This is a genomic window from Superficieibacter sp. (assembly GCF_032071645.1).
GTDB lineage: Bacteria > Pseudomonadota > Gammaproteobacteria > Enterobacterales > Enterobacteriaceae > Superficieibacter.
In genome coordinates, this window is the sequence record NZ_DAMAPU010000002.1 from 228,346 (window position 1) to 341,798 (window position 113,453).

Consider the following 113,453-nt stretch of genomic DNA (forward strand, 5'->3'; position numbering starts at 1 on the left):
GAGGCACAGCTGCGTCCCTTGTTAAACAGCTCGCCTGACCAGAAGGGGTAAGCGCCATGCGCAAGCGTGGAGGGCGTGGAAAAATAGGTGGTGCGCAGGTGTGACTGTGAGGCCATGCCCGATGCGACCTTGCGCAGCTTCTGAAAGTTGGGTATCCAGAAAATTTCGTCGACGTACAGGTCGCCGTTATGGCTCTGCGCGGTGTTTGAATTGGTGCCAAGAAAAATCAGCTCTGCGCCGTTGTTCCCGATGACAATCGGATCGCCTGACAGGTCGACATCAACCAGACGTGCAAAGGCGATGATGTATTTTCGAAAAACATACGCCTGCGTCTTACTGGCCGATAAGAATATCTGATTCTGGCCGGTCTTAAGGGCGCGCAGCAGGGCTTCACGTGCAAAGTAAAATGTTGCCCCTATCTGACGCGATTTAAGGATGTGCCTGATGCGATGCTCAAGCCCGGCCCGGTGCCAGTTGAGCTGATATTCAAACGACTGACCGAAGAAAATGTCCTCCAGTTTTTCGACCGCCTCGTCGCTGAAAAAATTACGTTTCGGCTTCCTGCGATCCCCTTTGTTGCGGCTGGCAATGTTCGGGTTCAAATCCGCCTCGTTACCGGTCTGGCCGTAGCGGTTCACGCGTGCGAGGCGCTCCATCTGCCGCGATAAAAAATCAGCGACCTTGAAGTCGTGCGCGGTCAGTTCAGGTTTTGCATAGAGCTGAATAAGCCGCGCTTCAAGCGTTGATTCCACGCGACTGAGTGGCGCGGTGTCGTCCCATTTGTCGCGCTGCTTCCAGCTCTGCACCGTCGGGCGTTTGATCTGCAACGTGTCAGCAATCTGCGGAACGGCGAACCCCTGCCAGTACAGAAGGCGGGCCTGTCGTCGCGGATCATTTAAAAGTGAAAGGTCGGTTGAAATGGTCATGTGAGCCTCGTTGTCACTGGTACGAGGCAAGGCTAAGGAAATGGACCGGCTTAATCGCTAAACGCCTGTTGTGTCAGGAATTGCACTTCCCTGACCGGTGGCTGATGAGGGGCAGAGTCGGGAAACTACACCCGACCCGAAAACCCAACATCAGGACATCTGAACAATGGCAAAGAAAGTTTCTAAATGGTTTCGCATTGGCGTTGAAGGTGACACCTGCGATGGCCGTGTCATTAGCGGTGATGACATTCAGGATATGGCGGACACGTTCGACCCGCGTGTCTACGGTTGTCGCATCAACCTTGAACATCTGCGCAGCGTTATCCCTGACAGCGTGCTCAAACGCTACGGTGATGTGACCGAAGTTAAGGCCGAAACCATCAGCGATGACTCGGCACTGAATGGCAAAAAAGCGCTTTTTGCCCGCATTGCCCCGCTTGATGAGCTGGTCAGCATGGTGCGCGCAGGTCAGAAAGTGTATACCTCGATGGAAATTCGCCCGAATTTTGCCAATACCGGCAAAAGCTATCTTGTCGGTCTGGCCGTCACTGACGACCCGGCAAGCCTCGGCACGGAATACCTTGAATTTTGCAGCCGTGCCACGCAGAACCCCCTCGCCGGTAAAAAAGAACAGCCTGACGATCTCTTTTCAGTGGCAACGCTTGCTGAACTGGAATTTGAAGACGCTCCCGACACCATGTTCACCAGTCTGACCGCCACCGTTAAGGCTATTTTCGGTCGTAAACAGGCCAGCGACGATGCGCGCTTTAACGATGTGCATGAAGCGGTCACGGCGGTTTCTGAACATGTGCAGACGAACCTCACCGCGAATGAAAAACGCCTGGGTGAAATGGAGCTGGCTTTCGCGCAGTTAAAGCAGGACGTCGCCACTACCTCGGAAGAAACCACTCAGGCATTTAACGCCCTGAAAACCTCACTCGATAACACCGAAAGCCTGAGCCAGCCGCGCCGCGAGAAGTCGAAAGGCGGTACAGGCGATGAACTGCTGACCAACTGCTGATAACACACCGGGTGTCATTGCTGCCCGGCCTGAACTTATTTTGAAATTACAGGAATAACAATGCGTAAAGATACCCGTTTTAAATTCAATGCCTACCTGAGCCGCGTTGCCGAACTGAACGGCGTCGACACCGGTGATGTGGCAAAAAAATTCAGCGTTGAGCCGTCGGTCACGCAAACCCTGATGACGACCTTACAGGCATCCTCTGAATTTCTGACGCGAGTCAACATCGTGCCAGTTGATGAGCTGAAAGGTGAAAAGGTCGGTGTGGGTGTTAACGGCACCATTGCGAGTACGGCAGATACCGCCGGGGATGATGAGCGTAAAACCGCTGACTTTACCGCGCTGGAATCCAATAAATACGAGTGCGCGCAAATCAACTTTGATTTCCATATTCGTTATAAACAACTCGATCTGTGGGCGCGTTTTCAGGACTTCCAGACGCGTATCCGCGACGCCATCATTAAACGCCAGTCGCTTGATTTCATCATGGCCGGTTTCAACGGCGTCATGCGCGCGGAAACCTCGAACCGTAAGCAAAACCCGATGCTACAGGATGTCGCGGTGGGCTGGTTGCAGAAGTACCGCAATGAAGCTCCCGCCCGCGTGATGTCCAGAATCCTTGATGAAAAGGGTGATGTCCTTTCCGCCATCATCCGCGTGGGTGAAAACGGCGATTATGAAAACCTTGATGCACTGGTTATGGATGCCACCACTAACCTGATTGACGAAATTTATCAGGACGATCCCGAGCTCGTGGTCATTACCGGTCGCAAACTGCTGGCTGATAAATACTTTCCGATCGTCAACAAAACGCAGGAAAACAGCGAATCGCTGGCCGCTGACATCATCATCAGCCAGAAGCGGATCGGCAACCTGCCAGCGGTACGGGTGCCTTATTTCCCGGCTGATGCGCTGATGGTGACGCGTCTCGACAACCTGTCGGTTTACTTCATGGATGATGCACACCGTCGCGCCATCATTGAAGAGCCGAAAAAGGACCGCATCGAAAACTACGAATCCATGAAGATTGATTATGTGGTTGAAGCGTATGCCGCCGGGTGCCTGATTGAAAATATCAAGCTGGGCAAATTCGCTGCTGCAAAGCAGACCGACGGAGAGTAAGCCATGATGAGCCCCGCAGCACGTTACATGATGCGGGTTTCGGCCTCTGAAGCTGCGCGGCGGGGTGCTGCCCCGCTGCGCAATGCAAATGCCTATGAGCAGATGCTGGTTAAGCTGGCCGCAGACCGCCGGACGCTATCAACAATCCATTCAAAAGAACGTAAGGCCGATAAAAAGCGTGAGCTCCTGCCGTTCTACGCCCCGTGGGTGAACGGGGTCATAAGCAGCGGTAAGGGCGCGCAGGACGATATCGTGATGACCGTCATGCTGTGGCGACTCGATGCGGATGATATCGCCGGTGCGCTGGAGATTGCCCGCTATGCCTTGGCGCATGGCCTGACCATGCCGACAGGTCAGCGGCACGCGGCCTATCTTCTGGCCGAAGAGGTGGCACTGTCAGCGCAGCGCCAGCGAGATTTAAAACAGCCGGTCGGGCTGGATGACCTGCTTGATACCCTCCGGCTGACTGAGCAGGCGGATATGCCGGACGTCGTGCGCGCAAAACTGCACAAAATTACCGGCTATGTGCTGCGCGATGCCGGGCGACTGAATGAGGCACTTTCGCACCTGCAACGCGCCATGCAGCTTGACCGCGCGGCGGGCGTCAAGAAGGACATCGAGCGCCTCGTCAACGCGCTTAAACCAAAGCCAGAACGCGCCACTAAACCGGTTAAACAGCGCACGCGCAAACCTGCCACTGTACCGGCGGCAAAGCGCGGACGCCCACGAAAGGCGGTCAGTACCGCCAGTTAACCAGACGCTCCCCGAGCCGGGCGGCACGCCGGTCAGTGCAGGTGTTTCACCTTAACAGTGACCGGCGTCCACCGCCCACCCATTACCGAGGCTGTCATGACGACACTTGTAATTAATAACCCGGCGCAGAAGCGCGACACGCTGGTTATTCCTCCCGCAGACGATGAGGAACTGGTCATTAAAAACACGCCGTTTTTCCCGGATATCGATCCGAAGCGCGTGCGTGAATGGATGCGGCTGGAACAGACCGTTGCCCCGGCAAGGCTGCGAAAAGCTATCAAAACGGCAATGGCTGAAACCAATGCTGAGTTACGCGACTGGCGCGAGCAGCAGGTAAGCGCCGGATTTCCCCGGCTGGAAGATGTCCCGACTGACCAGCTCGACGGCGAAAGCGTGCGTGTCTTTCACTACGTCAGCGCGGTGTGCTCGATGACCACGGCAACGCTTTATGAGGGCTATCGCGGCGCAGATGCGAGCGCCAGAGGCGATAAAAAGGCCGACAGCATCGAGAGCACTATCGATGAAATGTGGCGGGATATGCGCTGGTCTGTGGCGCGTATTCAGGACAAGGCACGCTGTATTGTGGGGCAAATCTGATGAACGTGCGGGCGCAACAGGGCGACACGCTTGATGCTGTGTGCGCCCGCTATTACGGGCGCACTGAGGGCGTATTTGAGGCCGTGCTCGCAGCAAATCCGGGACTGGCTGAACATGGCGCAGTGTTGCCGCATGGCATCGTCATTGAGCTGCCTGATGTTCAGTCATCGCCCATTACTGAAACCATCAACCTGTGGGACTGAGAAAATGACAGAAGGTGAAAAAGGCGTCCTGTCACTGTTTGTGATTGGCGTAATGATAGTGGTCGGCAAGGTGCTGGCAGGCGGGGAACCCGTCACCCCGCGTCTGTTCGTGGGGCGCATGTTGCTCGGCGGGTTTGTTTCAATGGTGGCAGGGGTGGTACTGGTGCAGTTTCCTGATATGTCCCTGCCTGCCGTGTGTGGCCTCGGCTCCATGCTCGGCATTGCCGGTTATCAGGTCGTTGAGATTGCCATTCAGCGCCGTCTGAAATCACCGAAGGAGGAACAGGATGCCGGTCATTGATACGCATCAGAACGTTGCGGCCTTTCTTGACACGCTTGCGTTTTCCGAGGGCACCGCAACGCATCCCCTGACGGTAAATCGTGGTTATGACGTGATTGTCACCGGCACTGACGGCAGGCCGGAAATTTTCACTGACTACGGCGATCACCCTTTCGCGCAGGGCAGGCCCGCCAAACCCTTTAACCGTCGCGGCGACAAGTCCACGGCATCGGGCCGCTATCAGCAGCTTTACCGTTACTGGCCGCACTACCGCGATTTGCTCGCCCTGCCTGATTTCAGTCCGCTATCTCAGGACAGGCTCGCGATACAGCTCATCCGGGAGCGCGGCGCACTGGAGGATTTACATCAGGGGCGCATTGAAAGTGCCATCAAACGATGCTGCAACATATGGGCCTCCCTGCCGGGGGCCGGGTACGGCCAGCGCGAGCACAGCCTCGATAAGCTGGTCACGGTATGGCGCAGCGCGGGTGGAGCAAGGACATGAAGACACTGATTATCCTGCTGGCACTGGCCGTGGCGGGGCTGCTGTGGATGCGGCACGAAAACAGCAGCCTGCGTGCTTCATTCGACAGGGCGAGCCGCATTGCCGGTGAGAACAGGCGCACGGCAGAGATGCTGAAAAACCAGCTCACGGTTGCCGCTGACCGGGCAGACAAAAACGAACGGGCGCAGACTGCACTGCGCGAAAAGCTGAATGCCGCCGGTGCGCGGGAGGCGCAGCGGGAAAAAGTCATCACGAGGTTACTTAATGAAAATGAAGCCTTTCGCCGCTGGTACAGCGCTGATTTGCCTGATGCTGTGCGCCGCCTGCACCGACGCGCCGCCTGCGCCTCAGCCGGTGATTGTTTACAACGGTTGCCCGACCGTCACGCTTTGCCCGATGCCGGGAAGCGACCCGGCGACTAACGGCGATTTAAGCGCTGACATCCGAAACCTTGAGCGCGCGCTGGAGAGCTGCGCGCTACAGGTGGAAACCATCCGACAATGCCAGGACGATTTATATGCTGAAACCCGACAGTCTGCGCAGCGCCCTCACTGATGCGGTGCCGGTGCTGCGCACTAACCCCGATATGCTGCGCCTGTTTGTGGATAACGGCAGAATTGCCGCCACCCTTGCCGCCTCGCTGTCATTTGAAAAGCAGTACACGCTCAATGTGGTGGTGACGGATTTCACCGGTGACTTTGACCTGCTGCTCGTGCCGGTGATGGCATGGGTGCGGGAGTATCAGCCTGACATCATGACAACGGACGTGGGACAGAAAAAAGGATTTACCTTTTATGCAGATATCAACAATGACAGCAGCTTTGATATCAGCATCAGTCTGCTACTGACCGAGCGCACGCTGGTTAAGGAGGTCGATGCAGCGCTGCACGTGCAGAATCTGCCCGAGCCACCGCCCCTGGAGCCTGTCACCCGGCCAATGGAGCTCTATATCAATGGTGAACTGGTGAGTAAGTGGAATGAGTGACCTTAAACCGTTTGAGGACAAACTGACCGGGCTGATAAACGCACTGTCACCGGCTGGCCGCCGGCGTCTGACGATTGATATTGCGAAGAAACTGCGCCAGCGTCAGCAGCAGCGCATCAAATCGCAGATTGCCCCCGATGGCACGCCGTTTACCCCGCGTAAAAGTCAGCCGGTACGGGGCAAGAAAGGCCGGGTTAAGCGTGAAATGTTTGCGAAGCTGCGCACTAATCGCTACATGAAAGCGACCGGTGACGGTAACGCGGCGGCGGTGGAGTTTACCGGCAGGGTGCAGCGCATTGCGCGGGTGCACCAGTCGGGAATGAAGGATAAACCGCAGCGCAACGGCCCCGCTGTGCAATATCCTGTTCGTGAGTTATTGGGATTTAGCCGGGATGATGAAAAAATCATTGAAGAGGAAATAATCAAGGCACTGACTCAATGACTTTTGCGGCTCCTCTTATGGTATGTTTATGCCGAGTGTCTTTAAGTTTATCAGTGAAGGAATATTGAATGTTTGAAAATTTAATTAGTATTGAATCTGTGTTGGGTCTTAGTGTTGGCGCACTATTTAGCTTCAAGATTAACAGGATTAACCTTAATCTAAGGAACAACACCAGGAACCAGAGTCCAGATATAAATGGAAATAACAATTTAGTGATTTATAATGAGATAATGGCGGGCGTTAAGAAGGAAATATCTTTTTCTGTGAAGGTTTGTGCCTTTTTGATGATGATTGTGTTTCACATGTTCCCCCTGTTTTTCCTGAAGTTATTGCTGTCTCTGTCTTTTATTCTCCCCGCATTAGCTATCTTTGGTTATTTCAATACTATAAGATTCAATGGATACAGGAGGGGGTGGGATATCTTATATCCTGTTGCATCTGTTGCTATGGGGGTCATTTTTTATTGCGCGCTAGAAAAGATGGTGCCCTACCTTTCTTTATACCCCCAATTAATCTCACTTTACGAATTTTCGGTTAATGATGGTATCAGGGATGTGTTTAGCACACCTCCGGGATGGCTGGAGATTGCATTCATCGTTCTTTCAAGTTTTGTGTGCCCGCTGCTGATACTTTCGGGCTTCTATTTGTCATATGCATATACAATTGCGAGGGACGGTAATGAAGCCTTTAGATATTCACGCAGATTATTAGCTTTTGGTTATGCGGCTTACCTTGTATTGGCTGGAGCTATTATTCAACCTGAAAAAAATAGCTTTGATGATCTTATTTCAATTCTGTTTTATCCTTTTGTAAGCCTCTATTCACTATTTTCTTTTTAGCTTGTTGTGCAGATGACTGCACATGCATCATGAATTGCCGCCGGGATCGTCCGGCGGCATCCTTCCCGGTATGAACACACTCGCAGATATTCAGGAACTCGCCCGCGCACTGCGCAACATGATACGCACCGGCGTCATTGTCGAAACTGACTCTGACACCGGGCGCTGTCGCGTGCAGACCGGCGGCATGTATACCGACTGGCTCCAGTGGCTGACGCACCGCGCCGGGCGCTCACGCACGTGGTGGGCTCCCTCGGTGGGTGAACAGGTTTTGATCCTCGCTGTCGGCGGTGAGCTTGATACGGCTTTTGTGCTGCCCGGCATTTTCTCTGACGATAACCCTGCGCCGTCGGCCTCGGCTGACGCATGTCACGTGGCTTTTCCCGACGGTGCCGTTATTGAGTATGAGCCGCAGACCAGCGCCCTGACCGTGAGCGGCATTAAAACGGCTGAAGTGACGGCATCAGAATCCATCACTGCCAGCGTGCCGGTGGTGCTGGTCAAAGCCTCAACCCGCATCACGCTTGATACGCCAGAAGTCGTCTGCACCAACAAACTCACCACCGGCACGCTTGAGGTGAAAAAAGGCGGCACGATGAAAGGCAATATTGAGCACAGCGGCGGCTCGCTTTCCTCAAACGGCAAGGTACTGCACACCCATAAACACCCCGGTGACAGCGGCGGGATAACGGGAGGCCCGCAATGACGGCCCGGTATACCGGCATGAGCCGGAGCGATGGCCGGTCTGTCAGCGATGTGCAGCACATCCGCCAGAGCCTGAGCGATATCCTGCGCACTCCTGTCGGATCGCGCGTGATGCGTCGTGAATATGGTTCCCTGCTGTCGGCCATGATTGACCAGCCGCAGACGCCAGCCCTTGAGCTGCAAATTATGGTCGCGTGTTATATGGCTGTCCTGAAATGGGAGCCGCGCATCACCCTCACATCAGTGACCACGGAACGCCGGTTTAACGGGCAGATGGTCGTTAACCTGACGGGCCAGCAGACTGACACCGACGAGAGCCTTTCTTTAACCGTTCCCGTGAGCTGAAACCATGCCGATTATCGACCTGAACCAGCTCCCCGCCCCGGATGTGGTCGAGGAGCTGGATTTTGAAATCATTCTCGCCGCGCGAAAGGCAACACTGATTTCCCTGTTTCCCGAAGACCAACAGGACGCCGTTGCCCGCACGCTGGCGCTGGAGTCTGAGCCGCTGACGAAATTCCTTGAGGAAAATGCGTATCGCGAAGTCCTGTTGCGACAGCGCGTCAACGAAGCCGCCCGCGCCAGTATGCTGGCTTACGCGCAGGGTAACGACCTTGACGTGATGGCTGCGAACAACAACACCGGGCGTCTGACCATTACCCCGGCTGACGACACGACGCTTCCCCCCACGGCGGCGGTGATGGAGTCCGATACTAATTTACGCCTGCGTGCGCAGCAGGCTTTTGAGGGGTTAAGTGTGGCGGGGCCATCCGGGGCGTATGAATATCACGGGCGCAGCGCCGACGGACGTGTCGCCGACATTTCTGTCGTCAGCCCGTCTCCGGCCTGCGTGACGATCACCGTGTTATCACGTGAAGGTAATGGCACGGCCAGCGCTGACCTGCTGGCCGTGGTGGAAAAGGCGCTGAATGCCGAAGACGTGCGCCCGGTCGGCGACCGTGTGACCGTGCAGGCCGCAGGCATTGTGAATTACCAGATTGATGCAACGCTCTATTTCTACCCCGGCCCCGAAGCGGAGCCCATCCGGCAGGCAGCAGAGAAAAAACTCTCGGCTTATATCAGCTCGCAGCACCGGCTCGGGCGCGATATCCGCCAGTCGGCTATCTATGCTGCACTTCACGTCGAGGGGGTGCAGCGTGTCGAACTGACATCCCCGGCACGCGATATTGTGCTCGACCGCCATCAGGCATCTTACTGCACCCGTTACACCATTACTGCCGGGGGTACGGATGAGTGATGACCGCCTGTTACCCGTGGGCTCTTCCCCGCTGGAAGTGGCCGCAGCAAAAGCGGCCGCTGAAATCAACCGCGTGCCGGTGCCGCTGCGCACCCTGTGGAACCCGGCAACCTGCCCGGTCAGTCTTCTGCCGTATCTGGCGTGGGCGCTGTCCGTTGACCGCTGGGATGAGCACTGGCCGGAGGCAACAAAACGCAGCGTCATCGCGTCAGCGTTCTTTGTCCATCAGCATAAAGGCACCATCAGCGCCCTGCGCCGGGTGGTGGAGCCGCTCGGCTATCTGATTCAGGTGCGTGAGTGGTGGCAGCTCAACGAGGAGCCTGGCACATTCCGCCTTGTGGTCGGCGTACTCGACAGCGGCATCACCGATGCGATGTATCAGGAGCTGGAGCGCCTGATTGACGACGCGAAACCGGCAAGCCGTCACCTGACCGGGCTTGCCATCAGCCTGAGCTCCACGGGCAGCATTTATGCCGGTGCAGGCTGCTATGATGGCGATGCGCTGACGGTTTACCCCTACATCCCCGAGACGATCATCGTCGGCGGTGATTTTTACACGGCCCCGGCCATTCATTTGATTGATAATCTGAGAGTGAACGCATGACAGCGAAATATTATGCCATTCTGACCAGTCAGGGTGCGGCACGGCTGGCGAACGCCGCCGCCCTCGGTACGAAGCTGAACCTGACGCAAATGGCCGTCGGTGATGCTAACGGCAAATTACCCACGCCCGATCCGGCGCAGACGAAGCTCATTAGCCAGAAGCGTATCGCCCCGCTGAACCTGCTGAACACCGATCCAACCAACCCCGGCCAGATTATCGCCGAGCAGGTGATCCCCGAAAACGAGGGCGGTTTCTGGATACGTGAAATCGGTCTGTTTGATGACAGCGGCGTGTTAATTGCGGTCGCCAACTGCCCCGAAACCTATAAGCCGTTATTGCAGGAGGGCAGCGGGCGCACGCAGACCATTCGTATGATCCTGATTGTATCGAGCACGACCGCCATCACCCTTAAGATTGACCCGGCTGTCGTGCTGGCAACCCGCCAGTATGTTGATGATAAAGTTATCGAGGTTAAAAGTTACGTTGATGATGCGATGAAAAAGCATCTCGACAATAAAGACCCGCACCCGCAGTACGCCCCGAAGGCCAGCCCGACCCTGACCGGTACGCCCAGAGCGCCGACGCCCGCAGCGGGAAATGACAGCACGCAGATTGCGACCACGGCATTTGTGCAGGGCGAAGCCGTCAGCGCAGTGAGCGATGCCGCGCTACCCTTTCCGGCGGTGTGGGCTCCTCTGAGCGATGATTTGCGCCTGCTGGCCGGGGTTGCGCCTTACGACACGCTGAGTATCGCGGGGCAGACGCTGGAATTACCGACCAAATCCCTGAGCTTTCAGCGCGCCAGTACGGCAACCTATATCGATAAATCCGGCAATTTACAGGTAGCGGAAATTAATGAACCGCGATTTGAAAAAGAGGGATTGTTAACGGAAGGTCAGAGCACGAATTTACTGATTAAAAGCGAACCAACCGCTTTTCCCATCCTTCAGGGTGGTCAGACTGCCTCTCAGGTTAAGCTCGACGGCGTGAATGCGGTGCGTATTACCGGGGCGAACACGTCCGCGCAGTCATGGAAACAGGCTGTGGGTATTCAGGCAACAGTAAACGCCGGTGATTACTACTGCCTGTCAATGACCATTGACCGCCCCCTGCACCCTGACGGGGAATATGCGTATTTCGCGGGCAGTAAATTCCAGCTCCAGACCCTGTGTACTTATGGCAACGGCCTTTATATCGTTTATGTAGCCGGACCCGTGACAAACACCGGCGAAGCTAACCCGCACACGTATTTCAACAGCGATGTGACCGTCACGCGTATGCAGTTTGAAGCCATGCCGATGCCGACCTCGTATATACCCACCAACGGTGCCGCCGTCACGCGCGCGCCTGACATTCTCACCCTGCCGATGGCCGGGAACATTGGCCTTTATGAATGTACTGTCGCGATGGAATATCAGATAACTGACACCCCCGGCCGGAATTTCTTGCAGCGGCTGGTTGAATATTCGCGTGATATTAACCCCCGCTGCGTTATCCAGTACACGACCAAAGGCGATATGTCGTTTCTGAATTCGGCGGCATCCTTTCAGATTGTGGATGCGCCTGCCGCCGGGGTGACAGCAATATCAGTCGGCATGGATACCCTTTCCTGTTTCACAAGGGGCAGGGAGATTGTCAGCGGTGTGCCGCAGCACCCCCGCATCATGACGGAAAAAATATGGCTGGGAGCGGGCGTTAACGGTGGCTCTCATATTTTCGGACACATCAGAAATGTACGCATGTGGAACCATGCACTGTCTGACAGGCAATTAAAGGGGATTCGCTGATGAAAGATTTATATCTGCGCTTTACTGATGCGCGCGAAATGGAACAGCAGTTATTGAAAGCCGGTTATCAGTCAGGCGAAGACGGACTTTATCATCCTGATATCTGCACCGATATTATCGGCATTATTTATATTGCGGACAACCCTGATGCAAAGGAGCCGGAATATAAACCGGTGCCGGGATGGCATGTAAACCTGCGCATCATCCGCGATGATTTCGACACCAGTTTACTGGATACCTTTTCGATTAATCCTGCCCCCCCTTACAGGGTATGGGCGTGAGAGGCTGACCATGACATTACGTAAAGACACAATTGATAAAGAGGTTTTTCTCGCCTTTCTGCTCTCCCGTCTTGCACCGGGGACGGATATTAAAAAAGACGCGAAAACCGCAGACTTTTTAACTGAAATCGGCATGGGGACAAAAGACTCGCCTGCCTTTTCCGGTATCACTGCCCCGACGATGATGTTTTACCCGAAAATGGCAGGCTGGAATGCAGCGGCGGACGGGAGCAAGGTTGCGCTCACCGTTGGCGGTACGTCAGTGCTGGAAGTGAGTAAAGATTCACTGTTTCACAGCGGTACGATAAGCGCCGGAAAAGCGCTTAAGGCCGGTCAGGCGACGATTGCGGAAGACGGCAATATCTCCGGCACGAAATGGGGCGGCTGGCTTGATGCTTTTCTGAAAGACGGCATCAGCACCGACGGTAACGGCCTGTGGTGGAATGCGGCGCTGTCCTCGCTGAAAATGCGTATTGGCGCGTGGTCCATTCCCGGCTCATCCGGTGGCGACGGGGTGAGCATCACCTTTCCGCAGGCGTTTCCGAATGCCTGCCTGATTGTTATCCCGATCCCGTCCACCGGGGGAGCCTCTGAGCAGATAGGCTGTCAGGGGTTTAATAAAACCGGAGCCGTGATTCAGAAGGGGGCCAGCGACACTAACCCCCGTAGCGGTAAATACCTCGCAATAGGATATTAACGATGAGCCAGACCTACTATTACAGCGCCGCAGTAAGAGGGTTTTACCTGCTGGAGAACAAAAGCGAATATGAGGACTCCCCGGCGGGCTGGCCTGCTGATGCCGTCGAAGTCAGCGATGCTGATTATCGCCGCCTTTTTGCCGGACAGGCAGAGGGGGAAGTTATCACGCCGGGCGATAACGGGTATCCCGTTCTTGTGCAGCCTGCGACCGACTGGCCTGCATGGGCCATCAGCGAGCGTGACCGCCGTATCGCTGAGGCGAACGCCATCACCGCTGACTGGCGCACCGAGTTACAGCTCGACACCATCAGCGACGATGACCGGCAAAGCCTCATCAACTGGATGAGCTATATCCGGGCGCTGAAAAAGGCCGACCTGTCACGTTCACCGGATATCAACTGGCCTGAAAAGCCGGAGTAAGGCAGGCGGGCTGATGCCCGCCGTTGTTCTGTTGTCCTGTTCCTCATCCAACCCTGACAAATAGCGCCCCGCCCCCGCCGACCTGACAATGTCCTCACCCCTTAACCACGGAGTTAACCGGATGAGTGACTATCATCACGGCGTGCAGGTTGTCGAAATCAACGACGGCACGCGCGTCATTTCCACTGTCTCAACCGCGATTATCGGCATGGTCTGCACAGCCAGTGATGCCGACGCGAAGACTTTTCCCCTCAACGAGCCGGTACTGATTACCAGCGTACAGAGTGCCATTGCAAAAGCCGGTAAAAAAGGCACGCTGGCCGCGTCATTACAGGCCATCGCGGACCAGTCAAAGCCTGTTATTGTTGTCGTGCGCGTGGAAGAAGGCACCGGCACCGACGCAAAAGCCGCACTGGCGCAGACGGTTTCTAATATCATCGGCACCACGGATAAAAACGGTAAATACACTGGCCTGAAAGCCTTGTTGACCGCAGAGGCCGTGACCGGCGTTAAGCCGCGCATTCTCGGCGTGCCGGGATTTGATACCCCCGAAGTCGCGGCCGCACTTGCGCCGGTCTGTCAGAAGCTGCGCGCGTTTGGCTATGTCAGCGCATGGGGCTGTAAAACCGTGTCCGAGGCCACTAAATACCGCAGCACGTTCGGTCAGCGTGAATTAATGGTTATCTGGCCGGACTTTCTCGCATGGGATACCACGGTAAACGCCACCGCGACGGCATGGGCGACCGCCCGCGCGCTGGGGCTGCGGGCCTACATTGACCAGACGGTCGGATGGCATAAAACCCTGTCCAACGTCAGCGTGAATGGCGTCACCGGTATCAACGCTTCGGTATTCTGGGATTTGCAGGAGCCCGGCACCGATGCCGACCTGCTCAACGCCGCAGGCGTCACCACGCTTATTCGAAAAGATGGCTTTCGCTTCTGGGGAAACCGCACCTGTTCAGACGATCCGCTTTTCCTGTTTGAAAACTACACCCGCACCGCGCAGGTTATCGCCGACACGATGGCCGGGGCGCACATGTGGGCGGTGGACAAGCCCATCACCGCAACGCTCATCCGCGATATCGTCGACGGCATCAACGCCAAATTCCGCGAGCTGAAAACGAGCGGCTATATCGTGGATGCGACCTGCTGGTTTGATGAAGAAGCCAATGATGCGACAACCCTCAAGGCCGGTAAGCTGTATATCGATTACGACTATACGCCGGTTCCCCCTCTCGAAAACCTGACCCTGCGCCAGCGCATCACCGATAAATATCTGGCGGATCTGGTGTCGTCGGTCAACAGCAATTAAGGAGCCAGGCTAAATGGCAATGCCGCGCAAACTCAAACACATGAACGTCTTTCTGAACGGCTACAGCTATCAGGGTGTTGCCAAGTCAGTCACGCTGCCAAAGCTGACGCGTAAGCTCGAAAACTATCGCGGGGCGGGGATGAACGGTGCAGCACCGGTTGATCTTGGCCTCGACGATGACGCCCTGTCGATGGAATGGTCACTTGGCGGTTTTCCTGATGCAGTGATATGGGAACTCTACGGTGCAACCGGCGTTGATGCTGTGCCGGTGCGCTTTGCTGGCTCCTACCAGCGCGACGATACCGGCGAAACGGTGGCGGTCGAGGTGGTCATGCGTGGCCGTCAGAAAGAAATCGACACCGGCGAGGGCAAACAGGGCGAAGACACCGAGTCGAAAATCTCTGTGGCCTGCACCTATTTTCGCCTCACGATGGACGGTAAGGAGCTGGTCGAAATCGACACTATTAACATGGTGGAGAAAGTCAACGGCACTGACCGGCTGGAGCAGCACCGGCGCAATATCGGCCTGTAATTTTAACCCGGCCAGCACGTCTGGCCGCTTATCCCTTTTTACTGAGAGAGCATTATGAGCAACGAAAATGTGATTTTCCTGGACACCCCCGTTAAACGTGGCGAGCAGACCATTGAACACATCACACTGATGAAACCCAATGCCGGGACGCTTCGCGGCGTCAGTCTGGCGGCGGTGGCAAACTCTGAGGTTGATGCGTTGATTAAGGTGCTGCCGCGCCTGACCGCACCGATGCTGACCGAGCAGGAGGTCGCCGCGCTGGAGCTGCCCGACCTTGTGACGCTCGCCGGTAAGGTGGTCGGTTTTTTGTCACCGAGTTCGGCGCAGTAGAGTTTCCGAAAAAACTGTCGGTTGATGACCTGATGGCTGACATCGCAGTGATATTTCACTGGTCGCCATCAGAGCTGTATCCCATGAGCCTGACCGAGCTCATCACATGGCGTGAAAAAGCGCTCCAGCGAAGCGGAAACACGAATGAGTGAAAACGTAAAGTTACAGGTATTACTCAGGGCTGTAGACCAGGCGTCGCGCCCTTTTAAAGCCGTGCAGAACGCCAGCCGGACGCTGGCCGGTGATATCCGGGGATCGCAGGACGAGCTCAAGGCCCTGAATGCGCAGTCGCGGCGTATCGAGGGCTTTCGCACGACCAGTGCGCAACTGGCCGTGACCGGCAAGGCGCTGAAAAATGCGAAAGCGGAAGCCGCTGCGCTGGCTATCCAGATGCACAATACGGCCAGTCCCACGGCGGCACAGGTAAAAGCCTTTGAAAATGCAAAGCGCAGTGCAGCCGCCATGCAGGCGAAATACAACAGCCTGCGCCAGTCCGTTCACCGCCAGCGTACCGAGCTGCAACAGTCCGGCATCGATACGCATAACCTGTCTGCTGCCGGGCGCACGCTTCGCGACAGTATCGAGCACACCACCGCCACTATTGAGCGTCAGCGGGCGGCGCTGATACGCGTCAGTCAGCAGCAGGAAAGGCTCAACGCGGTACGCCAGCGCTATGAGCGCGGCAAAGCGGCGGCGGCTGGCGTGCGTAATGTCAGCGCCGCTGCGCTGGGCGCGGGAACCGCCGCCCTGTATGCCGGTAGCCGGTTAATGGCCCCCGAAGTACACACGCAGCAAAGCGGCACGCTGATTGCCGCCCGTCAGGGAGAGAACGCGGCAAAAGGGGCGGAGTATGCCGGGGTCATTCAGCGCATCAATACCTCGGGGGTGAGCGAAGACCTTGAGAAAATCACTGAGGCGGTATCGGCAGTGCGCAGTACGCTCGGCACCCTCGGCAATGTGGGTGAGGCAGAGCTGTCCCGCATCACCCGCAAGGCGCTTGATATGCAGACCGCGTTCGGTCAGGAGGCAGCGGAAAGTATCCAGATTGCCGCCATCATGATGAAAAACGGTCTGGCGGGCAGCAGTGATGAGGCACTGGATTTGATTGTCGCCGGAATGCAGCGCGTATCCGCTGAAATGCGCGGTGAAATGCCCGAAATTCTGCACGAATATTCCACGCACTTTCGAAACCTCGGATTCAGCGGGCAAGAGGCAATGTCACTGCTGGTTGATATGTCGAAACAGGGCAAATTTGCGCTTGATAAAACCGGCGACGCCATCAAGGAGTTCAGTATACGCGGCTCGGATATGTCAAAGAACAGCGTCGCGGCTTATCAGCAGATTGGCCTTAATGCTGAAAAAATGTCGCGCAGTATCGCCAGCGGCGGCGCGAAAGCCCGTATGGCAATGCAGAAAACCGCGAAGGGCTTGCTGTCCATCAAAGACCCGGCGGAGCGAGCCAACGCCGCAATAGCGCTTTTCGGCACGCCGGTTGAGGATTTGTCTGTCGACCAGATCCCCGCGTTTCTCGGCGCGCTGGCTGGCGTTAAAAATCAGTTCGGGGAGGTCAGCGGCGCAGCCGACAGGATGGGCGGTACGCTGCGGGATAACCTGAGTGGTGACATTGCACGCCTGAAAGGGGCATTTGCAGGGCTGCGTTTTAATGTCTTTAACGGACTCGACAAGCACCTGCGCACGCTGACGCAAAGTGCGACACGGTGGATGGATAAGCTCGGGGCATGGGTGCGGGCAAATCCTGTGCTGACGTCAAATCTGGTCATGATGGCCGGAGCGGTTGCCGGGCTGGCGGCTGTGCTGGGCGGCGTAGGGCTGGTTATCTGGCCGGTCATGACGGGCATCAATGCGCTGATAGCCGGTGCCGGGTTGCTGAGTGCCGGTTTCAGTTTTGCCGGGGGTGCCATTGTGTCGGCCATTGGTGCAATAGCCCTGCCGGTTGTGGCGACGGTCGCCATCATTACCGCCGCCGCGCTCCTGATATACAAATACTGGGAGCCGGTCAGCGCATTTTTCAGCGGTGTGGTTGACGGTCTGCGCGCGGCGTTTGCGCCGGTCAGTGACCTGTTTGCACCCCTTAAGCCGGTGTTTGACTGGCTGGGCGAAAAATTACAGGCCGTGTGGCAGTGGTTTACTAACCTGATAGCCCCGGTTAAAGCGACGCAGGACACCCTTAACCGTTGTCGTGACACCGGCGTGATGTTTGGTCAGGCGCTGGCTGATGTGCTGATGCTCCCGCTTGCGGCATTCAACAAACTGCGCAGCGGGATAGAGTGGGTACTGGAAAAGCTCGGCGTCATCAATAAGGAGTCCGGCACACTCGACCAGACGGCCGCAAAAGCAAATGCGTCCACGCAGAGTAATGCGTCTGTCGCGGTCACTGGCGCAGCAGGAGGTTATCAGGGATACCAGCCCGTATCCGGTCCGCTGAGTGGTTATCAGTCATATCAACCCGTCACCGCCCCCGCCGGGCGGTCGTATGTTGACCAGAGTAAAAATGACTATCACATCACGCTACAGGGCGGTGCGGCACCGGGCGCGCCGGTGGAACGCCAGTTACAGGATGCGCTCGAAAGATATGAGCGTGATAAGCGCGCCCGCGCGCGCTCCAGTATGTTGCACGACTGATGAGGAAAAAATAAATGATGCTCGCACTTGGCATGTTTGTCTTTATGCGTCAGACGCTGCCCTATCAGAATATGCAGCGTGATGCAGATTATCGCTGGCCGTCAAACAGTCGCGTCGGCAGGCGTGACGCCTTTCAGTTTCTCGGCGTCGGGGAGGAAAAAATCACCCTGAGCGGTGTCCTGTATCCTGAGTTCACCGGTGGCAGGCTGACCATGACAACGGTCAGAATGATGGCCGAAGAGGGCCGCGCCTGGCCTCTCATGGACGGTAACGGCACAATTTACGGCATGTATGTCATCAACAACGTCAGCGAAACCGGGAGCCTGTTTTTTTCCGACGGGTCAGCACGCCGGATTGATTTCACCCTGACCTTAACACGCGTGGATGAGTCGCTCGCGGCGCTGTATGGCGATATCGGAAAGCAGGCTGAATCCCTTGTCGGTAAGGCATCCGGCATGGCAGGCAAAATCACAGACATTATGGGGGCCGGATAATGCTGGATGCGCTGACGAGTCTGGCAGGCGGTACTCTGACGCCTGATTTTATGCTGACGCTCAACAGCCGGGACATAACCGGCAATATCAGCCCGCGCCTGATAAACCTCACCCTGACTGACAACCGGGGATTTGAGGCTGACCAGCTCGATATTGAGCTCGACGACAGCGACGGGCTGGTCGAGCTGCCAATACGCGGGGCGGTTGTGTCGCTGTTTATTGGCTGGAAAGGGTCGGCCCTGACCGGGAAAGGCAGTTTTACCGTGGATGAGGTTGAACACCGGGGCGCACCGGATACGGTCACCATTCGCGCCCGCAGCGCGGATTTTCGCGGCTCGCTTAATTCCCGCTGTGAAGGGTCATGGCACGACACCACGCTCGGGGCCATCGTGGATGCGATTGCCAGTCGTAACAGGCTGACCGCCGCCGTCACGCCTGAGCTGGCCGGAATTAAAATCCCTCATATTGACCAGTCGCAGGAGTCCGACATTAAATTCCTGACGCGCCTTGCCGGGCGTAACGGCGCAGAGGTGTCGGTAAAAGCCGGTAAGCTGTTATTTATCCGGGCGGGCCGTGGCGTAACGGTCAGCGGAAAGCCCATTCCGCAGGTAATTATTGCGCGTGGTGATGGCGACCGGCATCAGTTTGCCATTGCTGACCGGGGCGCTTACACCGGCGTCACGGCCCGGTGGCTGCATACCAAAGATCCGAAGCCGCAAAAACAAAAGGTCAGACTCACACGTAAGCCCAAAGACCCGCACGCGACCACTCAACAGCATCCGAAAGCAAAGCCGGTCAAAAAAAAGAAAGCGAGCAAAGAGCAGGAAGCCCGTGAAGGTGAGTATATGGCCGGTGAAGCGGATAATGTCTTTGCCCTGACAACGATTTTTTCCACTAAGGATCAGGCCACGCGTGCAGCACAGGCAAAGTGGGATAAGTTGCAGCGTGGCGTGGCTGAATTTTCAGTAAGCCTTGCCACTGGCCGGGCAGATCTCTTTCCTGAAATGCCGGTACGCGTTAGGGGTTTTAAGCGGGTGATAGATGAACAGGCATGGACCATCACGAAGGTGACGCACGCGTTAAACAACAACGGCTACACAACATCGCTGGAGCTGGAGGTAAGGCTTTCCGATATCGAATACGATCTATATGAAAACATAGGGTAGGGATGTTCTCAAAAAGTGGATTTAGGAGTATTATAAATTCACATTAAGTGAATTATGAGATGCATAATGTTCCATTGCCCTAAGTGTCATTACGCGGCGCACGCTCGTACAAGCCGTTACCTGAGTGAAAATACGAAAGAACGTTATCATCAGTGCACCAACATAAATTGCAGTTGCACATTTGTAACGATGGAGTCAGTTGAACGCTATATCGTTACTCCCGGCGCTGTAATTCCAGCTCCGCCCCATCCATCCGCGAATGGACAACGGCCATTATGGCTATGATGAGAGCCCGCTTAAAGCGGGCTTTTTTACGCCTTTGATAAAGCAGTTAGAAAAAATTTACCGCCACTTTATCGCCACTCAAAATTCAGACATTAAAAAAGCCACCTTTAAAAGTGGCTTAATTTCATGATTTATATAGAAAAATTTGGTGGCCCCTGCTGGACTTGAACCAGCGACCAAGCGATTATGAGTCGCCTGCTCTAACCACTGAGCTAAGGGGCCGTGGCCGGGAATTATAAAGTAACTCGCCATGGCAATCCAGACATAAACACCTGCCTGCTGTTTTTATAAACAATGGCTTTTCAATCTCTTATACTTTGAATTCGATGTATTCAGCGGAGTAATCATGATTAGCGATATCCTGGCGCCCGGACTGCGGGTGGTGTTCTGTGGCATCAATCCAGGCAAGTCTTCCGCCCATACGGGCTTTCATTTTGCCCATCCCGGCAACCGTTTCTGGAAGGTGATTCACCAGGCCGGATTCACCGAGCGGCTGCTGAAACCGGAAGAGGAACAGCATCTGCTGGATACGCGCTGTGGGATCACCATGCTGGTGGAGCGGCCTACCGTGCAGGCCAGCGAGGTTGATCTTCACGAACTGCGCACCGGCGGGCGGGAACTGGTGAAGAAGATTGAGGACTACCAGCCAGACGCGCTGGCGGTACTGGGCAAGCAGGCGTTTGAACAGGCTTTCAGCCAGCGCGGAGTGAAGTGGGGCAAGCAGCAAATAACGATTGGTGGGACACAGGTGTGGGTGCTGCCGAATCCGAGCGGGCTAAATCGTGCATCGCTGGAAAAACTGGTGGAGGCCTATCGTGAACTGGATGAGGCGCTGGTGGTGCGGGGACTGTAGTTTTGCAGATATAAAAAAGCCCTCACGAGGAGGGCTTAAGCACGATCTGTACGATTAATCGTCGAGGAAGCTCCGCAGCACTTCAGAACGGCTCGGATGGCGCAGTTTACGCAGCGCCTTCGCTTCGATCTGACGGATACGTTCGCGGGTCACGTCGAACTGTTTACCCACTTCTTCCAGCGTGTGGTCGGTGTTCATATCGATACCGAAACGCATACGCAGGACTTTCGCTTCACGGGCGGTCAGACCCGCCAGCACGTCGTGGGTGGCGGCACGCAGGCTCTCAGTGGTGGCAGAATCCAGCGGCAGTTCGAGGGTGGTATCCTCGATGAAATCCCCCAGATGCGAATCTTCATCGTCGCCGATTGGCGTTTCCATGGAGATGGGCTCTTTGGCGATTTTCAGCACTTTGCGGATCTTGTCTTCCGGCATCAGCATACGTTCAGCCAGTTCTTCCGGCGTCGGCTCGCGGCCCATCTCTTGCAGCATCTGGCGGGAGATACGGTTGAGTTTGTTGATCGTCTCAATCATATGCACCGGAATACGGATGGTGCGCGCCTGATCCGCGATGGAACGGGTGATAGCCTGACGGATCCACCAGGTTGCGTAGGTGGAGAACTTGTAACCGCGACGGTATTCGAACTTATCAACCGCTTTCATCAGACCGATGTTGCCTTCCTGAATCAGATCGAGGAACTGCAAACCACGGTTGGTGTATTTTTTGGCGATAGAGATAACCAGACGCAGGTTCGCTTCAACCATCTCTTTTTTCGCACGGCGGGCTTTCGCTTCACCGATGGACATGCGACGGTTGATATCTTTAACCTGCTCAATGGTCAGGCCGGTTTCTTCTTCGATCTGCTGCAATTTTTGCAGGCTGCGATGCACTTCATCAGACACGTCGTGCAGCTTCTCGGACCATGCTTTGTTCATGGCGATAGCGGCGTTAAACCAGGTTTCGCTGGTTTCGTTACCGGTGAACAGGGTGATGAAGTTTTTCTTCGGCATTTTGCACTGTTCGACGCACATCTTCATGATCAGACGTTCCTGGGTACGCACGCGGTCCATCATTACGCGCATACTGTTAACCAGGTAATCGAACTGTTTTGGCACCAGGCGGAACTGTTTGAACACTTCAGACAGTTTCAGGATTTCTTCCTGCGATGCAGCGTTACTGCGGCCCTTCGCTTTGATGGTGTCGCGAGTAACGATGTACTGCGTGCGCAGCTCGCCGAATTTTTCGCGCGCCAGCTCCGGGTCGATGCTGTTGTCGTCATCGCTGCTGTCGTCGCTTTCTTCGTCCTCGTCTTCATCTTCGTCGTCCATCTCTTCGCTGGACAGCTCGGAGCCGACGTGCGTCGCCGTTGGCGCTAAATCTTCTTCCGCGTTCGGGTCGACGAAGCCGGTGATCAGATCGGACAGGCGTGCTTCTTCCGCTTCCACGCGATCGTACTGCTCCAGCAGATAGGTGATCGCTTCCGGATATTCAGCAACGGAGCACTGGACCTGGTTGATGCCGTCTTCGATGCGCTTGGCGATGTCAATTTCGCCTTCGCGGGTCAGAAGCTCAACGGTGCCCATTTCACGCATGTACATGCGGACCGGGTCAGTCGTACGCCCGATTTCAGATTCAACGCTGGAGAGTACCTGTGCGGCAGCTTCTTCGGCATCTTCGTCGGTGTTGTTTGAGTTTTCAGCAAGCAGCAGATCGTCGGCGTCCGGTGCTTCTTCCATCACCTGGATGCCCATATCGTTGATCATTTGGATGATGTCTTCGATCTGATCTGAGTCGACGATATCTTCCGGCAGATGGTCGTTGACCTCGGCATAGGTCAGATAGCCTTGCTCCTTACCACGTTGGACAAGAAGCTTGAGCTGTGACTGCGGGTTTTGCTCCATAAGACGGTATCCACACTTAATTCATGAGGTTGGTGTCGGTCGGCGAAACAAACCGCCAACATAATACGCTTCATCTTTCAGGCTGTTTTCACTGCCGTGAAAGATGTCGTGTATGACTTAATGAGGGCTTGCTTATATTTTTGCCGCTGCCCTTCAGTGCGGCTGTCGGGATCTTCCCGAACGATATTCGGCACTTAAGCCGTTAAATTCATTTCTTTGCCAGTTCCTGGTTTAACGTCCAGAGTTCCCGGCGTTCTTCATTGTTCAGGCCGTGCGTGCGGTCGCGAGCGATTAACTCTTCCTGGCGCAGCTTGAGCAATGAATCAAACATATGATTAAGCGAGTCGGTGAACGTTTTTTCTGCAATATCTCTATCTGCTATATCGTCCCACATCGACAGTTTTTCAAGGGTCGCGGCCTCATTTGTGCCACGATAATGTTCTAAAAGTTGCCCAGTGGTCAGGCCAGGCTGTGACAAACAAGTGTTGACCAATTCGGCAAATAAGCCAAGTCCGGGCAGCTTACTTTGGTCCAGACCTGCCAGCGGTGGCACCAGCGGAGCTAAATCCGGGTTCTGTAACAGCAGTCCTATCAGTATACGCATGGTCGTGCGTTTTAGCTGTGGAGCCGGGCGCGCCGTGCCACTTTCTGCCTGTTTCGGCATTAAACGATCAAGCTGGGCATCATCCAGAATGCCGAGCTTGTTACCGAGCTGCTGACGCAAATAAATGCGCAGCGTTTCGCCTGGCACCTGGCCTATCATCGGCAATGCCAGCGCGGCAAGCTGCGTTTTGCCGTCCGGGGTGCTGAGATCCACCTGCGGCAACAAACTGTTAAACAGAAACGTGGAGAGCGGCAGAGCCTCGTCCATCCGCGCTTCAAACGCCGCTTTTCCTTCTTTACGCACCAGCGTATCGGGATCTTCGCCGTCGGGCAGAAACATAAAGCGTAGCTGACGCCCGTCGGACATATACGGCAGCGCCGTTTCCAGCGCGCGTTTCGCCGCGTCGCGTCCTGCGCGGTCGCCGTCGTAGCAGCAGATCACGTTCTGCGTGGCGCGAAACAGCAACTGAATATGGTCGGCGGTGGTGGAGGTGCCTAACGACGCAACGGCATAGTTGATGCCATACTGCGCCAGCGCCACCACATCCATGTAGCCTTCGACCACCAGCAGGCGCTGCGGTTCCGCTTCGCTCTGCTGCGCTTCATAAAGGCCATACAGCTGGCGGCCTTTATGGAAAATATCGGTTTCCGGTGAGTTCAGGTATTTTGGCGTATCGTTGCCTAAAACACGGCCACCAAATCCAATCACCCGACCACGTTTGTCGCGAATAGGGAACATTACCCGTTCGCGGAAACGGTCATAGCTGCGGCCCTGATCGTTAGTGACTAACATGCCCGCGTCGGTTAACGACTGACGGTTTTCACTGTTGCCACCAAAACGTTTTAACGCGTTATCCCAGCCTGGAGGCGCAAAGCCGATGGCAAAGCGAGCAATGATGTCACTGCTTAAACCACGTTTTTCCAGATACTGACGCGCGGGTTCCGCTGCGGGATGCGTAAGGGCTTGTTGATAAAACGCATTCAGGCCATCCATCAGTTGATATAGCGTCTGCCGCTGATGACGCTCAATCTGCGTTGGCCCGCTGCCTGCTTCGAACGGGATTTCCATGTTGTGCATGGCCGCCAGTTCTTCGACGGTTTCGACAAACTCAAGTTTGTCGTAATTCATCAAAAAATCGATCGCGTTGCCGTGCGCACCACAGCCGAAGCAGTGATAAAACTGCTTTTCACCGTTGACGGTGAAAGAGGGGGTTTTTTCGTTATGGAACGGACAGCACGCGTGAAAATTCTTGCCCTGCTTTTTTAGCTTCACCCGCGCGTCGATCAGATCGACGATGTCGGTGCGCGCCAGCAGGTCATTGATAAAGACACGTGGGATTCGTCCAGCCATAAGCCCCGTTCAATTTTTACCAACTCGTAAACGAAAATAAGCCGCGCATTCCTTACGGAAGCACGGCCTTACAACTACAACTCGGTCTGAAAAATGAGAGCTTATGCCCTCATATCATTAGTACAGACGAGTACGGCGTGCGTTTTCGCGAGCCAGTTTCTTCGCGTGACGTTTCACAGCAGAAGCTTTAGCGCGCTTACGTTCGGTAGTCGGTTTTTCATAGAACTCACGACGACGAACTTCCGCCAGAACACCTGCTTTCTCGCAGGAACGCTTGAAGCGACGCAGTGCTACGTCGAACGGCTCGTTTTCACGTACTTTAATTACCGGCATGTAACTCTCACCTTTAATAAATTCGGTTTGCCGCTGGCATCAACGCCAGCTTATTTCAAAATGGTGCGGAATTTTACTGCAAATGCTGCTGCTTTGTAAAGCACCGCTGCCGTTTTTGAACAGGACATTTATAAGGGTGAGGAGTATACACGACCTTACTGCCAGGGGTGAGCAAAGTTTTACAACCACGACCATTGGCCCTACACTGCGCGGTATTGAAATGAGGTAAAACAAGCCATGCGTGTACTGGGTATTGAAACATCCTGCGATGAAACCGGCATCGCCATTTACGACGACGAAAAAGGTCTGTTAGCCAACCAATTGTATAGTCAGGTGAAATTGCACGCTGACTACGGCGGCGTGGTGCCGGAGCTGGCCTCCCGCGATCACGTGCGCAAAACCGTGCCGCTGATCCAGGCGGCGCTGAAAGAGTCCGGGCTGACGGCAAAAGATATTGACGCGGTGGCCTATACCGCAGGGCCAGGGCTGGTCGGCGCGCTGCTGGTCGGTGCAACCGTCGGTCGGTCGCTGGCGTTTGCCTGGGACGTTCCGGCGATCCCGGTACACCATATGGAAGGACATTTGCTGGCTCCGATGCTGGAAGAGAATCCGCCCGCCTTCCCCTTTGTGGCGCTGCTGGTTTCCGGTGGTCACACGCAGCTGATTAGCGTGACCGGGATCGGTCAATATGCTCTGCTGGGCGAATCCATTGACGACGCGGCGGGTGAAGCTTTCGATAAAACCGCCAAGCTGCTGGGGCTGGATTATCCCGGCGGCCCGATGCTGTCGAAAATGGCCGCGCAGGGCACGGAAGGGCGCTTCGTTTTCCCGCGCCCGATGACCGACCGCCCAGGGCTGGATTTCAGCTTCTCCGGCCTGAAAACCTTCGCCGCCAATACGATCCGCAATAACGATGCTGACGATCAGACCCGCGCCGACATCGCCCGCGCGTTTGAAGACGCGGTGGTCGATACTCTGATGATCAAGTGCAAGCGCGCGCTGGATCAAACCGGTTTTAAACGTCTGGTGATGGCGGGCGGCGTGAGCGCCAACTGTACCCTGCGGGTGAAGCTGGCGGAGATGATGCAAAAGCGGCGCGGCGAGGTGTTTTATGCCCGGCCGGAATTTTGTACCGATAACGGCGCGATGATCGCCTATGCGGGCATGGTGCGCTTCAAAGCGGGCACGACGGCCGATCTCGGCGTTACTGTGCGCCCGCGCTGGCCGCTGGCGGAGCTGCCTGCGGCGTAGCGGTTTTTTGCCGGATGGCGTCCAGAGGCGCGATCCGGCATGTTATTTATTCTTTCAGCATCCCTCTGTCTTCCAGAAAGGCGATAATTTTCCCCAACCCGTCACCCGATTTTAAGTTGGTAAAGGTCCACGGACGCTCGCCGCGCATCCGCAGGGTGTCGCGCTCCATGATTTCCAGCGATGCGCCGACGTAGGGGGCGAGGTCGGTTTTGTTGATCACCAGAAAATCGGATTTGGTGATCCCCGGCCCGCCCTTGCGCGGGATCTTCTCGCCTTCCGCTACGTCAATCACGTAGATCGTTAAATCCGCCAGTTCCGGGCTGAAAGTGGCGCTCAGGTTGTCGCCGCCGCTTTCCACAAATATCAAATCCAGGTTGCCAAATTTTTCGCTCAGCGCTTCTACCGCGGCGAGGTTCATTGAGGCATCTTCACGGATGGCGGTATGCGGACAGCCGCCGGTTTCCACCCCGACGATGCGTTCCGGCTCCAGCGCGCCTGCCTCGGTGAGGATACGCTGATCTTCTTTGGTGTAGATGTCGTTAGTGACAACCGCCAGTTGCCAGGAATTACGCATGGCTTTACACAGCGCTTCCAGCAGGGCCGTTTTCCCGGACCCGACCGGTCCACCGACGCCGACGCGCAGGGGGTGTTTATAACTTGTCATAAGTTCTCCTCAGGAACGGAACAGACGCGAATATTGGGTTTCATGGCGTGATGAAGCGATGGCGGTCAGCGGTGTGGCCGAGCCAATGTCGTCATCGGGAAGAAGAAGCGCATTCTCCATTCCCGCCGCGTAGCGCGCGCTCAGAGACAGGATCAGCTGTTGCGCCGCCTGCTGACCGAACGGCACCAGCTTAACGCCCGCCATCACCGCGCTTTCGATCCAGCTATAACCGAGGCTGAGCGCCAGCGCGTTCAGCTCGATCCGCCAGCGCACGCCCAGCCAGGCCATGCCGCAGAGCTGGCTTTGCGCGAACAGTGTGCGCCAGGCCGGAGGGCAGTCCGGCTCCCAGTCGGTGACCAGCCGGGTGAAGGCCGCGCCGCGATTGCGCTCTTCTGCCCGCAATTCGCGCGTTTCACGGCAGGCCAGCAGGCAGGCGGTCCAGCGCCGGGCCTGGTCGATGTCATCCGTCGCGCAGGCGCGATAAAGCCGGGCAAAAATGGGCAGATCGACGGTGAAAAAACTGCGTTCCATCTGCTGAATCTGCCAGCGGTGGAAGCCTGCGCTGTCAGCGATCCAGCCCGCTTCCACTGCCCATTCCAGCCCCTGCGACCAGGTAAACGAGCCGACGGGCAGGCTGCTGCTGGCAAGCTGCATCAGACGCAGCCACTGTACGGGATCCGTCATTTAATGTGCATGCGCGTGGGAATGGGCCTGTGCAGAATACGCCCCGGCCTCTGGCTCAAACGGCAGGTGGGCGAACGTCACTTTCAGCGCAAACTGGCGCAGCATCTCATCCAGCACGTGATCGTGGTGATAGCGCAGCTCGCCCGGCAAAATTTGCAGCGGGACGTGGCGGTTGCCGAGGTGATAGCAGGCTTTAGCGAGCAGAAACGGGTCGTCACAGCGCACCACCGAAACCGATTCATCGGCGGCGATGACTTCAATGATCTCGCTGCCGTCATCGCTACCCAGCAGATCGCCGCCGCGCAACTGTAGCCCGCGCGGTAGCATCAGCCCGGCTTCGCGTCCGTCGCTTAAGGTCACTTTCGCCCGGCTTTTCACCCGGACATCAATCGGCAGCGTTACCGTCGCCGTAACGCTGGCGGGCGCGGTGAGGCGGGTCGTTAAATACAGCATGGCGGCTCCTTAAAACAGAAAATAACGTTGTGCCATCGGCAGTTCTTCTGCCGGTTCGCTGGTGATAAGTTCGCCGTCAATGCGCACTTCATAGGTCTGGGCATCAACGGTAATCGCCGGTTGCAGGCTGTTGTGGATCATGTCGCGTTTTTTCACCGTCCGGCATCCTTTCACCACGCCGATCGCGCTCTGCAAATGAAGCTGCTGCGCGACGTTACCCGCCTGCGCTGCCTGCGAAATAAACGTCATGCGGCAGGCGTGGCGGGCGGCACCCAGCGCGCCAAACATCGGCCGGTAGTGAACCGGTTGCGGAGTCGGAATAGACGCGTTGATATCACCCATAGGGGCGCAGGCAATCATGCCGCCCTTCACAATCGTGGCGGGCTTCACGCCAAAGAACGCGGGCGACCAGACCACCAGATCCGCCAGCTTACCGGCTTCAATGGAGCCGACTTCGTGGGCGATGCCGTGGGTCAGCGCCGGGTTGATGGTGTATTTGGCGATGTAGCGTTTGACGCGAGCGTTGTCGTTATCGCCGGTTTCTTCCGCCAGCGGGCCGCGCTGGGCTTTCATCCGGTGCGCCACCTGCCAGGTGCGCAAAATCACCTCGCCCACGCGTCCCATCGCCTGCGAATCTGATGAGGTCAGCGAAAACGCGCCCAGGTCATGCAGCACATCTTCCGCGGCAATGGTTTCCCGACGAATGCGCGATTCGGCAAAGGCCACGTCTTCGGCGATATCCGGGTCAAGATGATGGCAGACCATCAGCATATCGAGATGTTCGTCGATGGTGTTGACGGTGTAGGGCAGTGTCGGGTTGGTGGAGGAGGGCAGAATATTCGGATGCGCGCAGGCGGTAATAATATCCGGCGCATGACCGCCGCCCGCGCCTTCGGTATGAAAAGTGTGAATGGTGCGATCGCCAATTGCCGCCAGCGTGTCTTCCACAAAGCCGGATTCATTAAGCGTATCGCTGTGCAGCGCCACCTGAATATCCATCTCATCCGCCACCGTCAGCGAACAGTCTATGGCCGCAGGCGTTGCGCCCCAGTCTTCATGAATTTTCAGGCCAATAGCCCCGGCGGCGACCTGCTCGCGCAGCGCCTGTGGGTTAGCGCTATTGCCTTTACCCAGCAGGCCGATATTCACGGGAAGCGCGTCTGCGGCCTGCAACATGCGGGCGATGTACCACGGGCCGGGTGTACAGGTCGTGGCGTTGGTGCCCGCCGCCGGGCCGGTGCCGCCGCCGATCATGGTCGTTACGCCGGAGACCAGCGCCTCCTCTGCCTGCTGCGGGCAAATCCAGTGAATGTGCGTATCGACGCCGCCTGCGGTAACGATTTTGCCTTCCGCCGCGATAATTTCAGTGGCCGCGCCAATGGGAATGGTGATGTCAGGCTGAATATCCGGGTTGCCCGCTTTGCCAACGGCCGCGATCCGTCCGTCCTTAACGCCGATATCCGCTTTGACGATCCCCCAGTGATCGATAATCAGCGCATTGGTCAGCACCAGATCCATACACTCGCGGGCAGGCATCTGCCCCTGACCCATGCCGTCGCGGATCACTTTACCGCCGCCGAATTTCACCTCTTCCCCGTGGGTGGTGAAATCGTTTTCCACTTCGATCCACAGGTCGCTGTCCGCCAGTCGGACTTTGTCGCCGGTGGTGGGGCCAAACATATCGGCCCACGCCTGGCGCGATACCTTAGTCATGATCTGCCTCCAGGCGGCCCATTACTTCACCGCGAAAACCAAAAATACGGCGCTCGCCCGCCACCGCGACCAGTGTGACCTCGCGCTTCTGCCCCGGCTCAAAACGTACCGCCGTGCCAGCCGCAATGTTCAGCCGGAAACCTTTGCAGCGCTCGCGGTCGAACTTCAGCGCCGGGTTTACCTCATAAAAGTGATAGTGCGATCCGATCTGGATCGGACGATCGCCATGATTTTCAACGACGACCGTCAGCGTGGGACGGCCCTGATTAATTTCGATTTCGCCGCTCTGGATCTTATATTCGCCTGGGATCATCGTGCGTCCTCACTGAATCGGATTATGAACGGTGACCAGCTTGGAGCCGTCCGGGAAGGTCGCTTCAACCTGAATATCCGGGATCATCTCCGGGATCCCCTCCATCACCTGATCGCGGGTGAGGACGTGCCGCCCGTCTTCCATCAGCAAGGCGACGCTTTTGCCGTCGCGCGCGCCTTCCATAATGAAGGCGCTGATCAGCGCTACGGCTTCCGGGTAATTCAGCTTCAGGCCGCGCGCAAGGCGTCTTTCTGCCACGAGGGCGGCGGTGAATAGCAGCAGCTTATCTTTTTCTCTCGGCGTCAGTTCCATAGGGGTCTCTTATGTCAGCCAGATACGGGGGAGCACGGGCGGTTTACCTGTCAGGTGCGGACGGACGTAGCACCAGATTTCACGCATCGCCCGCTGGCAAATCAGGTTGTCATCACTGAGAAAGCGTACCGTCAGCAGTTCATCGACGAGCGTCGCGCCAGCATAATCGCCAAGCGTGGCAAGCCGCTCTCGCACGCCGTCAAGCAGCGCGTCGGTACCCGGGTAAAACAGCAGGGTGCCCACCCACGGACGCCCGGCGACCGGGGACAGATCGCCCTGCGCGAGGCGAAGTTGTTCAATCAGCAGCGGCTGCTCGTCTTTCCATACTTCCAGTCGGTTATGCAGGCATCCGGGACTGAAAGGCTCGTTCAGCACCGGGCGGCCGAGGCACAGCAGATCCCACGCCAGCAAACGCGCGCTGGCCCGGAGGTGAAAAACAGAGTGCACGCGCGCCTGCGCGCCGGGAAAGAAAATCGCGTCCTGCGGTAGCCACTCCAGCGTGGCGTTCTCCGCCAGATGGAAATGCTGGGTCAGGCGCGCCGTTGCGCCACCGCTGCGATAAAACTTGCTGGCACCGGGCATGGTCAGCAGGACGTGGCTGTGTTCATCCAGCCGGACGGTTATCTCCAGCGCATCGCCGCCGACAATACCGCCGGGGGGATGCAGCAGGTAGAGATGGCAGGTGTTATCTTCAGGATAAAAGGGGCGCTGTACCGTGAGCGGTCCGAGATGGCGGGCCGAGCGCAAAACGGTCTTCTCCGGGGTGTGAGAAAACTGCAACGCAAGCGACGCCTGCCAGCCTTTATCTCTTTTATCAGTGACCTGGGTGACTAACATCCTGCATCCATCCGCTCGTCATATTCAGCTTCAGTATGCCCTGGCAGAAATAAACCCTGTCATACGAGTCGCTTATGGATGAGAGAGGAAAACCGGCGCAGAAATGCGCCGGGAGAAGGGGATTAACGGTAATCTTCCGCGTCAATATCATAGCCTGACGGCTCCCAGCGGATCGCCAGCAGCGACACCAGACCGATCAGCGGAGCGATAGCGATAATCCAGAACACGGCGGTATCCAGCGAGGCCACCAGCAGCGGGAACAGGAACAGGGATAACGTGGAGCTACTGCGCATCAGCGTCTGGTTGAGGCCCACGCCCACGCCGCGCAGCGAGGTCGGATAGCTAAGGGAGGCAAACGTCATCGTATGCGCCCCCGGCCCAAAGCCCTGACCGAACAAAAACAGCGCCAGCATCGCGACGGCGGTCACACCTTCCGCCGCGCCGTCAGGACGACCAATAAGCGCCAGCACCAGCAGCGCGATAAGCTGACAGGCATAGCCGCCAAGTGACATGCGCCATGCGCCAATGCGAGGCACCAGCCGCACGGCCAGCAGGCCACCCACGAAGGCAAACAGCAGATTCAGCGCCAGCGAAATCAGAATGGTGGTCAACATCGACTGCACGAAGAAACTGGAGATAATCACCGGCAGGCCGAACGCCACTGCGTTATAAGCAAACGATGACACCACCGACAGCAGCGTCGCCAGGGTGGTACGGCGCAGGTAAACCCCGTGGAAAAGATTGAGATAGTTTTGCCACCTGGCTTTGTTGACCACCGGTGCAGGCCGATCCAGCGCATCCTGCGGCACGTGCGCGTTGATGTTGTACGCCTTGCGCAGAATTGACGCGGCCTGTTGCAGATTTCCCTGATTCGCTGCCCAGACCGGCGATTCGCTCATATAGCGGCTACGAATGGCGATAATCACCAGCGCGGGAATGGCGCCAAAGCCGAGGATCAACCGCCACAGCCAGTCGCTGTGGCTCTCCGGCAGGACGGCATAGAAAAACAGCACCAGCAGATAAGAGATGCTGATGGCGGCATACCAGGTCGGACACCACATGGCGACGCTGGCGGCTTTATTACCCGGTCCTTTCAGCCGCGCAAACTCGCTGAGAAAAGCCATCGCCACCGGCAGGTCAATCCCCACGCCAAGCCCCATCACAAAACGCGCCCCGGCGAGAACATATTCATTCGGCGCAAACGCGCAGGCAATCGCTGCCACGACGAAGAAGATCATATCGGCCATAAAAACGCGGTAGCGACCGATTTTATCCGTCAGATAGCCACCGATCAGCGCCCCGACAATCGCCCCGAAAGTGATGGCGGAAGCAACCATGCCGGTGCCAGCAGGCGTGAGGTTAAACTCGCGGGTAATATCTTTGATGCCGAAGGCCAGCGCGCCGAGATCGTAAGCGTCAAGGAAAATGCCGCCCAGCGCGATGCCGATAACGATGCGCGCGTTGGCTCTTCCCTGCGATCCGCCGTTAACCAGTTGCGTAACGTCAGAGGCGTTGCGCACCCATTTAATCTCGCCGCCGGGGGCGCTCCCTGTCGTTGCAACGGAACCTGATTCAGTGATGTCAGTCATTTTCTTTAGTTAGGTTGGCAATACGTACCAAAAGAGTACCCATAGCCAGAAAGTGAGCTAAATCACATTTGGTTATAAGACATAACGAAGCGGTTGAAAAGAAAGGTATTTTGGGGGAATAAGGCCCGAATTACTTCGGGTCTTTTGATTTTTTCTTCTTCAGGCGAGTCCAGATTTTGGTTTCCTGACGCCGCCATAAACGCTGAATATTGTCATGGTGGCGCAGCAAAATCAGGCAGGAGAGCATGGAGACCGGGAAGGTAAACTGCGGCTTAAACCACCAGACGTAAAACGGGGCGATCAGCGCGCTGACAATGGCGCCCAACGATGAATAGCCGCTAAGCAGAATAGTCAGTAGCCAGGTGCCAGCCATCACGCCAGTGAGATCCCAGCCGATGGGGGCGATAGCGCCAAACGCCGTCGCCACGCCTTTACCGCCGCGAAAATGAAAGAACACCGGCCAGATATGCCCAAGGCAGGCGGCGATCGCAATCAGCCCCAGCCAGAAAGGGGCAATGCCTAACGCATACGCGCCCCAGACGGGCAGCATACCTTTCAGCACGTCGAAAATCAGTACCGCTACGGCTGCTCGCTTGCCGCCAATTCGTAATACGTTGGTTGCCCCAGGATTCCCGGAACCGCTCTCGCGAGGGTCCGGCAGCCCCGCAATGCGGCAGACCAGAATGGCGCTGGAAATTGAGCCGCAAAGGTAGGCGAGGAGGATCATTCCAGGCGCGATTGCACTCATAACGCTGTTCCGTTTAGAAAAAATCGGTTTATTCTCTGCATCTGTGGATAATACGCATAATTCGCCGGAAGTGGTATCCGGTTTAGCTAAAAAGCAGGCAGGTCATGATGGATATTGTATTTATAGAGCAACTTTCGGTAATCACCACTATTGGGGTTTATGACTGGGAACAAACTATCGAACAACAGCTCATGTTCGATATCGAAATGGCGTGGGATAACCGCAAAGCGGCAGCCAGCGATGACGTTGCAGACTGCCTGAGCTACGCCGACGTCAGCGAACTGGTCGTCAGTCACGTCGAAGGCGGACGTTTTGCGCTGGTGGAACGCGTGGCGGAAGAGGTTGCCGATCTGCTCCTTAAACGCTTCCCCTCACCGTGGGTGCGGATCAAAGTCAGCAAACCCGGCGCAGTCGCCCGCGCGCGCAGCGTTGGCGTAATCATTGAGCGTGGCAATAGTCCTAAATAAAACATTTAAATACAGTATGATTAAACCCAACGCGAGAATGTTGGTCATAATGCGGGATTATCTTTAATTTTTTATTCATTTATCTTTTAGGGGTTTACCTGATGAGCGATATGCACTCCCTGCTGATTGCGGCGATACTGGGTGTGGTCGAAGGATTGACAGAATTTTTGCCTGTTTCCAGCACTGGCCATATGATTATCGTCGGACATTTGCTGGGTTTTGAAGGCGAAACGGCAAAAACATTTGAGGTGGTGATCCAGTTAGGCTCGATTCTGGCGGTGGTCGTGATGTTCTGGCGTCGGCTGTTTGGTCTGATCGGCATTCATTTTGGTCGCCGCCCGCAGCCGCATGAAGGCACCGGCAAAGGTCGCCTGACGCTCATCCATATTCTTCTGGGGATGGTTCCGGCGGTCGTGCTGGGGCTGGTATTCCACGATGTCATCAAATCGCTGTTTAACCCGATTAACGTGATGTATGCGCTGGTGGTGGGTGGTTTCCTGCTGATTGCCGCCGAGTGTCTGAAGCCGAAAGAGCCGCGTGCGGTGGGTGTGGATGATATGACGTATCGTCAGGCGTTTATGATTGGCTGCTTTCAGTGCCTGGCGCTGTGGCCGGGGTTTTCACGCTCCGGGGCGACGATTTCCGGCGGGATGCTGATGGGCGTCAGCCGTTACGCGGCCTCAGAGTTCTCCTTCCTGCTGGCGGTGCCAATGATGATGGGGGCGACCGCGCTGGATCTCTATAAGAGCATCGGTTTCCTTTCCGTGGCGGACATCCCGATGTTTGCCGTGGGTTTCATCACCGCGTTTGTTGTAGCGCTTATCGCGATTAAAACCTTCCTGCATATCATCAAACGGATTTCGTTTATCCCGTTTGCGATCTACCGCTTTATCGTCGCGGCAGCGGTTTACGCCGTCTTTATGTGAGTTGTTGCCCTCAGCCTTCCGGCTGGGGGCAGTTTTTACTCTTCCACTGTGCGACGGCCTGAATGCGGCGTCGCGTCAGCTCTTCGCGAATCTCTGGCCCGGTAAATCCTGCTTTAACCACTTCACTGACCGGCACGGCGCGGGCCACTTCCCACGCGGCACGCAACTGGCGTCCCTGCGGATAATCATTGCCTTCAAACCCGGCGCGTCCGCGCACATCGGCCTCGCTGGTCAGCGCGATTTGTTCCACGCGCTGCGGTTTACGCCAGGCGTCGATGGCGTCGAATAGCTTGACGATCGTTTTAGGTTGCAGCAGGGGAAAAGTGTGGATCAGGTCGTGATATTCCGCCACCAGCTTCGCCAGATCGCGGATTTCATTCGGCACGCGCAGACGCTGGCACAGCTTATTAACCAGCAAGACGCCCGCCGGACCGTGACCGTGGTGACGCGGCCACAGCGCTTCAGGCGTCAGTCCTTTACCAAGGTCATGGCACAGGGTTGCGAAACGCACGTCAATATCCGGGCTAAGCATCGCCGCCATTGAGAGCGTCATTAACGTGTGAACGCCGGTGTCGATTTCCGGGTGCCATTTCGCCGGCGCCGGAACGCCGTACAGCACATCCAGTTCAGGGAACAGCACCTTCAGCGCACCGCAGTCGCGAAGCACCTGAAAATAAACCTGCGGATTACGGGTGCCAAGCGCGCTTTCCGTCTCTTTCCAGACCCGTTCCGGGGTCAGATATTCAAGCTCCCCGGCGGCGGTCATGTCGCGCATCAACGCCAGGGTTTCATCCGCAATGCGAAAACTTAAATGCGCATAGCGCGCGGCAAAACGCGCCACGCGCAGCACGCGCAGCGGATCTTCATTAAACGCGGGTGAGACGTGGCGCAGCAGGCGCTGACGCAGGTCATCGCGCCCATGGCAGGGGTCGATAAGCTGACCGTCAGGATCCATCGCGATAGCGTTGATGGTTAAATCGCGGCGCAGGAGATCCTGCTCAAGCGTGACGTCCGGTGCGGCGTAGCAGGTAAAGCCGGTATAGCCGGGGCCAGATTTGCGCTCGGTACGCGCCAGCGCATACTCTTCACGGCTTTCAGGATGGAGAAACACGGGGAAATCGCGGCCTACCTGAAGGTAGCCCGCGTCGAGCATTTGTTGCGGCGTCGCGCCAACCACGACCCAGTCCCGGTCTTTGATCGGCAGCCCTAATAACGTATCCCTGACAGCCCCACCGACCAGATAACTCTTCACCTACCGCTCTCCTGAAATAATCGCTATCCATAAATCATACGTAAGTGTCAGGAAGAAGGCGAATCCGGCTTAATTCATCCAGCGGTCTTTACGCTTGCGGGTCGGGATCATATGCGGTAGCACCAGCCCCAGAATCAGCCCGGCACCCAGCACGCCGCCGCCATACATAAACCACTGCATAATGATGGTGCGCTGTTTGTCATCAAGCTGGAGATTCGCGGCGCTGACTTTCTTCTGCGCCACGATCAGTTCATTCTTAAGCTTCTGGTTTTCATCTTTCAGGCCGTTAATAACGCTGTCGCTCTGCGCTACTTTCTGCTGCATTTCTGCGGTGCGCTGATTCCAGGTGGTGTCGATACCGTTAAGTTTATCGGTCAGCGTTTTAACCTGGTTTTCGAGATCCGGCACGCGCGAGCGCAGGCTCGGCTCGGTATTCAGCTCTTTGAGCGGGATCCAGGCGGTACGACCGCTGCTGTCGCGCACCTGACCGTAGCTGGTGCCCGCGTCGCTCTGGAGCAGGGTAACTTCTTCGCCAGCATTCACGGTGCCAACGAGACGGTAATTATCGCCGGGTCCGCTGCGAACCCAGGTATTCAGTTCATCAGAAACGTAACGCTTTTCTTCGGCATGAACCAGGGAGGATGCGCTAAGCGCAAGTAAAGTTAATCCAATCAGGCGTAATTTTGGCATTAGATCATCGTTATTGTCATAGAAGTGGAACGAATGTCGTGGCAACAGTCTGACGACGCAATGGCTTTTGCAGCAATCGGAATCATCCGGGTCGGGAAGCCAAACTTTTCTGCCCTTCAACGCGCGTGTTGCATGGTATTTTGCCGCAAAATACTATCTACTGACAAAAAAGATGTGAGTAAGTTCGCCAAAATCGCCGTTTGTAATAACTCAACCTTAAGAATTCAGCTATGGCTCAAGAAATCGAATTAAAATTTATTGTGAATCAGGACGGCGTTGAAACGCTGCGTAGCCACCTCAACACGTTACCGGCGGAGCATGTTGCCGCGACTCCGTTGCTTAATATTTACTACGAAACCGACGATAACTGGCTGCGTCAGCACGATATGGGGCTGCGCATTCGCGGTAACGAGGGGCGTTACGAAATGACCCTCAAAGTTGCCGGACGCGTGGTGGGCGGACTGCACCAGCGCCCGGAGTACAATGTTGAACTCAGTCAGCCAGAACTGGATCTGGCGCGCTTTCCTGCCGAAGTCTGGCCGCAGGGCGAACTGCCTGCGGATTTAGCCGCGCGGGTGAAGCCGCTGTTCAGCACCGATTTTTCCCGCGAGAAGTGGCTGGTGGAGGTGGGGCAAAGCCGGATTGAAATCGCGCTGGATCGCGGCGAGGTGAAAGCCGGTGAATTCCAGGAGCCTGTGTGCGAGCTGGAGCTGGAACTGCTTTCCGGCGAAACGCAGGACGTGCTGAAGCTGGCGCGCCAGCTGGTGAATCTTGACGTGCTGCGTCAGGGGAGCCTGAGCAAAGCCGCGCGCGGTTATCATCTGGCGCAGGGCAATGAGCCACGGCAGTTAAAACCGTTGACCATCCTGAGGCTACCGCCGAAGGCCAGCGTGGAGCAGGGTTTTGAGGCGGCGCTGGAAATGGCGCTGGCCCACTGGCAGCATCATGAAGAGCTGTGGGTGCGCGGTAATGCCGCGGCGAAAGCTGGCGTGCAGGATGCCATGAGTTTGATCCGCCATACCCTGACCCTTTTCGGCGGGATTGTGCCGCGTAAAGCGAGCGCTCGCTTACGTGATTTACTGACCCTCTCCGAGGCGACGCTGGCGTCCGATGTCTCAGCCGAAACCGCCGCCAGCAGCACCCCGCTTTCGCTGGCAAAATTAGTGCTCACCGAGTGGCTGATCGCGCGGGGCTGGCAGCCGTTCCTCGATGCGAAAGCGCAGGCCAAATTCGCCGATTCATTTAAGCGTTACGGCGATATCGCGCTCTCGCGCCACGCTGCGGAACTACGGAAAACCTTTGCTTATCCGCTCGGCGACAGCTATGCCGATCAGCTTCCGCGACTGGGACGTGATATCGACAGCGTGATGCTGCTGGCGGGATATTACGACACCGTCGTCGCCGAAGCCTGGCTGGAAAACTGGCAGGGACTTAAGCACGCCATCAAAACCCGCCAGCATATTGAAATCGAACATTTCCGTAATGAAGCGCTGGCGATGAAGCCGTTCTGGTTGCACAGCGGCAAACAATAATTCAGGCAAAGGACTTTTCCGATGATGCCGCTTTCTTCACGACTACAGCAGCACTGGCAAACGGTGGCAGAACGTCTGCCGGAGGCGATTCCCGCGAGCGCGCTTAGCGAGCAGGCGCAGTGGGTGCTCACTTTCAGCGATTTTGCTGAGCAGGCGCTGGTGGCGCACCCGGACTGGCTGACATCGCTGCAAAACACGCCGCCGCAGGCGGATGAGTGGCGACACTATGCGGCGTGGTTACAGGCAGCGCTGGCAGAGGTCAGCGACGAAGCCGCGTTGATGCACGCCCTGCGCCTGTTCCGTCGGCGAATTCTGGTGCGCATCGCCTGGGCGCAGACGCTGATGCTGGTCGATGAAGAAAATACCCTGACGCAGCTTAGCGTGCTGGCGGAGACGCTGATCGTCGCCGCCCGCGACTGGCTGTATGCCGCCTGCTGTCGCGAGTGGGGAACGCCGTGCAACGCGCAGGGTGAAGCGCAGCCGCTGCTCATTCTTGGGATGGGAAAACTGGGTGGCGGCGAGCTGAATTTCTCTTCGGATATCGATCTGATTTTTGCCTGGCCGGAAAACGGCTCCACACGGGGCGGGCGGCGTGAACTGGATAACGCGCAGTTCTTTACCCGTCTGGGACAGCGGCTGATCAAAGTGCTCGACCAGCCAACCCAGGATGGTTTTGTGTATCGCGTTGATATGCGCCTGCGCCCCTTCGGTGATAGCGGTCCGCTGGTGCTGAGCTTTGCCGCGCTGGAAGATTATTACCAGGAGCAGGGGCGCGACTGGGAGCGCTATGCGATGGTGAAAGCGCGGATTATGGGCGATAACGACGGCGTGTACGCCAGCGAACTGCGCGCGATGCTGCGGCCTTTTGTTTTCCGTCGCTATATCGACTTCAGCGTGATCCAGTCGCTGCGCAATATGAAAGGCATGATCGCCCGCGAAGTGCGGCGTCGCGGCCTGAAAGACAATATCAAACTTGGCGCGGGCGGCATTCGTGAAATTGAGTTTATCGTTCAGGTTTTTCAACTGATTCGCGGCGGGCGCGAGCCGTCGCTACAGCGGCGTTCACTGTTGCCCACGCTGTCGGCGATTGCCGCGCTGCATTTACTGACCGAAGAGGACGCCGCCGCGCTGCGCGAGGCGTATCTTTATCTGCGGCGGCTGGAAAACCTGCTGCAAAGTATTAATGACGAACAGACCCAGACGCTGCCGGGCGACGAGTTAAACCGGGCGCGGCTGGCATGGGGAATGGGCGTTGCCGACTGGTCAACGCTGGAGGCCGCGCTTGGCGGGCATATGCTTCGTGTGCGCCAGGTGTTTAATCAGCTTATCGGCGATGATGAAGGCGAAGCGCAGGAGGCGGCGCTGTCAGAACAGTGGCGCGAACTGTGGCAGGACGCGTTGCAGGAAGAGGACGTCACGCCCGTGCTGGCGCATCTCTCCGACACCGATCGCCATCGGGTGGTGGCGCTGATCGCCGACTTCCGTAAAGAACTGGACAAGCGCACGATTGGCCCGCGCGGGCGGCAGGTGCTGGATCACCTGATGCCGCATCTGCTCAGCGACGTGTGCTCGCGCGACGATGCGCCGGTGCCGCTTTCGCGCCTGACGCCGCTACTGACCGGCATTGTAACCCGCACCACCTACATCGAATTGCTAAGCGAATTCCCCGGCGCGCTCAAGCATCTGATTACCCTGTGCGCCGCCTCACCGATGGTGGCGAGTCAGCTTGCACGTTATCCGCTTCTGCTGGACGAACTGCTCGATCCCAATACCCTTTACCAGCCGACTGCCACCGATGCCTATCGCGATGAACTGCGTCAGTATCTGCTGCGCGTGCCGGAAGAGGACGAGGAACAGCAGCTTGAAGCGCTGCGTCAGTTTAAACAGGCGCAGCTATTGCGCATCGCGGCGGCGGACATCGCCGGTACGCTGCCGGTAATGAAAGTGAGCGATCACTTAACCTGGCTGGCGGAGGCGATCATCGACGCGGTCGTCCAGCAGGCGTGGACGCAAATGGTCGCCCGTTACGGTCAGCCTACCCATTTGCGCGAGCGGGAAGGGCGCGGATTTGCGGTTATTGGCTACGGCAAACTCGGCGGCTGGGAGCTGGGCTACAGTTCCGATCTCGACCTGGTATTCCTTCACGACTGCCCGATGGAAGTGATGACCGACGGCGAACGGGAAATCGACGGTCGCCAGTTTTATCTGCGGCTGGCCCAGCGAATTATGCATCTTTTCAGCACCCGCACCTCGTCCGGCATTCTTTATGAAGTGGATGCGCGGCTGCGCCCTTCCGGCGCGGCGGGAATGCTGGTGACGACGGCCGACGCCTTCGCCGACTATCAGCAAAACGAGGCGTGGACCTGGGAGCATCAGGCGCTGGTGCGCGCCCGCCCGGTGTACGGCGATCCGCTGCTGAACCGCCGGTTTGAGACTATCCGCCGCGAGATTTTAAGCGTGCCGCGCGATGGCGAAAAGCTGCAAACCGACGTGCGCGAAATGCGCGAGAAAATGCGCGCGCATCTCGGCAATAAACACCGCGATCGTTTCGATATCAAAACCGATGCGGGCGGGATCACCGATATCGAGTTTATCGCCCAGTATCTGGTGCTGCGCTACGCCCATGAAAAACCGAAGCTGACCCGCTGGTCGGATAACGTGCGCATCCTCGAACTGCTGGCGCAGAACGACATTATGGATGAGCCGGAAGCACAGGCGCTAACCCGCGCTTACACCACGCTGCGCGATGAATTGCATCACCTGGCGCTTCAGGAGCTGCCGGGTCATCTGGCGCAGGACGCTTTCGCGGCGGAACGGGCGCAGGTCAGCGCGAGCTGGCAGAAGTGGCTGCCTGAACCGCGCACATCGGGTCAGGTGTGATATTATCGCGCGCAACAAGTATGACTGATAAATCTCTACCCTTGACCTCTTTGGTCTGCCGCCGCGCAGCCTGAAAGATGACGGGTATCTCAGGAGACAGGAATGAAAGTAACGCTGCCAGAATTTACGCGTGCAGAAGTGATGGTTGTCGGTGATGTGATGCTGGATCGCTACTGGTACGGCCCCACCAGCCGTATTTCGCCGGAAGCGCCGGTGCCGGTGGTGAAAGTGGACACCATTGAGGAGCGTCCTGGCGGCGCGGCAAACGTGGCAATGAATATCGCCTCGCTCGGCGCAGCATCGCGTCTCGTCGGGCTGACCGGCATTGACGACGCCGCCCGTGCGCTGAGTAAATCGCTGGCTGACGTCAACGTGAAGTGTGATTTTGTCTCCGTGCCGACGCATCCAACCATCACCAAGCTGCGCGTGCTGTCGCGTAATCAGCAACTGATCCGCCTTGATTTCGAAGAGGGCTTTGCCGGCGTCGATCCGCAGCCAATGCACGATCGTATTCAGCAGGCGCTGGGACACGTAGGCGCACTGGTGCTTTCCGACTACGCGAAGGGCGCGCTGACCAGCGTCCAGCAGATGATTACCCTGGCACGCAACGCGGGTGTGCCGGTGCTGATCGACCCGAAAGGAACCGATTTTGAACGCTATCGCGGCGCGACGCTGCTGACGCCTAATCTGTCAGAGTTTGAAGCGGTGGCGGGCAAATGCCAGAGCGAAGACGAGCTGGTGGCGCGCGGGATGAAAATTATTGCTGATTTCGATCTCTCCGCACTGCTGGTTACGCGCTCCGAGCAGGGCATGACGCTGTTGCAACCGGGCAAAGAGCCGCTGCATATGCCTACCCAGGCGCAGGAAGTTTATGACGTCACCGGCGCGGGCGATACGGTGATTGGCGTGCTGGCGGCCACGCTGGCAGCGGGAAATTCGCTGGAAGAAGCCTGCTACTTTGCCAACGCGGCAGCGGGCGTGGTAGTGGGTAAACTCGGCACCTCAACCGTTTCGCCGATCGAGCTGGAAAACGCGGTACGTGGCCGCGCCGAAACCGGCTTTGGCGTGATGGACGAAGCCGAACTACAGGACGCGGTAGCGGCCGCCCGCAAGCGCGGCGAGAAAGTAGTGATGACCAACGGCGTGTTCGACATCCTCCACGCGGGGCACGTCTCTTATCTCGCTAACGCCCGCAAGCTGGGGGATCGGCTGATTGTGGCGGTGAACAGCGACGCTTCGACGAAACGGCTGAAGGGCGATTCCCGCCCGGTCAACCCGCTGGAGCAGCGAATGATCGTACTCGGCGCGCTGGAAGCGGTGGACTGGGTCGTCTCGTTTGAAGAGGACACTCCGCAGCGCCTGATCGCCGGAGTATTGCCGGATCTGCTGGTAAAAGGCGGCGATTACAAGCCGGAAGATATCGCGGGCAGCAAAGAAGTGTGGGCCAACGGCGGCGACGTGCTGGTGCTGAACTTTGAAGACGGCTGCTCAACGACGAATATCATCCGCAAAATCCAGAAAGACAGCCAGAAGTAAGTGGGCTGTATATCCCCGGCGGTGCAATGCCACCGGGGAATATTAGTGGCCTGCGAACACAAATCGCCTGGTTTTTACCCAATCGCAAAAAGATTATTCCTCATCCCCTGTCCCTGGCGAAATTTAGCCTAAGCTTAAAAAAAATGACGGGAGATGCAGGAAAATGAACGAGCAGGATTTGTACTCAGTACAAAACTTTGACTTCCTGGCGCGCAGTTTTGCCAGAATGTCGAGTGAGGGAAGGCAGATTGATATTCGTAAAGTGACCGGGAATATGGATGAAGAACACCGTAGCTGGTTTTGTCAGCGCTACGAGTTTTATCAGCACCAGGCAGTAAGCGAGTAATACATTATGGCCCAACATCGTTGGGCCATTGATCGATAAAGAGTTATTCCTGCGGATCGACCGGGGGAATGGCCGGAGCCGGTTTCACTTCTGACGGCGCGGAAACCGTACGGTTCTCCAGCTCGCCAATACGCTGCTCAAGCAGCGCCAGCTTTTCACGGGTACGCAGCAGTACCTGCGTCTGCACGTCAAACTCTTCACGACTGATTAAATCAAGACGGGTTAACTGCGACTGAAGCACCTGACGGATCTTCTTCTCCACATCTTCCCCAAAGTCGCGAATGCCTTTTGGCATTGATTCGTGGACCTGACGGGCGATTTGTTCAATTTTTTTCGGGTCAATCATTCTGGTTTCCCTGATCGGTTAGGCTTTCAATTCATTGTAGTGCGAGATTGTCGCACTATACACAAAATCATTCGACTGACCTTAAAGTGGTACGCATGGCACCGTCGCGCGCGCAAGTGACTGAAGGATAAAAGAGCTATATACCGGCATTGTTTGATGCGAATAGATTGCCCGCCGTAGTCAATGGCGTTATAGTTGCAGTGCTTATTCTCAGGGCGGGGTGTAATTCCCCACCGGCGGTAAATCAACGCATGTTGAAAGCCCGCGAGCGCTTTGGGTGCAAACTCAAAGGTCAGCAGATCCGGTGAAATTCCGGGGCCGACGGTTAAAGTCCGGATGGGAGAGAGTAACGATCAAACGGGCTGTGCCTGCGTACGTTATTTTTTTGACTCCTAAGACTGCCCTGATTCTGGTAACCACAATATTAATGAGGTTTTTTTACCATGAATCAGACTCTTTTCTCTTCCTTTGGTAACGCGTTCGAGCGCGTGGAACAGGCTGTCGCCGCACTGCGTGAAGGCCGTGGCGTGATGGTGCTGGACGACGAAAGTCGTGAAAACGAAGGCGATATGATCTTCGCCGCAGAAACCATGACCACCGAGCAAATGGCGCTGACAATCCGTCACGGTAGCGGCATTGTGTGCCTGTGCATTACCGAAGAACGTCGTCAGCAGCTTGACCTGCCGATGATGGTTGAAAACAACACCAGCGCTTACGGTACGGGTTTTACCGTCACCATCGAAGCGGCGGAAGGCGTCACCACCGGCGTTTCTGCCGCTGATCGTGTCACCACCGTGCGCGCCGCTATTGCCGATAACGCTAAACCTTCCGATCTCAACCGTCCGGGTCATGTCTTCCCGCTGCGCGCGCAGCCGGGCGGCGTATTGACGCGCGGTGGACACACCGAAGCGACGATCGATCTGGTCACGCTGGCAGGCTTTAAGCCGACCGGCGTGCTGTGTGAACTGACTAACGACGATGGCTCTATGGCGCGCGCGCCGGAGTGCATTAAGTTTGCCCGCGAGCACAACATGGCGGTCGTCACTATTGAAGATCTGGTGGCGTATCGTCGCGAGCACGAGCGTAAAGCCAGCTAATCTTTCTGTCCCGTCAGTCAGCGCTGGCTGACGGGACGATCATTATCCCAGCCCGATGGCCTGTAGCAGTACCAGACTTAATCCCATCACCGACATTCCACAAAGCACGCCGTAACTCGGATTATTATGCGGGTCGATCTCCTTCGCCAGCGGCATCAGTTCATCCACCGACAGCGCCACCATAATACCAGCCACCGCCGCCATAATGGCTGCCATCAGGATCGGCGACATCATACTGCCGAGGATCAGCCATGCCAGCACCCCGCCGAAAATTTCCGCCAGCCCTGAAATTCCGGCCCAGAACACCGCTTTGCTCCGCGAGCCGGTTGCTGCATATACCGGACCGGCCACCGCCAGACCTTCCGGGATATTATGCAGCGCGACCGCCAGCGCAATGCCAAAGCCCAGCTCCAGATTATTGCTTGCCGTCACGTAGGTAGCGATGCCTTCCGGGAAGTTATGCAGGCTGATGCCAAGTGTCAGCAAGATCGCGGTGCGGCGAATTTTGCCCAACGAAGGCAGCGGTTTTGTCTGCATTAAATCCTGCGGATGTGAATGCGGCAGCACGCGGTCCAGCGCGTAGTAGCCCAGCAGCCCGGCGATAAACATTCCGTAACCCAGTACCGGCGGCATATTTTCCGTATGCAACGCGGCGGGAAGCATCTCCATCAGCGAGATCAGCAGCATGATCCCGGCCGCAAAACCGAGTGAAAATGCCAGTAAGCGGTTAGAGGGTTTCTGTCCCAGCACGCCGAGGATCGCCCCGATAAAGGTGGCCGCTCCGGCGAGTACGGTCAGAATAAGAGGGACTGACATTGGCTACTCCTTATGATAATGATTCTCATTTATGATAGAGGCATCTTCCATAATGTTCGAGAGGGTATGCCCGGCCTTTAATTATCCTTACATTCAAAATTTCTGACGATGATCATCATCGTTATCAGCGTTTATCAGATGTAGAAAAAGCGTAATGTGATGTTATCAAATTTCACTCTTTGTAAGGATATCATCATGACACGCTCCCGTATGCCAGCACTATTTTTAGGTCATGGCAGCCCAATGAATGTGCTGGAGGATAACATCTATACCCGCGCATGGCGGCAACTGGGCGAAGAATTACCGCGTCCAAAAGCGATTGTGGCGATTTCCGCACACTGGTTCACGCGCGGAACGGGCGTCACGGCAATGGAAGCGCCAAAAACTATCCATGACTTCGGCGGTTTTCCGCAGGCGCTGTATGACACGCACTATCCGGCTCCTGGCTCTCCGGCGCTGGCGCAGCGGCTGGTTGAACTGCTGGCACCCGTCCCGGTGGCGCTGGATAACGAAGCCTGGGGATTTGACCACGGCTCGTGGGGGGTACTGATCAAAATGTACCCTGACGCCGATATCCCGATGGTCCAGCTGAGCGTCGACAGTACCAAACCGGCGGCGTGGCATCTGGAAATGGGGCGCAAGCTCGCAGCCCTGCGCGATGAAGGCATTATGATTGTCGCCAGCGGTAACGTCGTTCACAACCTGCGCACCGCGCGCTGGCATGGAGAAAGCACGGCGTATCCGTGGGCAACGTCGTTTAATGATTACGTGAAAGCAAACCTGACATGGAAAGGCGAGGCGCAAGCGCATCCGCTGGTGAATTATCTCGATCACGAAGGCGGCTCGCTGTCGAACCCGACGGCGGATCATTTCCTGCCGTTGCTGTATGTGCTCGGCGCATGGGACGGCGAAGAGCCGGTGAGCATTCCGGTTGACGGGATTGAAATGGGAAGCCTGAGTATGCTCTCGGTGCAGGTAGGCTGACGCGGCTGCGCGCTCCCGGTCAGGAGCGCGCGTTCAGCGCCTTACTCGACAAAAATATGCGGATAAAAGCGCGACAGATCCTGGGTGATCAGCGCCCGATCTTCGCGAATGCCGATCCCCGCTGGCTGGTCGTCGATCAGCCAGCTGCCGATCAGCATATAGCTGTCGCCGAATTTTGGCAGCGGACAGAACTGCTGGACGATCATGCCTTCTTCGCCGTACGGTCCTTCGACTTCTTCAATCGTTTTACCGTTTTCAACGATCGAGACGTTGGCCCCTTCGCGGGAGAAAATCGGCTTAACGACGAATTTTTCCATTGGCGGATGATCGTCTTCGGCAAAGTACGCGGGCAGCAGGTTCGGGTGATCCGGGAACATTTCCCATAACATCGGCAGCAGCGCTTTATTGGAAATAATGCTTTTCCACGCAGGCTCCAGCCAGCGCACGCCCGCATCTTCCAGCTTGGTAGAAAACATCTCGCGCAGCATATATTCCCACGGGTACAGCTTGAACAGGTTGCTGATCACCTGATCCTGTAAATCGGTGAACTGGCCTTTTTCGCCGAGGCCGATATCTTCGATATACAGGAATTCAGTGGCGACACTGGCTTCCGCCGCGCAGTCCTGCAAATACTGCACGGTACCGCGATCTTCGACCGTATCCCGGCAGCAGGTCAGATGCAGAAGCTGGAAGCCGTGCTGTTCGCGCAGTTGGGCAAAACGCGCGATCAGCTTTTCCTGAAGACTGTTGAACTGATCGCTGCCCGCTGGCAGGTTGCCAGCGTTAAGCTGATCTTCCAGCCACAGCCACTGGAAAAAGGCGGCTTCATACAGCGAGGTTGGCGTATCGGCGTTATTTTCCAGCAGCTTAGGCTCGCCGGTGCCGTCCCACGCCAGATCGAGACGCGAGTACAGCGAAGGCTGGTGAGTCTGCCATGACTGGCGTACAAAGCTCCAGGTATGCTTCGGAATGCGGAATTTGGCCATCAGCTCGTCGCTGGCGATGACTTTTTCTACCACTTTCAGGCACAGCTGGTGTAGCTCTGCGGTGACGTCTTCCAGCTTCTCGACCTGGGCGAGCGTTAGTTTGTAATAGCCATCTTCACACCAGTAAGGCTCGCCGTACATTGTGTGGAAATTAAAGCCGAACTCGGTGGCCTTTTCGCGCCAGTCCGGGCGCTCGTTGATGCTGATTCTTTCCATCGCGATCAGCCACCCATCGAGCGGGAAGAGCTGCCCGTTGCGCTACGCTGCATGGTGGACTGCTTCGCTACCGACTCACCAAAGCCGCCACGGGTGATGGTAGACGTGGTGGCGGGTTTCGGAGCCATTGCAGTTTTCGGCACGTTCATGGTCCGGCCCGGCTGGGCGGCACCGTAATTTTTACCGCTGGCATCAGTATATTGACCGTAGGCCGGGCTTGCCGGATTACGCGAGCTGAACAGCGGCTGCTGGGCAAAACCAGCACCGCCGCCCATCATCCGCCCCATCATGTAGCCCGCCATCAGCGGCATCCAGAAACTGCCGCTGGACTGTGCCTGCGCCTGGTTTTCCGGGGACATTCCTGCCTGGGATGGCGTTTGCTGGCACTGGCCTTCGCCAAATTCGGCAACGCAGTCTTCGCGCGTGGCGTACTTCGGTGCAGTGCGTTCCGCTTCTTTCAGCGCATTGTTATACGCCGTCGTACACTCGGCGCTTTTGCCCGGATTTGCCGACGTACAGTCGTCAGCATTGAGATACGTTGACACTTTTTCGTCGCTCTTTTCACAGCCAGCCAGCATAAACACGGCGGAGACGGCGAAGGCGACAGGGGTAAGATGGCGCGCGTTCCAGCTTTTGCGGAACGTGGCATGATTAATCGTTTTTGTCCGTTTCATAGTGGTCTTCCTGAACCCAGTAGCATTGGCGTGATGAATAATGCTCAGGATAGAGGATGGGGGGGTGAAAATGAAGCGGGAAGGGGATCTTTACGTTGCCTTACGTTCTGAACGGGGACTGGCGTCCCCGTCCATTCAGATGACTTAACGACGAGCGGACGCAGGCTGCACCGCCGCGCCGGAATAACCATCCGCGCTGGCCGTCTGCGAAGCATCTTCCGGGGCTACGCTTTCCGGCGTGGTCGGGACCGCTTTACCCAGAGCACCGTTGAGCGATGCCAGATCCTGCTCGTTCAGCGTGCCGAGGGCAGACTTCACATTAAGCTGGTTAATCAGGTAGTTATAACGCGCGCTGGACAGCTGCTGCTTGGCATTGTACAGCGTGGTGGTCGCATCCAGCACGTCAACGATAGTACGCGTTCCCACCGAGTAACCGGCTTCCGATGCGTCCAGTGAGCTTTGCGCCGAGACAACCGCCTGTTTGTAAGCGTTAATGCTGCTGATAGAGGCGTTAATGTTGTTAAAGGAAGAACGCACGTTCTGCACGACGCTGCGGTGCGCGCTTTCTAACTGCTCGCTGGAGCCAACAAAGTTATACTGCGCCTGTTTCACCTGCGAGTTCACCTGTCCGCCCTGATAAATCGGCAGCGAGAAGTTCAGGCCCACCTGATTCTGACCGGCGTCGTTATCTTCATATTGCGTGCCGTTCACGCCACGGGTTCTGGAGCCGCTGTACGAGGTGTTGGACACGCTGGTGGAAGCCGTTAAATTCAGGGTCGGCAGATGACCATCCTGCGCCAGACGAATTTGCTCGCGTGCCAGATCCTGATTCAGACGCGCCTGTAGCAGCGTCAGATTACGGTTTTCCGCTTCTTTCAGCAGATTGTTTACCGCCTGTGGCCGCGTGGTTTTGAAGTTATCGACGTTCAGCGAAGCCAGTTCAGGATAGTAATTACCGGTCACCTGGCGCAGCGATTCCACTGCGTTATCGAGGTTATTACGGGCGGTCACTTCGTTAGCCAGTACGGTATCGTACTGTGAACGGGCGTTCTGCACGTCGGTGATGGCGACCAGGCCCACGTTAAAACGCTGGGTGGTTTGATCTAACTGACGGTAGATAGCCTGTTTCTGCGCTTCGGTATAGGAGAGCGCATCAATCGCGCTTAATACGTTAAAATAGGCGGTAGCGGTGTTAAGGATCAGCGTTTGCTGATCGGCCTGCCAGGTGACATCCTGAATACCGGCAGATTTTTCCTGCAGCGTCAGCGCGCGCCATTTCGACATATCAAAGATGGTTTGCGTCAGTTGCAGAGAGCCGCTGGTGGCTTTGGTATCCAGACCATTGCTGTCGCGAAAACCGTTGCTGTAAGTATAGTCGGCACCCAGACCCAGCTGTGGCAGTAAAGGGCTACGCGCTTCGTTGATTTTCTCGAATGCCGCATCGCGATCGGCCGCTGACTTACGCAGATCCGGGTTGCTTAAACGCGCCTGCTGATAAACCTGCAACAGGTTCTCGGCCTGGCTCACTGCGCTGAAACCGGTCAGGCTCAGGCCGACGAGAATGGGGAGCAATTTCTTCATTTGCATTCCTTGTTGAGAAGCATGTCTGGCACTAAACAAATTCAAAAAATAATCGCCGATTCTAGCAGAATCTGCCAGTCTCAAAGGTTGGCGTTATGTGCCATCTGGCGTTGATGGGCACCAATCTATCATAGAGTCTGTGAAACAGTCGTTAAACTGGTGAGAAATCCATAATTTCATCACTATTGTCACCCGGAGATAATCATGACCATACAAAATGGACAGGCGGTAACCTTTACAAAAAATGATATAGAAATTATTGCACGCGAAAAACTCTATCGTGGTTTTTTTTCGCTCGATTTATACCGCTTTCGCCATCGCCTGTTTAACGGTGAAATGAGCGGCGAGGTCACGCGTGAAATTTTTGAGCGCGGTCATGCCGCAGTCTTGCTACCCTTTGACCCAGTGCGCGATGAGGTGGTGTTAGTTGAGCAAATCCGCATTGCCGCTTACGATACCAGCGACACCCCGTGGCTACTGGAACTGGTGGCTGGCATGATCGAAGAGGGTGAAACCGTAGAAGAGGTCGCGCGTCGTGAAGCCGAAGAAGAAGCAGGTCTTGACGTCGGGCGGGTGAAAAAATTTATGAGCTATCTGGCAAGTCCGGGTGGCACCAGTGAGCGCCTCTCCTTAATGGTGGGGGAAGTGGATGCCACGACCGCAGAAGGTATACACGGTCTGGCGGATGAAAACGAAGATATTCGGGTTCATGTGGTGAGCCGGGAACAGGCTTACCAGTGGGTAGAAGAGGGGAAAATCGACAACGCGGCGTCAGTCATCGCCCTGCAATGGCTACAGCTGCATTATAAAGAGTTAATTAACGAGTGGAAAAAATGAAGCGTTACACACCTGACTTTCCCGAAATGATGCGCCTGTGCGAAACCAATTTCGCCCAGCTCCGCCGCCTGCTGCCCCGTAATGACGCGCCAGGCGAGACCGCAAGTTATCAGGTGGCCAACGCGCAGTACCGGTTAACAATCCAGGAATCTACCCGTTACACTACGCTGGTAGAAATAGAACAAACCGCGCCCGCCGTCAGTTACTGGAGCCTGCCTTCGATGTCGGTTCGCCTGTATCATGACGCGATGGTGGCTGAAGTGTGTTCAAGTCAGCAGATCTTTCGTTTCAAAGCGCGGTATGATTATCCTAATAAAAAGTTGCATCAACGCGACGAAAAGCATCAAATTAATCAGTTTTTAGCCGACTGGCTACGATATTGTTTTGCACATGGAGCGATGGCGATTCCGGTTTTATAGCGTCGTTAAACCTAAGGACACCATTTGGAAAGCCTGTTAAATCTTCCTCTGGCTGGTGGGGCCAACGTGAAGATACTACAAGTTACTGATACTCACCTGTTTGCTGAAAAACATGAAACGCTCTTAGGCGTCAACACATGGGAAAGCTATCAGGCGGTGCTGGCCGCCATTCACGCCGAACAGCGCGAATGCGATCTCATCGTGGCAACAGGTGATTTAGCACAGGATCAGTCCGCTGCGGCCTATCAGCATTTTGCTGAAGGCATCGCAGGCTTTGCCGCGCCCTGCGTCTGGCTGCCGGGCAATCATGACTTCCAGCCTGCGATGTACAGCGCGCTTCAGGAAGCAGGCATTTCCCCGGCGAAGCGCGTGTGGATTGGCGAACACTGGCAGATTTTGCTGCTGGACAGCCAGGTCTTCGGCGTACCGCACGGCGAGCTAAGCGAGTTTCAGCTTGAGTGGCTGGAGCGCAAGCTGGGTGAGTCCGGCGATCGCCATACGCTGCTCCTGCTGCATCACCATCCGCTCCCGGCGGGCTGCGGCTGGCTCGATCAGCACAGCCTGCGCAATGCGCAGGAGCTGGACAACGTGCTGGTGCGCTTTCCCCGCGTGAAGCATCTGCTGTGCGGGCACATTCATCAGGAGCTGGATCTCGACTGGAACGGTCGGCGGATGATGGCTACGCCCTCAACCTGCGTTCAGTTCAAGCCGCACTGCGCCAACTTCACGCTGGATACCATCTCTCCGGGCTGGCGTTGGCTGGAGTTGCACGACGATGGCACGCTGGTAACGGAAGTCTGCCGTTTACAGAGTGCGCAATTTAGCCCGGATACCGCTTCTGAAGGATATTGATGTCTACGCTTCTTTATCTGCACGGTTTTAATAGCTCTCCGCGCTCCGCGAAAGCGACCGCGTTGCAGCAGTGGCTGGCTGAACATCATCCGCAAATACGGATGGTGACGCCGCAACTGCCCGTTTTTCCCGCGCAGGCGGCGGAGCTGCTGGAGTCGCTGGTGCTGGAGCACGGCGGCGAACCGCTGGGCATTGTCGGCTCTTCGCTTGGCGGTTACTACGCTACCTGGCTGTCGCAGTGTTTTATGCTGCCAGCGGTGGTGGTGAACCCGGCAATCCGTCCTTTTGAACTGCTGGCAGATTACCTCGGTCACAACGAGAATCCCTACACAGGGCAGCAATATGTGCTAGAGTCTCGCCATATTTACGATCTTAAAGTCATGCAAATCGACCCGCTGGAAGCGCCGGATCTCATCTGGCTGCTGCAACAGACCGGCGACGAAGTGCTTGATTACCGCCAGGCGGTGGCGTATTTCGATGCCTGCCGCCAGACCGTAGAGCAGGGCGGCAATCACGCATTTGTTGGCTTTGACGATCATTTCTCACAGATTATCGATTTTCTGGGCCTGCGCTAAGCAGCCGGAACGACCTACGAAAACACCATGACGCAATCTTATAACGCTGATGCCATTGAGGTACTCACCGGGCTTGAGCCGGTTCGCCGCCGTCCGGGGATGTATACCGATACCACGCGCCCTAACCACCTGGGCCAGGAAGTAATTGATAACAGTGTGGATGAAGCACTGGCGGGCCACGCGAAGCGTGTGGACGTCATTCTTCATGCCGATCAGTCGCTGGAGGTGATCGACGACGGGCGCGGTATGCCGGTCGATATCCACCCGGAAGAGGGCGTACCGGCGGTCGAACTGATCCTCTGCCGTCTGCACGCGGGCGGTAAATTCTCCAACAAAAACTACCAGTTTTCCGGCGGCCTGCACGGCGTGGGTATCTCTGTCGTTAACGCCCTCTCGAAGCGCGTGGAAGTCACGGTGCGCCGCGACGGGCAGGTTTACCGCATCGCCTTTGAAAACGGCGAAAAAGTTGAAGAGCTGAAGGTGGTCGGCACCTGCGGCAAACGCAACACCGGCACCAGCGTTCACTTCTGGCCGGATGAAAGCTTCTTCGACAGCCCGCGCTTCTCTGTGTCGCGCATGACTCACCTGTTGAAGGCGAAGGCGGTCCTCTGTCCGGGCGTGGAAATCACCTTTAAAGATAACGTCAACAACACTGAGCAGCGCTGGTGCTACGAAGACGGTCTCAACGACTACCTGAGCGAAGCGGTCAACGGCCTGCCGGTGCTGCCGGAAAAACCCTTTACCGGCAATCTGGCGGGCGATACCGAAGCCGTGGAATGGGCGCTGCTGTGGCTGCCGGAAGGTGGTGAGCTGCTGACCGAAAGCTACGTTAACCTGATCCCCACCATGCAGGGCGGCACCCACGTTAACGGCCTGCGTCAGGGGCTGCTGGATGCGATGCGCGAATTCTGCGAATACCGCAATATTCTGCCGCGCGGCGTGAAGCTGTCTGCGGAAGATATCTGGGATCGCTGCGCTTACGTGCTGTCCGTCAAAATGCAGGACCCACAGTTTGCCGGGCAGACAAAAGAGCGTCTTTCTTCCAGGCAGTGCGCGGCATTTGTTTCCGGTGTGGTCAAAGACGCCTTCAGCCTGTGGCTGAACCAGAACGTACAGTCCGCCGAACTGCTGGCGGAAATGGCGATTTCCAGCGCCCAGCGCCGTCTGCGCGCGGCGAAAAAAGTGGTGCGTAAAAAGCTGACCAGCGGCCCGGCGCTGCCCGGAAAACTGGCGGACTGTACCGCCCAGGATCTTAATCGTACTGAGCTGTTCCTGGTGGAAGGGGATTCCGCAGGCGGCTCGGCGAAGCAGGCGCGCGATCGTGAATTCCAGGCGATCATGCCGCTGAAGGGGAAAATCCTTAATACCTGGGAAGTCTCCTCTGATGAAGTGCTGGCCTCGCAGGAAGTTCACGATATTTCGGTGGCGATCGGCATCGATCCTGACAGTGAAGATCTCAGCCAGTTACGCTACGGCAAAATCTGCATCCTGGCGGATGCCGACTCCGACGGCCTGCATATTGCCACCCTGCTGTGCGCGCTGTTTGTGAAACACTTCCGCACACTGGTTAAGCACGGCCACGTTCACGTTGCGCTGCCGCCGCTGTACCGCATCGATCTCGGCAAAGAGGTGTACTACGCGCTGACCGAAGAGGAAAAGACCGGCGTGCTGGAGCAGCTTAAGCGTAAGAAGGGCAAGCCAAACGTACAGCGCTTTAAAGGGCTGGGCGAGATGAACCCGATGCAGCTGCGTGAAACCACGCTTGATCCGAACACCCGCCGTCTGGTGCAATTGACCATCAGCGATGAAGACGATCAGCGCACCAACGCAATGATGGATATGCTGCTGGCGAAGAAACGCTCCGAAGACCGCCGTAACTGGTTGCAGGAGAAAGGCGATATGGCGGAGATTGACGGCTAAGCTAGCGCCGCGATAAATGATTTTTCCGGTACTGCAAGGGGGTCTCGCCGATCCCCTTTTTAAATGATGTGATAAACCACGTTACGTCGGAAAACCCCGCCTGCCCGGCGATATCGCTGATGCTCATTTCGCTGTGTAACAGCAGCTCGCAGGCTTTGCGCAGACGGATCGTATTCAGATAGTCATGAATGTTCTCGCCGGTTTCCGCATGAAAACGGCGAGAGACATAGCTGCGGGATTTATTCAAATCCCGCGCCATCCGCTCCAGACTGAATTTATACCGGTAGTTCTCTTCCAGCCAGAACATCACCTCGCTGGCAATTCCCCGCTGGCTTTCCGGCATCGTTTCCCAATCCTGCGGCAGCAGACTGAACAGCATGATCAGCAGGCTGGCGACGCTTTCCGCGTTCAGTCCGGTTTCCAGAGCGATCCGCGCATAGCGGCTGAACAACGTGTCGAGGCAAGAATGAATATCACGCAAATCAGCCACAAATGCCATGCCCCCGCGCGCAGAAAGCGCCTGTAGCCAGCGCTGGTTTTGCGGAAAATCGCGGAGGATTTTCCCTACCGCGTGCTGATCGACATGAATGATAGTGCGGCGGTAACTGGCCTGCGCTTTTTCATCCACCATCACTTTATGAATGGTAAACGGCGGGAATAAAAACATCCGTCCGGGGCGCATGGTGTACTGGCGATTGTTGACCATGACCACGCCAAAACCTTCCTCAACGTACAGCACCTCCAGGCACTGATGCCAGTGGTGATAGCGTACCGTATTGGCAAAAAGGCGGCTAAACGAGACCACAGTATCGTTCAGCGCAATCAGCTCCAGACGTTCCGCATTCCAGTGTTCAGCCATGTGCAACCAAATTAAATTTTTGCCAAAGAAATTTGATAAATAAACCACCATTTTAAATTTATGCAACAGGCGGTTCAGTTAAATATATCAGTTGTGACGCCGGTAACATTTCTGAGGCATGGCGATTATTTATGCTCTCACCACTTTCGGGGGAGGATAAACAGATGGCTACGACAACCGGACAAAAATCAATACCATTGTCTTCGCGCGACGACGTTGCTGCCGCGCTGATGTCGATGCTGGCGGCGCTGGATAAGCAGTTTCCCGCAGGTGCCGCGCAGTTTCCGCTGGGCAATACCTGCGCTCATTACGACGTCAGCATCGCCAACATGGAGGGGTTATCGCGCGCGTTGTGGGGGCTTTTCCCGCTGCTGGCCGGAGGCGGCGAAGTGCCGTTCAGCGGGAAGTATCTGGAGGCTATCCGCCAGGGCACCGATCCGCAGAGCGCGGGCTACTGGGGCGAAACCGGGCCTTACGATCAGCGGCTGGTGGAAATGGCGGCTTACGGTCTGGGGCTGGCGTTGCTCCAGGATAAACTGACCAGCGCCTTCAGCGAGCGCGAACTGAAGAACCTGCACCGTTGGCTGGCGCAAATTAACGCGGCCGAAATGCCGGACAGCAACTGGAATTATTTTGCCATTATCGTCCAGTTAGGTTTTAAGCGCGCCGGGCTGCCGTGGGATCGGCAGGCGATTGAGCGCCGCTTTAATCAGATGGAAGCCTACTACCTCGGCGACGGCTGGTATTCCGACGGCCCTGGTCGGCCAAAAGATTACTACATTTCCATGGCCTTCCATTTTTACGGCCTGATCTACGCCACCCTGAATGCCGAAGACGATCCGCAACGGGCCAGCACGCTGCGAGAACGTTCACGCCTGTTTGCCGACGATTTTATTTATCTGTCGGCGGCGGACGGCGCATCCGTGCCTTTTGGTCGCAGCCTGACCTACCGCTTTGCCATGGTCGCTTTCTGGAGCGCGGTGGCGTTCTCCGGGCTGGACGTCCTGACGCCGGGCGAAATCAAAGGAGTGATCCTGCGTCATCTGCGCTGGTGGCTGGAGAAGCCCATTTTCGACCGCGACGGCATTCTGACGCTGGGATTTGCTTATCCTAATCTGGCGATGTGTGAAGACTATAACTCTCCCGGCTCGCCGTACTGGGCGCTGAAAGTGTTCCTGATCCTTGCCCTGCCCGGCGATCACCCGTTCTGGCTGGCGGAGGAAAAAGCGCTGCCGATGCTGGCCGCCACGCGCGCTATTCCTCACGCGCAGCAGTTGCTGATGCATACGGAGGCATCACAGCACGTGGTGATGCTCACCTCCGGCCAGCTTGAACTGAACAACTACGTTAACACCGAGGCGAAGTACACCAAATTTGCCTACTCCAGCCGTTTCGGTTTCACCATTGAGCGTGGACGCTACGGCATCAGGCACGCCGCCTGCGACAACATGCTGCTGTTAAGCGAGCACGATGATTATTTCCGCGGTCGCCGCCAGTGCGATGCGGTGGAGGTCGCAAACGACCACATCTATTCCCGCTGGTCGCCCTGGCACGATGTGCATATTCAGACTTGGCTTATCGCGTTTGGCGAATGGCATCTGCGGGTGCATCGCATCGACAGCGCCCGGCATTTGACCAGCACAGAGGGCGGGTTTGCGGTGATGAAAGCCGCGCCGCAGATCGCGGACCGCAGCGTCCGGGTGCAGGCTGCCAACGGCGTCAGCACGATCGTCGATCTCGCGGAGGGGGGCCGCCGTCAGGCCGACTGCGTGATCACCCCGCCCAATAGCAGCGTGATGTTCGCCGAATGTGCGGCGATCCCGCTGCTGCGTGGGGAAATTGCACCGGGAGTAAGCTGGCTGTACAGCGCGGTAGCCGCCAGCGGCAACCCGGCGACGCGCTTTGATAACGTTCCCTGCCTAACGGTGGATAACCAGCAGGTGATTGCGGTTGATCCGCAGAGCGGAAACCGTCTGATCGTGCAGCTACGGACGGCATAACGCTGCCCGGCCTGGATACCTTATTCTTTTACAGACTTTCATCGAGGAAAGTATGGAACACACGCCAACTAACACCCGGGCTGAATATTACAAAATCAGCGCGTTTATTTTTCTCTACTTTTTTACCTGGTCTGCCAGTATTGGCCTGCTGGCGATCTGGCTGGGGCAGAAAGCCAATCTTAGCGGCGCAGAAATAGGCACTGTCTTTGCCGTTAATGGCATATTTTCGGTGATCCTTAAACCCATCTACGGGTATATTCTCGATAAAATCGGCATGAGCAAATATTTGCTCTATTTTGTCGTGCTGATGTCGGCATTAATGGCTCCGTTCTTTATTTACGTTTATCAGCCGCTGCTGCTGTCAAATACGCTGCTGGGGATTATCGTCGGCGCGATTTACCTGAGTTTTGCGTGGTATGCGGGCGTCGCCGCCTGCGAATCCTATACCGACCGCTTCAGCCGTCTGAACGGTATGGAGTTCGGGCAGATCCGCATGTGGGGCTCGCTGGGCTGGGCGGTGGCCTCGTCGTTTTCCGGGCTGCTGTTTAACCTTTCGCCCGCGTATAACTTTATTTTGGGCAGCATGGCGTCAGTTATTATGCTGATCGTACTGTTTAGCCTGAAGGTTAACGTCAATTCTGCTCACGCCAGTGAGGTTCTGGCGAAGGATAAAATCGTTCCGGCAGACGTCTGGCAACTACTGCGCAGCCGTAAACTCTGGGCGTTCTGCCTCTACGTAGCGGGCGTGGTGTGGATGATGTTCATCGCCGAACAGCAGTTCTCGCGCTACTTCGTGACCTTCTTTGCCGATGTGCATCAGGGCAACGCCATCTTCGGCTATCTCGGCACCGTGCAGTCCGGGATGGAATTCATTATGTACATGGTGATCCCGCTGTTTGTGAACAGGATCGGCGCAAAGCGCGGACTGCTGCTGGTCGGGGCGCTGGTTGGCGCACGGCTGATTATTTCCGGGCTATGCGATTCGCATTTGCTGATTTCGCTCCTCAAACCGCTTTACGGTCTGGAAATCTGCCTGCTGCTGGTTTCGGTATTTAAATATATCGCCGAGCATTTCGATAAACGGGTTAATGCCACCATGTATTTGCTGGGTTATCAGGCGATGCTGTACGTCGGTAATGTGGTGGTGTCTTCTCCGGCAGGAATATTATACGACCGCATCGGCTTTGAGCAGACCTATATCATTATGGGCGCAACCGCACTGCTGTTTACGCTTATCTCTGCCTTCACATTATCCGCGTGCCAGACGCGAAGCCGCGCAAAATATGATGTCGCGGAAAATAGTGCCGCTAAATAAATAAGGAACCGAAATATGTTAAGTCAAATCACAGAGGAAACCTTACGTGCGTGTCCGGGGCCAGCGGTGAGTCCGCAGGCGCTGAACGTTCAGTTGCGTACGGCGCGCGAACACGTCCTCGAACTGATTCGCCGTCATTTAACGGAATTCGGTGAACAATTTCCGGCAGAAACCTGCGTACAGGGGAAATACCCGCTGACGGATAACGTCGAGTGGACCACCAGCTTCTGGACCGGGCAACTGTGGCTGGCATGGGAAATGAGCGGCGACGACGTTTTCCGCCAGATGGCAGAAAAGCACGTGCGCTCGTTCGGCCTGCGGATTGCCGGACGCCACGATACCAATACCCACGATCTGGGCTTTTTATATACCCTGTCCTGCGTTCCCGCCTGGCGCTTAACGAGCAACCGCGAGGCGCGCGGCTTTTCGCTGCTGGCGGCGGATGCGCTGCTGGAACGTTTTCACGCGAAAGCACATATCATTCAGGCGTGGGGCGATCTGACCGATCCTGAACAGGCGGGGAGAATGATCATCGACTGCAATATGAATCTGCCGTTGCTGTACTGGGCGACGGAGCAGACCGGCGATCCGCGCTATGCCCAGGCGGCAAAAGCGCACGTCATGCAGGCGGCAAAATACCTGATCCGCCCGGACGCATCGACGTTCCACACCTATTATATGGACGTCGTGACTGGCGAGGCGCGCTACGGGAACACCCAGCAGGGCTATGCGGATGATTCCTGCTGGTCGCGCGGTCAGGCGTGGGGCATTTACGGCTTCCTGCTGAGCTATCTTTATACCGGCGATAAAAACATGGTGGCACTGTCAAAACGGCTGGCCAACTATTTTCTGAATCGTCTGCCGGAGGATGCGGTTTGCCACTGGGATCTGGCGCTGGTCGGCAGCGATGCCCTGCGCGATTCCTCATCGGCGGCGATTGCGGTATGCGGCCTGCTGGAACTGGTGAAGCAGCTACCGCTGACCGATCCTGACCGGGAAACGTATCAGCACTGGGCGGTCAAAATATTTGTTTCGCTGACGGAAAACTATCTGACCGGGCTGAGCGAGCCGGGAAACGGCCTGCTAAAACATTCCGTGTATCATCTTACCAGTGATAAAGGGGTGGATGAGTGCAGTAGCTGGGGGGATTATTTCTACGTCGAAGCCCTGATGCGGCTGTCGCAAAGCTGGAAGCCGTACTGGTAGGCATATGGCCCGGCGACGTGGCGTCAGCCGGGCATTTCAGGGCTTTTTCAACTTTGAGCGGGGGAAATGATTCGCCCGCTGTTCAATGCGCAATCAGGAAAAACAGCCCGGTCAACGCGGCGCTCATCAGATTCGACAGCGTACCGGCGAGGATCACCTTCGCCCCCATTTTGGCGATAAAGCTTTTTTGCGCAGGCACAATCCCGCCCAGCACGCCGATCAGCGCCGCAGGCGCGGAGAGGTTGGCGAACCCCGCCAGCGCCATAATCACAATAATTTGTGAATAGTCGGAGAGGCTGTCTTTCAGCGGAATAAAGCTGGTGTAGGCCACAAACTCATTGAGCACCAGCTTCTGCCCAAGCAAATTCCCCACTTGCAGGATCTCGGACAAAGGCACACCCAGCAGCCAGGCGACAGGGGCGAACAGGTAGCTGAAGATCAGTTGCAGGCTGACGTTTTCCATCCCGAACAGACCGAACGCCCAGCCAAGCAGCCCGTTAACCATGGCGATCAGCGCAATCAACGCCAGCAGCATCGCGCCCACGTTCACCGCCAGCTTCAGCCCCTGGCTGGCCCCGTTCGTGGCTGCTTCGACGATGTTAATCGGCTTTTCCTCGCCGGCAGCCATTTCGCCGGAAACGTCGGCGACGCTCTCCGTTTCGGTTTCCGGGTAGAGGATCTTCGCCATCAGCAGCCCGCCTGGTGCGGACATAAACGACGCCGCCACCAGGTAGCGAATTTCAATCCCCATGCTGGCGTAGCCGACCAACACCGATCCGGCAATCGACGCCACGCCGCCGCACATCAGGGCGAACAGCTCGGAGCGGGTCATTTTCGGCGCATACGGGCGCATCAGCACAAACACATCGGTATTCCCGGCAAAAATATTGGCCGTTGCCGCCATCGACTCCGCCGGGCTGGTTTTCAACAGTTTATGAATACCGGTGCCAATGATGCGGATCGCCCACTGCATAATGCCCAGGTAATACAGCACCGAGAACAGCGCCGACATAAAGATGATGATCGGCAGGACGTGGAAGGCGAACAGGAAGCCCATTTTAAAACGGCCCAGATCGCCAAACAGAAAATTGATCCCCTCAGAAGAGTAGGTGAGTACGCCAGACAGACTGTTGGAAATCGCCAGCAGGATTTTTTCTCCCGCCGGGACGTACAAAATAAACGCCGCCAGTCCGGCCTGAATGGCAAACGCGCCGCCCACGGTGCGCAGATTAATCGCCCGACGGTTGGCGGAAAAGAGCAGCGCAATCGCCAGCAGCACCACGATCCCCAGACACAGGATGAGAATTCGCATCATCCCTCCTTATCGGCGTCAATAATTTTGCGAAACATGTCCCTGAACAGATTGTCGCGCTCAATGAATTGCACTACCCGAATCAGATGGCGACGGTTGTCAAAGCTCCAGCTCAGGTTGTCGTTGATGAGCGGGGCAGGGCGGTACTGGCAGGTGTACCAGTCCGGGTCCAGCACGTAACCGACGGTAGTGATATCCCAGATAACCTTGCGGGAAGCGAAGCCGATCCACGGACAGCGCGGGGCGATCTCCGCGAAATAGCTGCCGATGCGGCTGGTACTGGCGAAGTAAAACTGCATTTCCGGCACCGACGACGCCATGCAGTTCGCCACGCCGAAGCAGGGGATTTGCGTCAGTGCCACGCCGCTGTCAAACAGCACGCGGCTGGCGGCGATATCCTGCATCAAATTGAATTCCTGATTATCTTTCCAGTCGTAGCTGTTGCCGCCGAGCCAGATCACATGGATTTTGTCGATAATATCCGGGGCGAGCAGCAGGGCGCTGGCGATATTGGTCGGGGCGGCGATGCTAAGCACATGCAGCGTCTGCGTGGCGGAACGGGCGCGGGCAATCAAATCGGCGACGGCGGGCGAACATTCCGGCGTTTCGCTGCCAGTCAGGTAGCGCGTCGCGCCTTTAAAAATGCCTGGTCGCGCCTGACGCAGCGGGAGCTTTTCAAAGACCCGGTGGATCTCTTCGACGCTGAGCGTCATGCCCGTTTCAGGATTATCGACGTAAGTATGTGAGCTGCCTTCGCCAAAAAAATGGTTGGTAAACGGGGCGGCATACACTGCCTGAAGATCGAGGCGCTGCGGGTTAAGGTACGCCCAGGCGATCGCCATTTGATCGTCGATTTCGTTATAAGTATCGCTGTCGATGACGATCGGCACGCGGCCGTTGGCCGGAACTGACATCAGCGAGATTCTTTTTTCCAGCGTTAACGCTGGCCATTGTGCGGTAGACATAGCAATGTATTCCTTTAGTGAAAAATCATAAGTCACGCGAGAGATCAAACATCGCCATATCCGTCGGCGATGCGTTTTATATCAATATCAATCTATGAGTGAGTGGAGCCTTTCAATGACGGCGCTATGTTCCGGCATATTCGATGCCCCTTCGCGCTCCCCGGCCAGCGATGCAAAGGCGCTGGCGTAGGTCAGCGCGGCGGTGATGTTTTCTCCGCGGGCGAGCTGGGCGGCGAGCGCGTTAATTTTTACGCTTTTATTTTTCTTAATTTCAAGAAGGATAAAACGTTGGCGCATTTGCTTATAGCGACCAGACATAATTTACCCCGCGCTCCCCGACCACATCCGAAGGGCAGAAATGGGTAATTTAATGAATGTAAAAATAAATGCGGTAATTAACCCGGCAACCAGGGCAAGTAATATCTCCATTCGGCAACTTCTCCATGCGCTTATTTATATACGGATAATATCGATAAAAGGGACGGGGTGAATGCGGTTTAAATCACATAAAAAACACCCAATCGGACATTGCGTCCGGTTGCCGAAAAATAGCTTTTATTAAAGCCATTTTTTTTATTTGTATTTTCTATGTGAATTGTTTGTATTTATTGAAATGGTGAATGTTTATTAACGCTTCACCGGGGGGGGCGGGAATATAAATCAGCGGGGGCTGACCGGGCAAACCGGATCGGAGGTTTGCCCGTTCGCGCTACTGTTGCGGTCAGATACCGGCTTCGAGAATGCGAATGTGCGTTTCCAGTACGCTGCCTTTCACCGCTTCGCCGTGCGCTTTCATATGCGGCGTTTGCAGGTGCGCTTCAAGGTGAGCCACGCTTTCCCACTGTTCCAGCATGATGATGGAATCGGGAGCGGTAGTCTGGAAGCTGACGCCCGCCGCGTGATCGACCAGCGGCGCATAGCCGTGGCAGCCTTCTTCCTGAAGTACGAGCGGAACAGTTTTCGCAAACTGATCCAGTACCGCCTGGCGGTGATGCTGTCCAGGACGGGTGCGAATTTCAGCAATAACGGTCAACATGGTTACTCAACTCCTTCTGTGAATAATTCCTGTATTTAACCAAAAATCGCCGCCAGATGCTTGCGGTATTCTGCGATATCACGCGGGACGTCGGGCAATTTAATCACGTCGTTGGCGATAAATGTCGGCAGAGGTTCGAGCGCCAGAAACTGATTCGCCTTGTGGAACGGCAGGTATACGCCGTCCACGCCGACGCCGTGGAAGAACTGTTCCGGGTCGGTAAATGCGTCCAGCGGCGCGTTCCAGGTCAGCGAAAGCATATATTTTTTACCTTGCAGCAGACCGCCGGAACCATACTTTTTGCTGGCATCAGAGCGGGTACGACCGTCGCTGGCGTACAGTGCGCCATGACCTTCGGTAAACACGTCATCGATATATTTTTTCACCGTCCAGGGGGCGCCCATCCACCAGCCCGGCATTTGCCAGATGATAGTGTCGGCCCAGAGGAAATTCTGCACTTCCTCTTTCACGTCGTAGTCGCTTTCCGCACGCACTACGCGCACCTGATGACCGACGTCGCGCAGAAAGGTTTCTGCCACTTCGGTCATGGTGTCATTAAGCTGGCCGTTAGAGTGGGCGAATTTCTTCGCGCCGTTGATAATCAAAATATTGCTCATTGTGTGTTCCCGGTATATTGCGTTTGCCGGGCATTTTACGGCATGGGGCACAGCGGTAACATTGGCAAAATGTGCAAAGACTTTTGCGTTCAGAGCAATAATCAGATCACCAGCGCACCTGAACATCAAACCCGCCTTCCGGCGCATGTGAGAACGTCACCGACATTTTATGCAGCGTGGCGATGCGCTGCACGATAGACAGCCCCAGCCCGCTGCCGGTTTCATCCTGCCCCGGCGGGCGGTAAAAGCGTTCGCCGAGCCGCGCCAGCGTTTCATCGCTGACGCCGGGACCGTTGTCACGCACCATAAAGCTTCGGCTGTTCAGCGTGACGTAAACCTTGCTGCCCGGCGGACTGTAGCGCACGGCGTTGTCGAGCAGGTTACGCACCAGCAGGCTTAATAGCAGCGGTTGCCCGGTCAGGGTGACGTTCTGGGCGGCGATATGCAGCCCCACCTCTACGCCCGCCTGATGCGCGGGATGATAAATATCCATCACCGCCGATTGCAGCAGATCGGCAAGGTGGACGGGTTGCACGTCGTCGAGATTTTCCAGCGAATCCAGTCGCGACAGGGTCAGAAGCTGCTCCACCAGCCGCGCCGCGCGGTCGATGCCGGTATGCAATTGGGCCAGCGCTTTGCTGCGCGCGTCAGGATCGTCCATACAAAGCTGGGCGACCTCCGTCTGCACCTTCAGTGCGGTGAGCGGGCTGCGCAGCTCGTGCGCGGCATCGGACGTAAACCGCCGCTCGCGGGTCATCATTTCCCAGGTGCGCAGAAACAGATGGTTGAGCGCTTCGACCAGCGGGCGCACCTCGCTGGGTACGCCTTTGGTGCTCAGTGAGTCCGCCGATTCCGGCGAGCGGTGGCGCAGGGTGTGGGTCAGTCTCTTCAGCGGGCGCAGTTCGCGGCTTAACAGCGCGATCAGCAGCAGCAACATCAGCGGCAACGCAATCAGCCACGGCGTGAGCTGGGAGGTGATGATCTTCAGCGCCATCTCTTCGCGGTATTCCCACTCCTGGGCGACCACGATACGGTAGCGGTTATCCGGCGTCGTCAGCCATAACAAACGCCACGTGTCGTCGTCGGTGGTGAGATAGCCGTTTTCGAATCCATCCTGCTGATAATTATAGGGAATATCGCGGCCATTCTCGCCATCATGCAGCACCATCGTGCCGTCGCTGCTGTAGATGGTAAAGGCCATCACGTCGTCGTCGTAGTGACCGTTTTTAATCTTGCGCGAGGGCGTCAGGGGCGGTTGCGGCAGGCGCAGTTCGTTAAAATCCATCGCGCTAAGCCGTCTGGCAAACTGGAGCTGCTGGGTATCAAACAGCGTGTTGAGCTGTTTTGCCGTCTGATGCCACGCCACCAGACTGGCGCAGCACCAGGCGGTGAGGGCCAGCAGTAAAAAAAGCAGGGTCAGCCTGACGCGCAGGCTCAGGCGCTGGGTAAAAATCATGCATCACCTAAGGTGTAGCCGATGCCATGCACGGTGCGAATAAATTCGTTACCGAGCTTGCGGCGCAGATGGTGGACGTGAACTTCCACGGTGTTGCTGGACACTTCATCATCCCAGGAATAGAGTTTTTCTTCGATCAACTTACGCGGCAGCACGCGCCCGGCGTTGCGCAGTAACAGTTCCAGCAGGGCAAATTCTTTCGGCTTGAGCGCGAGCGGTTCACCGGCAAGCGTCGCCACCAGATTGCCGGGGTCCAGCATGACCTGACCGTGGCGCAGTTCGCTGCGGGGCTTACCGTGGGCGCGGCGGATCACCGCTTCCAGCCGGGCGGCAACCTCAATGAGCGCAAATGGCTTGCACAGATAATCGTCCGCCCCGAGGCGCAGCCCTTCCACGCGCTGCGCCAGCGCATCGCGGGCGGTGAGGATCAGCACCGGCTCGTCGCGCCCTTTTTCGCGCCACTCGCGCAGAATATCAAGGCCGTCCATGCCGGGCAGCGTCAGATCGAGAATAACCGCATCGTAGGGCGCGCTATACAGCGCCGCGCGTCCGTCTTCACCTCTGGTAAACCAGTCGAGATTAAAGCCCATTTTTGTTAATCCGGCTTTTAAGCCATCGCCGATCAGTTTGTCGTCTTCTATCAACAAAATACGCATCTGACGCTCCTTGTGCCCCGATGAAGATAGCCTGCGATCTTCTCATACCCGGAACAGGCTGAAAATTTTTATTTTTTCCAGTTAAGAAGTTGTTAAGTATTACACTGTTTAATAAAGATGAAATAAACCGAAGGGAGAAGATCAGATGAAAAAATTTGCTGCAATGACGGCTATTCTTGCGATTTGCGCTGCCCCGGCGTTTGCTGCCACCCAGGGTGGATTTAACGGACCAAACGGCACCCAGAACGCCACGCAAAACGGGGGCTTCAATGGCCCGAACAGCAGCGCGGTCACGGTTGAGAATGCGAAAAAACTCAATGACGATGCGCCGGTTACCCTGCGCGGTACGCTGGTTGAGCGAGTAGGCGACGAACTGTATCTGTTCAAAGATGCTTCCGGTACGATTAATGTCGATATCGACGACAAGCGCTGGAACGGCGTGACCATTACCCCGCAGGATACCGTTGAAATTCAGGGGGAAGTCGATAAAGGCCGCAACTCTGTTGAAATTGATGTTAAGCACGTCAATAAAGTGACGAAATAATCCCCTGCCGGGCCGGTTCTCCGGCCCTTTTTCTTTGTGACTCAACGCCGCAGATAGGGTAGTATCTGCGGCAATATTGCCCATCAATAGCCGGGTACAAGTTGAGGAATCACAATCAATGAGCGATATGGCAGAGCGCCTTGCGCTACATGAATTCACAGAAAACGCCTACCTGAACTACTCCATGTACGTCATCATGGATCGGGCATTGCCATTTATTGGCGATGGCCTGAAGCCGGTTCAGCGCCGCATCGTGTATGCGATGTCGGAACTGGGGCTGAATGCCAGCGCGAAATTTAAAAAATCCGCCCGTACCGTCGGCGACGTCCTCGGTAAGTACCATCCGCACGGCGACAGCGCCTGTTATGAAGCGATGGTCCTGATGGCACAGCCGTTCTCTTACCGCTATCCGCTGGTGGACGGGCAAGGGAACTGGGGCGCGCCGGACGATCCGAAATCCTTCGCGGCGATGCGTTATACCGAATCGCGGCTGTCAAAATATGCAGAACTTCTGCTGGGCGAGCTGGGCCAGGGCACGGCGGACTGGGTGCCGAACTTCGACGGCACGTTGCAGGAGCCGAAAATGCTGCCTGCGCGCCTGCCGAATATTCTGCTTAATGGTACTACTGGCATCGCGGTGGGAATGGCGACGGATATTCCGCCGCATAACCTGCGCGAAATCGCCAAAGCCGCCATTACGCTGATTGAGCAGCCGAAAACCAGCCTCGACGAACTGCTGGATATCGTGCAGGGGCCGGATTACCCGACCGAAGCGGAAATCATCACCTCCCGCGCTGAAATCCGTAAAATCTACGAAAACGGTCGCGGCTCCGTGCGGATGCGTGCGGTGTGGAAAAAAGAAGACGGCGCGGTGGTGATTACCGCGCTGCCGCACCAGACCTCCGGGGCGCGCGTGCTGGAGCAGATCGCCGCCCAGATGCGCAATAAAAAGCTGCCGATGGTCGATGACCTGCGCGATGAATCCGATCACGAAAACCCGACCCGTCTGGTGATTGTGCCGCGCTCCAACCGCGTGGATATGGATCAGGTAATGAACCACCTGTTCGCCACGACCGATCTGGAAAAAAGCTATCGCATCAACCTGAACATGATCGGCCTTGACGGGCGTCCGGCGGTGAAAAACCTGCTGGAAATCCTCAGCGAATGGCTGGTGTTCCGCCGCGATACCGTGCGTCGCCGTCTGAATTACCGTCTGGAGAAAGTCCTTAAGCGCCTGCATATCCTTGAAGGTTTGCTGGTGGCGTTTCTCAATATCGACGAAGTGATTGAGATCATCCGCAGCGAAGATGAACCGAAACCAGCGCTGATGTCGCGTTTTGGCATCAGCGAAACCCAGGCCGAAGCCATCCTCGAACTGAAATTGCGCCACCTCGCCAAACTGGAAGAAGTGAAAATTCGCGGCGAGCAAGCGGAACTGGAAAAAGAACGCGATCAACTGCAGGGCATTCTGGCGTCCGAACGTAAAATGAATACCCTGCTGAAGAAAGAGCTACAGGCCGATGCGGAAGCGTTTGGCGATGACCGTCGTTCCCCGCTGCACGAGCGCGAAGAAGCGAAAGCCATGAGCGAGCATGACATGCTGCCGTCAGAACCGGTGACTATCGTGCTGTCGCAGATGGGCTGGGTGCGCAGCGCCAAAGGCCACGACATCGACGCGCAGGGGCTGAACTATAAAGCGGGCGATAGCTGGAAAGCCTCGGTAAAAGGCAAGAGCAATCAGCCGGTGGTGTTCATTGATACCACTGGCCGCAGCTATGCGATCGATCCGATTACTTTGCCATCGGCACGCGGGCAGGGCGAGCCGCTGACCGGCAAGCTGACGCTGCCGCCGGGCGCGACGGTTGAGCATATGCTGATGACCGGCGACGAGCAGAAGCTGCTGATGGCGTCGGATGCGGGCTACGGCTTTGTCTGCACCTTTAACGATCTGGTCTCGCGCAACCGCGCAGGCAAGACGCTGATTACGCTGCCGGAAAACGCTCACGTGCTGCCGCCGCTGATCGTTGAAGATGAATCCGACATGCTGCTGGCCATCACCCATGCCGGACGGATGCTGATGTTCCCGGTCAGCGACCTGCCGCAGTTGTCGAAAGGGAAGGGGAACAAGATTATCAGCATCCCTTCAGCGGAAGCGGCGGCGGGAACGGACGGCCTGGCGCATCTCTTTGTGCTGCCGCCACAGAGCACGCTGACTATCCACGTCGGCAAGCGCAAGATCAAACTGCGCCCGGAAGAGTTGCAGAAAGTGGTCGGTGAACGCGGACGCCGCGGTTCCCTGATGCGCGGGCTGCAAAAAATCGACCGCGTGGATATCGACTCTCCACACCGGGCGAGCGCGGGCGATAGCGAAGAATAAAACATCCTGATTTCCCCTTCCCAACGTGGAAGGGGAAGCAATAAAATTGCTGTAAAATCGTTGTTAATTCACGCGCTGCGAATAACAATACCCCTTCGGGAACCTGCAATTCACATGACGGCGGACCGGGTTAATATCCTGAATAATTCTAAACGGTCCGGGTGTTAGAGGTAGCTATGCTTTCAATTTTGCGTTTAATTGTTGTGGTCATTTATAGCATTCTGGTATGCGTATTTGGCTGTATTTATTGTCTTTTTAGTCCGCGTAATCCTAAGCACGTTGCTACATTTGGTCATCTGTTTGCCCGTCTCGCGCCCGTCTTCGGCCTGAAGGTTGAACGGCGGATGCCTGCCGATGCGGGCAGCTACGGTAACGCTATTTATATTGCGAACCATCAGAACAACTACGATATGGTCACCGCCTCCGGCATCGTCCAGCCACCGACCGTTACCGTCGGTAAAAAAAGCCTGATCTGGGTTCCGTTTTTTGGCCTGCTTTACTGGCTGACCGGGAACCTGCTGATTGACCGTAACAACCGCTCACGCGCGCACAGCACCATCGCCGCCGTGGTCGATCAATTCAAAAAGCGCCGTATCTCTATCTGGATGTTCCCGGAAGGCACCCGCAGCCGTGGACGCGGCCTGCTGCCGTTCAAGACCGGTGCATTTCACGCGGCGATTGCCGCAGGCGTGCCGGTGATCCCGGTGTGCGTTTCTAATACGTCCAATAAAATTAAGCTTAACCGACTGAATAACGGGCTGGTGATTGTTGAAATGTTGCCACCCATTGATACCAGCCGCTGGGGTAAAGATCAGGTCCGCGATCTCGCCACCCACTGCCGTGAAGTGATGGCGGCAAAAATTGCCGAGCTGGATAAAGAAGTTGCCGAGCGGGAAGCGGCGGAACAGCGTTAATCCGGTTTGTCCGGCGGGAAACGGAACCCTCTTACTTTTTTTGGTCTCAACGGAGTCAATATGTCACTCAGTCGGCGTCAGTTTGTTCAGGCATCAGGGTTGGCGCTCTGCGCTGGTGCGGTGCCGCTGAGGGCAAATGCAGCCGGACAGCAGCAGGCTCTGCCGGTCCCTCCTTTGCTGGAGTCGCGTCGCGGGCAGCCGCTTTTTCTGACGCTTCAGCGCTCGCACTGGACGTTTACGCCGGGAACGCGTGCGCCCGTCTGGGGGATCAACGGCCGTTATCTGGGGCCGACGATCCGCGTCTGGCGCGGGGATGACGTCAAGCTCATCTACAGTAACCGGATGACCGAAAACGTGGCGATGACCATAAGCGGCCTTCAGGTGCCGGGGCCGCTGATTGGCGGTGCGGCGCGGATGATGTCGCCGAATGCCGACTGGGCACCCGTATTACCGATCCGCCAGAACGCGGCCACGCTGTGGTATCACGCCAATACGCCGAACCGGATGGCAGAACAGGTTTATCAGGGTCTGGCGGGCATGTGGCTGGTAGAAGATGAGATCAGCAAATCACTGCCGATCCCAGGTCATTACGGCGTGGATGATTTCCCCGTCATTATTCAGGATAAACGGCTGGATAACTTCGGTACGCCGGAGTACAGCGAGCCGGGCAGCGGCGGTTTTGTTGGCGATACGCTGCTGGTGAACGGCGCGCAAAGCCCTTACGTTGAAGTATCGCGTGGCTGGGTGCGCCTGCGCCTGCTCAACGCCTCCAACTCCCGCCGCTACCAGCTGCAAATGAGCGACGGTCGGGCGATCCACGTCATTTCCGGCGATCAGGGATTCCTGCCCGCGCCGGTTTCCGTCAAACAGCTTTCGCTGGCACCGGGCGAGCGGCGCGAGATCCTCGTCGACATGACCAATGGTGATGAAGTCTCGATCACCTGCGGTGAAGCGGCGGGCATTATGGACCGCATTCGCGGCTTCTTTGAGCCATCAAGCATTTTGATTTCCACGCTGGTGCTGACTCTGCGCCCGACGGGCCTGCTCCCGCTGGTCACCGACAGCCTGCCGCAGCGCCTGCTTCCGGCGGAGCTGATCAGCGGCGCGGCGGTGCGCAGCCGCGATATCAGCCTCGGCGACGATCCGGGTATTAACGGCCAGCTCTGGGACCCGCAGCGCGTGGATATCACCGCCCAGCAGGGCACCTGGGAGCGCTGGACGGTGCGCGCCGATATGCCGCAATCTTTCCATATTGAAGGCGTGATGTTCCAGATCCGCAACGTCAACGGCGCGATGCCGTTCCCGGAAGACCGGGGCTGGAAAGATACCGTCTGGATCGACGGTCAGGTTGAACTGCTGGTGTACTTCGGTCAGCCCTCGTGGGCGCATTTCCCGTTCCAGTACGCCAGCCAGACGCTGGAAATGGCGGATCGGGGATCTATCGGGCAACTGCTGGTGAATCCTGCGCCTTAAAAGCAGCAATACGGACAAGGACGTCCAGTGAGGAGCAGCGAAGCAGGGTATCGGTTCGTCACGTTTTGGATGATGACCGCAGGCGGTTATCTTACTCTGCTGGTCATTTTCGACGGTCTCACTGTGTTGTACCGCGCGCCGGATAACCTGTCCGGCGGCATCCTGCATTAACCCTTCGATTTCTGTTGAAATCGGGCTTATAATCCTCGCCCTTTGATTATTTTTTCCCCGGAAGCATTATGAGCGCAATTTCCCTGATCCAGCCGGATCGTGACCTTTTCTCCTGGCCGCAGTACTGGGCCGCCTGTTTTGGCCCCGCGCCGTTTTTGCCGATGTCGCGTGAAGAGATGGATCAACTGGGCTGGGATAGCTGCGACATTATCATTGTTACCGGCGATGCTTACGTGGATCATCCGAGCTTCGGCATGGCGATCTGCGGGCGGATGCTGGAAGCGCAGGGCTTCCGGGTGGGGATCATCGCCCAGCCGGACTGGAACAGCAAAGAGGACTTTATGCGCCTCGGCAAGCCGAATCTGTTTTTCGGCGTAACGGCAGGCAATATGGACTCGATGATCAACCGTTATACGGCGGATCGCCGCCTGCGTCATGACGATGCTTACACCCCGGATAACGTGGCGGGCAAACGCCCGGATCGCGCCACGCTGGCCTATACCCAGCGCTGTAAAGAGGCGTGGAAAGACGTACCGGTGATCCTCGGCGGCATCGAAGCCAGCCTGCGCCGTACCGCGCACTATGATTACTGGTCGGATACCGTGCGCCGCTCGGTGCTGGTTGATTCCAAAGCCGACATGTTGATTTTCGGCAACGGCGAGCGTCCGCTGGTGGAAGTGGCACACCGTCTGGCGATGGGAGAATCTGTCAGTCAGATCCGCGACGTGCGTAATACTGCGATTATCGTTAAAGAAGCGCTGCCGGGCTGGAGCGGGGTGGACTCCACGCGGCTGGACACGCCGGGCAAAATCGACCCGATCCCGCATCCTTACGGCGACGATCTGCCGTGCGCCGATAACAAACCGGTTGCCCCGCAAAAGTCAGAGGCGAAGCGCGTGACCGTGCAGCCGCCGCGTCCGAAACCGTGGGAAAAAACCTACGTGCTGCTGCCGTCGTTCGAGAAAGTGAAGGGCGACAAAGTGCTTTACGCCCACGCATCACGCATTTTGCATCATGAAACCAACCCCGGCTGCGCGCGGGCGCTGATGCAGAAGCATGGCGATCGCTATCTGTGGATCAACCCGCCCGCCATTCCGCTCTCCACCGAAGAGATGGACAGCGTGTTTGCCCTGCCGTACCAGCGCGTGCCGCATCCGGCATATGGTCAGGCCCGCATTCCGGCCTATGAGATGATCCGCTTTTCCATCAACATTATGCGCGGCTGTTTTGGCGGCTGCGCGTTTTGCTCGATCACCGAGCATGAAGGGCGCATCATTCAAAGCCGTTCCGAGGACTCGATCATCAATGAGATCGAAGCCATTCGCGACTCGGTGCCTGGCTTTACCGGGGTGATCTCCGATCTGGGCGGCCCCACGGCCAATATGTATATGCTGCGCTGCACCTCGCCGCGCGCCGAGCAGACCTGCCGCAGGCTCTCGTGCGTGTACCCGGAGATCTGCCCGCATATGGATACCAACCATCAGCCAACGATTGATCTTTATCGCCGCGCCCGCGATCTGCAGGGCGTGAAGAAGATTCTGATTGCTTCCGGCGTGCGTTACGATCTGGCGGTGGCGGACCCGCGTTATATTAAGGAGCTGGCGACCCATCACGTGGGCGGCTATCTGAAGATCGCCCCGGAACATACCGAAGAAGGCCCGCTGTCGAAGATGATGAAGCCGGGGATGGGTAGCTATCACCGCTTTAAGGAGCTGTTTGATACCTATTCGAAGCAGGCGGGGAAAGAGCAGTATCTGATCCCGTATTTTATCTCCGCGCACCCTGGCACCCGCGATGAGGACATGGTGAATCTGGCGCTGTGGCTGAAGCAGCACCGTTTCCGTCTCGATCAGGTGCAGAACTTCTATCCGTCGCCGCTCGCCAACTCGACCACCATGTATTATACCGGCAAAAACCCGCTGGCTAAGATTGATTACAAGAGTGAAGACGTGGTGGTGCCGAAAGGAGATAAACAGCGCCGCCTGCATAAAGCGCTGCTGCGCTATCACGATCCGGCCAACTGGCCGCTGATCCGCCAGGCGCTGGAAGAGATGGGCAAAAAGCATCTGATTGGTGGTCGCCGCGACTGCCTGGTACCCGCGCCGACCCTCGAAGAGATGCGCGAAGCCCGGCGGCAGAACCGTAATACCCGCCCGGCGCTGACGAAGCATACGCCGGTGGCGCACCAGCGGCAGATACCTGCGGGTAATAAAAAACGTGGGAAGGTTGCCGGACGTTAAATGCTTTGCCCGGCAGCCTGGTCTGCCGGGCGGTTTAGCGTGGCGGACTAACGCGTATTACTATGAGCGCTGATGCGCAACATGCAGACGCCGTGAAGGACAATAAGAATGAATAAAAAATTCTGGCCAGCATTGATTAGCGCCGCGCTGTTACAGAGCGGCTGCGTCACCTGGTACCAGTCGCAGCCGAAGGTGGAAGGGCTGATGCTCAATAGTCAGGGACAGCCGCTCGCGGACCAGCAGGTCACCCTCGAAAGTAATGCCGGTTCAGAAACGACGCAATCCGATGGTGCAGGGCGTTTTACGTTTTCCGGGAAACATGAATTGGCGTTCTTTATTCCGATCGGCCCGATTGACTGGATACACCAGGCTAAATTACAGGTTCCTGCTGCCGGGCAGGTAAACACGTTTAATTTGGGCGGCGCGTTCGGTAATTCGCACGCTTTTGACGGGGCGCAGTTTGCTGTGGTCTGCCAGATCCCGGCGACGACGCAACTGCCGCCGCCGGAGATATGTCATCGTGAATTAATGGAAAATGTGACGGGGAATCAGCCGCCGAAGTGATCCGGGTCCGGTCCCAGACGTTTGCCCTGATCCAGTTTGGCAATTTCGCCCAGTTCGTCTTTATCCAGACGGAAGTCCCAGACGCCGAAGTTTTCTACGATGCGCGACGGCGTGACTGATTTCGGGATCACCACCAGCCCGTTATCAAGATGCCAGCGGATAACAATTTGTGCGGGCGTTTTACCGTATTTGTCGGCTAAATCGCGAATGATTTTCTGGTCAAATACGCCTTCGCCGCCCTGTGCCAGCGGGCTCCAGGATTCGGTCTGGATCTTATGCGTCGCGTTCCACGCATGAAGCTGGCGCTGCTGTAACAGCGGGTGCAGTTCGATCTGGTTGATCACCGGCGTTACGCCCGTTTCGTCAATCAGCCGTTGCAGGTGGTTGATCTGGAAGTTACAGACGCCGATGCTCTTGATCAGCCCCTCTTTTTGCAGATCGATCATGCCCTGCCACGCTTCAACATAGCGATCGATCGCCGGAACCGGCCAGTGCATCAGGTAGAGATCGACGTGATCGAGCTGAAGCTTTTCAAGGCTCTCCTGCAAGGCTTCACGAGGACGTTTCTGATCGTCATTCCACAGCTTGGTGGTGATGAACAGTTCATCGCGCGGGATGCCAGCGCTCTGTAACGCTTTCCCTACACCGTCTTCATTTTTGTACGCGGCCGCGGTATCGATGGAACGATAACCGGTCTCCAGCGCTTTATGAATGGCCTGGACAACCTCGTCATTGCCTGCCTTCCACACGCCGAGCCCCAGCTGCGGCATGATGTTGCCGTCCTGAAGTTTGATTACGCCTGGATGTGTCATGCATACCTCCTTTTTGAAAACTCGCCGAAGTGTCCTCCGGCGAAGTTGTGTGCATTAAGTCTGGACGAAAAAGTCAAAAACGAAAGCCGGGAGATGAAATGGTTAACGTGCCGCTTCGTAAATCCGGCGGCTGATGTCGGGGGTGATATCACCGTGTTCGCCCAGCGCGGTCATCCCGTGCTCTTCCAGCTTCGCCAGCAGCGCCGGGATAGAGCTACCGTCCAGGCCGTAGCCGGAAAGGCGGGTCGGCACGCCGAGCTGTTCGAAGAAGTGACGGGTGGCGGCGATGGCGGCGTCAATGCGCTCGTCTTCGCTACCCTCGGTAATATTCCAGACGCGTTCGGCGTACTGGAGCAGCTTGCCGCGCTTGGCAGCACGCTTTTCATTCCACAGCGCGGGCAGCACGACCGCCAGCGTCTGCGCGTGATCGAGGCCGTGCATCGCCGTTAGCTCATGGCCCAGCATATGGGTGGCCCAGTCCTGCGGCACGCCCGCGCCGATCAGGCCGTTGAGCGCCTGGGTCGCCGCCCACATGACGTTGGCGCGCACATCGTAGTTTTCCGGCTCCTGAAGCGCTTTCGGGCCGTCTTCAATCAGCGTCAGCAGAATGCCTTCCGCAAAACGATCCTGGATTTTGCCGTTCACCGGATAAGTGACGTACTGTTCAACGGTGTGAACGAATGCATCGACCACGCCGTTAGCGACCTGGCGCGGCGGCAGAGTGTAGGTGTAAACCGGGTCGAGAACCGCAAAGACCGGCTGCACGAACGGAGAGTGAAACGCCTGCTTGTCGCCAGTCGTTTTACGCGAGATCACCGCGCCTTTGTTGGATTCAGATCCGGTGGCGGGCAGGGTCAGGACGGAGCCCATCGGGATTGCGCTTTTGATTTCGCTGCCGCTGGTTTGCAAAATGTGCCACGGATCGATGCCGTCCGGGTAGTGAGCGGCGGCGGCAATAAATTTAGTGCCGTCGAGAACTGAACCGCCGCCGACGGCCAGCAGAAAAGTGATGTGGTCATCGCGGGCAATTTTTACCGCGTTCATCAGCGTTTCATAAGACGGGTTTGGCTCAATGCCGCCGAATTCGCGCACGTCCAGCCCGGCGAGCGCGCTGTGAACCTGATCCAGCACGCCGGTTTTTTTCACGCTACCGCCGCCATAAGTGATAAGTACGCGGGCGTCAGCCGGGATCTGCGCACGCAGATCGGCAATCGCGCCTTTACCAAACAGGATGCGGGTGGGGGTATGCAGAGTAAAATTATTCATTGTTCGTTCCCTAATGTGGGTGAAAAAACAGGCTTTCATTGTGGGCGTGCTGTGGTCTGCTCTCAATGCATATTCCTGTCGATCTCTTGCCCATTTCTCCACGGCGCTGGAGAATGCGGATAAATGCAGGCACACTCATATTCCCTCATTGCGCCCCGGAGATGACCCATTATGGACCGTCAGGAAATCTGCCAGCAACTCACCGAAAAAATTAACCTGCTAAGAGCTAACGAAAAATCCCTGAGCACCCTGCTGCCGGACGTGCGTCTGCTGTACGGCACCCAGCCGGGGACGCGCACGCCGGTGATGTATCAGCCGGGGATCGTTTTTCTCTTTTCCGGCTATAAAATTGGTTATATCAATGAGCGCGTTTTTCGCTATGACACCAATGAGTATCTGCTGCTTACCGTACCGCTGCCGTTCGAGTGCGAAACCTACGCCACGCCGGAAGTGCCGCTGGCCGGGCTGCGCCTGAATGTGGATATCCTGCAATTGCAGGAACTGCTGATGGATATTGGTGAAGACGAGAGTTTTCAGCCTGGCTCATCGGCGAGCGGTATTAACTCGTCGGTGCTGTCGGATGACATTCTCTGCGCGGCGGAGCGGCTGCTGGACGTAATGGAGCGCCCGCTGGATGCGCGCATTCTCGGCAGGCAGATTATCCGCGAGCTTCTTTATCACGTTCTCACCGGCCCGCGTGGGGGCGCACTGCTGGCGCTGGTCAGCCGCCAGACGCATTTCAGCCTGATCAGCCGGGTGCTCAAGCGCATCGAAAGCCACTACACCGAGAACCTGAGCGTTGATCAGCTCGCTGCCGAAGCGAATATGAGCGTCTCCGCGTTTCACCATAATTTCAAATCGGTCACCAGCACCTCGCCGTTGCAGTATCTGAAATCGTATCGCCTGCATAAGGCGCGGATGCTGATGATCCACGATGGCATGAAGGCCAGCGCGGCGGCGATGCGGGTAGGTTACGAAAGCGCTTCGCAATTCAGTCGGGAATTTAAGCGCTATTTTGGCATGACGCCGGGTGAGGACGCGGCGAGGATCAGAACGTTACAGGGCGTGTAATCGCCCCGGTTTAGCGGGGCGGCGGGCGATCAGGCGTTACAGTATTTCTTTTTGACCACCACGATAATGGTGCCAAGCAGCCCGGCGACCAGCAGGAAAATCGGCAGGACCATCAGGAAGGTCATGACCTGATCTTCATGACGCTTGACGAAGGGGATCATGCTGAGCGCGTAGCCGAAGCTGGTGACGACCAGCACCCACAGCAGCGCACTTAACCAGTTAAAAAACTGAAAGCGGCGGTTGGACAGGCCGGAAATGCCCGCCATTGTCGGCAGCAGCGTACGCACGAAAGCCAGGAAACGCCCCGCCAGCAACGCCAGCAGGCCGTGCCGGTCAAACATGCAGGTTGCCCGCTGGTGGTATTTTTCGGGAAGCTGCGACAGCCAACCTTTGACCACGCGGGTATTGCCCAGCCAGCGCCCCTGCGCGTAGCTTAGCCAGCAGCCAAGACTGGCTGCGGTGGTCAGAATGACAACGGTGGGAACAAAACCCATGACGTCGCGGGCGATCAGCGCGCCCGCCAGTAAAAGCAGGCTGTCGCCCGGTAAGAAAGACGCAGGCAGGAGGCCGTTTTCCAGAAACAGCGTGGCGAACATAACCAGATAAACAACACCAATAACGTGCGGATTCGCCAGAGCAGCGAAATCATGCTGCCAGAGTGCGGCGACGATATTATGAATAACAGCCATGAACTTTCCCGTGAAACTGCATCTATTCGACGATTGTATCTTTTACTGCCCCGGGACACCTTGATCCCGGACGCAACATTACAGACTTTTCCACTTTTGAAGTACGAAAAGATGTGCTTCTGGTCGCCTGTCCGCGTCATCTTCCAGGTCACGAGCGCTTACGCGACCGGAGTGATTTTGCGTTTATTATGACACGATACGGGAAAAACCGGCTGCTAAATCGGCAAGAAGATCGTCAACATTCTCTAAACCAATATGAACACGGATCAGCGTACCGTCAAAGTCCACTTCGCCGTCGGGACGAATGGCGGCAATGTGCTCCGGCTGGTTGGCGAGGATCAGCGATTCATAGCCGCCCCACGAGTAGGCCATGCTGAACAGCGTGAAGTTGTCGAGGTACTCCGCCAGCTCCGCGTCGTTAAGTCGCTTTTTCAGCACGAACGAGAACAGGCCGCTGCTACCGGTGAAATCGCGTTTCCAGAATTCATGGCCTTTGCTGCCGGGCAGGGCAGGGTGATTCACCTGCTCAACCTGCGGATGAATGGCCAGCCATTCGGCAATTTTCAGGCTGCTTTCATGATGCTGACGCAGGCGAACGCCCAGCGTGCGCAGACCACGGCTGGTCATGTAGGCGGTGTCCGCATCCACCATCTGCCCCATCAGGTAGGCGTTCTCGCGCAGTTGATCCCAGCAGCGGGCGTTGGCGACGGCAGTGCCGACCATCGCATCGGAATGCCCAATCAGGTATTTCGTGCCCGCCTGAATGGAGATATCAATGCCGAAATCCAGCGCCTTAAACAGAATGCCCGCCGCCCAGGTGTTGTCGATCATAATGATGGCATCAGGCGCTACACGCCTGACCGCGCTCACAATCGCCGGAACGTCATGCACTTCCATGGTGATCGAGCCGGGGGATTCCAGAAAAACCACTTTAGTGTTGGGGCGCACCAGATCGGCAATTTTTGCGCCGATTGTTGGATCGAACCAGCCAGTGGTGACGCCCAGTTTACCGAGAATTTTCGTGGCAAAGTCCTGCGTCGGTTCATAGGCACTGTTTGTAATAAGGATATGATCGCCCTGTTCGACAAACGCCAGAATGCTGTTTGCTACCGCCGCCGCACCGCAGGGAAACAGCGCGCAGCCCGCGCCGCCTTCCAGTTCACACATCGCTTCCTGAAGCGAAAAATGGGTCAGCGTTCCGCGACGACCATAAAAGAGTTCGCCCTTCGCCCGGTTGCGGGTGGCCTGTTTTTTTGCCGCCACGCTGTCGAATACCAGCGACGAGGCGCGCTGAATGACGCTGTTTACCGATCCCTGGGTGTATTTTTTGCTGCGCCCTGCATTCACCAGGGCCGTATCAATGTGCTTCTCTGCCATAGTCGCTCAACCTGCTTTTATCCATCTGGATGTCTAAATTAACACGATTGATGCATTATGCACCCGCGCGCAGGTGCATTCAGTAGAAAAATTTCCCGGAATTCGACTTAAGACTTTTTTACTGCGTAAGCGCAAGGAAAATGAGCGGAATTTGCGGCAGTATGTAAATACTAATGAGAACTACTATCAATTCGATGATGTTTTGATATTATTATGCTCAGATTTGTGACCTGGGTCCTGGAGATTAAGAGTGGGTAATAATTTGATGCAGACGGATCTCTCCGTTCTGGGCATGTATCAACATGCTGACATCGTGGTTAAAATTGTGATGATTGGTCTGCTTCTGGCGTCGGTTGTCACCTGGGCTATTTTCTTCAGCAAAAGCGTGGAAATGCTGGCGCATAAGCGTCGTATTAAGCGCGAACAGCAGCAGCTCGCTGAAGCCCGCTCTCTGGACCAGGCCAGCGATATCGCCTCCTCCTTCCACGCCCGAAGCCTCAGCACTCGCCTGATTTATGAAGCACAGAACGAACTGGAGCTTTCCGAAGGTTCAACGGATAACGAAGGGATTAAAGAGCGCACCAGCTTCCGCCTGGAACGTCGCGTGGCGGCGTTTGGTCGCCACATGGGACGCGGCAACGGTTATCTCGCCACCATCGGCGCGATTTCCCCGTTCGTCGGCCTGTTCGGGACAGTGTGGGGGATCATGAACAGCTTTATCGGTATCGCCCAGACCCAGACCACTAACCTGGCGGTCGTTGCGCCGGGCATCGCGGAAGCGCTGCTGGCAACGGCGATTGGCCTGATTGCGGCCATTCCGGCGGTGGTGATTTACAACATTTTCGCCCGTATGATTGCCAGCTACAAAGCCTCGCTCGGTGATGTTGCCGCGCAAATTCTGCTGTTGCAGAGCCGCGATCTCGATCTCGATGCCAGCAACGTCGCGCATCCTGTGCGTACCACCCAGAAACTCCGCTTAGGGTAATGCAGCATGGCTTTGCATCTTAATGAAAATCTGGATGATAACGGTGAAATGCATGACATCAACGTCACGCCGTTTATCGACGTGATGTTGGTGCTGCTGATTATCTTCATGGTGGCCGCGCCGCTGGCGACTGTCGATGTGAAGGTGAATCTCCCGGCTTCCTCCAGCCAGCCGCAGCCGCGACCGGAAAAACCGATTTATCTTTCGGTGAAAGCAGACAACAGCATGTTCCTCGGTAACGATCCGATCACCGACGAGACGATGGTTAACACGCTGAATACCCTGACCGAAGGTAAGAAAGACACCACCATTTTCTTCCGTGCGGATAAAACCGTGGATTACGAAACGATGATGAAAGTGATGGATACACTGCACCAGGCAGGCTATCTGAAGATTGGTCTGGTAGGTGAAGAAGTGACGAAAGCGAAGTAATCGCCCTCGTCGCCTCAGTCAATGAAAGCTGGCTTCATGCCAGCTTTTTTTATGCCTAGCCTAAATGTTCCCCGCCGCATACGCCGTGCACTTCGGCAGTAACGTAGCTGGATTCATGGCTTGCCAGATAGACATAAATCGGTGCCAGCTCGGCTGGCTGCCCGGCACGCTTCATCGGCGTTTGCTGACCAAACTCCGGCAGCTTGTGCTGCGGCTGACCGCCAGAAACCTGAAGTGCTGTCCAGATTGGACCTGGCGCGACCACGTTTACCCGAATACCTTTCTCTGCAACCTGCTTGGCCAGACCACGACTGTAGTTAAGGATCGCGGCTTTAGTCGAGGCGTAGTCCAGCAGGTGCGGGCTGGGCTGGTAGGCCTGGATGGAGGAGGTGGTGATAATGCTTGCCCCCGGTTGCAGGTGCGGCAGCGCCTCCTGGGTGATCCAGAACAGCGCAAACACGTTCACCGCGTAGGTCTGCTGAAACTGTTCACTGGTCAAATCGGCGATGTCCTCAATGGCGGTCTGTTTCCCGGCGACCAGCGCCAGCACATCCAGTCCGCCGAGCGCTTCACGGGCCTTATGCACCAGCGAGCGGGCGAAAGATTCATCACTCAGGTCGCCAGGGATCAGGACCGCTTTACGGCCCGCCGCCTCAATCAGCGCTTTCACTTCCTGCGCGTCTTCTTCTTCCGCAGGCAGATAGTTGATTGCCACGTCTGCACCTTCACGTGCGTAAGCAATGGCGGCAGCGCGTCCGATACCGGAGTCACCACCTGTCACCAGTGCCTTACGCTCTTTAAGACGACCGCTTCCCACATAGCTTTTTTCACCGCAGTCCGGCACCGGCGTCATTTTGGCCTGTACGCCCGGCGCAGGCTGCTTCTGTTTTGGGTATTCACCGGTGTGATATTGGGTGGTTGGATCCTGGACAGTGGTTTGATTCTTTGACATGAATACGATCTCCATGGTGGGTGACGAATACGTTAAGCGTAGTCGCCCATACCGGAGGGGGGAAATTAATCGGGATCTTCTGTACCCGGTGTGGCTGCGGGCTGAGGGGCGGGCGGGACGTTTTCCAGCGGGACGATGCGCACGTTGGCGGTGCGAAAACCGCCGTCGGAGAGTTTACGGGTGAGGGAAAGCGTTGCCGTCTCGCGCTCACGTATGCGTTGATATTTCTCTTCTACGCCGTCGAGGATTTTGTCTTCCAGATCGGGACGGCGGGCGATAATCTCATTAAGGATTGCGCCGTAAATTTCTTCTTTGATCTGATAGGCGTATATCTCGCGGCGGTTCTGCCATTTCATTTTGACCAGCGCAGCGGGGATTGAAGTCAGCGCTTTCGCCGTGTTCTGAATGGTGGCATTTTTATCGCTAATCAATACCGCAAGATTGTGCTTTAAGATAACTTCATCGCTTTTTGTATCGTCTAAAGTCAAATAAACGTCTTTGCTATCATATTTTTTCACGTTATTCGTCCTCCAGATTGTAAAACATAGGCGCAGCCTTTTCGCCGGTAATCAAATTAAGCCAAATTTCATTTCCGGCTTCATTAATCTCCAGCGTTTTATCTGCTAAAATTTGACTTAATTCCTGAGCAGAGAAATCACCTTCGGCCTGTAACTGATTAAGGATGTGGCAGAAAGCTTCAATTTTGACAACACGGAACAGTCTGTCTTTTATATGGCGATCGCGTTCTTCCAGTAACATATTTCTGGAAAAAGCGCTGCGCCCGGACGAGGTTAATATGTCTCTTTCGAAATCGGCGAGGGTTCTTTTTCCCTGAGTTAAACTGGCGGTACTTTCTGCTTCCCCACTTTCTTCCCCTGTCTCGGACGTGTGAAAGCGAGCCGGGATAAGGGTCTCGGGTATCATTTAAATTCCTTAACTTTCAACATCATGGGGAACATTATAATATGAGGCTCGTTGACAATAACATGGCGCACTTTTAAAATCAAAAAAAATGGAGCGCGCCATGAACAGCATTATTTATTTAGTGATTGCACTGCTATTGCTCACCGCTATTATTCTCTTCCTGATGGCAGAGTTCAATAAAGCACCGACGGAAAGTGAAGAAGAATCACCGGCACCGGTAGTCGCGAGGTCGAAAGAAGAGGGGGAAGACCATTTCTCCCGGCTAATGAATGCAATTACTCCGGCATGGTACTGGCGGGTAAATCATGAATATATTGACTTTTTACATGCCACTATTAAGCGCATGGACGTCACGCAAATAAAGGCGACGCCGGGTTTATTTGACGCCCAGCGTCGCTGTAGCGATCTCAATTCTGCGGTGTATAAATATTACGACAATCTTAAACAGCGCTGCCTGAACGGCGAGAAGGTGCCGCACGCCGACCTCGACGTGGTGAATCTGCAACAGTGTTTTCGCGAGTTCAGCCTAGACGCTTACCCCACGCTGGTCGCGCTGGTGTGGCCAGAATTCCAGCGCCCGTTCGTGAAACCTTACCATGTTTAACCCTGATCTCTGGCAGGATATTCCTCTAAATCAGGTTAAGAAAAATGATTGTTCTGTTGTGTAGCAGCACTGAATTTACCTTTATGAAAAGTAATATTTACAAAAAATAATCACAAAAGGTTATAAATTCTCCACGCCTTGCCGATAACGAGAGGTAAGCAATCCCACAAGGCAAGGAACTTCAATGCGACTTCTTCGTAATCTCACTATCCGCCTCGTTATGCTGATGATCCTCGGTATCTTCTGCGTGCTATGGTGCGGCGTCGGCCTGTACAGCGTTTTTGCCCTCAGCAAAGTCGCTGAAGGGAACGACATTGACCGGCAACTGGTTAAACAAATGACCGTGTTAAGTCAGGGTAACGATCAGTATTTTCGTTTTGTAACCCGTCTTGGTCGGGCGATGGAAACCAAAGCGGCAGGCGGCACGGCGGATTTTGCGTCGCCGCAGCAGGCGCTGGAGAGTATGCGCTCCAGACTGGAGGAGCTGAAAAAGCTCTCTCCTGGCGCGATGGATGCGCAAATCTCGGCGGAAGTGATCAACAACTGGCAGGCGCTGCTGGACCAGGGTGTGATCCCGCAAATGCAGCGCGCGCAGCAGGGAACGGCGGAGGAGTATCGCGCTCAGGCCAATCAAATCACGCCGCCGCTGAGCCGCGCGTTTGGTCAAAGCGCCGAGAAATTCAACGCCGCTGCCGCAACAACGCTTGAGCGCACCCGCGTGATGGTAGATGCGCGGACCAGCGTCACCCGTTACGCCATTATCGCGGCGGTGATCGTCGGCATTTTGCTGCTGATTTTTTCTGACCGCTACCTGGTTAATTTTCTGGTTAAGCCGCTGGAGCGTATTCGCCAGCAGTTCCGGCAGATTGCGCAGGGCGATCTGAGCCAACCGATGGACGATCTGGGGCGTAACTGCGTCGGGCAACTGGTGCCGCTGTTACAGGCGATGCAGGAAAGCCTGCGCGATGCGGTCAGCAATATTCGCTCCGGCAGTGAAAACATCTGGCGCGGGGCGACCGAAATTGCCAACGGCAATAACGATCTCTCTTCGCGCACCGAAGAGCAGGCTGCGGCGCTGGAAGAGACGGCGGCCAGCATGGAGCAACTGACCGCGACGGTGAAACTGAACGCCGACCATGCTCAGCAGGCCAGCGAGCTTGCCGATGTCGCTTCAACCACCGCCAGCCGTGGCGGCGAACTGGTTGGAGAAGTCGTCGATACGATGGTCGGTATCTCCGCCAGCTCGAAGAAAATCGCCGAAATTACCAATGTGATCAACAGCATTGCCTTCCAGACCAATATTCTGGCGCTTAACGCGGCGGTGGAAGCGGCGCGGGCGGGTGAGCAGGGGCGCGGTTTTGCTGTGGTGGCAGGCGAAGTCCGTAATCTCGCCAGCCGCAGTGCGAACGCGGCCAAAGAGATCGAAACGCTGATTGCTGATTCCGTGAATCGGGTGGATAAAGGCTCGCGTCTGGTTTCCGATGCCGGAACCACGATGGAGGCAATCCTGCGCGCGGTGCAGGAAGTGACTACCATTATGAAGCAGATCGCAGCGGCAACAGGCGAGCAGAGCAAAGGCATTTCTCAGGTCGGGATCGCCATTACGCAAATGGACGGCGTGACCCAGCAGAACGCCTCGCTGGTTGAGCAGGTCTCGGCGGCAGCGGCGGCGCTGCGCATCCAGACCGAAGACTTGCAAAGCTCGGTGCAAAAATTCCGGCTTTCTGCGCAGGAGGCCCGGATGCCTGAGGTCGTGACGCCCGTCATTACGCCACGCACCGGAAAAAACGCATCACAGGAAGAGTGGGTGGCTTTCTGATGGACTCACGCTCCCGCCGGCATAAGCCCGGCGGGAGCGTCGATCAGGACTGGCGTTTGTCTTCGGTCTGGTTATCGAAGTCGCTGGCGTCGTGACGTTCGTGGAGCTGTTCGTTGAGCGGGCCGTTGGTGCGGTTAACAATACGTCCACGCTTCACCGCCGGACGGCTGGCGATCTCATTCGCCCAGCGCAGTACGTTTTTGTAGCTGCCAGCATCCAGGAATTCAGCGGCGTCATAAACGTTGCCAAGCACCACGTTGCCGTACCACGGCCAGATTGCCATATCCGCAATGGTATATTCCTCGCCCGCCACGTACTGATGCCGGGCAAGCTGTTTATCCAGCACATCAAGCTGACGCTTCGCCTCCATGGTGAAGCGGTCAATCGCGTACTCAATTTTCACCGGGGCGTAGCTGAAAAAGTGTCCAAAGCCGCCGCCGAGAAACGGAGCCGATCCCTGTAGCCAGAACAGCCAGTTAAGGGTTTCGGTACGGGCCGCCAGATCTTTTGGCAAAAAGTAGCCGTATTTTTCCGCCAGATAAACGAGGATCGACCCGGATTCAAATACCCGCGTCGGCGGGGTAGTGGAATGATCGCGCAGCGCCGGGATTTTCGAGTTCGGATTGACGTCAACAAAGCCGCTGGAGAACTGGTCGCCCTCGCCGATGCGGATCAGCCAGGCGTCGTATTCCGCGCCGGTCACGCCTTTCGCCAGCAGTTCTTCCAGCATAATGGTCACTTTCTGGCCGTTCGGCGTTCCCAGTGAATACAGCTGGAGCGGATGCTGACCGACAGGAAGCTCCTTTTCATGCGTTGCGCCAGAGACCGGGCGGTTGATATTGGCAAATGCGCCGCCGCCTTTCTGGTTCCATGTCCATACCTTCGGGGGTTGATAGCTATTTTCTGACATGTTGTCCTGCCTTGTTGAGGTGAAGTCATTGCCTTTATGACAACGGATGAATTTTTCCTTTGTTGGATCATGGTAGCGGCTAATGAGGAGTATGATAAGTCGATGTCTGTCTGGTTAGCACATAAGGTCAGGTTAATGAGCAACGCAATTACCCATCAGGATGCCCCTTTTGGGACGCTTTTAGGCTATGCCCCCGGCGGTGTGGCGATCTACTCTTCCGATTACAGCTCCCTCGATCCCAAAGAGTATGCCGATGACGCGGCCTTCCGCAGCTATATCGACAACGAATACATGGGCTATAAATGGCAGTGCGTGGAGTTCGCCCGCCGTTTTCTGTTCCTTAACTATGGCGTGGTGTTTACCGACGTCGGTATGGCGTGGGAGATTTTCTCGCTGCGCTTTCTGCGCCAGGTGGTGAATGACAACATTCTGCCGCTACAGGCGTTTGCCAACGGCTCGCGGCGTCCTCCTGAAGCGGGTGCGCTGCTGATCTGGCAAAAAGGCGGCGAGTTTAAAGATACCGGACACGTCGCGGTGATCACCCAACTGCGCAAGAACAGCGTCAGGATCGCCGAGCAGAACGTGCTGCACACCCCGCTCCCTCCCGGTCAGCAGTGGACCCGTGAGCTGACGCTGGTGGTTGAAGATGGCCGTTACACCCTGCGTGATACTTTTGATGACACCACCATTCTGGGCTGGATGATCCAGACGGATGACACCGAATACAGCCTGCCGCAGCCGGAAGTGGCCGGTGATGCGCTGGTCATTAAAGGCGCACGCCTTGAAAACAAAGGGCAGTTTGACGGTAAGTGGCTTAATGAGGATGACCCGCTGCAGCACGCCTATGTGCAGGCAAACGGTCACGTGATCAATCGCGATCCCGAACAGTATTTTACCATTTCGCAAACCGCCGAGCAGGAACTGATCAAAGCCACTAACGAGCTGCACCTGATGTATCTCCACGCCACCGACAAGGTGATGAAGGATGATAATCTGCTGGCGCTGTTTGATATTCCTAAAATCCTCTGGCCGCGCCTGCGCCTTTCCTGGCAGCGCCGTCGCCACGACATGATCACCGGGCGAATGGATTTTTGTATGGATGAGCGCGGGCTAAAAGTCTATGAGTACAACGCGGATTCAGCCTCCTGCCACACCGAAGCGGGGCTGATCCTCGAACGCTGGGCCGAACGGGGCTATAAAGGCAAAGGCTATAACCCCGGCGAAGGGCTGCTGAACGATCTGATCGGTGCCTGGAAACACAGCCACGCCCGCCCCTTTGTTCATATCATGCAGGATAAGGACATCGAGGAGAACTACCACGCCCAGTTTATGCAGCAGGCGCTGGAGCAGGCCGGATTCGAAAGCAAAATCCTGCGCGGGCTGGACGAACTCTGCTGGGATAGCGCGGGTCAGCTTGTTGATGGCGACGGGCGGCTGGTTAACTGCGTCTGGAAAACCTGGGCCTGGGAGACTGCACTGGAGCAGGTGCGTGAAGTCAGCGAGACGGAGTATGCCGCTGTGCCCATCCGCACCGGGCACCCGCAGCACGAGGTGCGTCTCATCGACGTGCTGCTGCGTCCTGAAGTGTTAGTATTCGAACCGCTGTGGACGGTGATCCCCGGCAATAAAGCCATTCTGCCGATCCTCTGGTCGCTGTTCCCGCACCATCGTTATCTGCTGGATACCGATTTTGTGGTCAATGACGAGCTGGTGCAGACGGGATACGCAGTCAAACCGATTGCCGGTCGCTGCGGCAGCAATATCGATCTGGTAAGCCATCAGGAAGAGCTGCTGGACAAAACCAGCGGTAAATTTGCCGCGCAGAAAAATATTTACCAGCAGCTCTGGTGTCTGCCCAGGGTTGCCGGGAAATATATTCAGGTTTGCACGTTTACCATCGGCGGCAGCTACGGCGGAACGTGCCTGCGCGGGGACGATTCGCTGGTGATCAAAAAAGAGAGCGATATTGAACCGCTGATTGTCGAGAAGTAACCCGCTGGCGGAGCCAGTTAAGGCTCCGCCATGCGCCGTTAACTCTGCGAAACTTTTTTATACCCCGTCAGCATCAGCACCAGACTTTGCCGCGACTCCTCCGGGTAAAATTCATAGTGGTTGCCCTGACGGTCGCCGCCGATATACCAGGAAATCTCGCTTTTCCCTTCTGCCAGCGCTTTGCGCACGGCTTTATCCACATCCACATAACGATACTCGCGGGTGTTGTTAATGTAGAGACTTCCGTCCGCGTTGTAGTTCGCTGCCGGGCGCGTATTCCAGGTCAAGATTCGGGTATTCCAGCTGTTGCTGGTCGGATAGAGGAATATCTGATGCGTGCCGTTTTTTTCGACGGTGCTGCCGTACAGACGCACGCGGTATTTGAACAGTGAGGTATCCATTCCCGCGGGCAGATGAGGAATTTTAAATTTAATCAGCGCCAGGGTTTCCGAATTGTGGGTACGTCCGCCGTTGCTCCAGTCATCCCGTACTTCCAGTCTGGCAGGCGAGTCGTTGTGAATATTCGGCCTCTGACTGCTGACCCAGGTATTTTCTTCCGCTTTTGACCAGGCATAGGGAACGTTGGAGCCGCAGTCCATGTCGTTATTCATGCACATTTCGGTCATGAAGTGCGCGGATTCTTCGCGCCAGCCGTTCATAAAGTCAGCGTGCGCGGTATAAATGCTGCCCCAGTGCTCCTCACGGTGATTGCCATTCAGGGTCGGGTCCAGCGATAGCTGTATTTTTGAGGTATCCAGTGAAGTCAGATGCGGCATCACATACGCGATGTTCATATTGATCCCTGGCAGTTTGATCGGATAGTCCGCCGGGCATTTGCCGTTATCCGCATAGGCCGCGTTGCTGTGGTCGCGGGTTGGTTTGAGGTGAGTGCCGTCCCAGCAGTTGGGGAACAAAATACCGATATTAAACTGCACGGCATCGCCTGATTTACGCAGCCCGCAGACTTCACCTGCGGTATGGGTGGCTTCCGCGTCGGAGCATAAAAAGTTAATGCTGGCGTTGGGGCCGGTGCCGCGATGATCGCCCGCCAGCAGTTCAAGTCCCGCCGGGAAAGGATGCAGCGGATATTTATCCACGCCTGACGCCTGATAATACGTTTTCTGCCAGGCGGGTTTTACCACCTCGCCGTCGGGCAGTTTCAGGCTGGGTGCCCACCAGGCTGAGCTGTCAGCCTGGTTATCACAACTGGTTTCCGGCTGCGTGCGCAGCGTCTGCCATGTTGAGGAGGCATCAGTGTGGGTGTTGCCAAAAAAATCGTACAGTATTGCCTGGCCTGCTTTGCCGAACATCATAATGGCATCGTCGCCGAGGGTGTGGTGGTAGGCGCACAGGGTCTGCGCCTGCGGGCCTGCATGAGCGTCAAAAGTGCATAGCGTGAGGGCAGAGAGCAGCCCGCTGGCGATAGCAATAAGTTTCATAGTAGCGTTCCTGCTGAATGTAAATAGCGCCAGATTTAGCAGGAAGCGCCGGGTTTAACATGTCACTTACTATCAATTACTCTCATCTTACTCGCGCGCTGGTCGTGATCGGTCATGGCTTGCGCGGCGCAGATCAGCGCCAGATGGCTCAGTCCCTGAGGCATATTGCCGCTCCAGGTACCCGTTCTGACGTCGAACATTTCATTGAAGGTTTCGACGTTGCCCTTATCGCACAACGAGTCGAGGATCTCTTTCATCGCTTCTTCGGCTTTATCGATATGCCCCATCGCCGCCCAGGCTTCAGCCAGCCAGAACGAGCAGGCTACGAAGGTATTTTCTTCCTGGTCCACGCCGCTGTAGCGGTAGAGCATTGCGCAGTCATTGCCCAGATCCTTGCGGATCGCCTGATAGGTCGCCAGCATCCGCTGCGGATCCACTTTGCGTCCGTAGCGATGCACCAGCGCCAGCGAAGCGTCCAGACCGCCGTCGCTGCCAGGATAAAACAGGTATGCCTGCTTCTCTTCACTCCAGCAGTGGCTTTCGATCCAGTCGCGGATGCGGTCCCGCTCGCGCTGCCAGCGATGTAGCCAGGTCGGTTCGATGTGCTTCTCTTCCGCCATCAGTACCGCCATATCCAGCGCCAGCCAGCAGGCCATTTTTGAGTGCGTGTAGTGCTGGAGATCCGGTAATTCCCAGATCCCGGAGTCCTTCTGCCGCCAGTGATCGGCGCAGCAGTTCGCCAGTTCTCCAAGCAGGCGGGAGGTCGTCAGATCCAGGACGTGCCCGGCTTTAACGAACAGCTGCGCGGTAGCCAGCATATCGCCGTACATGCTTAACTGCATTTGATCGCGGGCGTTATTGCCCACACGGACCGGCGTCGAGTCTTTATAACCGCGCAGCGGCGGGAAGGTTTCTTCCGGCACCAGATCGCCCTCAAGGGTGTAACAGGCATGGAGCCGCACGCCGTGGCGCAGGATAGTTTTCGACAGCCAGGAGAACGCGGCTTTACACTCTTCCAGCGCGCCGAGGAAGGCAAAGGCTTTGATGATCAGGCAGGCATCGCGGATCCACGCGTAGCGATAGTCGTAATTTTTCTCGCCGCCGATACCTTCCGGCAGCGAGGTGGTTGCGGCGGCAGCCAGCGCGCCGGTCGGGGAGTACCAGAGAAATTTCAGCGCCAGCGCCGAACGGCCAACGTGTTTCTGGAAGCGTCCTTCGTAGCTCAGGCTTTTTGCCCAGTCGCACCAGGCGGTATGGCTGGTTTCAATTCGATCATCAATCGCGGAAAGCTCCGGCACCGCCAGCGGCTCTTTTTCCGTCACCAGCAGCGCGACCAGCGCCCGTGAACCCGGCGACGTTTTTAGCCGACCTTCAACCTGTTCGTCATCAGCATGCATAATATTCACTTCATCGCTGGTGCGCAGCATCGCCATCAGATCGGCAATATGGTAGACATTCCCCAGGTTTGTCTGCGCCATCCACGGTGAGCGGGTCTCCGCGCGGGTGCCAAAGCGCAACGAAAGTTTAAGGGTGACCTCACCTTCAACACCTTCAATACGACGCGCCAGTTCGCTCCACGGCAGTCGGCCCGCCAGCGTGCTGTTGATGGATTCCGTCAGCAGGACTTTACCCGTTTCGGTTTCAAAACAGGTTTCCAGCACGTTGCTGTCCTGCCGGTACTGGCGGGTAGCTTTATATTCCCCTTCGGGCTCAAGCTGAAAAAAACCGCCGATACCGGGATCGAGCAGGCGATCAAAAAGGGGAGGGGAGTCGAGGTTAGGCGCACACCACCAGTCGATGGAACCATCGGGCGCGATCAGCGCCACTGAGCGCCCTTCGCCGATAGCCGCATAGTCGCCGAGTTCGGCGTAGCCCTCCTTGCGGACGGGGGAGTGATATTCAGCGTTCTTCAATGTTTATATCCAGGCTGATGCAGATAGCAGATATGGCCGCCGGACGGCGGCCATGCAGAACAGACTTATAACGTGCCGGTACCACCGTCAGAGCACCATACCTGGCCGGAGCTGTAGCTGCTCTCCGGGGAGGCCATCGTCACATACAGCGCAGCAATTTCTGCTGGCTGACCCGGACGACCCAGCGGCGCGCTGGCACCGAACTGTTTAACTTTTTCCTGTGGCTGACCCCCGCTGGACTGCAATGGCGTCCAGTATGGCCCCGGCGCGACAGCGTTCACCCGAATACCGTCTTTCCCCAGTTGCTGGGCCAGTGATTTGGTGAAGGCCACAATCGACGCTTTAGTCTGCGCATAGTCCAGCAGGATCGGGCTGGGCTGATAAGCCTGCACGGAAGACGTATTAATAATGCTGGCTCCGCGTGGCAGATGCTCCACCGCAGCACGAGTGATCCAGAACATTGCATAGACGTTAGTCTTGAACGTCGCATCAAAATCTTCAGTAGTCAGAGTGCGGATCGACTCATTGAACTGCTGGCGACCTGCGTTGTTAACCAGAATATCCAGCCCGCCAAGCTGACTGACTGCCTCTTTAACCAGCTTTTCACAGAACGCTTCCGAACGAATATCACCGGGAATAGCGATGGCTTTACGTCCTTCCGCCTCGATCAGCTTGATCACTTCCGCCGCGTCAGATTCTTCTTCCGGCAGATAGTTAATGGCAACATCCGCACCTTCACGCGCATAGGCAATCGCCACCGCACGACCGATACCTGAATCACCACCGGTGATCAGCGCCTTGCGTCCGGTCAACCGACCGGAGCCGCGATAGCTGGTTTCACCGTGATCGGGAACGGGGATCATCTTGCTGGCAAGGCCCGGTACTGGCTGCGGTTGCTCAACGAAGGGAGGAGTAGGGTATTCCGGTGCGAGGGAGGTTTTCTTGGTTTGCTCAGACATGCTTACTCCTTTGAACATTGTTTTAAGGTGTTAGTAAGCCTGGCATAGATGTGAGGTTTGTCACGTTTTTCGGGGGGGAGGATTCCTCGTTACGGATGTAGCAGGGAAGAGGTATTTCACTTTCTGGTCGCGGGAAGATGTTGCTTGCAGCAAACATTCTCATACACATACACCACCAGTCGTGCGGCGGTTTCTTCCGCCAGCAGCTGCAGGCCGTTCCAGATAAAATGCGTCACCTGCTCCCGTTCATTCCTGCCCGCAGAACCCGGACGCAGCACATGGCGCATCATACTCATAGCGGATATGGCGCTCCAGGCGGTGCCAGTCCGACGGCAGGCAGGTGCCCTTCACCAGCTGGTGAAATGAGTCATATTCCGGGTGCTACACTTCATGATACAGCGCCCGTTCCGTCACCCGGGCAACGCTGTCATAGCGGTAGCGAACGCCGTTCACCACTTCCGGGCGGTTATGGCAGCACGGCTTCTCCCCGCGTGACAGGCGGTTGCTGAAAGACGGAGGGTTTAGTGTGCTGAACGAAAGTTAAGTAATAAAAAATCCGGGAAGATTAGTTTTTTACCCGGCTACTTTTATTTTACTATTTCAGCATAAAAAAACGTTTCTTCATAAGAAAAAATTATATTGCTTGTGTTCGGAATATAAATAACACTCGCTTCATCACCAGGATAGAAAAAATCATCCCATGCTTTTATAAAGATATCCGCAGAAATGACAATAGCGGCAGCTCGCCGTCCCCAAAAGAATATAATATCAGAGATCCCTATTAACTTCTCGCGGAAAAAAATTGCAGACTCTTCTTCCTCATCAAAATCTAATTCCATTTTTTCAATGATACGGCATTGCGAAGGTTTAATACTCATTAACATATCAAATGGAAAAACCTGATCCCAAAGCTTCTCAGACTCATCCCCATTGAGAAGCACAATCTTTCTTTTCTCATCGGGAGATAAACGACAATCTTCTGAGTTCAGACGCCAAGCTATAGGGTAGAGAGCTTCATCAAAAATGATATCAGTCATAAAAAATATGCCCTTTTCCGCTACCTGGAGCCTTCTTACCTGTACCGTAATCCGACCATTTTATATGTGGCAGGTTATTCTCTGGCGCATTTATAGTATAAGATTCATTAGGATGATATTCAAAACCAGTCTTATCAGGGTAATTTTTACTTCCAAAATATTTTGGATACTCCGGGATATTAGATTTGGAGTTTTTCAATAGATTTTCTGCGGTACTCCTATCTGCAACCCTAAAATTAGGCTTACTACTGCCATTATTCTTCATTGTATCAACAGCCTTTTTCCACTCTACTGTTCCGGGTTTTATTACAGGTAGATTTGATGCATCACCAACTTCATTACCGGTAAGTCCACATCTTAATAATCCTAACGAATCGATCCATGACAGCGGATTCGGTGCATATGCATATAAATTCAGCCCGCCTCTTAATCCTATCGGGTCAGGATGCGTGATCTATCCATCCTGTGGGTCGTACCATCAATTTCATGTGTAACTTACTAAAATTTCCGCGTAGTAGTAAAAAATCTACGGTCTTGCTCTGATAATCTCATCATCATCATCATCGCTTTTAATTTGTATATAATTATTATTTATAATGTATACTCTTCTAACACTATCATTTTTCCCGGAAATATATACAGTATAGTCAGTCAAACCAAGTTCATTTATATATTTAATTGTTAGGATTTCTTCTTTAGAAGCAGTTTGCCTGAGTTTTACATAGGAAAAAAGCCATTTTTTCTTTCTTGTTATATATATATTTGGTGTAATACAATTTATCTCATCCATACTATCCCATTTGGTTATCGTCACACAACAAAAAAAATCCTCATATTCCTCCTTTTTTGTATTAAGGAATGAAACTTTCATAGCGTGCTCTGCTAATTTCACTGCATGTGAGATTAGTAATTTATTATTTTCATCGAATGGTGTATTTTTCAAAAAGGAAACACTTTTCCATCTGGAAAATAAAGGTATCTCCTCGAATGAATCATAATCAGCAAAATATATTTCATCATTATAAAACCCTTCATTTTCTAGGATTTTTTTTATTTTAGAATCTAATTTACTCATAGCCAATCGTCCACATTCCATCCATGATCTTTCAACCATTTTAGTGTTTTTTTGGAAAAGGATGGAGGACCATCATGAGTCGAGCCATCCTGATTTAATGCTGGATTTTTCCCTTTAACTGGTTTGGTTTGATGAGCATGCCACTGGCTACCAGGTACACTTTCTGGCTCTGGCTCATCTATACGTTTAATATCTTTCGGTCCTTGTCCTCTATCAATTTTTTTCTGCGCATCTTTTGGGGAGCCACCACTACACACCTTTGCTAACCCAAGAGGATCTATCCAGCTTAACGGATTAGGCGCATACTGATAAAGATTAATGCCCCCCGCCAGCCCTATCGGATCAGGCGTTAAAAATCTTCCCATATCAGGCGCATAATACCTGAACGTATTGTAGTGAAGCCCCGTTTCCCTGTCCAGATACTGACCCGCAAACCGCAGGTTCTCTTCCGGGGCCCCGTCATGTTTCTGATACCAGTAGCTGCCGCGTTCATCTGCGTATTCACCCAGCGTTTCTCCCCAGGTATCTGCATCAGGACGCCAGTGCTCTTTTCCCTCCGCGTCCGTCAGCGCCTCCGGCATCCCGTTCTGGCTGCAGCGGTAATAGTCCACCCGCGCGTTCTCTCCGCTCCCCCATATTCTTGCCAGCGGCGTGTAACTGCCTGGGTCTTCATACACGTACACCAGCGGCAGTCGTTTAAGTAGCTGAAGGGCGGGGTGTTTAGTGTACTGAACGGGAATTAAATAATAAAAAAGCCAGGAAGATTTAATTTCTTTCCCGGTTTTTAGATCATTTCATTGAATCATATTCCCAATAAAAATATCTACATAAGTCCTGTGATATATAGATATTATTTATAATCTCTATATTTGAAACAATAGAATTTAAGATGGACACAACTCCTTTCCATGAATATTCATCAACAAGTATTAGTTTATATTGCCTGTTAAGCAATTTTTTTTTATTTTTTAAACAAGACACCCCTTCGGTAGTTGCCACAACCACTGAATAAATATCGGAGGCATCTTCGTCACTCATGCCTATATTCATTTCAAGAAGATAAAAAACGTTATTGTCAATCGGCTCCCAAGTCCAGGGGTCATATATATCTGGAGACCAGTAGTTTTTTATTTCTAGTTTTCTTTGCTTTATTTTCATGGTAATGGCTCCGTATCCAGGTGAACATTGCTTGACCACGACCCTTCCGGAATCGTTCTACTTTGGAAGTTTACTTGAGTTCCGGTTTTTGACCACGGTTCACCAGTCAATGCATTTCTTCCTCCTTTCGGAAATGGCCCCCTATATTGTCTTAGACCATCTTCAGAAATCAAGAGATCAGAACCATAACCACTACTTCGCTTATAATTAGGTCCAACAAATGCCTCACCTAATCTGAAAGCATCATTGTTTGAAACAATGCCAGTTATTCCCCGGTTGCCACCGGCGGCAGTCTGGTTTCTAATTCTTTTTAGTTTATCCTTAAACTGCTGATTTGTTAGCTTACAATTTAGACCAAGCGGATCAATCCAACTCAGCGGATTAGGCGCATAAGCATACAGGTTTAACCCGCCTCTTAGCCCTATCGGATCAGGCGTTAAAAATCGCCCCATATCAGGCGCATAATACCTGAATGTATTGTAGTGAAGCCCCGTTTCCCTGTCCAGATACTGACCCGCAAACCGCAGGTTCTCTTCCGGGGCCCCGTCATGTTTCTGATACCAGTAGCTGCCGCGTTCATCTGCGTATTCACCCAGCGTTTCTCCCCAGGTATCTGCATCAGGACGCCAGTGCTCTTTTCCCTCCGCGTCCGTCAGCGCCTCCGGCATCCCGTTCTGGCTGCAGCGGTAATAGTCCACCCGCGCGTTCTCTCCGCTCCCCCATATTCTTGCCAGCGGCGTGTAACTGCCCGGGTCTTCATACACGTACACCAGCGGCAGGCCGTCCCGGTTTTCCGCCAGCAGCCGCAGGCCCTCCCACACGAACGTTGTCACGCGCTGCGTTTCTTTTACCCGGCCCCGGCCGTTTTCGTACTCCGTCACCACGCTGCGCTTTTCCGTCCGTCTTCCCAGCGGGTCGTGGCTGAAACGGACCTCATGCCGCGTTTTACCCGTCCCCGAAGGGATTTCAGTCACGGCTTCTGTCATCCGGTGCCCGCTGTCGTAGCGGTAATGCCACATTCCTTCCGGCCCCGGCTTTTGTATCAGCCTGCCGTAAGCATCGTACCTGCACGCCCCGTGCCTGCACTGCAGCTGCCGGTTATCCTTCAGTTGCTCCCCGGCCTGTGACGGCTCCAGCAGGTTATCGGCAGCATTTCACCGGAGGCCAGTGCGTTGTACATCAGCGGTACAGCTTTATTCAGTGCCACAGTAAAAATGAACGGCTTATGTGCGCGTTGACCCGAAGGCTGCCCAGACTGCGGATCGGTTGGAACAGTAATGTTATGCAGGAATTCCTGCACCAGCATTTCATCTTCATGACCCTGCACGAAAATATTACCAACAGAATCTGCGGTAAATGCACCTGCGGTAATATTCCCCTGAGTCTGACCCGTAATTGATATATAACATGGAGTTGGCATGGTTAATTCCTTATTCCGTTGCCGTATAGATACAACCTGTTAACACAGGTTCTTTTTTGCTAAAGATGCTATGCATCTTTTATTACATTCAAGCAGGCTTAATTCATATCTGGGAATGATGTTTTTCCTGGATTCATTCGCTAAATTATCTATAAACCAAAATGATGCCTTGGGCAAAAATATACGTACATTCAATGCTTATTAACGTTAATGACTTTTATTATTTATCGGGGTGATATGTCATAATTTAATTATGCTTCTACTGAATTTCTGCATTTGTTATTTTCACACTTAAACATAGGATTAGTACATAATGGAATGCTATTTTTACTCTTTGTTGTGATAATGATCACGTAAGTAATATTTGTCAATCCTGTCGGGAAAAACGATTTCATATTCTGGCTGACCAATAGTATGCTATTCCATGCTTATGTTATAACTGGCGTTAACGTTAATGGTTGGGTTCGTTTTTATTTGTGATGCTTATGTGATTCTTGATTTTTATAAATAAAAGCCAATTCATTAATTATTTATATGAGAAAGGTAAGAGCTATGAGCGTAAAAGATGGGTCCATTGCACCTAAAGAGCGTATCAATATCCGTTATATACCTAAAACTGACGGACAAAACTCCGAGGTGGAACTACCACTTAACCTACTGGTAGTTGGCGATACAAAAGGCTGTCGTGATGAAACTCCTGTTGATGAGCGGCCGATTGTGTCCATCAATAAACATAATTTTAACGCAGTAATGGCAGAGGCAGACATTAGTCTGAACTTTACAGTACCTGGTAGTCTGAAAGATACGAAAGATGATGAACTGAATGTAGCTCTGAATATTAAATCATTAGACGATTTTTCACCAGATAGCGTCTCCCGACAGGTACCTGAACTGAAAAAACTACTGGAATTGCGTGAGGCGTTGGTTGCTCTGAAGGGACCGATGGGCAATGTCCCTGCATTTCGGGCTCAGATTCAGGCGCTTTTAGATAATAATGACACCCGTGAGCAATTACTGCGGGAACTCAATATCGTGAATAATAAGTAATTCTGGCTAAGAAGGATTTTAGTATGTCTCTACAGGAAGAAGAACTCATCTCCATCACCCCTGAACGGAGTAGTCAGACTTCATCTTTGCTTGATGAAATTATGGCGCAAACTCGCATTCAGCCTGGTTCGGAAAGTTATGACATTGCTCGTCAGGGGGTAACTGCTTTTATAACAAGCATCCTGGAAGCCAATAGCACCACTGAGCCTGTTAATAAGCTCGCCGTGGATAGCATGATTGCTGATATCGACTATCGCATCGGTCGTCAGATGGATGAAATTATTCATGCCTCAGAGTTTCAGCAGTTAGAATCTTTTTGGCGCTCGTTAAAAACGATGGTTGACCGGGTTGATTTTCGCGAAAACATCAAAATTAATGTTCTTCATGCCACCAAAGAAGAGCTTCTCGAAGATTTTGAATTCGCTCCAGAGATTATTCAGTCTGGTTTTTACAAACATGTTTATTCCAGTGGCTATGGGCAGTTTGGTGGTGAGCCTGTCGCAGCGGTATTAGGTGCTTATGAATTTAAGAACAATGCACCCGATATGAAGTTACTGAAATATGTTAGCGCTGTGGGCGCGATGGCACATGCACCGTTCCTCTCTTCCATTTCACCAGAATTTATGGGACTGAATTCATGGACTGAATTACCTAATATCAAGGATCTGTATGCCATTTTTGAAGGCCCGGCATATACAAAATGGCGTGCTTTGCGCGAGTCTGAGGATTCTCGTTATTTAGGTTTAACCGCACCACGCTTCCTTCTTCGCCAGCCATACTCTGCGACAGATAATCCTGTCAGGAGTTTTAATTACTATGAAGATGTCAGCCGTAACCACGAAGACTACCTCTGGGGCAATACCGCCTGGATGCTGGCGAGCAATATTGCCGATAGTTTTGCTAAATATCGCTGGTGTCCAAATATTATTGGCCCGCAAAGTGGTGGCGCTGTAAAAGATCTGCCGGTACATCTCTTTGAATCTATGGGTCAGATTCAGGCCAAGATCCCTACGGAAGTGCTGATTACCGATCGCCGGGAGTTTGAACTGGCTGAAGAAGGGTTTATTACCCTGACTATGCGTAAAGACTCTGATAATGCTGCATTTTTCTCAGCAAACTCAGTACAAAAACCTAAACGTTTTCCCAGCAAAGCGGCAGAGACCAATTACAAGTTAGGAACGCAGTTACCTTACCTTTTTATTATCAACCGGTTGGCGCATTACATCAAAGTACTGCAACGTGAACAACTTGGTTCATGGAAAGAAAGAAGCGATCTTGAGCGGGAACTGAACACATGGATTCGCCAGTATGTTGCCGATCAGGAAAACCCACCAGCTGATGTCCGCAGTCGTAAACCGTTACGTGCCGCCAAAGTGGAGGTTATGGATGTAGATGGTGAGCCTGGCTGGTATCAGGTCGCATTATCCGTCCGTCCCCATTTTAAATATATGGGAGCAAATTTTGAGCTTTCTCTGGTCGGCCGATTAGACAAGGAATAAGCATTATGACACCGGATCGGGAAAGACCCGCAGGTTCTTTATTTGAACGTATGGAAGCCCCGTCGGCGAGAAGCCTGGGGGGAAGAAATCCAAATACACTCAGGAAGTCTATCCGTCAGAGCCTGCGTAATATTCTTAATACCCGATCCGGCAGTTGTCGGGGGGCTCCAGAACTGGGCATTGCGGAGCCTGAAAATGCTGAAAATTTTCGCGACGCAATGAGCCAGGCCATCGTTGAATGTATTGAGCGTTACGAACCGCGTATTTCACAGGTAGAGGTCCAGCCTGCGCGTCTTCATGCAGCCCATTCACAAGAAATGACTTTTCATATTACCGCATGGGTAATATTCAACGAGATGTGTGAAGTTCTTGAATTTGACATGGCACCAAACGGCAACCAGCATTATCGGGTGGAATGAGAAAATGGAATTTGAAGAACGCTATTACCGGGAAGAACTCGATTATCTGCGCCAGTTAAGCAAGCTGTTGGCGACGGAAAAACCCCATTTAGCGCGGTTCCTGGCCGAAAAAGATACCGACCCTGATATCGAACGACTGCTGGAAGGGGTGGCCTTTCTGACCGGGAATCTGCGTCAGAAAATTGAGGATGAATTTCCAGAACTGACGCACGGATTGATCCAGATGCTGTGGCCCAACTATCTGCGCCCGGTTCCGGCAATGACCCTTATTGAATATACGCCGGATATGGATAAATCATCCGTTTCAGTACTGATCCCCCGTAATGAGCAGTTTACAACCGGTGCGGGGGAAATGATCAAGGACGATGTCCTTTCTCCTGATGATAAACAAGATGAAGCTCCGGCCTGTACCTTTACACTTTGCCGGGATATCTGGCTATTGCCGATTCGTCTGGCTCATATAGAAAATCGCAGCACCCCCCGGAACGGTATTATCAATATCACCTTTTCCGTTGCACCTGGTGCAGATCTCAGTACGCTGGATCTGAATAAACTGCGTTTCTGGCTGGGTAACGATGATAATTACACTCGCGATCAGCTTTATCTGTGGTTCTGCGAATATTTGCAGGGTGCCGAATTGGTTGTGGGTGAACAACATATTCGCCTGCCTGATTTTATGCTGAAGGCCGTTGGGTTTGAGAATAAGGATGCCATACTGCCATGGCCCAAGAACGTTCATAGTGGTTACCGGATCCTTCAGGAATATTTTTGCTACCCGGATGCTTTCCTCTTCTTCGATGCCTGCGGCATCCCAACCCTGCCGGAAGGACTACAGGCGTCAAGCTTTACGCTGCAACTACGTTTTGCACGTCCTTTACCTGTAGATATCCGCCTACGCAATAATTCTCTGCGTCTGTATTGCGCGCCAGCTATTAATTTGTTTATCCAGCATGCCGAAGCTATCACGCTGGACAATCGACGAGCTGACTATCCGCTGACGCCCAGCCGCCATTATCAAGATTGTTATGATATTTTTTCTGTCAATGGCGTGGTAAGCCAGACCCAGGACATGTTAAGGAAAAAAGATCTTGGCCGTCCGGTCACGACAAAGCCTGCACGCCATTGGCCTGCCTTTGAAAGTTTCAGTCATCAAATGGAATATAGCCGGAAACGGGAAGTGGTGTACTGGCATCACCGCAGAAAAACCTCCCTGTTTCATAAGGGGTTTGACCATACTCTTGCTTTTATACATGCCGATGGTAGCTATCCGTCAGAAGAGTCGCTGCTCAGTAATGAAGTTGTGTCGGTGTCGCTAACCTGTACTAACCGAGAGCTCCCGTTACAATTGCGTACAGGTGATATTACCGGTACCACAGGTAAAAACGCGGCCGTAGCGTCATTTCGTAATGTTACACGGCCAACGCAACCCTTATGGCCAGTACTCGATGGTAGCCTGCACTGGTCCCTGCTTTCAGCCATGAACCTGAATTATTTGTCACTGCTTGATACGGATGCGTTAAAGCAGGTGATCGCTAATTTTGATCGCCATGCTATTCATCATCCACAGACTGCCCGCCTGTCACAGCAAAAGCTGGATGCCATTGAGCGTCTGGAGACTCGCCCGGTTGACCGAGCAATATATCAGCGACTACACCGCGACCTGGCGCGCCGGAATGGATAACCTCAACGTGCGGGACTATGAGTCCATTGCGCAAATGACCGGGGCACTGGAACAAATCATCAGCGGCGACCAGCCCCTGCAACGGGCGCTGACGGCGCTGCGCGATAACACCCGACCCGCTGTGCTCTCTGACAAACTGGACGGCAAAGCCAGGGAGGCAGCGCTGGAGGAGCCGGAATATCGCCTGCTGACCCGGCTGGATCATGAGTTCGCGGCGGAAAACAGCACCCTGGCCGTACAGAAAGATAAAGAAAGCACCCTGCAGGCGGTCTATCAGCAGTTAACCGAACTGCACCGTTACCTGCTGGCTATTCAGAACGCGCCGGTGCCGGGGAAATCGGCGCTGAAAGCCGTACAGTTACGCCTTGACCAGAACAGCAGCGACCCGATATTTGCCACCCGCCAGATGGCGAAAACCCTGCCCGCGCCGCTCAACCGCTGGGTGGGGAAACTGGCGGATCAGGCCTGGCATGTGGTGATGCTGGAGGCAGTTCACTATATGGAAGTGGACTGGCGAGACAACGTAGTGACGCCGTTTAACCAGCAGCTTGCCGGTAACTATCCGTTTACCTCGGGTTCATCGCAGGATGCTTCGCTGGACGCCTTCGAGCGCTTCTTCAAACCGGATGGCGTGCTGGACACCTTCTATCAGCAGAACCTTAAGTTGTTTATCGAAAACGACCTCAGCCGTGACGGGGATGACGGCGTAATTATCCGTGAGGACGTGATTGCGCAACTGGAGACGGCGCAGAAAATCCGCGACATCTTCTTCAGCAAACAGAACGGGCTGGGCACTTCGTTTGCGGTGGAAACCGTCTCGCTCTCCGGTAACAAACGGCGCAGCGTGCTTAACCTCGACGGTCAGCTTGTTGACTACAGCCAGGGACGTAACTACACCGCGCACCTGGTATGGCCGAATAACATGCGCGAAGGCAATGAAAGCAAGCTGACGCTAATAGGCACCAACGGGGGCGCACCGCGCAGCCTTAGCTTCAACGGGCCGTGGGCGCAGTTCCGCCTGTTCGGAGCCGGGCAACTGACCGGAGTAGAAGAGGGCACCTTCAGCGTCCGGTTTACCGTAGACGGCGGGGCGATGGTCTACCGGGTGCATACCGACACCGAAGATAACCCATTCAGCGGCGGATTATTCAACCAGTTCCGGCTGCCGGATACGCTGTACTAAACGGCGATAAACAGATCATGAAGAAGCGGGTAGCGATAATGACCAGCTTCTTCAAAAGGAAACAGGAAGGGTAAACGCGGGAAGCAGCCCGCACGTTGCCCATTAATTTTACTCCATGGATTTACGGAGGCAGAAATGACTGAACTTAATAACCAGAATCTGTCATGGACAGATTATCTTGGCGATTCCCTGCGCGGTAAGGTTCCCGTTAACCAGCTGATCCCGCAGCATCCTTATATTCTTGATACGCTGGGGGTGGCAGAAATCCTTGAGAAAAACACTCAGCATATTATGTTACTGACTCTGGAAGAGGCGCAGGGTGTTGTGGATGATTTCTTAAATAGTCAGCATATGAAATTCGGTACTACTTATGCGGGAAATATCAGAGAAACCATAATAGGAGGAAAAGATATTTCCAAAAATATGAGTAATGCTAATATTACTAAATTGTTCTTCCGATTAAAAACATTAGGTATTAATGCTAATAAATATGATATCGGCAAGAAAATATATGTAAAGATTACTGACTATAAATCGATACGAAGAATTCTACGATTGCCACGGTTTAAAATAAATCCTGCCAGGCTGCTGGATTTCAGTGTAAGCATGGTGAAGACTGGTGTCGATACTCTTAAGGGAGCCAGGTTTTGCGTCTGGTTTTCATTGGCCTGGCGCATAGTGGAGTCTATTTTTAAATCTGAATATAAAGTGGAGGAGTTTATTGGTAATATTACAATGGATATTGCCAAAATTATTGCCACCGTGTATCTGACCAATATTGCAATTGCCATGGGAACCACTGCTACAGTAGTATTTGGCGCTGCCGTTCCTGTGGTGTTAGGCGTGGTCGCCATTATTGCTATAGGATATTTAATTACCTGGTCATTAGATTCTCTGGATAATAAATACGGCTTATCTGATAAGTTAATTGCAGCAATCAAACAAGGCATGGAGGGCTGGCAGGAGATCGACCAATGGAACCGCAGTCATGCAGGTCCGTTTACTTCAGGCTTGATGAATAAACAATGGTAAGGATATCTTATGCCTATTGAACAAGACGTTTTACTGAGGCCGATGACATTAAAGGAAAGAGCGAAGTTTATTTCCTTGTGTCTGGCCTGTATGATGACACTTACCGGAGCGCTGGTTTTTCTTAGTGAAACTGCTGGAGCGACGATGATATCCCTTGTAACCGGTGAAGATGCTTTTTATTATGACTGGAGGGGTGTCTTGTTATTTTTGCTTTTACCCGTTATGGGTTATTTTGAAATATTTTTGCTTTTGGGTTTATTCTGCCCTTTTAGTTACAGCCTCATGAGGCTATGGCGTGGCGTAATAAATATTGTCTGGGTATATATGTACCTCGCTTTTTTTCTGTCCATCCCATTATCAATAGCTATCACTTATTACGTCAGGTCCAACTATGAATCGTGCGATGGTAAAGGCCCGTTATCAGGCGATTACTACACGAAAGATATCGGGATGTGCGAGCAATTTAAATACCATCCTGAAGAGAGTGAGTCCGATAAAAGCTTCATTCTGGTAACGCCAGAGGATACGAAAATAGAATGAATACGCAAAGGTAAGGATATCTTATGCCTATTGAACAAGACGTTTTACTGAAACCAATGACATTAAAGGAAAGATTGAAGTTTATATCTCTGCTTTTGGCCTGTATGATGACACTTACCGCAGCGCTAGTTTTTCTTAGTGAAACTACTGGTGCGACGATGATATCCCTTGTAAACGGTGAAGATGCTTTTTATTATGACTGGAGGGATGTCTTGTTATTTTTGATTTTCCCCGTTATGGGTTATTTTGAGATATTTTTGCTTTTGGGTTTATTTTGCCCTTTTAGTTACAGCCTCATGAGGCTATGGCGTGGCGTAATAAATATTGTCTGGGTATATATGTACCTCGCTTTTTTTCTGTCCATCCCATTATCAATAGCTATCACTTATTACGTCAGGTCCAACTATGAATCGTGCGATGGTAAAGGCCCGTTATCAGGCGATTACTACACGAAAGATATCGGGATGTGCGAGCAATTTAAATACCATCCTGAAGAGAGTGAGTCCGATAAAAGCTTCATTCTGGTAACGCCAGAGGATACGAAAATAGAATGAATACGCAAAGGTAAGGATATCCCAAAGCCATGAAACAGAAATTAATAATGAGGCCAATGACATTAAAAGAAAGAGCAAAGATCATTCCTTTGTGTCTTTTCGCAATTTTGCTCCTCACTGGCGCATTGATTTTTTTTACTAACACCAGTGGCGTAACAATGCTGTCTATCTTAAATGGTGAGGATACATTTTATTTTGATTGGCGGGATTTATTTATATTGTCACTTTTCCCTACTATGGTTTATTTTGATGTATTAGTGTTTTTGCTTTTGTTTTATCCACTTACTCTCGATCTGATGAGCCTGTGGTCCGGGATGATCAATATTATCCTTGCATATACTGTTCTCGCTTTTTTGCTCAGCATTCCACTAACGGTCGCTGTTTTAGGTTACGCTATATATAACTATGAATCGTGCGGCCAGAAAGGCCCCTTTTCAGGTGTTAACTATGTGAAAGATATCGGGATGTGCGAGCAATTTAAATACCATCCTGAAGAAGATGACGTCGATAAAAATTTTATTCCGATTACTCCTGCGGATTCAAAAATAAAATGAATATATCAGCTTATACTCAAACCATTATTACCGGCACCGATCCACGCAGCCTGCCGGAGTTTAGTGCTATCCGCGAGGAAATTAACAAGGCCAGTCACCCGTCGCAGCCTGAGCTGAACTGGAAACTGGTAGAGTCGCTGGCGCTGGCGATTTTCAAAACCAATGGCGTGGATTTACATACGGCCACTTATTACACCCTGGCGCGCACCCGTACCCAGGGACTGGCGGGCTTCTGTGAAGGAGTGGAGTTGCTGGCAGCGATGATAAGCCATGACTGGGATAAGTTCTGGCCACAGAGCGGCACGGCAAGAACGGAAATGCTCGACTGGTTCAACACCCGCACTGGCAATATCCTGCGCCAGCAGATCTCTTTCGCGGAGTCTGATCTGCCGCTGCTATATCGCACTGAACGGGCGTTGCAGCTTATCTGTGACAAGCTCCAGCAGGTGGATCTTAAACGTTTGCCGCGCATGGAAAACCTACTTTATTTCACCCAGAACACCCGTAAACGGCTGGAGCCGCAGCCAAAAGGCACCGTTGAGAACTCAACGCAGACCATGGTCAAAACGCTGGTCTATGCACCGGAAAGTACGCCATCTGCCACAACAGAAAGCGTTGTGCCGCCACTGCCTGACTTACCCAAAGTCCGGGTGGAAGTGCGCAGCATGGCGGAGAACGCATCTACAGGCGAAACAGCAAAACCGGGCAGCACGGTGAGGGGATTTTTAAGCGGTGTAGCCAGTTGCGCAGCCGTCGCCGCTGCCCTCTGGTGGTGGCAGGTCTATCCGACGCAGCAGCAGCTTGTGCAGGTTAATGACACCGCTCAGGGGGCTGCCACGGTATGGCTCGCTTCGCCAGATCTGGATGGCTATCAACACAGGCTCCAGCAACTGCTGGACGCGCCACCCGTACAGCCGCTGGAAACCGGAATGCAGATGATGCGCACCGCCGACAGCCGTTGGCCGGAAAGCCTGCAACAGCAGCAGGCCACCGCACGGTGGAATGAAACCCTGAAAACCCGCGCACAGAGTAGCCCGCAGCTACGCGGCTGGTTGCAGGCCCGCGAGGATTTACACGCCTTTGCCAATCTGGTGATGCAGCGCGAGAAAGAAGGACTGACGCTTTCGTATATCAAAAACGTCATCTGGCAGGCGGAGCGGGGACTGGGCGCGGAAACTCCGCTTGAATCCCTGCTGACCCAGTACCAGGACGCCCGCGTTCGGGGACAGAAAACGGATACGCTGGAAAAACAAATTAACGAGCGGCTGGACGGCGTATTAAGTCGTTGGCTGTTGCTGAAAAATAATGCAATGCCGGAAATGGCGGCCGGAGAAAATCCGGGGAAAACCACTGAATAGAAGGAGTTTATTATGGCAAATTTGATTTATCTGACCCTGAATGGGCAAATACAGGGATTGATTTCTGCAGGGTGCTCTTCTCTGGACTCAATTGGCAATAAAGCACAGCTTGCACACTTTGATCAGATCATGGTGATGGGATTATCTCATGGTTTGACTCGGCAGCACAATGTCAATCATCAGGCGCTGACTATGATAAAACCTTTAGATAAGGCATCACCTTTATTGGGTAAAGCTATTTCTGAAAATGAGTGTATGACCTGCGAGTTCAGTTTCTACCGTACCAACCGTACGGGGATGAATGAATGTTATTATAAATTAAAATTAATAAACGCCAGAATTGCCAGTATCCATCTTCAGATCCCCCATACTATTAACGATAGCGAAGGACAGCCCGAAGAATGTATTGAGCTAATCTACGAATCAATTAGTTGGGAACATTGTACTGCCGGAACCAGCGCATACAGCCTGTGGGATGACCGTATTTTCTGATCGGTAATAAACATCCGGAAGGTAGGCTATTGCCGTGGCTTGAAAAAAGCAGGAAGCCAGATTTTACATCTGACTTTCTGCTGTATCACGGACGCGGGAATTTATTTCGTGTCGTTCCAGGGGCGCAGCAGTACAGGAAATGCGACAGTTATGCCCGGAATGAAGCGCCCGTGGTGAATGGAGGCTCATTCATTATGCCAGGCGCTGATGCCGGGACAGTGCTGACTGCCACCCTGTAGTAAAGTGACGGATTTACTGATACCGATTCACCAGGTCTTCTACCAGCGTCGCATACGTTTTTTGTTTCAACTGCATAATCTGCAATTCAGTTATGTCGTTTTTTGCGCCCTGTGAGAAAAGCACCTGGTGCTCATAATTAATGGGAGACCAGGTCGCCCATTCGCCGGTGGCAACATCCACCAGGGTAAAGCGCACCAGATAACGCAATGACACTGCATCAGTCAGCTTTTCATTTTTAAAATCCGACCATACCGTAGATTTCAGCGTTGAATCATATTTTCCTGACTGTAGTGCACCCTCGTAAACAATAATCACCCGCTGGTGACCTTTTGCCGCAATGTAGCGAAGCGCCTGCATCCAGTTCATATTTTCACTGGCGACAGGGAGTCCTTTCTCATCTTTATTACAGGACATGGCTTTTTGTCTGTCAGGAATTCCAGAAAAGGTTGAGACAGTATAATATTTACTTATTTCCTGCTGCATCGCCATTTCCGGTGCGCGACTACCGGATTGCACCAGGATAACCGAAGAATTCAGCGGTACCTGAAATGCTTCTCCCTCCAGCGCCGCCTGAATATCCTCTTCGGAAACGGCGAGTGTGGTTTCATTCCCAAAAATGTCTTTATCAGTCAATTGTGATGATAGTGGATTTTTACCGGTACGATTTTTGGCACGAGATACGCCAGACTTTTTCTGGTCAATAGTCGAGTGGCGCGTGCAACCCGCCAGCAAAAATACCGTGATGATAAAAAGAAGTGTTGTTCTGGTACTGATCCGCATAAGTCCCTCCGTGGTATTGCCTGACATTATGATTATTTAAATAGAATTATATACCTGCATCGGGTACTGACAAAGCATAATTACCCTTGTTTAGTTATTCATTAAATGAATGCATCTGGTGGCTGTCAGAAAAACAACAAATGTGTATTGTTGAATTTTTATAAATATGAGAAATAATGCCTGATTTAAATGCCTCCCCAAAATAAAGACATTTATCCCACGTCAGGAAAAAAGCATTGTTGCAGGGCAGTGTGCTTTGAGCGTGTTGTTGCTAAGTTAATCCTTAAAAAATAGTAAAGCCATGATTTGCTGAATCTGAAAAATTTGATGATACAGACATATCTAAATCCTGAATCCGGCAATCCATTTCACAAATCTAACTGACCTGACAGGCCCAGCATTACTACATTTCCTGCTTTCAATATCTGTAATACGCATAACTAACAGGATTGCTTTTGTTACTCCCCGGTTATACCGTTTCGAAAATATTTACTCTTAGATTAATTACCACCGTATTTGCAGGGTTTTATTGCGGAAAATTATTTCCTTATTGTTATCCGGGGTATTATGCATAATTCATTTACCAGTCCGTCAATAATGATTGACGGTAGTTTATCTTTTTCAGAGGTCATCGCCGCCGCGAATGTCCTGAAGCAAAAATTAGCGGCGCTGGCGGTGGCATCCGATCTGCACAGCGATTATCAACAGGCACGGGAGGCTTTACGCCAGTCCGGCCTGCTGGCGCTGCGTGTGCCGCATAATGCTGGCGGACCGGGAGGAAGTCAGGCACAGGTGATGGCCGTTAGCCGGATTCTGGCGCAGGCTGATGCCGGTATTGCCCAGTTACTTCAGCCTCATTATGGCTTTACTGACGCCATTGCTCTGCTGCCTTCGGTCCAGGCGCAACGGGTACTGTATCAGGATGTACTGAACGGCGAGCGCATTGCTAATGCCGCGAGCGAGCGCGGTGGCAAGCATTCGGCGGATTTTTCCACCACTCTGCTGCGTGACGGCGATCGTTATCGCCTTAACGGGCGTAAATATTATTCTACCGGCTCGATTGGCGCACGCTGGATCACCGTGATCGCTAAGGGCGAAAACGACGTACAAGCGCTGGCCTGGGTTCGAACTGATGCGCCGGGAGTGACGCTGACGGATGACTGGAATGGGCTAGGTCAGCGGGGAAGTTCCAGTGGTTCGTTGCTGCTGGAAGAGGTGGAGGTGTCGGCAGAGTATGTTATCCCGGTGTGGGACGCCGCTCATCGCAATATAGCCTGGCATGAAAGCGGGCGTCTGCTTCATGCGGCTATCGATCTTGGCATCGCTGAAGGCATCGTGGAATGGGGCGCGCAAAGTGTCGCGCGTGATACGCGCATTCCCTTTGAGTCCCCGTATCCCTCGCTTGCGCTGGACCCCGTACTGCAATACCAGGTCGGGGTGTTAAGCGCGCGTATTCTGGCTATCTCGGCGCTGCTGGAAAATACGGCAACGCTGCTGGATGACGTTCAGCATGACGGTGCCGCAAAACTTCCGCAGTTGCAGAATCAACTTGCCGCCACCAAAGCGCTGGCGGCGGAAGTGAGTCTCGCCGCCAGCAGCGATGTCTTTTCCTGGAGCGGTGCCCGCGCCGCCGATCGCGCCCTGCGCCTTGACCGTTACTGGCGCAATGCCCGGACTCACACTCTGCACGATCCGGTGCGCCTGCGTTATCAGGAATTGGGTCGCAGTCAAATCGCGTTATATGAGGAGTCTGCGTCATGAGCACCCCGCGCCCGTTAATATTTAATGCTTTTGAAATGAATGGTGTGGGTTACTACGCCCAGGGAAGCTGGACCCATCCGTTGTCAGAGCGTCATCGTTATAAAGACCTTGACTACTGGGTGGAACGTGCACGTGCGCTGGACGAGGCAGGATTCACCGCGCTGTTTTTTGCGGATGTGCTGGGGGTGTATGACGTTTACCGTCAGTCCCCGGTGCCCGCGATTGAAGGTGCCGTTGATTTTCCATTAAACGATCCGTTTATGGTGATCCCCGCCATGCTCGCGGCCAGTAAAAATCTCTCTTTTGCCGTCACTGCCTCCACCACCTATGAACACCCGTTTACCTTTGCCCGCCGCTTCGGGACGCTGGATCATCTGTCAAAAGGGCGAATTGGCTGGAATGTAGTGACGTCTTATCTGCCGAATGCAGCACGGAATTATGGCCTGCCGGATCAGCTTCCCCATGACGTACGCTATGCGCGGGCGGAAGAGTTTTTAACCGTTTTTTACAAGCTGCTGGAGGGGAGCTGGGATGAGGACGCTGTGCTGTACGACAAAACCGCAAAGCGCTATGCGGATGCAGACAAAGTGCATCGCATTAATCATCAGGGCGAGTTTTTCTCGGTACAGGGACCCGCACTGACCGAGCCGAGCGTACAGCGCACGCCGGTGATCTTCCAGGCCGGAGCGTCAGCTCGCGGGCTGGCATTTGCAGCGCGCCATGCGGAAGTGGTGTTCGTCAACGGCATGAACCTGGATGCGCTGCGCATCAACGTGGATAAGCTGCGCGCGGCGGCAGTAGACGCCGGACGAGCGGCGGATGCTATTCGGGTACTGACGGATCTTTCCGTGGTCACAGGGAAAACCCAGGCAGAGGCGGAAGAAAAAGCCGATGCGATCCGTGCCGCCCAGTCACCCGAAGCGCAGTATGCAGCGTTTGGCGGAGCCAGTGGTTTTGACCTGTCACGCTATCATGATGACGACACGCTTTCTTCCGAGCCGCATAACTTCTCACGCTCGGAGTCGGCGCGTTTTACCAGCGAAAAAGCCCGCCCGGACAGTATCGGCGCGATTAAACAACGGCTGGTAAATCTTAGCCCCTACGCCCGCACGCTGGTCGGAACACCGGAGCGTATTGCCGATGACATCGCAGAGATTGTCCGCGTCACCGGCGTCGACGGTTTTAATCTGCATGAATTTGTCAGCCCGCGTGACTTTACTGAATTTGCGGAACAGGTACTGCCGGTGCTAACCGCGCGCGGTCTGTTCCAGCCGCCAAAACCGGATTCTTCTCTTCGTAACCGCCTGTTTGATAAAGGGGACCGGCTGGCTGCACCCCATCCGGCGGCGGATTATCGTGGACATTTCACAGCGCAAAAATAACAACAATAATTTGAAGGGGTAATAACATGACAGCACCTGCAAAAACATCAGCCAGTATTCTGGCGGGATTAATCCTGAGCGTGGGAACCGCGTCTGCCGCCGTTATTCCGGCGGTCGAAAGCCTGAAAGCGCCGGAAAAAACCATCACACTCAATTACTTTGGTGGCGCTATCCCCGCAGAGCGGGCCAATAAAATCATCGCGGAATTTGAGAAGCGCTACCCGACGATCAAAATCAGTTATCACGCCGTACCGTTTAACAGCTATAACGAAACGCTGGGTGCGCGCTTTGCACAGGGGAATGTTGATATTTTCGACATCGACCAGCCGCAGAGCGCCAGTTATGCGGTGCGCGGCTGGGAGGCGGATTTAACGGATGCCTTCGCCGCAAAACGTGATCTTATCGATCCACCCGCTCTGAAAGAGTCCACCATTAACGGCAAGTTGTTGAACCTGCCGTATCAGATCGGCACCACCTTTCTGTATTACAACAAAAAAGTCCTGAAGCAGATCGGCGTAGCGTTCCCCTCTGACAAAGCGGGAGAGGCACCGACCTGGGAATGGGTAGAAGCCACGGCACGAAAAGCGGTACAGGCGAAAGCATCGCCCTATGGGATCACCTTTTCCACCCCGGATATGTACTATTACCTCCAGCCGCTGGCGGAATCGCTGGGTGCAGGTACAGGCGTGAAGGGAGAGAACCAGTTAACGCCCGATATTAACAATGCCGGATGGGTAAAGGCGCTGGGCTGGTACGGCAAACTGTATGCTGATGGCCTGGCACCGCGCGGCGTGCGTGAAACCGCGCTGGCGTTTGCCAACGGTGACAGCGCCTTTTTCTATGGGGGGATCTGGAACTCGCCGACCATCACCAAAAATGCCGATCTCGATTTCGGCATTGCGACCGCACCAAAATTTAACGGTGGTCAGGATGCGACGACCAGCGGGGGCTGGGCCTTAGGGATCAGCGCGCTGTCCAGCTCGGAAAAACAGCAGGCGGCTGCTCTGTTCCTCAACTGGTATCTGTTCGGTGAAAACGGGGGTTTTGTTGCTGCCGATCCACAAACCGAAAATGTGCCCACCACTGAGGCCACTCGCGCCGTGTTCTGGAAAAACCCGATCTACGCCGATCCACGTCTTGCGGGTTTGCAGGATATTCTGACCTGGCAGGCGCAGCATTCTGCCCGTATCCGTCCGCAGACCACTGGCGGTGCTGAATTTACCCAACTGGTGGGGGCGGCGATCGCTGACATCATCAACGGTGCGGACGCACAAAAAACGCTGGATGCCGCCAATGCGAAGCTGAAAGTGGCGTGGAGAAAGTATCAGTGATCGGCAAGGCCCGCCGTCATGAAGCGCGCACGGCCTTACTGCTGCTGGCTCCGGCTCTGGCGCTGCTCCTGCTGCTGCGTATTATCCCAACCGGCGTCGCGGTGGTTGAATCGTTTTACACCTCGGTGCCGGGCAGTGTGATCCCGCCAAAGTGGGTCGGCTGGCAAAACTATCTCGACCTTTTCGAAGATCCCGGTTTCTGGGATTCGGTGTGGCGCACTCTGCTTTTCGCCGTGCTGGTTAACCCGCTGACCATGATATTTGCGCTGTTCCTTGCCTGGCTTCTCACGCGCAACGTGGCGCTCACCGGACTGTGGCGCACGCTGGCTTTTTT

General features: G+C 54.9%; 116 protein-coding genes, 1 tRNA gene, 6 pseudogenes and 1 riboswitch (2 of these 124 only partly in view). Of the genes and pseudogenes, 74 read left to right on the top strand and 49 right to left on the bottom strand.

Features of this window, described 5'->3' with window-relative positions; translation table 11 throughout:
• On the bottom strand, positions 1–926 hold the 5' portion of the coding sequence (locus RT197_RS05355) for a terminase ATPase subunit family protein (RefSeq protein WP_312948092.1). Its footprint begins 844 nt before the window's first position; 926 of the gene's 1,770 nt are visible here — the first part of the coding sequence; it begins with the start codon at positions 924–926; its stop codon lies beyond the left edge, outside the window.
• A 166-nt stretch (positions 927–1,092) separates the two neighbouring features.
• Between RT197_RS05355 and RT197_RS05360 the strand changes: the two genes are divergently transcribed.
• The 28 genes and pseudogenes from RT197_RS05360 (at position 1,093) to RT197_RS05495 (ending at position 20,192) form a co-directional block, all read left to right on the top strand.
• On the top strand, positions 1,093–1,947 hold the full coding sequence (locus tag RT197_RS05360) for a GPO family capsid scaffolding protein (protein WP_312948094.1): 855 nt from the start codon (positions 1,093–1,095) through the stop codon (positions 1,945–1,947).
• Positions 1,948–2,007: 60 nt separating this feature from the next.
• Positions 2,008–3,072 (top strand): phage major capsid protein, P2 family, encoded by a 1,065-nt coding sequence (locus tag RT197_RS05365; RefSeq protein WP_312948096.1) that lies wholly within the window; start codon positions 2,008–2,010, stop codon positions 3,070–3,072.
• Positions 3,073–3,075: 3 nt separating this feature from the next.
• Entirely contained in the window at positions 3,076–3,825 is a 750-nt protein-coding gene (gpM, locus tag RT197_RS05370) for a phage terminase small subunit (protein ID WP_312948099.1), read from the top strand.
• 96 nt (positions 3,826–3,921) lie between these two features.
• Positions 3,922–4,422 (top strand): head completion/stabilization protein, encoded by a 501-nt coding sequence (locus tag RT197_RS05375; protein ID WP_312948102.1) that lies wholly within the window; start codon positions 3,922–3,924, stop codon positions 4,420–4,422.
• Positions 4,422–4,625 (top strand): tail protein X, encoded by a 204-nt coding sequence (locus RT197_RS05380; protein ID WP_312948105.1) that lies wholly within the window; start codon positions 4,422–4,424, stop codon positions 4,623–4,625. Before RT197_RS05375 ends, RT197_RS05380 begins: the two co-directional genes overlap by 1 nt.
• 4 nt (positions 4,626–4,629) lie before the next feature.
• On the top strand, positions 4,630–4,926 hold the full coding sequence (locus tag RT197_RS05385) for a phage holin family protein (RefSeq protein ID WP_312948107.1): 297 nt from the start codon (positions 4,630–4,632) through the stop codon (positions 4,924–4,926).
• Complete coding sequence (locus tag RT197_RS05390; protein ID WP_312948109.1) at positions 4,913–5,410, top strand: glycoside hydrolase family 104 protein; 498 nt, start codon at positions 4,913–4,915, stop codon at positions 5,408–5,410. Before RT197_RS05385 ends, RT197_RS05390 begins: the two co-directional genes overlap by 14 nt.
• Positions 5,407–5,832, top strand: a complete 426-nt coding sequence (gene lysB / locus RT197_RS05395) for an Rz-like lysis system protein LysB (RefSeq protein ID WP_312948111.1) — start codon at positions 5,407–5,409, stop codon at positions 5,830–5,832. Before RT197_RS05390 ends, lysB begins: the two co-directional genes overlap by 4 nt.
• On the top strand, positions 5,720–5,965 hold the full coding sequence (lysC, locus tag RT197_RS05400) for an Rz1-like lysis system protein LysC (protein ID WP_312948113.1): 246 nt from the start codon (positions 5,720–5,722) through the stop codon (positions 5,963–5,965). Before lysB ends, lysC begins: the two co-directional genes overlap by 113 nt.
• A complete protein-coding gene (locus tag RT197_RS05405) occupies positions 5,928–6,395 on the top strand; it encodes a phage tail protein (protein WP_312948116.1) in 468 nt (155 codons plus the stop codon). The genes lysC and RT197_RS05405 overlap by 38 nt, the downstream gene beginning before the upstream one ends.
• On the top strand, positions 6,388–6,837 hold the full coding sequence (locus tag RT197_RS05410; RefSeq protein ID WP_312948119.1) for a phage virion morphogenesis protein: 450 nt from the start codon (positions 6,388–6,390) through the stop codon (positions 6,835–6,837). The genes RT197_RS05405 and RT197_RS05410 overlap by 8 nt, the downstream gene beginning before the upstream one ends.
• Positions 6,838–6,905: 68 nt before the next feature.
• Positions 6,906–7,676: a hypothetical protein gene (locus RT197_RS05415; protein WP_312948122.1), complete on the top strand. Its 771-nt coding sequence runs from the start codon at positions 6,906–6,908 to the stop codon at positions 7,674–7,676.
• Between the two features lie 70 nt (positions 7,677–7,746).
• Positions 7,747–8,382 (top strand): phage baseplate assembly protein V, encoded by a 636-nt coding sequence (locus RT197_RS05420; protein WP_312948602.1) that lies wholly within the window; start codon positions 7,747–7,749, stop codon positions 8,380–8,382.
• Positions 8,379–8,726, top strand: a complete 348-nt coding sequence (locus tag RT197_RS05425; RefSeq protein ID WP_312948125.1) for a GPW/gp25 family protein — start codon at positions 8,379–8,381, stop codon at positions 8,724–8,726. Before RT197_RS05420 ends, RT197_RS05425 begins: the two co-directional genes overlap by 4 nt.
• Positions 8,727–8,730: 4 nt before the next feature.
• Positions 8,731–9,639, top strand: a complete 909-nt coding sequence (locus tag RT197_RS05430; RefSeq protein WP_312948127.1) for a baseplate assembly protein — start codon at positions 8,731–8,733, stop codon at positions 9,637–9,639.
• Entirely contained in the window at positions 9,632–10,243 is a 612-nt protein-coding gene (locus RT197_RS05435; RefSeq protein ID WP_312948130.1) for a phage tail protein I, read from the top strand. The genes RT197_RS05430 and RT197_RS05435 overlap by 8 nt, the downstream gene beginning before the upstream one ends.
• Positions 10,240–10,888, top strand: a pseudogene (locus RT197_RS05440) (phage tail protein); the annotation flags it as partial. The gene RT197_RS05435 and the pseudogene RT197_RS05440, both read left to right, overlap by 4 nt.
• Positions 10,889–12,029: 1,141 nt before the next feature.
• Positions 12,030–12,311 (top strand): hypothetical protein, encoded by a 282-nt coding sequence (locus tag RT197_RS05445; protein WP_312948132.1) that lies wholly within the window; start codon positions 12,030–12,032, stop codon positions 12,309–12,311.
• 10 nt (positions 12,312–12,321) lie between these two features.
• Positions 12,322–13,008: a hypothetical protein gene (locus RT197_RS05450; RefSeq protein ID WP_312948134.1), complete on the top strand. Its 687-nt coding sequence runs from the start codon at positions 12,322–12,324 to the stop codon at positions 13,006–13,008.
• Between the two features lie 2 nt (positions 13,009–13,010).
• On the top strand, positions 13,011–13,430 hold the full coding sequence (locus RT197_RS05455) for a tail fiber assembly protein (protein WP_312948136.1): 420 nt from the start codon (positions 13,011–13,013) through the stop codon (positions 13,428–13,430).
• A gap of 121 nt (positions 13,431–13,551) precedes the next feature.
• The gene (locus RT197_RS05460; protein ID WP_312948138.1) at positions 13,552–14,742 is read left to right on the top strand and encodes a phage tail sheath protein; all 1,191 of its coding nucleotides are present in this window, start codon (positions 13,552–13,554) and stop codon (positions 14,740–14,742) included.
• A 13-nt stretch (positions 14,743–14,755) separates the two neighbouring features.
• Positions 14,756–15,274 carry a phage major tail tube protein gene (locus RT197_RS05465; RefSeq protein ID WP_312948140.1) on the top strand — a complete coding sequence of 173 codons (519 nt, stop codon included), beginning with the start codon at positions 14,756–14,758 and terminating at the stop codon, positions 15,272–15,274.
• Positions 15,275–15,328: 54 nt separating this feature from the next.
• Positions 15,329–15,604, top strand: a complete 276-nt coding sequence (locus RT197_RS05470; protein WP_312948142.1) for a phage tail assembly protein — start codon at positions 15,329–15,331, stop codon at positions 15,602–15,604.
• Positions 15,605–15,636: 32 nt separating this feature from the next.
• On the top strand, positions 15,637–15,756 hold the full coding sequence (locus tag RT197_RS05475) for a GpE family phage tail protein (RefSeq protein WP_312948144.1): 120 nt from the start codon (positions 15,637–15,639) through the stop codon (positions 15,754–15,756).
• Entirely contained in the window at positions 15,749–18,247 is a 2,499-nt protein-coding gene (locus RT197_RS05480; protein WP_312948146.1) for a phage tail tape measure protein, read from the top strand. Before RT197_RS05475 ends, RT197_RS05480 begins: the two co-directional genes overlap by 8 nt.
• Before the next feature lie 14 nt (positions 18,248–18,261).
• Positions 18,262–18,741, top strand: a complete 480-nt coding sequence (locus tag RT197_RS05485; protein ID WP_312948148.1) for a phage tail protein — start codon at positions 18,262–18,264, stop codon at positions 18,739–18,741.
• Positions 18,741–19,907, top strand: coding sequence for a phage late control D family protein (locus tag RT197_RS05490; RefSeq protein WP_312948149.1), 1,167 nt, complete (start codon positions 18,741–18,743; stop codon positions 19,905–19,907). Before RT197_RS05485 ends, RT197_RS05490 begins: the two co-directional genes overlap by 1 nt.
• A gap of 66 nt (positions 19,908–19,973) precedes the next feature.
• Complete coding sequence (locus tag RT197_RS05495) at positions 19,974–20,192, top strand: DNA-binding transcriptional regulator (protein ID WP_312948151.1); 219 nt, start codon at positions 19,974–19,976, stop codon at positions 20,190–20,192.
• Between the two features lie 146 nt (positions 20,193–20,338).
• On the opposite strand, the gene RT197_RS05500 is transcribed toward RT197_RS05495, so the two are convergent.
• Positions 20,339–20,414: transfer RNA gene (locus RT197_RS05500), tRNA-Ile, on the bottom strand.
• A 124-nt stretch (positions 20,415–20,538) separates the two neighbouring features.
• On the opposite strand from RT197_RS05500, the gene mug reads away from it, so the two are divergent.
• The gene (gene mug, locus RT197_RS05505; protein WP_312948153.1) at positions 20,539–21,045 is read left to right on the top strand and encodes a G/U mismatch-specific DNA glycosylase; all 507 of its coding nucleotides are present in this window, start codon (positions 20,539–20,541) and stop codon (positions 21,043–21,045) included.
• Positions 21,046–21,099: 54 nt separating this feature from the next.
• Here the strand turns inward: mug and rpoD are convergent, their stop codons facing one another.
• From rpoD to rpsU, 3 genes are all read right to left on the bottom strand, one after another.
• Positions 21,100–22,944 (bottom strand): RNA polymerase sigma factor RpoD, encoded by a 1,845-nt coding sequence (rpoD, locus tag RT197_RS05510; RefSeq protein WP_312948155.1) that lies wholly within the window; start codon positions 22,942–22,944, stop codon positions 21,100–21,102.
• A gap of 208 nt (positions 22,945–23,152) precedes the next feature.
• Positions 23,153–24,898 (bottom strand): DNA primase, encoded by a 1,746-nt coding sequence (dnaG, locus tag RT197_RS05515; RefSeq protein ID WP_312948158.1) that lies wholly within the window; start codon positions 24,896–24,898, stop codon positions 23,153–23,155.
• Between the two features lie 117 nt (positions 24,899–25,015).
• Positions 25,016–25,231 (bottom strand): 30S ribosomal protein S21, encoded by a 216-nt coding sequence (gene rpsU / locus RT197_RS05520; RefSeq protein ID WP_001144069.1) that lies wholly within the window; start codon positions 25,229–25,231, stop codon positions 25,016–25,018.
• 237 nt (positions 25,232–25,468) lie between these two features.
• On the opposite strand from rpsU, the gene tsaD reads away from it, so the two are divergent.
• Positions 25,469–26,482, top strand: coding sequence for a tRNA (adenosine(37)-N6)-threonylcarbamoyltransferase complex transferase subunit TsaD (gene tsaD / locus RT197_RS05525; protein WP_312948177.1), 1,014 nt, complete (start codon positions 25,469–25,471; stop codon positions 26,480–26,482).
• A 46-nt stretch (positions 26,483–26,528) separates the two neighbouring features.
• Here tsaD and ureG read toward each other — a convergent pair whose 3' ends face one another.
• The 9 genes from ureG to plsY form a co-directional block, all read right to left on the bottom strand.
• A complete protein-coding gene (ureG, locus tag RT197_RS05530) occupies positions 26,529–27,146 on the bottom strand; it encodes an urease accessory protein UreG (protein WP_312948178.1) in 618 nt (205 codons plus the stop codon).
• 9 nt (positions 27,147–27,155) lie between these two features.
• Positions 27,156–27,830: an urease accessory protein UreF gene (locus tag RT197_RS05535; RefSeq protein WP_312948180.1), complete on the bottom strand. Its 675-nt coding sequence runs from the start codon at positions 27,828–27,830 to the stop codon at positions 27,156–27,158.
• Entirely contained in the window at positions 27,831–28,283 is a 453-nt protein-coding gene (gene ureE / locus RT197_RS05540; RefSeq protein WP_312948182.1) for an urease accessory protein UreE, read from the bottom strand.
• A 9-nt stretch (positions 28,284–28,292) separates the two neighbouring features.
• Positions 28,293–29,996 (bottom strand): urease subunit alpha, encoded by a 1,704-nt coding sequence (gene ureC, locus RT197_RS05545; protein ID WP_312948184.1) that lies wholly within the window; start codon positions 29,994–29,996, stop codon positions 28,293–28,295.
• Complete coding sequence (locus RT197_RS05550; RefSeq protein ID WP_312948186.1) at positions 29,989–30,309, bottom strand: urease subunit beta; 321 nt, start codon at positions 30,307–30,309, stop codon at positions 29,989–29,991. The genes ureC and RT197_RS05550 overlap by 8 nt, the downstream gene beginning before the upstream one ends.
• 9 nt (positions 30,310–30,318) lie before the next feature.
• Positions 30,319–30,621, bottom strand: coding sequence for an urease subunit gamma (locus RT197_RS05555; RefSeq protein ID WP_312948188.1), 303 nt, complete (start codon positions 30,619–30,621; stop codon positions 30,319–30,321).
• A 9-nt stretch (positions 30,622–30,630) separates the two neighbouring features.
• On the bottom strand, positions 30,631–31,458 hold the full coding sequence (locus RT197_RS05560) for an urease accessory protein UreD (RefSeq protein WP_312948190.1): 828 nt from the start codon (positions 31,456–31,458) through the stop codon (positions 30,631–30,633).
• A gap of 122 nt (positions 31,459–31,580) precedes the next feature.
• A complete protein-coding gene (locus RT197_RS05565) occupies positions 31,581–33,047 on the bottom strand; it encodes an MFS transporter (protein WP_312948192.1) in 1,467 nt (488 codons plus the stop codon).
• Between the two features lie 130 nt (positions 33,048–33,177).
• Positions 33,178–33,795 carry a glycerol-3-phosphate 1-O-acyltransferase PlsY gene (gene plsY, locus RT197_RS05570; protein WP_312948194.1) on the bottom strand — a complete coding sequence of 206 codons (618 nt, stop codon included), beginning with the start codon at positions 33,793–33,795 and terminating at the stop codon, positions 33,178–33,180.
• A gap of 107 nt (positions 33,796–33,902) precedes the next feature.
• Between plsY and folB the strand changes: the two genes are divergently transcribed.
• Both folB and bacA read left to right on the top strand, forming a co-directional pair.
• Positions 33,903–34,262, top strand: a complete 360-nt coding sequence (gene folB / locus RT197_RS05575) for a bifunctional dihydroneopterin aldolase/7,8-dihydroneopterin epimerase (protein ID WP_312948604.1) — start codon at positions 33,903–33,905, stop codon at positions 34,260–34,262.
• A 101-nt stretch (positions 34,263–34,363) separates the two neighbouring features.
• Entirely contained in the window at positions 34,364–35,188 is an 825-nt protein-coding gene (gene bacA, locus RT197_RS05580) for an undecaprenyl-diphosphate phosphatase (RefSeq protein WP_312948195.1), read from the top strand.
• Between the two features lie 10 nt (positions 35,189–35,198).
• Here the strand turns inward: bacA and RT197_RS05585 are convergent, their stop codons facing one another.
• Positions 35,199–36,440: a multifunctional CCA addition/repair protein gene (locus RT197_RS05585; protein WP_312948197.1), complete on the bottom strand. Its 1,242-nt coding sequence runs from the start codon at positions 36,438–36,440 to the stop codon at positions 35,199–35,201.
• Between the two features lie 69 nt (positions 36,441–36,509).
• Positions 36,510–37,130, bottom strand: a complete 621-nt coding sequence (locus RT197_RS05590) for a TIGR04211 family SH3 domain-containing protein (RefSeq protein ID WP_312948199.1) — start codon at positions 37,128–37,130, stop codon at positions 36,510–36,512.
• A gap of 230 nt (positions 37,131–37,360) precedes the next feature.
• Between RT197_RS05590 and RT197_RS05595 the strand changes: the two genes are divergently transcribed.
• The 4 genes from RT197_RS05595 (at position 37,361) to glgS (ending at position 43,424) form a co-directional block, all read left to right on the top strand.
• Positions 37,361–38,662, top strand: a complete 1,302-nt coding sequence (locus RT197_RS05595; RefSeq protein WP_312948201.1) for an inorganic triphosphatase — start codon at positions 37,361–37,363, stop codon at positions 38,660–38,662.
• 21 nt (positions 38,663–38,683) lie between these two features.
• Complete coding sequence (gene glnE / locus RT197_RS05600; protein ID WP_312948203.1) at positions 38,684–41,542, top strand: bifunctional [glutamate--ammonia ligase]-adenylyl-L-tyrosine phosphorylase/[glutamate--ammonia-ligase] adenylyltransferase; 2,859 nt, start codon at positions 38,684–38,686, stop codon at positions 41,540–41,542.
• Positions 41,543–41,644: 102 nt separating this feature from the next.
• Positions 41,645–43,078, top strand: coding sequence for a bifunctional D-glycero-beta-D-manno-heptose-7-phosphate kinase/D-glycero-beta-D-manno-heptose 1-phosphate adenylyltransferase HldE (gene hldE / locus RT197_RS05605; protein ID WP_312948205.1), 1,434 nt, complete (start codon positions 41,645–41,647; stop codon positions 43,076–43,078).
• A 163-nt stretch (positions 43,079–43,241) separates the two neighbouring features.
• Positions 43,242–43,424, top strand: coding sequence for a cell surface composition regulator GlgS (gene glgS, locus RT197_RS05610; RefSeq protein ID WP_312948207.1), 183 nt, complete (start codon positions 43,242–43,244; stop codon positions 43,422–43,424).
• Between the two features lie 43 nt (positions 43,425–43,467).
• Here the strand turns inward: glgS and ubiK are convergent, their stop codons facing one another.
• On the bottom strand, positions 43,468–43,770 hold the full coding sequence (gene ubiK, locus RT197_RS05615; protein WP_312948208.1) for a ubiquinone biosynthesis accessory factor UbiK: 303 nt from the start codon (positions 43,768–43,770) through the stop codon (positions 43,468–43,470).
• Positions 43,771–43,972: 202 nt separating this feature from the next.
• Positions 43,973–44,122, top strand: a riboswitch (FMN riboswitch).
• 91 nt (positions 44,123–44,213) lie between these two features.
• Between ubiK and ribB the strand changes: the two genes are divergently transcribed.
• Positions 44,214–44,867: a 3,4-dihydroxy-2-butanone-4-phosphate synthase gene (gene ribB / locus RT197_RS05620; RefSeq protein WP_312948210.1), complete on the top strand. Its 654-nt coding sequence runs from the start codon at positions 44,214–44,216 to the stop codon at positions 44,865–44,867.
• Positions 44,868–44,909: 42 nt separating this feature from the next.
• On the opposite strand, the gene zupT is transcribed toward ribB, so the two are convergent.
• The gene (gene zupT / locus RT197_RS05625; RefSeq protein ID WP_312948212.1) at positions 44,910–45,683 is read right to left on the bottom strand and encodes a zinc transporter ZupT; all 774 of its coding nucleotides are present in this window, start codon (positions 45,681–45,683) and stop codon (positions 44,910–44,912) included.
• Positions 45,684–45,878: 195 nt separating this feature from the next.
• Between zupT and ygiD the strand changes: the two genes are divergently transcribed.
• Positions 45,879–46,667 (top strand): 4,5-DOPA dioxygenase extradiol, encoded by a 789-nt coding sequence (gene ygiD, locus RT197_RS05630; RefSeq protein ID WP_312948214.1) that lies wholly within the window; start codon positions 45,879–45,881, stop codon positions 46,665–46,667.
• A 41-nt stretch (positions 46,668–46,708) separates the two neighbouring features.
• Here ygiD and RT197_RS05635 read toward each other — a convergent pair whose 3' ends face one another.
• The 3 genes from RT197_RS05635 to tolC form a co-directional block, all read right to left on the bottom strand.
• On the bottom strand, positions 46,709–47,869 hold the full coding sequence (locus RT197_RS05635; RefSeq protein WP_312948216.1) for a glutathionylspermidine synthase family protein: 1,161 nt from the start codon (positions 47,867–47,869) through the stop codon (positions 46,709–46,711).
• A gap of 5 nt (positions 47,870–47,874) precedes the next feature.
• Positions 47,875–48,543, bottom strand: coding sequence for a DUF1190 family protein (locus tag RT197_RS05640; protein WP_312948218.1), 669 nt, complete (start codon positions 48,541–48,543; stop codon positions 47,875–47,877).
• Between the two features lie 144 nt (positions 48,544–48,687).
• The gene (tolC, locus tag RT197_RS05645) at positions 48,688–50,124 is read right to left on the bottom strand and encodes an outer membrane channel protein TolC (protein ID WP_312948219.1); all 1,437 of its coding nucleotides are present in this window, start codon (positions 50,122–50,124) and stop codon (positions 48,688–48,690) included.
• 204 nt (positions 50,125–50,328) lie between these two features.
• Between tolC and nudF the strand changes: the two genes are divergently transcribed.
• From nudF to parE, 5 genes are read left to right on the top strand one after another with little or no spacing between them, the layout of a single operon-like run.
• Positions 50,329–50,961, top strand: coding sequence for an ADP-ribose diphosphatase (nudF, locus tag RT197_RS05650; protein ID WP_312948220.1), 633 nt, complete (start codon positions 50,329–50,331; stop codon positions 50,959–50,961).
• Entirely contained in the window at positions 50,958–51,380 is a 423-nt protein-coding gene (locus RT197_RS05655; protein WP_312948221.1) for a DUF1249 family protein, read from the top strand. Before nudF ends, RT197_RS05655 begins: the two co-directional genes overlap by 4 nt.
• A 24-nt stretch (positions 51,381–51,404) precedes the next feature.
• A complete protein-coding gene (gene cpdA, locus RT197_RS05660) occupies positions 51,405–52,232 on the top strand; it encodes a 3',5'-cyclic-AMP phosphodiesterase (protein ID WP_312948222.1) in 828 nt (275 codons plus the stop codon).
• Positions 52,232–52,807 (top strand): esterase YqiA, encoded by a 576-nt coding sequence (yqiA, locus tag RT197_RS05665; protein WP_312948223.1) that lies wholly within the window; start codon positions 52,232–52,234, stop codon positions 52,805–52,807. The genes cpdA and yqiA overlap by 1 nt, the downstream gene beginning before the upstream one ends.
• Before the next feature lie 27 nt (positions 52,808–52,834).
• The gene (gene parE / locus RT197_RS05670) at positions 52,835–54,727 is read left to right on the top strand and encodes a DNA topoisomerase IV subunit B (RefSeq protein ID WP_312948224.1); all 1,893 of its coding nucleotides are present in this window, start codon (positions 52,835–52,837) and stop codon (positions 54,725–54,727) included.
• 1 nt (position 54,728) lies between these two features.
• On the opposite strand, the gene RT197_RS05675 is transcribed toward parE, so the two are convergent.
• Positions 54,729–55,586: an AraC family transcriptional regulator gene (locus RT197_RS05675; RefSeq protein ID WP_312948225.1), complete on the bottom strand. Its 858-nt coding sequence runs from the start codon at positions 55,584–55,586 to the stop codon at positions 54,729–54,731.
• A gap of 164 nt (positions 55,587–55,750) precedes the next feature.
• Here RT197_RS05675 and RT197_RS05680 point away from each other — a divergent pair, with 164 nt between their 5' ends.
• Genes RT197_RS05680 through RT197_RS05690 form a run of 3 tightly spaced genes read left to right on the top strand, consistent with a single transcriptional unit; the run spans position 55,751 to position 60,107 of the window.
• Entirely contained in the window at positions 55,751–57,586 is a 1,836-nt protein-coding gene (locus tag RT197_RS05680) for a DUF2264 domain-containing protein (protein ID WP_312948226.1), read from the top strand.
• Positions 57,587–57,638: 52 nt separating this feature from the next.
• Entirely contained in the window at positions 57,639–58,901 is a 1,263-nt protein-coding gene (locus RT197_RS05685; protein ID WP_312948227.1) for an oligosaccharide MFS transporter, read from the top strand.
• Positions 58,902–58,916: 15 nt separating this feature from the next.
• A complete protein-coding gene (locus tag RT197_RS05690) occupies positions 58,917–60,107 on the top strand; it encodes a glycoside hydrolase family 88 protein (RefSeq protein WP_312948228.1) in 1,191 nt (396 codons plus the stop codon).
• Positions 60,108–60,189: 82 nt separating this feature from the next.
• Here the strand turns inward: RT197_RS05690 and RT197_RS05695 are convergent, their stop codons facing one another.
• The 7 genes and pseudogenes from RT197_RS05695 to qseB form a co-directional block, all read right to left on the bottom strand.
• Positions 60,190–61,419 carry a NupC/NupG family nucleoside CNT transporter gene (locus tag RT197_RS05695; RefSeq protein WP_312948229.1) on the bottom strand — a complete coding sequence of 410 codons (1,230 nt, stop codon included), beginning with the start codon at positions 61,417–61,419 and terminating at the stop codon, positions 60,190–60,192.
• Complete coding sequence (locus tag RT197_RS05700; protein ID WP_312948230.1) at positions 61,419–62,384, bottom strand: nucleoside hydrolase; 966 nt, start codon at positions 62,382–62,384, stop codon at positions 61,419–61,421. Before RT197_RS05700 ends, RT197_RS05695 begins: the two co-directional genes overlap by 1 nt.
• Before the next feature lie 87 nt (positions 62,385–62,471).
• A pseudogene (locus tag RT197_RS05705) lies at positions 62,472–62,624 on the bottom strand (ribokinase); the annotation flags it as partial.
• A 481-nt stretch (positions 62,625–63,105) separates the two neighbouring features.
• Entirely contained in the window at positions 63,106–63,420 is a 315-nt protein-coding gene (locus RT197_RS05710; RefSeq protein WP_312948231.1) for a putative quinol monooxygenase, read from the bottom strand.
• A 35-nt stretch (positions 63,421–63,455) separates the two neighbouring features.
• Positions 63,456–64,037, bottom strand: a complete 582-nt coding sequence (locus RT197_RS05715) for an NAD(P)H-dependent oxidoreductase (protein WP_312948232.1) — start codon at positions 64,035–64,037, stop codon at positions 63,456–63,458.
• 106 nt (positions 64,038–64,143) lie between these two features.
• On the bottom strand, positions 64,144–65,493 hold the full coding sequence (gene qseC / locus RT197_RS05720) for a quorum sensing histidine kinase QseC (RefSeq protein ID WP_312948233.1): 1,350 nt from the start codon (positions 65,491–65,493) through the stop codon (positions 64,144–64,146).
• On the bottom strand, positions 65,490–66,149 hold the full coding sequence (gene qseB / locus RT197_RS05725; protein WP_312948234.1) for a quorum sensing response regulator transcription factor QseB: 660 nt from the start codon (positions 66,147–66,149) through the stop codon (positions 65,490–65,492). Before qseB ends, qseC begins: the two co-directional genes overlap by 4 nt.
• A 145-nt stretch (positions 66,150–66,294) precedes the next feature.
• On the opposite strand from qseB, the gene RT197_RS05730 reads away from it, so the two are divergent.
• The 7 genes from RT197_RS05730 to RT197_RS05760 all read left to right on the top strand — a co-directional run bounded on the left by RT197_RS05730 (position 66,295) and on the right by RT197_RS05760 (position 74,432).
• Positions 66,295–66,693: a YgiW/YdeI family stress tolerance OB fold protein gene (locus RT197_RS05730; protein ID WP_312948235.1), complete on the top strand. Its 399-nt coding sequence runs from the start codon at positions 66,295–66,297 to the stop codon at positions 66,691–66,693.
• Between the two features lie 118 nt (positions 66,694–66,811).
• Positions 66,812–69,070: a DNA topoisomerase IV subunit A gene (gene parC / locus RT197_RS05735; protein ID WP_312948236.1), complete on the top strand. Its 2,259-nt coding sequence runs from the start codon at positions 66,812–66,814 to the stop codon at positions 69,068–69,070.
• A gap of 176 nt (positions 69,071–69,246) precedes the next feature.
• Positions 69,247–69,984 carry a 1-acylglycerol-3-phosphate O-acyltransferase gene (plsC, locus tag RT197_RS05740; RefSeq protein ID WP_312948238.1) on the top strand — a complete coding sequence of 246 codons (738 nt, stop codon included), beginning with the start codon at positions 69,247–69,249 and terminating at the stop codon, positions 69,982–69,984.
• Between the two features lie 60 nt (positions 69,985–70,044).
• Positions 70,045–71,457, top strand: a complete 1,413-nt coding sequence (gene ftsP / locus RT197_RS05745) for a cell division protein FtsP (RefSeq protein WP_312948240.1) — start codon at positions 70,045–70,047, stop codon at positions 71,455–71,457.
• Between the two features lie 27 nt (positions 71,458–71,484).
• Positions 71,485–71,628, top strand: a complete 144-nt coding sequence (locus RT197_RS05750) for a hypothetical protein (RefSeq protein WP_312948242.1) — start codon at positions 71,485–71,487, stop codon at positions 71,626–71,628.
• Positions 71,629–71,696: 68 nt separating this feature from the next.
• On the top strand, positions 71,697–73,868 hold the full coding sequence (locus RT197_RS05755) for a YgiQ family radical SAM protein (protein WP_312948244.1): 2,172 nt from the start codon (positions 71,697–71,699) through the stop codon (positions 73,866–73,868).
• Positions 73,869–73,976: 108 nt separating this feature from the next.
• Positions 73,977–74,432 carry a carboxypeptidase regulatory-like domain-containing protein gene (locus RT197_RS05760; RefSeq protein WP_312948246.1) on the top strand — a complete coding sequence of 152 codons (456 nt, stop codon included), beginning with the start codon at positions 73,977–73,979 and terminating at the stop codon, positions 74,430–74,432.
• Here the strand turns inward: RT197_RS05760 and dkgA are convergent.
• On the bottom strand, positions 74,417–75,244 hold the full coding sequence (dkgA, locus tag RT197_RS05765; protein WP_312948248.1) for a 2,5-didehydrogluconate reductase DkgA: 828 nt from the start codon (positions 75,242–75,244) through the stop codon (positions 74,417–74,419). The two genes, RT197_RS05760 and dkgA, sit on opposite strands and share 16 nt — an antisense overlap.
• A 102-nt stretch (positions 75,245–75,346) precedes the next feature.
• Positions 75,347–76,510 (bottom strand): alcohol dehydrogenase, encoded by a 1,164-nt coding sequence (gene yqhD / locus RT197_RS05770; protein ID WP_312948250.1) that lies wholly within the window; start codon positions 76,508–76,510, stop codon positions 75,347–75,349.
• A gap of 171 nt (positions 76,511–76,681) precedes the next feature.
• Between yqhD and RT197_RS05775 the strand changes: the two genes are divergently transcribed.
• Positions 76,682–77,581, top strand: a complete 900-nt coding sequence (locus tag RT197_RS05775; protein WP_312948251.1) for an AraC family transcriptional regulator — start codon at positions 76,682–76,684, stop codon at positions 77,579–77,581.
• Positions 77,582–77,610: 29 nt separating this feature from the next.
• Here the strand turns inward: RT197_RS05775 and yghB are convergent, their stop codons facing one another.
• Both yghB and metC read right to left on the bottom strand, forming a co-directional pair.
• On the bottom strand, positions 77,611–78,270 hold the full coding sequence (gene yghB / locus RT197_RS05780) for a DedA family general envelope maintenance protein YghB (protein WP_312948252.1): 660 nt from the start codon (positions 78,268–78,270) through the stop codon (positions 77,611–77,613).
• Positions 78,271–78,456: 186 nt separating this feature from the next.
• A complete protein-coding gene (gene metC / locus RT197_RS05785) occupies positions 78,457–79,647 on the bottom strand; it encodes a cystathionine beta-lyase (protein ID WP_312948254.1) in 1,191 nt (396 codons plus the stop codon).
• A gap of 250 nt (positions 79,648–79,897) precedes the next feature.
• Between metC and exbB the strand changes: the two genes are divergently transcribed.
• Positions 79,898–80,632, top strand: coding sequence for a tol-pal system-associated acyl-CoA thioesterase (gene exbB / locus RT197_RS05790; RefSeq protein ID WP_312948257.1), 735 nt, complete (start codon positions 79,898–79,900; stop codon positions 80,630–80,632).
• Positions 80,633–80,638: 6 nt separating this feature from the next.
• The gene (gene exbD / locus RT197_RS05795) at positions 80,639–81,064 is read left to right on the top strand and encodes a TonB system transport protein ExbD (RefSeq protein WP_312948259.1); all 426 of its coding nucleotides are present in this window, start codon (positions 80,639–80,641) and stop codon (positions 81,062–81,064) included.
• Between the two features lie 55 nt (positions 81,065–81,119).
• Here the strand turns inward: exbD and RT197_RS05800 are convergent, their stop codons facing one another.
• From RT197_RS05800 to RT197_RS05810, 3 genes are all read right to left on the bottom strand, one after another.
• On the bottom strand, positions 81,120–82,016 hold the full coding sequence (locus tag RT197_RS05800) for an SDR family oxidoreductase (RefSeq protein ID WP_312948260.1): 897 nt from the start codon (positions 82,014–82,016) through the stop codon (positions 81,120–81,122).
• A 65-nt stretch (positions 82,017–82,081) separates the two neighbouring features.
• The gene (locus RT197_RS05805; RefSeq protein ID WP_312948262.1) at positions 82,082–82,534 is read right to left on the bottom strand and encodes a cytoplasmic protein; all 453 of its coding nucleotides are present in this window, start codon (positions 82,532–82,534) and stop codon (positions 82,082–82,084) included.
• A 1-nt stretch (position 82,535) separates the two neighbouring features.
• The gene (locus tag RT197_RS05810) at positions 82,536–82,940 is read right to left on the bottom strand and encodes a hypothetical protein (protein ID WP_312948264.1); all 405 of its coding nucleotides are present in this window, start codon (positions 82,938–82,940) and stop codon (positions 82,536–82,538) included.
• Between the two features lie 100 nt (positions 82,941–83,040).
• Here RT197_RS05810 and RT197_RS05815 point away from each other — a divergent pair, with 100 nt between their 5' ends.
• Both RT197_RS05815 and RT197_RS05820 read left to right on the top strand, forming a co-directional pair.
• Positions 83,041–83,544, top strand: a complete 504-nt coding sequence (locus RT197_RS05815; protein ID WP_312948266.1) for an ESA_00282 family adhesion-associated protein — start codon at positions 83,041–83,043, stop codon at positions 83,542–83,544.
• Positions 83,545–83,728: 184 nt separating this feature from the next.
• Positions 83,729–85,363, top strand: coding sequence for a methyl-accepting chemotaxis protein (locus tag RT197_RS05820; protein ID WP_312948267.1), 1,635 nt, complete (start codon positions 83,729–83,731; stop codon positions 85,361–85,363).
• 43 nt (positions 85,364–85,406) lie between these two features.
• Here RT197_RS05820 and yghU read toward each other — a convergent pair whose 3' ends face one another.
• A complete protein-coding gene (yghU, locus tag RT197_RS05825) occupies positions 85,407–86,273 on the bottom strand; it encodes a glutathione-dependent disulfide-bond oxidoreductase (RefSeq protein WP_312948268.1) in 867 nt (288 codons plus the stop codon).
• A gap of 135 nt (positions 86,274–86,408) precedes the next feature.
• Here yghU and gss point away from each other — a divergent pair, with 135 nt between their 5' ends.
• On the top strand, positions 86,409–88,265 hold the full coding sequence (gene gss, locus RT197_RS05830) for a bifunctional glutathionylspermidine amidase/synthase (protein WP_312948270.1): 1,857 nt from the start codon (positions 86,409–86,411) through the stop codon (positions 88,263–88,265).
• 38 nt (positions 88,266–88,303) lie between these two features.
• Here the strand turns inward: gss and RT197_RS05835 are convergent, their stop codons facing one another.
• The 11 genes and pseudogenes from RT197_RS05835 to tssD all read right to left on the bottom strand — a co-directional run.
• Positions 88,304–89,704 (bottom strand): DUF1996 domain-containing protein, encoded by a 1,401-nt coding sequence (locus tag RT197_RS05835; RefSeq protein WP_312948272.1) that lies wholly within the window; start codon positions 89,702–89,704, stop codon positions 88,304–88,306.
• A 62-nt stretch (positions 89,705–89,766) separates the two neighbouring features.
• Entirely contained in the window at positions 89,767–91,617 is a 1,851-nt protein-coding gene (locus tag RT197_RS05840; RefSeq protein ID WP_312948274.1) for a glycoside hydrolase family 15 protein, read from the bottom strand.
• A 65-nt stretch (positions 91,618–91,682) separates the two neighbouring features.
• Entirely contained in the window at positions 91,683–92,576 is an 894-nt protein-coding gene (locus tag RT197_RS05845) for an SDR family oxidoreductase (RefSeq protein ID WP_312948276.1), read from the bottom strand.
• A gap of 116 nt (positions 92,577–92,692) precedes the next feature.
• A complete protein-coding gene (locus RT197_RS05850; RefSeq protein WP_312948278.1) occupies positions 92,693–92,872 on the bottom strand; it encodes a hypothetical protein in 180 nt (59 codons plus the stop codon).
• A gap of 291 nt (positions 92,873–93,163) precedes the next feature.
• The gene (locus RT197_RS05855) at positions 93,164–93,613 is read right to left on the bottom strand and encodes a hypothetical protein (protein ID WP_312948280.1); all 450 of its coding nucleotides are present in this window, start codon (positions 93,611–93,613) and stop codon (positions 93,164–93,166) included.
• Positions 93,606–93,878: a hypothetical protein gene (locus RT197_RS05860; RefSeq protein ID WP_312948281.1), complete on the bottom strand. Its 273-nt coding sequence runs from the start codon at positions 93,876–93,878 to the stop codon at positions 93,606–93,608. The genes RT197_RS05855 and RT197_RS05860 overlap by 8 nt, the downstream gene beginning before the upstream one ends.
• A 261-nt stretch (positions 93,879–94,139) precedes the next feature.
• A complete protein-coding gene (locus RT197_RS05865; RefSeq protein WP_312948283.1) occupies positions 94,140–94,688 on the bottom strand; it encodes an Imm15 family immunity protein in 549 nt (182 codons plus the stop codon).
• Positions 94,685–95,299 (bottom strand): RHS repeat-associated core domain-containing protein, encoded by a 615-nt coding sequence (locus RT197_RS05870; RefSeq protein ID WP_312948285.1) that lies wholly within the window; start codon positions 95,297–95,299, stop codon positions 94,685–94,687. Before RT197_RS05870 ends, RT197_RS05865 begins: the two co-directional genes overlap by 4 nt.
• Positions 95,300–95,477: 178 nt before the next feature.
• Positions 95,478–95,846: an Imm8 family immunity protein gene (locus RT197_RS05875; RefSeq protein ID WP_312948287.1), complete on the bottom strand. Its 369-nt coding sequence runs from the start codon at positions 95,844–95,846 to the stop codon at positions 95,478–95,480.
• Entirely contained in the window at positions 95,843–96,865 is a 1,023-nt protein-coding gene (locus tag RT197_RS05880) for an RHS repeat-associated core domain-containing protein (protein WP_409529676.1), read from the bottom strand. Before RT197_RS05880 ends, RT197_RS05875 begins: the two co-directional genes overlap by 4 nt.
• Positions 96,866–96,984: 119 nt before the next feature.
• Positions 96,985–97,266, bottom strand: a pseudogene (tssD, locus tag RT197_RS05885) (type VI secretion system tube protein TssD); the annotation flags it as partial.
• A gap of 552 nt (positions 97,267–97,818) precedes the next feature.
• On the opposite strand from tssD, the gene tssB reads away from it, so the two are divergent.
• From tssB to RT197_RS05940, 11 genes and pseudogenes are all read left to right on the top strand, one after another.
• Complete coding sequence (gene tssB / locus RT197_RS05890) at positions 97,819–98,313, top strand: type VI secretion system contractile sheath small subunit (RefSeq protein ID WP_312948289.1); 495 nt, start codon at positions 97,819–97,821, stop codon at positions 98,311–98,313.
• Between the two features lie 23 nt (positions 98,314–98,336).
• The gene (gene tssC, locus RT197_RS05895; RefSeq protein ID WP_312948291.1) at positions 98,337–99,812 is read left to right on the top strand and encodes a type VI secretion system contractile sheath large subunit; all 1,476 of its coding nucleotides are present in this window, start codon (positions 98,337–98,339) and stop codon (positions 99,810–99,812) included.
• A 5-nt stretch (positions 99,813–99,817) separates the two neighbouring features.
• Complete coding sequence (gene tssE / locus RT197_RS05900) at positions 99,818–100,231, top strand: type VI secretion system baseplate subunit TssE (RefSeq protein ID WP_312948293.1); 414 nt, start codon at positions 99,818–99,820, stop codon at positions 100,229–100,231.
• 4 nt (positions 100,232–100,235) lie between these two features.
• Positions 100,236–101,864 (top strand): annotated as a pseudogene (gene tssF, locus RT197_RS05905) (type VI secretion system baseplate subunit TssF); the annotation flags it as partial.
• Positions 101,854–103,095, top strand: a pseudogene (locus RT197_RS05910) (type VI secretion IcmF C-terminal domain-containing protein); the annotation flags it as partial. The pseudogenes tssF and RT197_RS05910, both read left to right, overlap by 11 nt.
• Before the next feature lie 135 nt (positions 103,096–103,230).
• Entirely contained in the window at positions 103,231–104,127 is an 897-nt protein-coding gene (locus tag RT197_RS05915; RefSeq protein ID WP_312948295.1) for a hypothetical protein, read from the top strand.
• A gap of 9 nt (positions 104,128–104,136) precedes the next feature.
• Entirely contained in the window at positions 104,137–104,667 is a 531-nt protein-coding gene (locus RT197_RS05920; RefSeq protein ID WP_312948297.1) for a DUF1240 domain-containing protein, read from the top strand.
• Positions 104,668–104,690: 23 nt separating this feature from the next.
• Positions 104,691–105,221, top strand: a complete 531-nt coding sequence (locus RT197_RS05925) for a DUF1240 domain-containing protein (RefSeq protein ID WP_312948298.1) — start codon at positions 104,691–104,693, stop codon at positions 105,219–105,221.
• A 29-nt stretch (positions 105,222–105,250) separates the two neighbouring features.
• Positions 105,251–105,775 carry a DUF1240 domain-containing protein gene (locus RT197_RS05930; RefSeq protein ID WP_312948299.1) on the top strand — a complete coding sequence of 175 codons (525 nt, stop codon included), beginning with the start codon at positions 105,251–105,253 and terminating at the stop codon, positions 105,773–105,775.
• Positions 105,772–107,234, top strand: a pseudogene (locus RT197_RS05935) (VasL domain-containing protein). Before RT197_RS05930 ends, RT197_RS05935 begins: the two are co-directional and overlap by 4 nt.
• A complete protein-coding gene (locus tag RT197_RS05940; RefSeq protein ID WP_312948300.1) occupies positions 107,146–107,625 on the top strand; it encodes an Hcp family type VI secretion system effector in 480 nt (159 codons plus the stop codon). The pseudogene RT197_RS05935 and the gene RT197_RS05940 overlap by 89 nt, the downstream one beginning before the upstream one ends.
• Positions 107,626–107,877: 252 nt before the next feature.
• Here the strand turns inward: RT197_RS05940 and RT197_RS05945 are convergent, their stop codons facing one another.
• Positions 107,878–108,639, bottom strand: a complete 762-nt coding sequence (locus tag RT197_RS05945) for a hypothetical protein (RefSeq protein ID WP_409529678.1) — start codon at positions 108,637–108,639, stop codon at positions 107,878–107,880.
• Between the two features lie 573 nt (positions 108,640–109,212).
• Between RT197_RS05945 and RT197_RS05950 the strand changes: the two genes are divergently transcribed.
• The 4 genes in view from RT197_RS05950 to RT197_RS05965 are tightly spaced (at most 26 nt apart) and all read left to right on the top strand, a layout consistent with a single transcriptional unit that may run on beyond the window.
• Positions 109,213–110,406: an acyl-CoA dehydrogenase family protein gene (locus RT197_RS05950; RefSeq protein ID WP_312948303.1), complete on the top strand. Its 1,194-nt coding sequence runs from the start codon at positions 109,213–109,215 to the stop codon at positions 110,404–110,406.
• Positions 110,403–111,788: an NtaA/DmoA family FMN-dependent monooxygenase gene (locus RT197_RS05955; RefSeq protein ID WP_312948305.1), complete on the top strand. Its 1,386-nt coding sequence runs from the start codon at positions 110,403–110,405 to the stop codon at positions 111,786–111,788. The genes RT197_RS05950 and RT197_RS05955 overlap by 4 nt, the downstream gene beginning before the upstream one ends.
• A 26-nt stretch (positions 111,789–111,814) precedes the next feature.
• A complete protein-coding gene (locus RT197_RS05960; RefSeq protein ID WP_312948307.1) occupies positions 111,815–113,119 on the top strand; it encodes a sugar ABC transporter substrate-binding protein in 1,305 nt (434 codons plus the stop codon).
• On the top strand, positions 113,101–113,453 hold the start of the coding sequence (locus RT197_RS05965) for a sugar ABC transporter permease (protein ID WP_312948309.1). It continues 547 nt past the right edge of the window; 353 of the gene's 900 nt are visible here — the first part of the coding sequence; the start codon lies at positions 113,101–113,103; the stop codon falls past the right edge of the window. The genes RT197_RS05960 and RT197_RS05965 overlap by 19 nt, the downstream gene beginning before the upstream one ends.

Coding starts and splice junctions, on each gene's coding strand:
- lysB (WP_312948111.1), top strand. CDS start 5,407: ATGAAGACACTGATTATCCTGCTGGCACTGGCCGTGGCGGGGCTGCTG.
- RT197_RS05655 (WP_312948221.1), top strand. CDS start 50,958: ATGAAGCGTTACACACCTGACTTTCCCGAAATGATGCGCCTGTGCGAA.
- RT197_RS05760 (WP_312948246.1), top strand. CDS start 73,977: ATGAATAAAAAATTCTGGCCAGCATTGATTAGCGCCGCGCTGTTACAG.
- RT197_RS05710 (WP_312948231.1), bottom strand. CDS start 63,420: ATGTTGACCGTTATTGCTGAAATTCGCACCCGTCCTGGACAGCATCAC.
- RT197_RS05470 (WP_312948142.1), top strand. CDS start 15,329: ATGAGCAACGAAAATGTGATTTTCCTGGACACCCCCGTTAAACGTGGC.
- RT197_RS05685 (WP_312948227.1), top strand. CDS start 57,639: ATGGAACACACGCCAACTAACACCCGGGCTGAATATTACAAAATCAGC.
- ribB (WP_312948210.1), top strand. CDS start 44,214: ATGAATCAGACTCTTTTCTCTTCCTTTGGTAACGCGTTCGAGCGCGTG.
- lysC (WP_312948113.1), top strand. CDS start 5,720: ATGCTGTGCGCCGCCTGCACCGACGCGCCGCCTGCGCCTCAGCCGGTG.
- hldE (WP_312948205.1), top strand. CDS start 41,645: ATGAAAGTAACGCTGCCAGAATTTACGCGTGCAGAAGTGATGGTTGTC.
- RT197_RS05860 (WP_312948281.1), bottom strand. CDS start 93,878: ATGAAGAATAATGGCAGTAGTAAGCCTAATTTTAGGGTTGCAGATAGG.
- glgS (WP_312948207.1), top strand. CDS start 43,242: ATGAACGAGCAGGATTTGTACTCAGTACAAAACTTTGACTTCCTGGCG.
- RT197_RS05695 (WP_312948229.1), bottom strand. CDS start 61,419: ATGCGAATTCTCATCCTGTGTCTGGGGATCGTGGTGCTGCTGGCGATT.
- metC (WP_312948254.1), bottom strand. CDS start 79,647: ATGGCAGAGAAGCACATTGATACGGCCCTGGTGAATGCAGGGCGCAGC.
- RT197_RS05385 (WP_312948107.1), top strand. CDS start 4,630: ATGACAGAAGGTGAAAAAGGCGTCCTGTCACTGTTTGTGATTGGCGTA.
- RT197_RS05855 (WP_312948280.1), bottom strand. CDS start 93,613: ATGACTGATATCATTTTTGATGAAGCTCTCTACCCTATAGCTTGGCGT.
- RT197_RS05925 (WP_312948298.1), top strand. CDS start 104,691: ATGCCTATTGAACAAGACGTTTTACTGAAACCAATGACATTAAAGGAA.
- ureC (WP_312948184.1), bottom strand. CDS start 29,996: ATGACTAAGGTATCGCGCCAGGCGTGGGCCGATATGTTTGGCCCCACC.
- RT197_RS05960 (WP_312948307.1), top strand. CDS start 111,815: ATGACAGCACCTGCAAAAACATCAGCCAGTATTCTGGCGGGATTAATC.
- RT197_RS05930 (WP_312948299.1), top strand. CDS start 105,251: ATGAAACAGAAATTAATAATGAGGCCAATGACATTAAAAGAAAGAGCA.
- RT197_RS05555 (WP_312948188.1), bottom strand. CDS start 30,621: ATGGAACTGACGCCGAGAGAAAAAGATAAGCTGCTGCTATTCACCGCC.
- mug (WP_312948153.1), top strand. CDS start 20,539: ATGATTAGCGATATCCTGGCGCCCGGACTGCGGGTGGTGTTCTGTGGC.
- RT197_RS05405 (WP_312948116.1), top strand. CDS start 5,928: ATGCTGAAACCCGACAGTCTGCGCAGCGCCCTCACTGATGCGGTGCCG.
- RT197_RS05815 (WP_312948266.1), top strand. CDS start 83,041: ATGAACAGCATTATTTATTTAGTGATTGCACTGCTATTGCTCACCGCT.
- RT197_RS05640 (WP_312948218.1), bottom strand. CDS start 48,543: ATGAAACGGACAAAAACGATTAATCATGCCACGTTCCGCAAAAGCTGG.
- RT197_RS05850 (WP_312948278.1), bottom strand. CDS start 92,872: ATGAGTATGATGCGCCATGTGCTGCGTCCGGGTTCTGCGGGCAGGAAT.
- RT197_RS05485 (WP_312948148.1), top strand. CDS start 18,262: ATGATGCTCGCACTTGGCATGTTTGTCTTTATGCGTCAGACGCTGCCC.
- ubiK (WP_312948208.1), bottom strand. CDS start 43,770: ATGATTGACCCGAAAAAAATTGAACAAATCGCCCGTCAGGTCCACGAA.
- RT197_RS05955 (WP_312948305.1), top strand. CDS start 110,403: ATGAGCACCCCGCGCCCGTTAATATTTAATGCTTTTGAAATGAATGGT.
- RT197_RS05375 (WP_312948102.1), top strand. CDS start 3,922: ATGACGACACTTGTAATTAATAACCCGGCGCAGAAGCGCGACACGCTG.
- RT197_RS05820 (WP_312948267.1), top strand. CDS start 83,729: ATGCGACTTCTTCGTAATCTCACTATCCGCCTCGTTATGCTGATGATC.
- dkgA (WP_312948248.1), bottom strand. CDS start 75,244: ATGACACATCCAGGCGTAATCAAACTTCAGGACGGCAACATCATGCCG.
- ygiD (WP_312948214.1), top strand. CDS start 45,879: ATGACACGCTCCCGTATGCCAGCACTATTTTTAGGTCATGGCAGCCCA.
- RT197_RS05810 (WP_312948264.1), bottom strand. CDS start 82,940: ATGATACCCGAGACCCTTATCCCGGCTCGCTTTCACACGTCCGAGACA.
- RT197_RS05465 (WP_312948140.1), top strand. CDS start 14,756: ATGGCAATGCCGCGCAAACTCAAACACATGAACGTCTTTCTGAACGGC.
- qseB (WP_312948234.1), bottom strand. CDS start 66,149: ATGCGTATTTTGTTGATAGAAGACGACAAACTGATCGGCGATGGCTTA.
- RT197_RS05880 (WP_409529676.1), bottom strand. CDS start 96,865: ATGTGGCATTACCGCTACGACAGCGGGCACCGGATGACAGAAGCCGTG.
- RT197_RS05755 (WP_312948244.1), top strand. CDS start 71,697: ATGAGCGCAATTTCCCTGATCCAGCCGGATCGTGACCTTTTCTCCTGG.
- RT197_RS05730 (WP_312948235.1), top strand. CDS start 66,295: ATGAAAAAATTTGCTGCAATGACGGCTATTCTTGCGATTTGCGCTGCC.
- RT197_RS05950 (WP_312948303.1), top strand. CDS start 109,213: ATGCATAATTCATTTACCAGTCCGTCAATAATGATTGACGGTAGTTTA.
- RT197_RS05455 (WP_312948136.1), top strand. CDS start 13,011: ATGAGCCAGACCTACTATTACAGCGCCGCAGTAAGAGGGTTTTACCTG.
- RT197_RS05535 (WP_312948180.1), bottom strand. CDS start 27,830: ATGACGGATCCCGTACAGTGGCTGCGTCTGATGCAGCTTGCCAGCAGC.
- yqhD (WP_312948250.1), bottom strand. CDS start 76,510: ATGAATAATTTTACTCTGCATACCCCCACCCGCATCCTGTTTGGTAAA.
- gpM (WP_312948099.1), top strand. CDS start 3,076: ATGATGAGCCCCGCAGCACGTTACATGATGCGGGTTTCGGCCTCTGAA.
- glnE (WP_312948203.1), top strand. CDS start 38,684: ATGATGCCGCTTTCTTCACGACTACAGCAGCACTGGCAAACGGTGGCA.
- ftsP (WP_312948240.1), top strand. CDS start 70,045: ATGTCACTCAGTCGGCGTCAGTTTGTTCAGGCATCAGGGTTGGCGCTC.
- tsaD (WP_312948177.1), top strand. CDS start 25,469: ATGCGTGTACTGGGTATTGAAACATCCTGCGATGAAACCGGCATCGCC.
- RT197_RS05410 (WP_312948119.1), top strand. CDS start 6,388: ATGAGTGACCTTAAACCGTTTGAGGACAAACTGACCGGGCTGATAAAC.
- RT197_RS05360 (WP_312948094.1), top strand. CDS start 1,093: ATGGCAAAGAAAGTTTCTAAATGGTTTCGCATTGGCGTTGAAGGTGAC.
- yghU (WP_312948268.1), bottom strand. CDS start 86,273: ATGTCAGAAAATAGCTATCAACCCCCGAAGGTATGGACATGGAACCAG.
- RT197_RS05430 (WP_312948127.1), top strand. CDS start 8,731: ATGCCGATTATCGACCTGAACCAGCTCCCCGCCCCGGATGTGGTCGAG.
- bacA (WP_312948195.1), top strand. CDS start 34,364: ATGAGCGATATGCACTCCCTGCTGATTGCGGCGATACTGGGTGTGGTC.
- gss (WP_312948270.1), top strand. CDS start 86,409: ATGAGCAACGCAATTACCCATCAGGATGCCCCTTTTGGGACGCTTTTA.
- RT197_RS05940 (WP_312948300.1), top strand. CDS start 107,146: ATGGCAAATTTGATTTATCTGACCCTGAATGGGCAAATACAGGGATTG.
- tssC (WP_312948291.1), top strand. CDS start 98,337: ATGTCTCTACAGGAAGAAGAACTCATCTCCATCACCCCTGAACGGAGT.
- rpoD (WP_312948155.1), bottom strand. CDS start 22,944: ATGGAGCAAAACCCGCAGTCACAGCTCAAGCTTCTTGTCCAACGTGGT.
- RT197_RS05495 (WP_312948151.1), top strand. CDS start 19,974: ATGTTCCATTGCCCTAAGTGTCATTACGCGGCGCACGCTCGTACAAGC.
- RT197_RS05800 (WP_312948260.1), bottom strand. CDS start 82,016: ATGTCAAAGAATCAAACCACTGTCCAGGATCCAACCACCCAATATCAC.
- RT197_RS05920 (WP_312948297.1), top strand. CDS start 104,137: ATGCCTATTGAACAAGACGTTTTACTGAGGCCGATGACATTAAAGGAA.
- RT197_RS05425 (WP_312948125.1), top strand. CDS start 8,379: ATGACGGCCCGGTATACCGGCATGAGCCGGAGCGATGGCCGGTCTGTC.
- zupT (WP_312948212.1), bottom strand. CDS start 45,683: ATGTCAGTCCCTCTTATTCTGACCGTACTCGCCGGAGCGGCCACCTTT.
- RT197_RS05775 (WP_312948251.1), top strand. CDS start 76,682: ATGGACCGTCAGGAAATCTGCCAGCAACTCACCGAAAAAATTAACCTG.
- RT197_RS05450 (WP_312948134.1), top strand. CDS start 12,322: ATGACATTACGTAAAGACACAATTGATAAAGAGGTTTTTCTCGCCTTT.
- dnaG (WP_312948158.1), bottom strand. CDS start 24,898: ATGGCTGGACGAATCCCACGTGTCTTTATCAATGACCTGCTGGCGCGC.
- RT197_RS05365 (WP_312948096.1), top strand. CDS start 2,008: ATGCGTAAAGATACCCGTTTTAAATTCAATGCCTACCTGAGCCGCGTT.
- parE (WP_312948224.1), top strand. CDS start 52,835: ATGACGCAATCTTATAACGCTGATGCCATTGAGGTACTCACCGGGCTT.
- RT197_RS05565 (WP_312948192.1), bottom strand. CDS start 33,047: ATGACTGACATCACTGAATCAGGTTCCGTTGCAACGACAGGGAGCGCC.
- RT197_RS05560 (WP_312948190.1), bottom strand. CDS start 31,458: ATGTTAGTCACCCAGGTCACTGATAAAAGAGATAAAGGCTGGCAGGCG.
- RT197_RS05390 (WP_312948109.1), top strand. CDS start 4,913: ATGCCGGTCATTGATACGCATCAGAACGTTGCGGCCTTTCTTGACACG.
- RT197_RS05595 (WP_312948201.1), top strand. CDS start 37,361: ATGGCTCAAGAAATCGAATTAAAATTTATTGTGAATCAGGACGGCGTT.
- RT197_RS05435 (WP_312948130.1), top strand. CDS start 9,632: ATGAGTGATGACCGCCTGTTACCCGTGGGCTCTTCCCCGCTGGAAGTG.
- RT197_RS05415 (WP_312948122.1), top strand. CDS start 6,906: ATGTTTGAAAATTTAATTAGTATTGAATCTGTGTTGGGTCTTAGTGTT.
- RT197_RS05715 (WP_312948232.1), bottom strand. CDS start 64,037: ATGAGCAATATTTTGATTATCAACGGCGCGAAGAAATTCGCCCACTCT.
- RT197_RS05635 (WP_312948216.1), bottom strand. CDS start 47,869: ATGGAAAGAATCAGCATCAACGAGCGCCCGGACTGGCGCGAAAAGGCC.
- RT197_RS05845 (WP_312948276.1), bottom strand. CDS start 92,576: ATGTCTGAGCAAACCAAGAAAACCTCCCTCGCACCGGAATACCCTACT.
- ureE (WP_312948182.1), bottom strand. CDS start 28,283: ATGCTGTATTTAACGACCCGCCTCACCGCGCCCGCCAGCGTTACGGCG.
- folB (WP_312948604.1), top strand. CDS start 33,903: ATGGATATTGTATTTATAGAGCAACTTTCGGTAATCACCACTATTGGG.
- rpsU (WP_001144069.1), bottom strand. CDS start 25,231: ATGCCGGTAATTAAAGTACGTGAAAACGAGCCGTTCGACGTAGCACTG.
- RT197_RS05865 (WP_312948283.1), bottom strand. CDS start 94,688: ATGAGTAAATTAGATTCTAAAATAAAAAAAATCCTAGAAAATGAAGGG.
- ureG (WP_312948178.1), bottom strand. CDS start 27,146: ATGACAAGTTATAAACACCCCCTGCGCGTCGGCGTCGGTGGACCGGTC.
- RT197_RS05675 (WP_312948225.1), bottom strand. CDS start 55,586: ATGGCTGAACACTGGAATGCGGAACGTCTGGAGCTGATTGCGCTGAAC.
- plsY (WP_312948194.1), bottom strand. CDS start 33,795: ATGAGTGCAATCGCGCCTGGAATGATCCTCCTCGCCTACCTTTGCGGC.
- RT197_RS05875 (WP_312948287.1), bottom strand. CDS start 95,846: ATGAAAATAAAGCAAAGAAAACTAGAAATAAAAAACTACTGGTCTCCA.
- RT197_RS05460 (WP_312948138.1), top strand. CDS start 13,552: ATGAGTGACTATCATCACGGCGTGCAGGTTGTCGAAATCAACGACGGC.
- RT197_RS05690 (WP_312948228.1), top strand. CDS start 58,917: ATGTTAAGTCAAATCACAGAGGAAACCTTACGTGCGTGTCCGGGGCCA.
- qseC (WP_312948233.1), bottom strand. CDS start 65,493: ATGATTTTTACCCAGCGCCTGAGCCTGCGCGTCAGGCTGACCCTGCTT.
- RT197_RS05380 (WP_312948105.1), top strand. CDS start 4,422: ATGAACGTGCGGGCGCAACAGGGCGACACGCTTGATGCTGTGTGCGCC.
- RT197_RS05590 (WP_312948199.1), bottom strand. CDS start 37,130: ATGCCAAAATTACGCCTGATTGGATTAACTTTACTTGCGCTTAGCGCA.
- RT197_RS05680 (WP_312948226.1), top strand. CDS start 55,751: ATGGCTACGACAACCGGACAAAAATCAATACCATTGTCTTCGCGCGAC.
- RT197_RS05835 (WP_312948272.1), bottom strand. CDS start 89,704: ATGAAACTTATTGCTATCGCCAGCGGGCTGCTCTCTGCCCTCACGCTA.
- tssB (WP_312948289.1), top strand. CDS start 97,819: ATGAGCGTAAAAGATGGGTCCATTGCACCTAAAGAGCGTATCAATATC.
- RT197_RS05490 (WP_312948149.1), top strand. CDS start 18,741: ATGCTGGATGCGCTGACGAGTCTGGCAGGCGGTACTCTGACGCCTGAT.
- RT197_RS05475 (WP_312948144.1), top strand. CDS start 15,637: ATGGCTGACATCGCAGTGATATTTCACTGGTCGCCATCAGAGCTGTAT.
- exbD (WP_312948259.1), top strand. CDS start 80,639: ATGGCTTTGCATCTTAATGAAAATCTGGATGATAACGGTGAAATGCAT.
- plsC (WP_312948238.1), top strand. CDS start 69,247: ATGCTTTCAATTTTGCGTTTAATTGTTGTGGTCATTTATAGCATTCTG.
- tolC (WP_312948219.1), bottom strand. CDS start 50,124: ATGAAGAAATTGCTCCCCATTCTCGTCGGCCTGAGCCTGACCGGTTTC.
- nudF (WP_312948220.1), top strand. CDS start 50,329: ATGACCATACAAAATGGACAGGCGGTAACCTTTACAAAAAATGATATA.
- yghB (WP_312948252.1), bottom strand. CDS start 78,270: ATGGCTGTTATTCATAATATCGTCGCCGCACTCTGGCAGCATGATTTC.
- RT197_RS05445 (WP_312948132.1), top strand. CDS start 12,030: ATGAAAGATTTATATCTGCGCTTTACTGATGCGCGCGAAATGGAACAG.
- RT197_RS05550 (WP_312948186.1), bottom strand. CDS start 30,309: ATGATCCCAGGCGAATATAAGATCCAGAGCGGCGAAATCGAAATTAAT.
- yqiA (WP_312948223.1), top strand. CDS start 52,232: ATGTCTACGCTTCTTTATCTGCACGGTTTTAATAGCTCTCCGCGCTCC.
- RT197_RS05700 (WP_312948230.1), bottom strand. CDS start 62,384: ATGTCTACCGCACAATGGCCAGCGTTAACGCTGGAAAAAAGAATCTCG.
- tssE (WP_312948293.1), top strand. CDS start 99,818: ATGACACCGGATCGGGAAAGACCCGCAGGTTCTTTATTTGAACGTATG.
- RT197_RS05420 (WP_312948602.1), top strand. CDS start 7,747: ATGAACACACTCGCAGATATTCAGGAACTCGCCCGCGCACTGCGCAAC.
- parC (WP_312948236.1), top strand. CDS start 66,812: ATGAGCGATATGGCAGAGCGCCTTGCGCTACATGAATTCACAGAAAAC.
- RT197_RS05480 (WP_312948146.1), top strand. CDS start 15,749: ATGAGTGAAAACGTAAAGTTACAGGTATTACTCAGGGCTGTAGACCAG.
- RT197_RS05915 (WP_312948295.1), top strand. CDS start 103,231: ATGACTGAACTTAATAACCAGAATCTGTCATGGACAGATTATCTTGGC.